The following is a 115,343-nucleotide window of genomic DNA, read 5'->3' on the forward strand; positions in this document are numbered from 1 at the left end:
AGGCTTATGATTATAAGGATAATTCGCCCTCTACACAACTCCAAAATATGACACCTAAAGATGCTAATCAAACTTATAATGGCTCTTCTTTTAATGGCGGTTTTAATAATCAGCTTAATCGCATGAGAGTTGTTGCATGCAGTAGTTTTAGTAATAATGATTGCAATCTTTCAAAAACAACATTGCCTGATGGAGAGCCACCTAAAGACTCAGGGATAATCCCTCAAGGACTTCATTTAACTTCAAATCAAGCCTTAGCTATTGCAAATTATTTTGGCACTAGCAATACTAAAAACGCAAAAAATAATGATTTCACTAGTTTTTTTAACCCTTGGAATGATGAAAATGGCTCCAGTCATACAAGAAATGTTTCTTGTGCTGTCTCTGGCACTAATGCTAATTGCACCGATAGCATTGCTGACCAAGTTTCTTGGGTGCTAGATAGTCAAGTAGCTAAAGGCACTCTTTCACAAGAGCAAGCCCAAAAGATTTTAAGCCAAGTAGAGCAAGCACAATTTGAATCAGCTAGAAACTCTGTTTTGAGCTATTTAGAAAACTTAGAAGGACTGAATCATCAAGAAAAAACGGCTTTAAATACGCAAGTTGCAAATATCAATCAAGCGTTTTCTAATCATATGACATATCAAATTAGTCCAAGTGGGTTAAATGAAAAACAGCAACAAGTTTTAAAAATCTATAATCAAATCCTCAATCCTAATGTTAATCTTAGTGCAGAGGTAGAGCATGTGTTAAAAAACAATGGGCTTAATGAGGCTCAAATCCAAATTTTTGCCAAAAACGCTCAAGTGATTTATCAAGATTTAGTCCAAGCACTCATTACAGGAGCCTTACCTAATACGCAAAATGGGTTTTTCTATGATTATAATGCAAGACCTTACTTCGCCCCCATTAGATATGGTAATATCAACTCTATTTATAAAATTTCTCAAAATAACCCCAATTATATTTGTGGCTCTAATGTGTGTGCGAACAAGCTTAATCTTGAAAAAGGTTTAACCATTGCTAATATCGCTCAAGGATTGCAAAATTTTGATGTCTTAGCAGGTAAGCTTAATGAGCATTCTAGTTATAACGATTTGAATGCGTTAGTAAATATGGGGAAGAATCTTTTTGAAGAGACTGCTGAATATGGTAAGTTTGTTAAAGAATATATTGCTCCTAGCCTAGCTATAAATCCAAGCTCTAACACGCTAAATCCTAGCGTAGCTCAAAGAATTTATAACGCTCGCACTAAGCAACCTTCTTTCACAGCACAAGAAATGCAAGAAAATCAAGAATTTATCCAACAGCGCTTAAACGCTATGCACAACAACATTTTAAAGACTTATAAAATGGGCTATTTACCTAATTTCTTAAGGCATAGCAATCGCTCAAACAACATGAATGGCTTTGGTTTTAAAATAGGCTATAAACAATTCTTTGGCAAAAAGCGTATGTTTGGGTTGCGCTATTATGGCTTTTTGGATTATGGCTATGTGAATTTTGGCGATAGCATAAGTCAAGTTAAGGCTAATTTAACCACTTATGGTGCAGGAACAGACTTTTTATACAATGTCTTTGAGAGGAAAAGAGGCACAGAGACTATGGATGTAGGCTTTTTTGCTGGAATTGAAATTGCCGGACAATCTTGGGCAACTAATTTTGAAAAGCAAATTTCAGGAAAAATTGGCAAAATCAATAGCACTTCTTTTCAGTTTCTCTTTGATTTAGGGATTAGGACAGATTTTTCTAAAAACACACATCTCAAAAAGGCTCGTTTTGCTCAGGGCATAGAATTTGGGGTAAAGATTCCAACCATTATGCACAAATTGTATCAAACCGCTGGGATTGTAGCGCAATACAGAAGAGATTTTAGTTTTTATGTTGCCTATAACATAGGATTTTAAAAGGAAATACTTATGAAAATAACATCTATTTTATCCAGAGTTTTTTTAATAGGCTCTCTATTAACTTATCAACATCTTATAGCAGAGGATAATGGCTGGTATATGAGTGTGGGCTATCAAATCGGAGGCACACAGCAAGAGATTGATAATAAAGCCCTCACTCAAAATATTAATACAATTAACCAAGTGCGAGAAAATGCGATTGCTATGGCTGGCTCTAATGGGTTGATGACTTTAACTTCAAGGGCATTATTGGGGGCATTAAATCATTCACTCTCTAATAGTTATAACAACCAGTTGCAAGGGATAGCTAAGATTCTTAACACACGATTGCAAGATAATAACCAATCTTTTAGCGTCCAACAAATGCAAGCTTTAGAACAAGAGATTATGGGTTTAAGCGGGAGCGCAAATTTTCTAAAAGCTCATAGTGTTAAGCCAGCGGTTGATATTTTTAACTCCACTAACAAAGCCTTTCAAAATGCGCTTAAAACAAGCATTGATGCTTTAAATAATGTTAATAAAATTAACCCCTCTAGCAATAACACTCAAGTAAAAGCTGAGCTTCAAAACACCATAACAAGCCTTAACAAGCTTTTAAATACCGCTAATATAGATATTACTAATGCCATTCAAACCACTTATGCGAATACTTTGCTCACACAATTACAAGAGCAAGTTAATCAGAGCAATGATTCAGCCCTTCAAACCGCCTTTAAGAATCTCTTAACAACTTATGGTCTAAGCTCTATTACTAAGGATAAAAATGGGGTAATTGACTATGTTGCAAATGATAACTCTAATTCGCTTTTAAGCGCTATTAAGGGCAATTCTGCAACAATAGATAATAGTAATAACTCCACCTACAATAACACACTAACGATGAATATTATTGATAGTGGCGAGCAACAAGCCCTTAATAGCCTTATAAGCCCTCTTCAAACTCTTGCTAAAAACGCTAAAACCCAAGGGTTAGCCCAAAAGTTTTTAAATCTCGTTGAAGGCACACTCAATAGTAATGCTATCAATGAAACTACCCTAGCCTTAAATAATCTCTATAATGCTTTGAGATTTAGAGCTTTGGGGAGTGTGGTTTCAAAAAATTCAGAACAGATTATCTCTAATATGCTTGGCAATGTAGTTAAGCCTAGTATTTTTACTAATGAAAATGACATGTTAGGTCAAATTGGTAGTGGTGCTAATATTATTCAAGCAACTTCCACACCTGCAACTGCTCCTACAGCCTCAACAGCTACAATAAAATCAAGCACAAATCCTAATGAGCTTAGCCCAGCACAAAGAATGGAAAACACACAAAGAGTGGCCTTAAAAAATAACGAACAATATGTGCCTACTTTTAACATTATAGAGCAAGTTTTAAAAGTTTATAACACTTTAAATAGTAGCAAAGACTCTATCCAAGCAACCTCTTCTCAAGGAAAAACTCTCGCTTGCTTGTTTAATGACACTAATATTTGCAATACTAGTTCATCTATAACAACCGCAACTTTAAACAACCCACAAAATACCAATAATCCAACGACTATTACTCTTGATAGTGTTCTTAATGGAGTATTAAGCGGGCTATCTAATTCTATAAGCTCTATGAGTCAAGCCATTTCAAAAGTAAATACGCAAGAAATTGCTCAAATGCTTTTTGGCTCTCAAGGTAATGTTAATATAGGAGCGCCACAATCAGGTCTCTATAATTCGTATGATTGCAATACGGCTAATGGTGCAATGGCTTGCTCTAAGCAAATGGCTGTTTTCTATAAGCTAATCAATACGCTTAATCAAGACGCTATACCTACAAGTATTACAGACATGCATAATAACACGCAATATAACGACCCTACAGCCTATTACAAAGGTTTGCAAAATGCTCTTGGTTATAGCAACAACAATGGCACGATTACGCTTACTCAAAATGGAATTTTACAAAATATTTTTTCGCAATTACAAAGTCAAGCTCGCAAGATTGACACACTCTATAACACTATTTTTTCTAATGCAAATAATAATGGGCAAACGCTAGATTTGAAAGATAGCTATACTTGCAACAATGGCACATGCACAATTAAAAGTGGTAGCGTAGCAAGCAAGCTCCAAGAATTACAAAAAGAAGAAATGGCGTATAATGAGGCATTAAATAACATCAAAAATACTTTAGCCCCAACAAGCAAAAAAACAACAATGATAGCCACAAAGCCAGAGTCTAATAGCGCTTTTACAGAGGCTATTAATAAAGAAGTTACAAACTTAAAAACTGCGCTTAATACTAAAGGAGGGGCTGATTATTTAAATAATCAAGGGGTTGTTAAAGGGCTTTTAGATGTTTTTAATAATCTTAATTTAGGCACACTCAATAAAGAGCAAGATTTTAAAAATAGCACCATTAGCAGTGGTAGCTACACATATAAAGAGAGCCAAGAAACACACCCTACTTTTAGTAGTGATAGTTCTATTGCTAAAACACTTGAGAGTAAGCAAGAATGTGTAGGTGGTAATGGTATTTGCCATGCGCTTATTGCTATTGGTAATCAAACTTTGAATATTGCCTATAATGGTAATTTGCAAATTAGCTACACTGCAGATAGTAATAAAAAGGTTGAGTTAGGAACTTTTGGTAATTATCATAATTTTTCATTAGGAAATACGATTATCCAAGCTCCTAATAATAATACTTCTAATGGCTTTTCTGCTTTAAAAATCCCTAATGGCACTTCTGCTAGTATTCATATCAATGTTGATGGCACAACCCTCACTTATAATGTAGCTAATGAAAATGGCAAAATAGTTGTAACGCCTCCAAGCTCTCAAACAACGATTGCTGTTAATGGAGGGAATGTTGCAACTATTACTAATTCTAACCCTATTGCAAAAAAAGCAAGCGATGAGGGTGTTTTAGCATTAGGGATTGAGATGAGCCATAATTATGATTCTTTTGGGATTGCAACTAGCCCTGCAAAGCAAATTGTATGTGGATTTGACAATCCTAATGAGGTCTTTAAAGATAAATGTTCTTTTGCTGAGGGCAAACAATATCTTGCACAACTTCTTAACGCTATTCCTACTACAGGAGCTACTAATACCAATGAGATTATTTCGTTATTTGGGCAATTAGTCTCTGATTTATCCGGAAGAAATCAATACACACCAGAACAAGAAGTGGTTATGCAAGAGTTTTTTAACATTATCAATAATGGCATGCAAGATTTAGGCAAAGCAACCAATCTTGATAATCTTGGCACTTTGTTGCAAAAAATCTCTAATAACACTGAAAGTGTGCAAGTGTTTAACCAAAAGCTAGATGAGCTTTTAGGGCATGGGATTGATAATGGTGTGCAAGCGTTGCAAAAAAGAATTGCTAGTTATCAAGATGAAATCAATAATATTCAAGCCCTTGCTAACAATTATGGAAGAGAGCCTTTCTTAAACCAATACGCACCCGGTAAGAGTCATCAACATGGCGTAAGCAATGGTTTTGGTATTAATGTTGGTTATAAGCAATTCTTTGGTAATCAGCGTATTTTTGGCTTTCGTTATTATGGATTCTTTGACTATGGCTATACTTCAATGGGGATAGGCAGTGAGGCCTCAAGCGCTAATATCTTTGTTTATGGTGCAGGGACTGATTTCTTATGGGATGTTTTTAGAAGAACTTATTATACTAAGGCAATCAATTTTGGATTTTTTGCTGGGGTGCAAGTCGCTGGAGCAACTTGGGCAAGCTCTTTGCATAAAGAAATTGTAGATAATTGGGGAAATAGCAAGGATATTGACCCCACACATTTCCAATTTTTATTCAATCTAGGGGTTAGAACTAATTTTTCAGAGTTTAAAAAATATACCGGTAAGATGAGAAATAGGGCGCTTTTACACCAACAAGGGATTGAATTTGGTATCAAAATTCCTACTATCAATCAAGCGTATCTTAATGGTGCGGGCGCTGATGTGAAATACAGAAGACTCTATACTTTCTATATTAACTATGTAACAGGCTTTTAGAGCTTATTTTTTGGGGGGAGATTAAGCTGATTTATCCTAGAGATATAACGAACTTTAGGAGCTTATTTGGGGGTTAAAGCCCCCCCCTTTTTTATTCCTTTATTTAACTTCTTTTATTATTTAATTTAGCTTTCTTGTTTTATCTTTACTTTGTTTTTAGCTTTTATTTGCTTGTATGAGAATCTTTGGCTATTAAGCGTAACGATATTTTTAAGATTATTTAACTCCCCAAAAAGCTTTTAGTAAGTTAGAAATGCTTTATAAGAGTGTGGCTTGTATCAAAGCGTGTTAAACAAGGCTTTTGGTGCTAAGAGAATATAAAGGGTTATGAAAATAATAGGCTAATCAATTGGGGGAGCAAAATCACGCCTATTGCTATAAGAGAAAATAAAAAAGTTATGAAAGTTATGAAAGTTATGAAAGTTATGAAAGGGCTTTAAAAAAGGGGTTAAAAAAGGCTCTTAAGCAAGTTAAGAAACATGCTCGTAGCATTAAAGTGCTGTGATTAAGATTAAGCCAGTTAAGAGAGTAAGAGCTTATAAAAGGCTATACCCCCCAAACAATAGGGGCTATAGCAAAGGAGTTTAAAAACCGGCAATGTAGTTAATATAGAAAGTATAGAGTCTTCTATAGCTGACATCTGCTCCTGCACTTTGGAAGTATTGCTGGTTGATAGTAGGGATTTTCACGCCAAATTCAAGCCCTTGTTGGATAAGCCTTGCTTTATTGCCATGTCTGCCGGCAAAGCGCTTAAATTCCGCAAAGTTGGTTCTAAGCCCTAGGTTGAATAAAAACTGGAAATGGGAATTTTGAATATCTTTAGCATTGCCCCAATTAGCAATAATTTGATTGCGTAAAGAGCTTGCCCAACTAGCTCCAGCAAGTTGCACACCAAAGAAGAACCCAAAGTTTACGGCCTTAGTATGGTAGGTGCGCCTAAAGATATTCCACAAAAAGTCTGTTCCTGCGCCATAAACAAAGATATTAGCCCTTGAAGTTTGAGGCCCTATACCCATTTGTGTATAGCCATAGTCAAAGAACCCATAATAGCGCAAACCTAAATTTCTTGATTGACCAAAGAAATGCTTATAGCCTATATTGACACCAAAGCCATTGCTCATGCCATGTTGAGTGCTTTTGCCTGAAGTGTATTGCTCAAAGAAAGGGTTAGAGCCATAAGCGTTAGCTAGAGCTTGAATCTCACCTAATTGTTGCTTGTAGTTTTCAATCACTTGGTTGATGGCGTTTAAATTAGCATTTGTGCCTAAAAGGTCTTTAAGATTTTGGTTGAAAACTTGCACGGTATTGGTATTTTTAGCAATATCTCTTAGTAGCTCTTCAATTTTATCCGGATTGGTGTTTTGGGAGATGTCTTTAACAGAGGTGGCAATTTGACCTAAAAGCTTATTAATTTCTGTCATTTGGTAGCTTTCTGCACCAATAGCATTATTAAATCCGCTCACAATAGCTACCACTTGACCTAAGAGATTAATGGTCTCATTGGTATTAGAAAATCCGCTAGTTGGGATAGCACCTAATAATTGGATAAGTCCATTTTGGGCGCTTTTACCCGTTTCACTAGATAGTCCTAGAGCTAGTTGTTGTGCGGCGTTATCTTGAGTAGCACTTATAGAAGAATGAGTATTTGCTTGGGTAGTTACTACGGTGTTATTAGGATTTGGCTTAGTTGCGTTAGTTACCGTAATAGTGCTTTTGTCAATCGTGGTGGTGTCCCCACTTGTAGTTGCGCCTTCAACTTTAGTTGCAGGGTTGGTTTCTACTTCTAGCTTGCCATTATTTTCTGTAATCATGTAGGTTTCAGTATGGGTTTGCCCGTCTTTAGTCTTTAGGGTAAATTCCACTTCAGCCTTAGCGCCATTATTGAGTTCAAAAGCAATATGCCCAGAAGTTTGACTAAAGGTCGCCGACTTGTTATGACTAGGATTTTCATTATAAGGGATAGTAATGGTTTGTTGGTTGCCATAAGTGCCTGTTTTGGCGCTACCATTTATAAGTTTATAGGTAGTAGTAAGCGTGCCATCAGTTTTAATATCAAATTGCTTATCGCCCACTGTGATATTAAATTGATCGCCACTACATTGTGATTGGCTATTTTGAGTAGTATTACAAGTAACTGAAAAAGAGGATAGTGTATGCGGATTACTCTCAGTGCCACTGACATCTGTTCTTGGGATAAAAGTATTTTCTGTTTTAGTGGCTGTTAGAGTGTTGCTAATAGCGTTAGGCTCAGTTTCTGCACTTTGGAGATTACTGCCAATATGCAAGTTATTAAAGAAATCTAACAAGCCATTGGTAATACCCTTGTTTTGGTCGTAATTATTAGTTTTAAGGGCAGTTTGTAAAGCACTAGCAGAGCTATAAACAGACTTTAAAAAGCTATCATCGCTTGTTGGCTCAGCGGTAACTAACTTTCCTTGACTAGCTTCGGTTAGGTATTTAATCGCTTGAACATAGTCTCGTTGGTCTTGCACATATTGTTGTAAATCTTTTGCCATACCACCTTTAATGGTGCAAGAAGTAGAATTACTTGTGCAATCAAAGTTATCGCTAAAAGTAGTTTTGGCACTACCGCCAAAAGTAGCATTAGATTGACTATTGATTTTGCTTACTTGCTGTTGCAAGAGTTCTACAATTTTTGGCAAGGGCAAGCTAGAATTGGAGCTTAAGCTGATTGTGCCATTGTTGTTAGTAAAGCCAAGCGAGCTTTGCAACTCGCTATAGTATTTTTTAGGGTCAGTATATTGGAGGCTCACCCCACTTGTTTTTTCTAAATCGCTCAAGTTTGTTGGCGTGCTTTGAGAAAGGGTGTTAATCAATTGATTGAAAGTTGCGAGCTGTTGGGCGCAAATTTTTTGGTCGCTAGAATTACCATTACAATGTTCCCCTGCATTGTTATATCCCTCATTATTAAAAGAATTAAAGTTTTTAGTGCCATTGGAGTTGGTAACATAAGTGGTATAACCGATATTACCATATAAAAAATTACGCACTGTGCTTAGAATAGAACTTTCGCTAGTGATATTGTTGTTTAAGGTAGTATGCACGCTAGAAATATTACTAAAAATATTACTTAGTAAATCATTAATGGCACTTGGCGTCTCTTTGCCATTATTGGTTGATGATTCAAAAATATTTTTTAAAGTCTGGCTTTGTGTGCTAGTGCCTTTAGTAGCAATGTTTTGTAAAGCGCTTTGACTGCTTGAAAGGGTTTGATACACATTATAGAGTTGTTGCATGATGTCAAAGTCTGGCACTTGCACCGTTCCACTAGAAGTATTTGGGGTGTAGCTTTGGGTATTGGCTTTTTGTTGGGCTAGAGAATTGCTTGCATTTGGATTGCATGAATTAGTTTCGCCTACACTTTCGCAAGTGCTTTGAATGGCGGTAAATTTCTTTCCTGTAGCGCTAGAGGAGCTACCAATTTGGCTGTTGCTAGAGCCATTGCTTGTGATAGAGGGGATATTAATTCCATTATAGCCATCGGCTCCAGCTTGGCTAAGTTGGTTCATTAAATTATTATAATTATCAATCGTGCTACCATACGCTTGATACTTCAACGCATTATATAGATTATTTAAAGCTGTGGTAGTGGGGTTGATAGCATTATTATTGAGCGCTCCAAGAATCAAATCTTTAAACGCTTGAGCGTTTTGAGCGATAGCCTTTTGTGTAGGGGTCGCATTTGCTTGACTATTACTTTCAATAAGCTTGTTGAGCGCACTATTATTACTAATCATATTTTCTAAGGCAGTCTTTTGCTGAGAATCAATGAGATTCATCGTAAGTGTGCTGTTAAAATTACTAGAATTGGTGGTTACGCCATTATCCCCAGAGCCATTAATATTATTTGCAATAGCCCCTAAAACAGAAGTTTTATAATTGGCATCGTTAGAATCCATAGGCTCAATGCTAATGACACCTTTAGAGTTAATGCTGATACCCTTAAGTCCATATTGTTGGAAAATTTGTTGCAAATCGCCTTGAATGGCTGTGTCTTTTCCAGCAAGGGCTGTTAGATTGGTTAAAAGGGTGTTAGCATAAGAAGTGCTAAGAGCATTAGAAATATTGATTTGAGCGCCTTGTAGAAAATAGCCTAAATTATTAGCAATATTTTGGAGGTCTTGCTTAACTTGCAAGCGATTTGAGGCGGGGTTAATCTTATCTACTTGGTCTAAGATTTGCACACCCAAAGATAAGCCTGACCTAAAGCTTTTTTCAGTGTTTTTAAAAATTTGTGTAGCTGGGGTTAGAGTATGGGTATTAAGATAATCAGAGCCACCACCTAGTGCGATAATCTTTTGTTCCATAACTTGCATTTGTTGGGTGGTGAAAGGGTCGTTATTGTGAGCTAAACGCTGATTGATAATATTAGCAATGCCAGCAAGTTGGTTAGATGCAGAATTAGAGATTGAATTACCTAGAGCGTTTAGCAAGGTTTTGGAAGTAACCGTCATAAGACCGCTTGGGCCAGCCATATTGATAGCGCTCTCTCTAATATTATCTACTGCTTGGGTGTTGATAGTTAAGGCTTTGTTATTAATGTTTTGTTGTGTGCCACCAATTTGATAGCCAACACTCATATACCATCCATTATCTTCAGCTAATAAGAGACTTTGATAGGCAATAAGAGAGCTTGCTAAAATCAGTTTAGGTAATTTTGATTTGATAGTTTGTATCATTATGTTTTCCTTAATCCTTTTAAAATCCTACGGTATAGCCTACATAGAAACTGAAATCTCTTATGTAATTAGCTGTAATTCCGCCTTTAGAGTGATAGAGCCTGTGCTTAATGGTAGGGATTTTGACCCCAAATTCTAAACCTTGAGAAAAACGAGATTTTCTAAATTTAGCAATTTTTGAAAAATTAGTTCTTAAGCCCAAATCAAAGAGAAACTGAAAGGAAGTAGTGTTGATTTTACCCACTCTTCCTGAAATTTGCTTTTCAAAATTGGTCATCCAAGATTGTCCAGCGACTTCAATGCCGGCAAAAAAGCCAATATCCATGCTTTCTTTACCTCTTTTTCTAGTAAAGACATTATAAAGGAAGTCTGTGCCAGCTCCATAGGTTGCTAAATTAGCTTTCACTTGACTAGCTTGTGCGCCAAAGTTTGCATAGCCATAGTCCAAAAAGCCATAATAGCGCAAACCAAACATACGCTTTTTACCAAAGAATTGTTTATAACCCATTTTAAAGCCAAAGCCATTCATATTATTAGACTTGCTAGAGTTAGCAATAAAATTGGGTAGATACCCTACTTTATAGGTGTTATTGATGCGCTCATGCATAGCCGCTAAACTTTTTTTGATAAAAACTTCTGTATCTGCTAAGCCATGTTGCATCATCTTGCGCATTTCTTGTTGTGCTTGTGTAGGGGTATTTCCACTGCTAGATACCTTAGTTGCATTAGGCACAATTGTAAGACCATCTGCGCTTGCAACATTCGCACCGGGTTTGAGCCAAGGAGCAAGGGTCTCAATAACATATTTTCCAAAATAAGCTGTCTCTTGTGTGAGTTGATTGCCTAATTGAATCACTTTATTCAAGTCTTGGTAAGTAGAATGAGAATTTAATTTACCCGCTAGGATATTGAACTGCTCCATGCCTGTTGCTAGGTTAGCAATAGAAATACCTTTTTGTAAATTTAGAGGGTTTACAAAATAGGGGCCTTCTTTTTCATAGCCTTTTGGCATATTGCTACTTGTTGTCATTTGTTGGGTGGCGTTATCATAGGTCATACCCCATTGAAAGCCACTTTGAAGTTTGTTATCTTGGATATTATTAGGTAATGCGCCTATAACGATTGCTTGCATTAAATCTTGATAGATGGTTTGGGCTTTTTGAGCGAACGCTACTTGTTGCTCTTTGGTCAAACCATCAGCATTCAATAGTTGCTCTACTTGAGCAGAAAACTTAGGCGCACTAGGTGCATCAAAACTTGTTGCTCCATGCAAAGATTGGTTATACCATAGTGTTGCCATAGCATTAGAGATTTGTTGGGCGACTGCATAGGTCATTCCCGGAATGGTGATGGTGGGGTTTGGATTGTCAATAGTAGGCAAAAACCCCGTAAGTTGTGCAGTTTGAGCCTCACTGAGATGAAACATATCTTGCACTTCTTTAAAGCTCATTGTGGGGGCAATATCGCTAGGACTTGCTTTTGCAATTAATGCTTGCAATACTCCAAGAGATTCATCTAAGCCTTGCAAGCCATTATAAATGCTATTATTGTTGAGCCTACCACTGCCGGGATTATTGGAATCATAGCCATCTTTTCCTACACTCTCTGTGCCTTGTGTTACGCCACTCACACCGGCTTGACCACCTCCTGCATAAAGCGCACATTTGTTGTTGCTAGTAGGACAGAGCATTTGCATAAGAGCCTTAGTGTTATTGCCCAAAACACTCATATAATACGCCATAGGGGTAACAGCAGAGTTAAGAATACTAGCCCCCTCTTTAATTGCTACCTTAGTATCGTTGGCTACATTTAAGCCCGGGTTTTTAATCTCTTGGACAGCAAGGCTTGTTTCATAGCTTATACCAGCAAAAAAGCCATTATCTTCAGCTACAAGCGTGCTAACACATAAAAGCGAGCTTAGGCTAAAGCTTATGAGCCATTGTTTATGCTTGAATGATTGCATAAGAATTGGTTCTCCTTTTTAAGATTTTAAATTTATTTGAATTGTTTTTTAGAAAAATTAAAAAAACTATAGTGATTTCTAAAGCTTTTTGAGTGGGTATTAGATTTTTTACAAATGAGGGTAAAAAAGTAGAGAAAAAGGCGTTTAAAGTATAAGAAATTAGTGCAAGATATATATATATATATATAAGTTGAATGAGTTACAAAACTTTTTTGCATTCTTTTACTAAAATAACCTTTCTTAAATGTGTGATTAAATATACAAATTCAAACTTAAGAACTTTAGCTAAAAAAATATTAAATCAGCCTTTATTTTGAAAATAATTTTTTGTTTTTGATTAAAAACAACTTTTTGTAATCAAAAATGGATTGAATGCGAGCGAAGAGTTTATGATTTTTACATAATATAATATATTAAAAATGCCTTTTAGTATGGGCTTTAATTATGCAACACCCATACAATAAAGCACGCACCTATAGTGATAAGTAAGCCCAATCCTAGTCCTAAGCCAAGGATACGATTCCATGTATCTTTATTCATTTCACGGCGGTTGTTTAAAAGTGCCTCAACTTTTTCAGGGCAATTCTTTGCTAAACTTTCCATATCTTTATCCTCTGCTTCTGTTTTATAATAATCTAATAATCGCATGGCTTAGTTTAGCATTTTGTCGGCATTTTGTGGCACAAAAATAGATTTTAAAGGTCAATTAAAGGGTTTTTTGAAACCCTTAAAAACGATAGGGCTAAGTTATGTCAAAAAATGGTTGATTTAATCATTTAAGACATGGTCTATAATAATTTTTGCCCCATTTGGAGTGATTTTTTCTTGGAGTTTTTGGCTAGTAGTGATGATATTTTTATTGCCATTTTCATCTAATTGACTAAGCTTTCTAATCACTTCAAAGAGTTTTTTGGGTAATAATTCATTTTGAGGGACTACGCTTGCAATCTTTTCTTTTTCAAATTCTAAGACATTATGGTATTGATGATTATGGCTTGCGAAAGGATAGGGGATAAAAATACTTGGCAAACCATTAGCGCTTAATTCCCACACGCTACTTGCTCCTGCTCTACTTACGCATAAATCTGCCTTAGCCATAATGTTAGGCATATCATGGCTAAAGGCAAACAATTCTACTTGGTCAATAATACCTAAATCTTGATAGTAGGCAAGCATTCTTTCATAAGCCTCTTTCCCGCATTGATGAGAGATTTTTATCCCTTTTTTAGTGAGCTTTAAAGCATTGAGTAAGACAAATTCATTAATGGCTTTTGCACCTTGTGAACCGCCCAAAAACAGAATGTGCTTGATTTCTGTGCGCTTTCTTGCAAGCTTAAAAAAGATGTCTTGCACCGGATAGGGGGTTAGAATGTGATTGCCTTTGTCTTTAAACACATAGCTTGAAAAGATAGCTTTAGCTTTAGGTGAAAGATAGGCATTTAAAGTGCCTTTGATAGCATTTTGCTCATGGATATAAAGGGGAATGTCATTAAGCAAGCTTGCAAAACTTGCAGGCCCCGCACTAAAACCGCCTACGCTTATAGTTTTAGTGATTTTATGCTTTTTTAAAATGCGTTTAGCTTTTAGAGTGGCTCTAGCTTGCAACCATAATGAGCCTAGTTTTTTAAAAGGGTTTTGATTCACAACCCCTCTAGTATTAAAAAAGTAGCACGCCTCAAACAAAGAGCTATCTTCAAACCATTCTCTATCCTGCCCATAAGTTGAGCCCAAATAAATGGTGCTTATGCCTTGTTTTTCTAACTCTATAGCCAAGGCCTTTGCAATAACTAAATGCCCTCCTGTTCCTCCACCTGTAAGCGCAACTTTCATTGTTAAATACCTTTATATTTTTAAGCTTATTAAGCTCGCTCTCTTGACTCTCCTGCAAAGCTTTTAAGAGTATCTCTAAAACCAAAATCCGGATAATCCATCATAGAAAGGGCTACTTGAGCTCCAAAGCCATTTTTAGGATTAAAGACTAAGGGTGCTAGGAAGTTTACCATAGAGTCTTCTAGGTTTTTTTGTAATACTACCACACAATATACCTCTACCTTAGACTTCAAATCTAATTCTAGCAATAATTCTATGTATTTAGGTATAGTAAAGCTATATTCTCTTAAAGCATAAGGATTAACTAAAACCATATCTAATAGGGTGTTATTACCCTTTAAATTTGTGCTTATTAAACGACTAAAGAGCGTGTCAATTTTTTCCAAACGCACTTCGCTGATATGCTCAAAACCTAAGATAGGAGCTTTTAAATGATAGTTCATCGTAATCCTTTTATAATTTGAACTTATGTTGTTTATTGTATAATTACACACAATTATGCAATTCAAGTAAAAGCAAAAGGCATTCCATAATCATAAGCCTTTATTTTAGGACTATAAACACAATGAAGAAAGATACTAATACTTACCAACCCAAAGAGATAGAAAAAGAGATTTATGAAATTTGCTCTCATAGGGGATATTTTGAAATCAATGGTAATAAAGAGATTCAAGAAAAAGACAAGCATTTTTGCTTGATGATGCCCCCCCCTAATGTTACGGGTGTCTTACACATAGGGCATGCTCTCACTCTAAGCTTGCAAGATATACTAACTCGCTATAAGCGTATGGATGGTTATAAAACTTTGTATCAGCCCGGGCTTGACCATGCAGGCATTGCCACTCAAAATGTCGTAGAAAAGCAACTTCTAGCAGAAGGTATTAAAAAAGAAGATTTAGGGCGTGAAAAATTTATAGAAAAAGTTTGGGAGTGGAAAGAAAAAAGCGGGGGAGCAATACTAGAACAAATGAAGCACTTAGGCGTGAGTGCGGCGTTTTCTAGGACTCGTTTCACTATGGATAAAGGCTTACAAAGAGCGGTCAAAGTGGCGTTTTTGAAATGGTATGAAAAAGGTCTCATCACTCAAGATAATTATATGGTGAATTGGTGCACTAAAGATGGGGCGTTAAGTGATATTGAAGTGGAGTATGAAGAGCATAAGGGGGCGTTGTATCACATTAAATACTATTTAGAAAATCAAAAAGATTATTTAGTGGTGGCTACCACACGCCCTGAGACTCTATTTGGCGATAGTGCGGTTATGGTAAATCCAAATGATGAGAGATACAAGCATTTAGTAGGGCAAAATGTCATCTTACCTTTAATCAATCGCACAATTCCTATTATCGCTGATGAGCATGTGGAAATGGAGTTTGGCACAGGGTGTGTGAAAGTTACCCCAAGCCATGATTTTAACGATTATGAAGTAGGTAAACGCCACAATTTAGAACTAATCAAAATCTTTGATGAAAAGGGGATTTTAAATGCGTATTGTGGGGAGTTTGAAAATTTAGAGCGTTTAGATGCTAGAAGTAAGGTAGTAGAGAAATTAAAAGAATGCGAATTGTTAGAAAAGATACAAGAGCATAAGCATCAAGTGGGGCATTGCTATCGTTGTCATAATGTGGTAGAACCTTATGTGTCTAAGCAATGGTTTGTTAAGCCAGAAATCGCTAAAAACTCTATTGAAAAAATTCAAAAAGGTCTAGCCAAATTCTACCCCCCTAATTGGATAAATAACTATAACGCTTGGATGAGAGAATTACGCCCATGGTGTATTAGTAGGCAGTTATTCTGGGGGCATCAAATACCGGTTTTTACTTGTGAGAATAATCATCAGTTTGTGAGTGTGGATACTCCATTGGTTTGTCCTACTTGTAAGAGTGAAAAACTAGAGCAAGATAAAGATGTGCTAGATACTTGGTTTAGCTCAGGGTTATGGGCGTTTTCTACTCTTGGGTGGGGACAAGAAAAAAGCGATTTGTTTAATGAAAGCGATTTAAAAGACTTCTATCCTAATACAACGCTTATTACAGGATTTGACATACTCTTTTTTTGGGTAGCTAGAATGCTTTTTTGTAGCGAATCGCTTTTGGGCGAATTGCCTTTTAAAGATATTTATTTGCACGCACTGGTTCGAGATGAAAAGGGCGAAAAAATGAGTAAATCTAAGGGGAATGTGATAGACCCCTTAGAGATGATAGAAAAATATGGTGCGGATAGTTTGCGTTTCACTTTAGCGAATTTGTGTGCGACAGGGCGTGATATTAAGCTCTCTCAAACGCATTTAGAAAATAACAAGAATTTTGCTAACAAGCTTTTTAATGCGGTAAGTTACTTAAAGCTAAAAAAAGAATCTTTCAAAGACAGAGAGTGCTTGAATGAATATACTACGCCTTTAGGGCGTTATGCGAAATCTCGCTTGAATTTAGCTACAAAAGAAGTGCGTAATGCCTTAGATAATTATCGTTTTAATGACGCTACGACTTTATTATACCGCTTTTTGTGGGGGGAATTTTGCGATTGGTTCATTGAATTTTCTAAGGTTGAAAATGAATCTATTGATGAATTAGGGAGTGTGTTAAAAGAGAGTTTGAAACTTTTACACCCTTTCATGCCTTTTATTAGCGAATCACTATATCATAAGCTAAGTAATACCGAATTAGAAAATACTCGCTCTATTATGGTGTTGCCTTATCCTAAGGATTTAAAGCGAGATGAAAAATTAGAACATGAATTTGAAGTGATTAAAGATAGCATTGTGTCTTTAAGGCGTTTAAAAATCATGCTAGAAGTGCCACCAATTGTTTTAAAAGAAGCAAGCGTGGAATTAAGAGAGAAGTTAGAAAACCTAAAGCGTTTAGAAAACTACGCTCAAAAATTAGCCAAGTTAGAAAAAGTAAGCGTGGTAACTTCTAAGCCCTTAAAAAGCGTGAGTGATGTAGGGGAATTGTGTCAAACGCATGCGAATTTAGAGAATATTGATGTAAGCCCTTTGATACTTCGCTTAAAAAAGCAACTAGAAAAATTAGAAAAAGAAAAATTAAAGCTCAATTTACACAATGAAAATTTTGTGAAAAATGCCCCTAAAAATGTGCTAGAAAAAGCACAAGAGAATTTAAAAACGCTTTTAGAAAAAGAAAATAAAATCAAGCAAGAATTAGATTTACTAGAACAAACAAAAGGATAGAAATGTTTCAAGCATTAAGTGATGGGTTTAAAAATGCGTTAAATAAAATCCGCTTTCAAGATGATGAAAAAGCACTTGATAGGGCGTTAGATGAGTTGAAAAAAACGCTTTTAAGAAACGATGTGCATCATAAAGTCGCTAGAGAGCTACTAAAAAAGGTGGAATCTCAAACTAAGGCTAATGGCATTGGGAAGCAACAATTTTTAGATGCTTTGGAAAAGAGCCTCTTAGAGATTTTAAGCACCAAAGGTAGTAGTGGTTTTACTTTTGCTAACACGCCCCCAACAGTCGTTTTAATGGCGGGCTTACAAGGAAGTGGTAAGACAACTACCAGTGCAAAACTCGCTTACTATTTAAAAACTAAGAATAAAAAAGTGCTTTTATGTGCGTGTGATTTGCAACGCCTAGCGGCTGTGGAGCAATTAAAGGTTTTGGGTGAACAGGTGGGCGTGGAAGTCTTTTATGAAGAGAATAAAAGCGTTCAAGAAATCGCACAAAACGCTTTAAAAAGAGCCAAAGAAGCACAATTTGATGTGCTGATTGTAGATAGTGCGGGGCGTTTAGCCATTGATAAAGAGCTTATGAATGAGTTAAAAGAAGTCAAAGAAATCTTAAACCCCCATGAAGTGCTGTATGTTGCAGATGCACTAAGCGGACAAGATGGCGTCAAAAGTGCTAATACTTTTAATGAAGAAATTGGCGTTAGTGGGGTGGTTTTAAGCAAGTTTGATAGCGATTCTAAGGGGGGTATTGCACTAGGTGTTACTTATCAATTAGGCTTACCCTTACGCTTTATTGGAAGTGGAGAAAAAATCCCTGATTTAGATGTGTTTGTGCCTGAGAGAATTGTGGGGCGTTTAATGGGGGCTGGAGATATTATCTCACTAGCTGAAAAAACCGCAAGCGTTCTAAACCCTAATGAGGCGAAAGATTTGAGTAAAAAGCTCAAAAAAGGGCAATTCACTTTCAATGACTTTTTAAATCAAATTGAAAAAGTTAAAAAATTAGGCTCTATGAGTTCTTTAATTTCTATGATTCCGGGATTAGGAAATATGGCAAATGCCTTAAAAGACACGGATTTAGAGAGTTCTTTGGAAGTGAAAAAAATCAAGGCTATGGTTAATTCTATGACTAAAAAAGAACAAGAAAATCCAGATATTTTAAATGGTAGCAGAAGAAAGAGAATCGCTCTAGGCTCTGGATTAGAAGTGTCTGAAATTAATCGCATTATCAAACGATTTGATGCTGCAAGTAAAATGGCAAAACGCCTAACTAATAAAAAAGGCATTGGCGATTTGATGAATTTAATGAGCCAAGCCAAAAATCAGACACCCCCTACAATGCGCTAAATTTTAGGGGTCTTTAAGCCAAAATAAGTTTTAAGCGCATTTTAGGTGCTTTTATTGTATAATTGGCATTTAACACGAAATTTTAGGAGATTTTTGTATGACAGTCATTAGACTCACTCGCGTTGGTAGAAAGAAAAAGCCTTTTTATAGAGTGGTGGTAACAGATTCTAGAAAAAGAAGAGATGGTGGTTGGATTGAGTCCATTGGATATTACAACCCTTTAAGCGAACCTAAAGATATTAAAATTGATGCAGAGCGCTTGAATTATTGGAAAGGCGTGGGTGCTAAAATGAGCGAGAGAGTAGAAAAGCTTTCTCAAAAAATCTAAGGTTTTAGAAGATTAAATGCACGAATTGGATTCTTTTAAAACGCCTTTTTCCCAAAATGAATGCAGGGATTATTCGCATTGTGTGGCGACTTTTTTAGAAAAATATTTAAAAAAGGTTGTGCGTTTCCCCCAAGCTCTAAGCGTAGAACATGAGCTTTTAGAAGATGGGGTTAAGCAAATTGCTATTTATACCCACCCTTTAGATATGGGTCATGTCATTGGCAAAGAGGGTAAAATGGTGAGTGCGATTAAGGCGTTTGTCTCGGGTGTCAAAGCTAAAGACGGATTTTCTTATAAAATTGTTGTTTTTGCGAGTAAAAACCCCTATATTTTGGACGAAGAATCACAAAATCTTTAAACCATATGCTATTAGTTGGCAAAATTGGCAAGAGTGTGGGAATAAAGGGTGGAATGAAACTCTATTTGGAGAGTGATTTCCCCGAATGTTTGAAACAAGGCACTCAAGTGCAAATCGCCCCTTTAAACGCTCTATCATTTAAGCATACTTTTGAAAACTATACGATTCATTCTTACGAACATGCCAAAGGTCTATTATTTTTAGAACATATTCAAACCAAAGAAGAGGCTAAGAAACTCACTAATTTGGGGCTTTTTATGAGTAAAGAAGACTCCATGAAAGCTTGCATTTTAAAAGAGGGTGAATTTTTTTATTGCGATTTAATAGGCATTGAAGTTGTTGAAAAAGATGAAGTTTTAGGTAAAGTAGTAGATATTCAAAGAATTGCTCAGATTGATTATTTTATTGTAGAAACGGCACTCAACTTGGTTGAAAAGGGCTTGGCTAAAACCTTTTTAATCCCTTATAATGACCTTTATATTAAAGAAATTGTTTTGCAAGATAAGAAAGTTTTTGCTACTGATGCCAAAATGCTCTTAGAGGCGAGTTAGTGAAATTCAGTGTTTTTACGCTTTTTCCACAGCTTGTATTACCCTATTTTCAAGGCTCTATTTTAAAAAGAGCGTTAGAAAAAAATCTATTTGAATTAGAAGTATTAAATCTAAGAGATTTTAGCACTAATAAGCATAAAAAGGTTGATTATACGCTTATTGGTGGGGGTGCAGGGCAAATTTTAGACCCTGAGATGATAGAAAATGCGCTTAATTCTATCAAAACCCCCAAGCACACGATTTTTTTAAATGCTGTAGGCAAGCCTTTTAAACAAGTTGATGCTTTTCGTTTAGCTCAAAAAGAGCATGTGGTTTTGGTGTGTGGGCGTTATGAAGGCTTTGATGAGCGCTCTATAGAACTTAATGCTGATGAAGTTTTTTCTTTAGGAGATTTTATTCTAACAGGTGGGGAATTAGGGGCGTTATGCTTGATAGATAGTATAGCACGCCAAATTCAAGGGGTTTTGGGTAACGCTCAATCTTTAGAGAATGAAAGTTTTGAAAATGATTTCTTAGAGGCGCCTAATTTTGCTAATGCACCCTTTAAATCAAAAGAAATCAATAAAATCCCCGCACCTTTAGAATATTCTAAAGGAAATCATGCTAAAATGGCGCAATTGAAGTTTGATTTGTCAAAATTAAGGACGCAGTTCCACCGCCTAGATTTATTCAATCGGCACAAATCGCAACGCTAAAATTTGAAAATAAGGAAATTTGATGAAAAACCGCTATATTCAGCAATTTGAGGACGCTCAGTTAAAGGGCAAGACAATGCCACAATTCAAAGCGGGCGATACCCTAAGACTTGGTATCACTATTAAAGAGGGCGAAAAGACTAGAACGCAATATTTTGAAGGCGTTTGTATCGCTATTAGAGGTAATGGCGTAGACAAAACTTTCTGCGTGCGTAAAATGGGAGCCAATAATATTGGTGTAGAGAAGATTTTCCCTTTTTATAGCGAGAGTTTAGCAAGCGTTGAAGTATTGCGTATCGGTAGAGTGCGCCGTGCGAAACTCTACTACTTGCGTGATAGAAGAGGTAAAGCAGCTAGAATTAAAGAGATTCGCAAGTAAGCTCAATTAGATTTTTCTTTTAAAGCTCTGTTTTTAGCACAGAGCTTTATGCGATTATTTTTCAACTTATTATGATTGTGCTATAGTAAAAATAGGGGGCATTTCCCTATACATTTTTGAGGCACAATGTTTTTTGCCCCCAACCATTCTTAAAACTTTTATCACTAAAACTTGAATCTGACTTTTTGTTTTAACTTTGCTTATTATATAAAAGGCTATCTTATGGGTTAAAAGATGATTGCTTTTATTCAATAATGGCAATACTCTAATTAAACGCTGATAATAAAACATAAAAGAGCTTAACGCTTAAATTGCATGATGCTTATAACTTTGCAAAGCATTTGAGGCTAGTATCTCTTGAGGTTCAACAAAGACTAGATGTTTTTTTAAAAGTCCTATGAAGAAAAATAACTTTTACAACAAAAATAAAGTCTAAAGCATTTTTTTAAAAATAAGCTTTCTTGTATAAAAAAATCAAAGAATGATAAAAGGGTTACAAGCAAAAAGAATCAAAATCATTTTATGATGAAGTGATTCATATCTTTTTATATTCTAAACCAATCAAATCATATCAATATCAAATTTCTTTGATTAAAAGTATTAAAAATGTAAAAAATGTATTATAGATTTTAAGCATTACTTTTATACTCATATTTTAAAATCATTATTTTTTATTACAAAATAATTAAGGCTTAAATGGATTGTTTTTAGCATTTAGAAAAAAAACGAAAAAAGCATAAAAAACAATACTATTTGTTATCTAAAATCTCATAAATTAGCTAAAATTGATACTAAAATACTCATTTTTATATAAACAATGATAAATAAAGATAGATTTAAGATAGTCTTTGATAGCATAGTAGAAGTTTATCAAGTATTAAATATTTGGTAAATTATTGGAAAATGGAATTATTGAATTATTTTAAATTGTTTTAAAAGGAGATTTTATGAAAAAATTGGCAGTTATTAGTTTATTGAGTTTAACAAGTCTTATCGCAGAAAATAGCGGAGGCTTTTTAGGAGGAGGGTTTCAATACTCTAATTTAGATAATCAGCAAACCACTCGCTCACCCGGGTTTAACAATGATACACAAGTGAATTTGGAGGCGTTGCAATCACCCATAGCACCACAACCACAAGGGCAAGCTCAGCAAGGTGGAGCAGAAGCTAATGGTGGCAGTGTTGGTGGTGCTAAGAAGTAGTGTAACAACAAATAAGCATAAGAATATTAAAAAGGATTAAAGAATGAATATGAAGAAAATTATTTCAGCAAGCTTAGTTTCTATGGTTGGTAGCTCTATTCTTTTAGGTGTAGAATCTAGCGAGACTCAAGCACAACAACCTAGCTCCTCAGTAAGCAGTAGTTCAGTCTCTTCAGTTCCAAGTTCTCAGCAAGAAACAAGTGAAAGTAGCTCCAAAGCAGAGCAAGAATCTAGCGCTGAGGGACACCAAGCACAAAATGAATCCCCCACAAGCTCGCCAACTCAAGGACAAGAGAGTTCAAGTAGTGGAGGTGGTGTGAGCGGTAAAGACAGCGCTCAAAGCGAGACAAGTCCTACAGCAAAAGCTCCAGAGCAAAGTTCTTCAAGCAAAAATGAGAGCGAACCTCAGGCTCAAGCCTCTCCAAGCCCAAGTTCTCCGGGTTCAATCAGTAATGACAATCATCAAGCAAGTAGTGCGCCTACTCCTCAAGCTTCAGCACCTCAAGTTTCTACCCCCCCCCCCACCAAGTGGCACACCTACAGCTCCTAGTAGTTCTATAGGTAGTTTGCAAACGCAATTAACTGACGCAACCAATAAGCTTTTTTCACAAATGAGTGGTGATAGTGTAGCCACAAATGGAGGCTATACTACTAGTGCTAATGGAAGTATTATCCCTAATGCTAATAGTTTAGATGCTAAATATGATAACGCCATGAATGCTCTTTATGGCACAAGCGGTATGACTTATGAAGATGCTCAAAGTGCGACTAGTGGAACTATTGCAGTAAGTGGTGGCACAAATGGCATGAAAGCAGCTAGTGGTTCAGTTTATGGTAATTATCAAGATGCACAAAATGCTATTAATGAAACAGCCAAAGCCCTATTTGGTGCAGTAACTACAACAAGTGGCACAACTTCTATTGCTGCAGCAGAGGGTAGTGCTACAGAGGGCTTTAGTGTAGGAAGTGGGAGTCTTGCTAGTAAGTTTGATAGCGCTATGAATGATTTGTATTCTAAGATGACAAGCGCAGAGGGTGGCAGTAGCACTGTAACAACAGCATACACAACAAGCGATGGTCAAATTCAAGCGGCTGAGGGGTCGGTAGCACAGCTATATAACACTGCAAAAACCAATCTTGAGGGCGCACAAACACTAAGCAACCAAACACTAACCTTGCTTTATGGTGATAGTAACAATACTCCTATTACAAGCTCTACTAGTGCCTCTGCTACAAGCCTTTATACTCTTATGAAAGATGTAAACAAAACTTCAAGTTCAACCAATATTACAAGTGGCTTACTCACTGCTGTGTTAGATGATGCGCAAACTTTGCAAACAACCTTAAATAAAGCTACAAGCGGTGGTTCAGATACTAATTCAGCAACCGAAGTTCAAGCTGTGAGTTCTGGTTCAAGTGGTGCAAGCTCTAGCTCACAATCTGTTATAACCACTCTTAAAACAACAGTAGGTAATGTTGTAACTACCTTACAAAACGCATTAAGTCAGTTAGCTAAACCTAGTGGGCAAGACCTAGCGCAAGCAACACTAAAGGGGCTTTCAGCGGATTTAAAAACACTTGAGCAACAAACTGCTAGTGTAGCACAAGCAAAGCAGAATAATACTGAGACTATCAATACTTTGCTTGACCAAGCCCAACAAGCTCTTTATGGAACTACTGGAAACCCCGGAACAGCCCAAAGCCCTCAAACAGGTAGTGTGTATGAGAACTATCAAAAAGCTTATGATGCTCTTTATGGCACATCTACAAGCAGTGAGGGTGGACAATCTACAACTACAAAAGGCACAGAGCAAAATCCGGCTAGTGGTAGTCTAGCTGACCAATTTGATAAAGCATGGACAAAATATGAAGACGCTGTAGATAAGATGTATCAAACTACAAGCACAACAGATGGTCAATCTACTATTAAGCAACCAACAGTTACCTTTACCCCTAATCCTAGTGGTAATAATAAACAAGGTAAGGTAACTCCCGTTACTGATGATAGTAATAGTTTAAATCATCAGTATTCTTCTTTAAATAACGCTATTTATGGTGCTAGTAGTGAAACAAGTGGGACAGGAACTCTTGAAAGTCCAGCTGAAAACAGCTTACAAAAACAATATAGTAGTGCTGTAGAGCAAGTGCAAACAGCGGGAAAAAACCTTGTTGATGCCATAGACGCACAAGCTAAGGGATTAAACACTACTCAAGCAGGCATGACAGCCTCTAATATGTCTTCAATGTCAGCTCAAACCAACGCTCTAAGCAATGCGATTATTACACTAAGCAGTATTGGGACTTTTTCTAATTTGGATAATTTGAGTAATACACTTAAAAACCTTGAGGATAGCCAAAAGAATTTGAGCAATCATTTAAATTCCTCTAGTGCGAGCGTGGGAGCTTTGACTCAAGGCACTAACTCTACTTTAGCTACTATCAATAAAGCTATTGGCGAAGTGGACGCACAATTATTGGCTTTAAGCGGTTCTAGTGAGTCTTCAAATCCTAATGCAACTACAGAAAAAACCCTTTTAAGCTCCCTAAAAACCACTTTAACCAACCAAAAGAATGCGTTGCTGAGTGTGCAAAAGAATGTTAATATGGCTATAGCTAGTGCGAAGAAAACTACCGTTGCTACTGTTACCAACACCAACAACCATGGTCAAATGTATGGGGTGAATGTTATGGCAGGTTATAAACACTTCTTTGGTAAGAAAAAGCGCTGGGGCTTTAGAACTTATGCTTACTATAGCTTTAATCATGCTAACTTAAGCTTTGTAGGCACTCAAGCAGGTTATATGAATGGAGCAAGCCAGGTGAATAACCACACTTATGGTGTAGGCTTTGATGCACTCTATAACTTCTATGAGAGCAAAGAGGGCTATAACACTGCAGGAATCTTTTTTGGCTTTGGTTTAGGAGGTGAAACATGGCTTGTGCAAGGAGAGAGCCATTTTAAAAACATGATGAATGCTTGTAATGCTATGACAGGTTGTAGTGCAAGCATGAATACAAGCTATTTCCAAATGCCTGTTCAAGTGGGCTTTAGAACTAACTTTGCTAAGCATAGTGGTATTGAACTAGGCTTTAAAGTGCCTTTATTTGTCAATCAATTCTACAAAGAGCGTGGGGAATATGGTGATGTAGATGTATTCTATAAGCGCAACTTCTCTATGTATCTTAACTATATGATTAATTTTTAATCTTAGTTTTTATAATTAGAAATTATTAAAACTTCATATAGACTTTAATCATACCAACTTCATACCAAAGGCTTTTAAAAAGCCTTTGGGTTTAAAATGGTTTTGGTTTTGTTGGTATCTCACATTTAAAAGATTACTTTTTAATTTTCTATTTAGCTTTTTAACTTTGCAAAATTAGTATCAACTTATATTCAATCGTAGGGTTTTATAAAAGCTATAAATTGTTGCAATTAACAATACTTGCTTAAAATAGTGTTAAGTAAAAATACATGTTGTATATATGTTGTTTCTTGCTTGCTCTTAAGTTTTTAGTTGGTAGAACCCTCATTTTATGGCAATCTATAAACAACCACTTTAACTTCAGGTCAAAATTACAATTTTTCACATTTTTGTTTAACTTTAAAGTATTGTTAATATTGAAATATTTTTTGATATTAAAATTTTATTTACTAAAAGGTCTAAATTAGTTTTATATTGATTAGAAACATTTAAAAAGTGTATAAAAGAAACACAATTAACAAAATTTATGCAATAATCTATTAATTTTAGGAAAAATATTCAAAATTCATAAGAATTTTAATGATTGATTAATGAAACTTGTTGAATAATTTTACATCTTAATAACATAAGGAGTCTTTATGGGTAATACAGAAGTGCGTCCAGGTGCAATGACTTATGTCATCTTTTTGCTAGGTATTTTATTTTTGTCTTTTACAGCTCCTTGGCAAAAGATGTCTAATTTTGACCCTGCAACGGGGGCATTTTTACGCTGTTTAGGTGGAGCATTATGTTTAGTTCCATTTGCATTTATTGAGGCCAAGAAAAAGGGTTGGTTAAATAAGAAAGGTATTTGGCTTTCTATTTTAGCAGGACTTGTTTTAGGGATTGATTTTACCGCATGGAATTATTCTATCTTTTTTGTGGGTTCTGGGATTGCCTCTATTTTGTTAAATATCCAAGTAATCATTTTGCCCGCATTGGCCTTAATGATTGATAAAGAAAAAATTCCTTTAAGCTATTATATTTTAGCACCCATTATGCTTACGGGTGTGATTCTAGCTGGTGGAGCCTTAGAGCATGGCATAGTAGATCCTAATGGTCCTCAAGAAGTCTTTGGTATGAGTATTATGGCGGTAGGCACAATTTGCGGTTTGACTTCAGGGTGTTGTTATGGGGTATATTTGTTTGCTAGTAGAAGAGCAGGGCGTATCAATCAAGGTCAAATTGTCCAACCTATTATGATTGCCTCTTTTGCACAGCTTGTAGCTCCTTTGATTTGGGCGTATGTCATTACCGGAAATGGTTTTGATATGGCAACTGGTGTTATGGTAGAGACTGCTCAAAGCTTGGATATTGGTGAGATGATAAGGGGCTTAAGAGAAATGCACTTGCCTAAAGATGAAATTGAGCAATTAACTAGCGTTGCCCATGCTGTTACAGCGGGCGACCCCATTAATGGTGTGAGCTGGTTTTGGATGTTTATAGAGTGTGTTCTAGGTCAAGCATGTGCATGGACTTTTGCTCAATATGGCAGTGTGAAATTGAATCCGACTTTAGGGGCGGGATTACTCATCTTAAGTCCTGTAGCCACCGTTGCTATTATTGCTCCATTCTTGTTTGGCGAGACTTTATCTACCTTACAAATTGTTGGGGTTGTAGTAGCGTTACTAGCCGTAGCCTATCAAAATGGCTTATTGAAAGCTATTTTTACTAAGAAAATCTCTTAAATAATGCCTTGGATAAAGGGGCTTAAGCTCCTTTATCTTTAGTTTTTATTCTATAAATAATCCAAGTATTAAAGATGAATTTATTGTCTATCAAGTATAATCAAACCACTTTTATAAGAATAAAAGCATAAATAAAGGCAAACAATGACTAAACGAGAGAGAGCAAAAGGGGCAATCCTTTGAAATCAGTTTTTAATCTCAAAGCAAATTCTAGGGGTATATTAAGCTTTTTGATGCTATTTGGCATATTAACCGAATGCAAGGCGCATATAAAAGACGGGGTTTTTATAGAGGGTGGGTTTGAGAGCGGATTGTTAGAAAGCAGAGAGGAAAAAGAATTAAAAACCCCGCAAATAGAGCCTCTATTATTTGAAAAACTTATGCAAAACTCTAAAAAAGTCTATTATTCTAATAATGAAATCAATGATAAAACTTCACAAATATTTACAAATGAAAGTTTAAATACTGCTAGTAGTGGCTTTAGCACATTAAGTGGACTTAAAGTCTCTTTGGATAGCCAAAATAACACCCTTGATATTAAAAACTTTATGCCCTATGCTTTGCATAATCTTGATTTGGTATTAACTAAAGATAATGGGCAAAAAGTCATTATTGGTGGTTTAGAGAGTCTAGGCGCTCAAAGTCAAGTAAAATTGAATGCAGAAAATTTAGAAATATTAAAAGGAATCAAAGACCCTAAGTTAAGCTTAGAGGCGTCATCATTTTCTGATAGTAATACTGCTAGGGTGCTAAAAGCTTTAAGTAAAATCAATACAGATATTATAGGGCGTTTTGATGTTTCACATGTGTATCAACATTTTAATCCTAAACAAATGAGTGTGGAGCAAGCCAAGGATTTTACAAATATTATGTATGATTTAGCTTATGTGTTGAGCTCTGATGAATGGGCTAATTTGGTGTTAAATTATCCGGGAAATTTCACTAATAATGGTAAGACTATTTCTAAAGATTTTTTAATCAAACAATACAGAGAGGCAACAACATTATTTCTCTATGTCTTAGCTCCTAATTATGAGGATGCCGGTTTGACAGCCAATTGTGAAATTGTTTCAAGTAAAATGCCTAATTGTAATTCAATGGGACTTAAAGATAGGGTGTTTGACCCTAAAATTGACCCTTTCTTAAAGGGATTAAATATTAATGACCAAAAATCACGCACTTATTTTCAAACTTTAGTGCATGAGTTTGGGCATGTGAAAGGCTATAGCCATAATGGTAATTTAACATGTGCTGATGGGAGTGTTAAGGGAACTTGGTGTTATGGAAGTCCTGAACACCAATATGGCACTCATGATGGCAAACGCTACTATAAAGGCATGGTAGGGGTTACCCAACAAGCATGGGCGAATCTAGGCAATGCGGATAAATTACCTATTAACTATAAGACCATAGGCGAAAATTTCACTCCAAATGAAAGTATCAACAAGGCTTTTGCTAATAGCTTGATTCAAACTGCGCAAAATATCGGCTCTAGTCTCAGTAGCTCTAGTAATGTTGAGGGCAAGAATTATCATTCATCTATGGTGGGGGTTAATTTCAAGCTAGGTTATCAGCAATACTTTAACGATTTTTTGGGATTATCTTATTATGGAATTGTCAAATATAACTATTCTAAGATAAATAGTGAGATTTCTAAGGTTCAACAATTAGGTTTGGGGCTTGGAGTGGATTTATTAGTGGATTTGTTTAATTCTTATGCGCATAATGACCCTTTAAATTCTTTTGGTGTGTTTGTAGGTTTAAGGGGGCTTTATAATGGTTATAAATTGCTTAATCAAACTAAAAATACCGGAAACTTAGACCTTGCTAGTGGCTTAAACTACCGATACAAGCATTCCAAATATTCCCTTGGCGTATCAATACCATTAATTCAGCATAATATTAAAGTTTCTTTTAGTAATGAAAATTACCAAAATACTATTATTTTGAAAGAGGGAGTGAGCCATTTTAATGTGTTCTTTAACTATGGGTGGGTATTTTAGGGCAGAAATTTGAAATTGCTTAAAAAAGAGTATTTGAGAGATTGCAACATATGGAGTTTGAGATTGTCTTTTTATAGTTTAAAAAACTTTTTAAAAAACCTTTTTTCCTTTCCTTTTTTCGGGGGGGGGGGGGGTTATTTGATGAGAATTGTGGTATTTTTGTGCGCTCTATTTTTAGGTTTTTTAAACGCTCATCAAAAAGACGGATTTTTTATAGAGGGAGGGTTTGAAACCGGCATGCTAGAGCATGCTGAGACGCACACTAAAGTGAGCATGCCTTGTAATGAGGCGCTGTGTATTAATCAAGGGTATTATTTATCGCATTCAAGCGAAATTTTAAAACCTAATCAAAATGTGGCGGGCGTAACCTTTAGCACAAGAAATATTATCCAAACAAGCATTCAAGGCAATTCTTTAAAAATCACTAGCTTTTTGCCCTATAATTTATCCAATGTTAGTTTGGTTATGCATGTTAATGGCAAAGATATTACTATCACACATCTTCAAGAATTGCCACAATTTAGCCAAGCTACATTTGATTTGAGTCTATTCCCCATTTTAAAACCATATGAAAACGATAAAAATATTTCATTCACGATTGAACCTAGTATTTATTCTTCTATGGATACAACAAGGGTTTTAGACGCTGTTAATGCGATTAAGGTTAATATCATTGGCACTTTTAGCAATGAGCCAACAGGCGATACTTATAAATGGCATGGTAAAAGTGTCAGCGACTATGTGCCAATTACCGGAGCTTTAGCACGAGATTACATCTATGTGCTTTTAAACATTTCATCTTTATTTGGTTCTAATGCATGGAAAGTGGCTTTAGAGAATGCACCCTTTGCATTTGTGAATGCTCAATCACCTTTTGACCCAAAAAATTGTGCTAAAGATAGAGCAGATTTTAACACTTGTAATACCAATGCTGACCCTAATATCTACGGACAAGCCCCCGCATGGTGTGCAGAACCTAATTCGCAAGGTTGTCATATTTGGACACCTAAACAAGTGTGGGAAAATTTTACTAATCAATGCGGATACAACACAAATAGTTCGGCAAGCTTTAATGATTGCTTGAATATTCAAGGAAGTTTAAAAGATGATAATAGCACAGATTTTGGCAGTGTGAAATTAAAGCTAGGCGTGATTAATTCTAATGCGAATGTATATGGGCGTGGGTGGTTTGGTAGCTTGGGCTTAGATGAAGACTTTATCAATCCAAACAACAAAATTTGGCACACATGGGATTGGCAAAATAGCTTTCCTTTGTATGATATTTTTCATGAGTATGGGCATACGAGAGGTTATAGCCATAATGGCGATATGACCTATCCTAATAATAAGACAATGTATGATATTTGCGAGGGAGCAAACCATACTGATTGTTATGAAGTGCATGCAGGATATGCAGGGTTAAGTGAAGAAGTTTTAATGCAACTTGCTAAGGAAAATAAATTACCCATTAATTACAATACGCTTAATTTGCAAACAACTCCTAATTATGGAGCAAAATTACCCCCTAATTTACAAAAAAATCCAAGCTTTGGTTATCGTTTGCCTAAGTTATTGCAAGTTAGTTCTTCTAATCATAGTAACGCTATAGTAGGGGCTGATGTGAAACTAGGCTATCAACAATATTTGAATGATTTTTTTGGGTTTTCATACTATGGTATTTTTAAATACAACTATGCTAATGCTAAGGGCGATATTAATACTATCAATCAATATGGCTATGGGGTTGGGGCGGATTTGTTGATAGATTTTTTAAACAGCTATGCGCCAAATAGACACCATAACATAGGTAATTTTATTAGCTCATTAGGGACTTTTGTGGGTTTAAGGGTTTTTTATAATCGTTATAAACTCATTGACGAGGTGAAAAATAGGGGCAATTTGAATGTGGTTTTTGGCTTTAATTATCGTTATGGACATTCTAAATACAGCCTTGGAGCGTCCTTACCATTAGTGCAAGATAGCATGAAAGTGGATTTTCAAACCCCCTCTTATTCAAGCGTGGTGTCTTTTGAAATGGGAGTGAGCCATTTTAATCTTTTTCTTAGTTATGGATGGGTGTTTTAAGCGCTCTTGTTTTTGTCAAAAAAATCTCTTAAGATAAAGCTATTTTAAAGTTTTTTCAATACAATAGGTGCAATTAAAAATCTATAAAGATAACAAATATTAAACAAAAAGAGCTAAGCATAAGGAAAAGTGATGAGAAGGCTTCAAAATGCGTGCTTAATTTTAGCGAGTTTTTTTAGTGAGGGGGAGGCAAGCCCTAGAAGTGGTGTTTTTGTGGAGTTTGGTTTTGAAACCGGTATGCTAGAAACGCAAGAAAATTCATTTCAAAAAGTTAGAAAAAGTGTTGAAAGACCTTTTGTGCCTTTAGGAGCAATCCAAAAAATGGGTTCAGAGCTTTTTTCTAACGCTGATAGTATTTCTAAACTTAAATTTTCAGCCAAAAATCCCATTCAAGCAAGCTTTAATTCTGCTAATAACACGATTTTAATACAAAATTTCTTGCCTTATAATTTGGATAAGGTGAAAATTAAGCTAATAGATACACAAGGTAATACGCATGATATAGGGATTTTAGACGCTTTGCCTAAGCAGTCTTTAATGAGTATTCCTAAAGATATTTTTGATAGCCTTAAGGGGGTGGATTTGACCCAAGCGCATTTTGAAGTAGAGGTTTCTCAACTTTCTAACACAATGACTCAAAGGGTGTTTCAAGCCATTGATTCTATCAATGCGGATATTTTTTTGCAATATGAAAATGTGTCTTACAATCCCGGTCTTTATTGTCCCAATAAGGATTGCAATGTGGAGTTCAATAAAGAATGGGCAGGGCTATATACAGATTTGATTTTGAATATGGCATATGTTTATAGCACTGATGAATGGAAAAATGCCATTTTAAACGCCCCCTTTGAATTTACTAATAATTCTAGTAATTCAGAGGGGAATGACGCCGTTCCTAATTCTCAAGGCATTACATCTAATTCACAATATATTGTTCCTAAAGAAGAAGTGATAAAAAATTTCACGGATACAATGACTATTCAAGCGCATTTAATCAAAGAAAACCCACAAGTTGAGGGGTATGGAGCGCATTTAAGTAGCTCTAGTGGAGCATTGGCAATTTCAACAAACAATCTTTTGCCCTCTAATCTCTATAGCCCTGATTATAAGGAGATTAAATACGCTTTAAGCGTGATTTTACATGAATATTCACACACAAGAGGCTATGCACATAATGGCAATATGACTTATCCGGTCAATGGCGAAACCTATGATGTGTGTGCCACACACCCAAACTATCCCAATTGTGCGAAAGTCCCGGCTGGATTTGTGGGGGTTACTCGTATGGTATGGAATGATTTATTACAAAAGAATGCTTTGCCTATCAATTACGCTGATTTAAAGACGCAACAAGATTTATTAGCCCCTTCTCAATTAGCCACTAACACGCTTATTAGCACCATTAGCGAAAGCATTTCTGCGATTCAATCTTCTTCAAAATCTCATAAACTTGCGCTTGTTGGTGCGAACTTTAAGCTTGGGTATCAGCAATATTTTAATCGTTATTTTGCTCTAGCTTATTATGCCTTAGTGAAATACAATTATGCAAAAGCACCTATGATTAAGCAAATCAATCAAATTGGTGTGGGTGTGGGTGCAGAAATGCTATTAGATTTTACAAAGTCATTTGGAATTTTTATGGGGGCTAGGGCGTTGTATAAGCGCTATACTCTCTTAAAACAATCTCAAAATACCGGCAATATTGATTTTGTAGGGGGGATTAATTTTTGGGGCAAGAAGTCTAAATATTCTATTGGGGTATCCATTCCTTTAATACCACAGAATCTAAAAGTAAGTTTTAATCATGGGGATATTTATGGGAATATTGTTCTAAAAGAAAGCGCAAGTCATTTTAATGTGTTTTTCAACTATGGTTGGGTATTTTAGGTTTGAATGATTTATGGTAGCTTAAAACAAGCGCTTTTATTAAGGTGTTTATGAATTTTTAATTTTAGATGTGTTATTTGGGATTTTAGATTGTTAAATTAGGATTAAAGCGCATTACACTTTCTATCATGTCTTTTTAAGTTTTAAAAATACGATTTTTGGTAGAATAAAGACTATTTTTATTCCAATAAGTATTTGAATAATGTGGTAGGAAATATAATGATTTTTATTCTCAAAAATTTCGTCTCTCTCTCTCTCTCTCTCTCTCTTACATAGAAATTATTCTTTTGTTGGCATTATTGCTTTTTTAATAGCCCCATGCAATGGGCTATAAAGGGGGTTAATTATGGCTTATAATCCTTCTTTAGCTTGCTTTGTTGTAGCACAAAAAGAAAAAGTGTTTAGCGCTAGGGTCATAGAAGTGCGAGAGCAAGGCATTGTTGCAGAACTGACTATACCTCATGATGACAAAAATAGCCCTCCCCATCGTATTGATGTGTGGCTTGAAGAAGATGGCTTGATCTATCCTTTTTATGAAGACAGATGTCAGTATGAAATTGATAAACAAATCCATCTCAAAGTGCTTTTGCGTGATGATGAAAATGGATTTTTGATTGGTAAAGAAGTGAAAATCAATGAAGATAATGAAGATGAGGAAGAAACAGAATCTATGAATCAAACTTATAAATTGTATTGGAAAATGCCAGCTGACAAGTTTGAAATCCCAGCGAGTAAAGGAAGAAAGGCACAAATAAAAGAGCCAAAAAAAGATTTTGTTAAAAACCTTAGAAGTTGTTTGAAAAATTGTTCGCATGACTACTTTAAAAATTTACTCAAAGAAGATGATACAACTTTAATCCAAGAATTTTTAGATAAATTTTTCTTAAATGGGTTTAATGAACCTATCTTAGCGTGTTTGGCTAATGCGTCCATACAGCAACTAGATAATTACATGCATGTTTTAATCAGAATCCCTAACCACCCTGAGTTTTCTAATCTCTTGCCCAAGCAAAAAACTTTTGCGCTCATTGGGCATGTGCCTCTTAATAATAGATATTTGCCTATCTTAGAGCCAAAAAATATCTATCTAACCCATAATAGTGCGTGTGCAGATTATGAAGTTTTTAAAGAAGTTATTTTTTCTAATCAAAATGTGGCTAACGACACTTTGCTTACTAAAGATTTTATCAATGAATTGCCCCCCTTTGCTAGAGAAAGTGCCAAGCGCTTAAAAGATTGGGAAAATTTCATTGCTTTTAAAGAAAATTATACTAAGCAAATCACTTTTGGAGTGCGTTATATCGGAGCAAATTTAAGAGAGGATTTAGAAATCTTAGTGGTGTTGCCTAAAAAATATGTGGATAAATCCAAAAGGATATTTGCTAACAAAACACTGAGTATTTTTACTCTCAATGCGTCTAATCACCCCTTGTATTTTGAAATCAAAAAAGAAAAAGAAGTGAGAAGTTTTAATTTGGGGGATTTTAAAAGCATTCAAGAGATACCAGAAAAGGATTTAACAGAAGATTTAATATGGATTTATAGGGATTTTGAAAAAAGCTATCAAAAAGAATTTGAAGAATGCCAAGAAAAATACATCATAGAAGAGCGTGGCTATGATAAAGACGCTGATAAAGAGACAATAGAAAAATATGTTTCAAAATCTTATGAGGGGAATGATTTTAATACTCTAAAAGAAAAAGATAATTTGATTTTAGCCAAAATAAGAGTGGAGTTAGACGAAAACATTCCTTCAAAAACGCTTAAAAAATTCAAAAAAGATGATAAGCAAGACAATAAAGAAAAATATAACGATAAAAATATTGAAGAGAATGAGGAAGAAGACACTCTAAGTGCCAAAAGTGGTTTTGTAGCCCTTTCTTTACTAGGGGACATCGCTCTTAATAGACGCCATAAGATAGCTATTAGAGATTTAAAGCAAAATCAAAATTGCGCGAGTCCTTATCTAAGCACCTATTTATTTGATATACAAAATGCTAACACGCCCAAAGAGATAGAAAAAATCAAAGAATGGCATAACCCCAATTTAAACGAGTCGCAAAAAATAGCTATAGAAAAATTGATGAACGCCCCTGATATCGCCTTTTTACAAGGGCCTCCGGGAACGGGCAAAACCACCGTGATTGCAGAAATTATTATGCAATGTGTGAAAGATAATAAGAGCGTTCTATTATCTAGTCAATCCCATGACGCTGTGGATAATGCCCTAGCTAGGATAGATAATGACCCTAGCATTAGACTCTTAAGATTAGCTAGAGATGAGAGCAAGATTGCTGAAGAGGCTAAACATTTAGTAGGGGATAAAGCTTTAACCCATTATTACAAGGCTTTAGACACGCATACGCACAAGCAATATATAGAGCCAAGCCAAAACTATGAAAAAGAGATTAAGTTTTTAGATGAATGGTTAAAAAAAGCACGCTTTTTGGAGCATGACAGGTCTGATTTTGCCACAGAGTTAGAGACTCAAAAAGGGGAGCTCATAAATAAAGAAAATGAGTTAAGCAAGGCTAGTAAGGATTTAGAAAAAGAGCAAGAATTATATGATAAAGCATGTGAACAACACCAAAAATTATTGTCTTTAGTATCGTTTTTAGAAAATAACTCTTCTTATTTGGATTGTTCTTGCGAGTTTCCTAGTTATGCACATTCTTTGGCTAAGTTATTGTGCAATTTAAAAAAGTGCGTTTGTTTGAATTTGTCTTTTAGTTACGCAGAATTTTTAGCGCAAAAAGAGGCACAAATGTATGCGTTTAAAAGTGCGTATGAAAAATACCATGCGCTTTTAAACTTTAAAGAACAAATGATTTTAGACAACAATCGTTTAAAATCTAGTTCTAATGCTTTAGATATGCGCACCAAATTAGAAATAGAAAATTTAGAAAAAGAAAATAAAATCTTAGAGCATAAAGAGGATATGAATGAAGAAGACTTTAAGAATTATAAAGCTAATAAAAAGAAAATACAAGAGCTAAAAAATAAAAGCGGTGCTTTAAGTGATGCTAGATATAACATGTTTAGTGATAGCAAAAATTTTTTAGCTCCCATAGAAAATGAAAACGACACTTTAAGAGTGCAAGAGCTTTTAAAAGAGCGTTTAAAAACTATCACAGCATTAGAAAAACAAATAGAACAAGAAATTTTAAAAGTTAAAGAGCAAATTAAGGGTGAAATAAAACCACAAGCACCTAATGAGTGCGTTAAAAATACACTTGAAAATGAATTAAGAGTTTTAAAAGAAGAGATAAAAGCTAGACAAGATAAATTAGTTCATAAAAATAAAGAGAGACATGAGCATAAAGAAGAACTTAAAGAATTAGAATTTGATGTTTTAAAAGATTTTACAAGTCTTTTAAAAGAGTGTGAAAATTTTAAATTAGAATTAGAACAAAAATTATCAAATTTTAAAAAAGAAAATAGCGATTTTTCTAATCTTTTTAAAGAATGGCATAAGATATTAAATGAGCCTTTTAAAGCTCAAGTAGATTTTAAAGAATTAAAAGAGAGCTATATAGAGTCTTGTAATGTGATAGCCTTTAGTTGTAATGAAAATCTTAAAACTTTAAGGGATAATAATTTAGATAGTTTTGATGTAGCAATTATTGATGAGGTCTCTAAAGCAACACCTTTAGAATTATTAAATCCCTTAATGCTAGCTAGAAAGGCTATTTTAATAGGAGACCACCAACAACTCCCCCCGGTCTTTGAAAATAGTATTGATGCGTTAGAAGATAAAATAGAAGAAAGCATAGAAGAGCAGGAAGAAACCAAAGAAGCTGATGTAACAGCCCTAAGTAAAGAAAATTTTGAACGCTATAAAGATTTAGTGAGTGCGTCCTTATTTAAAGAATGGTTTGAAAATGCTCCTGAAAGTCTTAAGGCAAGTCTCACTACACAATATAGAATGCACCCAAGTATCATGCATTTTGTGAATTATTTTTATCATAATAAGCTTACTTGTGGCAATCCTAAGAAAGATAGGTCGCATTTTATTGAATTAAGTTTTACAAGTGATACTGGTAATAAACGAGAGATTTTAAATAAAAATACGCATTTTTTATGGGTGGATACTTCTAAAGACACTCAAGACAAAGAATTTCAAGCCACTTATGAAAGCAAGTTAGAGGCAACACTCATCGCTAAAAGTTTGCTAGAAATAAACAAGCAAATCGCTGCTAAAAATTTAAAATTAGAAGTAGGGGTGGTATCTTTTTATGTCAATCAATGCAAGCTCATTAAAAAAGAGATTAGAAAACTCAATAATGGTTCTTTAAACTTTAAAGCCATTAGTGTGCATATCAATTCAGTCATTCGTTATCAAGGCAAGGAAAAAGACATCATCTTAATGAGTGTAGTGAGAAATGAAAAATTACACAAAAATAGCAAAGCCTATATCGCTCGTTATGAATTTATCAATGTGGCGATGTCTAGGGCAAAGAATCTCTTAATTGTCTTTGGAGCTAAGAGAAGTTTGGAAAATTTAGAAGTGAAATTACCTAAAGACAATTCTAAAGAGACTATAAAAAAGCAAGTTTATAAAAACATGTTTAAGGATTTAGAGTTAGAAAAACATTCACAAGCCAAAATGTGTGATGCTAAGAGATTTTCACAAATTTTTAATCATAATGGGGGTAAAAATAATGGGAAATGAACAACAAAATAAAACTTTTTTAAGCAATGTCTTTGGGTTATACCCCATTTATGAATTAAGCATTGATTTAACTTATTCTATTAGGCGAGAGGCAAACGCTTTTGAATTGTTGCTTTTAGCGTTGGCTAATGACAATAAACTTACTCACTATTCCTTAAAAGCAATCGCTAATAAACTAAAAATTGAAATAGGATTTTTAAAAATTGCCTTAGATAATTTGATAGAAAATGGTGTGATTGATGGGGCTAATATAGAAGAAGAGATAGAAAATTTAGAGCATTTAAAAGTGAAAGATTTAAGTTTGACTTCAAAAGGTAAAGAATCAGATTTTAAAGAAAAATCGCTTAATACTAAAGCACAAGACAAAGAGTTTAAAGGAATGGTTTTTGACACCTTAAAAAGAGAATTTGTCAAAAAGAAACCAGAAATTAACAAAGACTTAGAAAACGCTGTCTCAAAAGAAAAGAAAACTCAAATTCAAGAATTATTTGCTAATGAGTTTAACGAGCAAGACTTGCACAATTTTTTTGAAAAGGGCATGAAAAAAAAGAAAAATGATGAAGAGTGGTATGAGCCTAATTTAACGGCTTTAACTGATGTTGGACATAAAATTACAAAGACCTTTTATCAAAATGTGCCTATGGATTTATCTATGGATAACAACCTTAGTTTAAATTTAGAAGTGAAAAACAATGAAGAATTTAAAATTTGGCTAGAAAAGACTAATAAAGAAAGACTTTTTGAATGCTTTATACAAGATTGCTTATTACCTACAAGTTCTATGCTAGAAGAAAATGAGAATATAGAATATAAAGATTTAGACAAAGAAAATTTACTAGGCATTTGTCTCACTACGCAAGATTTACCTAAAAATTTGTTTAAAGAACAAGATTTAATTTTAAGCATTAAATTTAATGAAAATATCAAAGTGAGTCCTAAAGCCTTAGTGCTAGATTTTAGCTCTAATATTAAAGAGCCTAAATTAGATGTCAAAAACAAAACTTTAAAACTTAGTAGTGAAGATAAAAGAAAAACACAAGCCTTATATTTTACCCAAAATAAAGACAAGCAAGAGGCATTTGCAAGTTTGATTGAATATGCTTATTGTTATTACAATAATCAAAAAAGAAAAGCAACATTTAAGGTGTTTAAAAAGTTTAATAAAGATTTGCACTACACTTTAGATGCTTTATTCAAAGGTATAACTTTCAATACAGATATGTTAAGTTTTTTATTTGGATTTTATAAAGAAGAAGAGTGGTTAGAAAAAGTAAGCTTAATGAAATTAGAAGAGGCTGAAAAATTAGCTAGTAATATCAAAGAGCTTTTTAAAAAAGAAATCTCACACAAAAACATGCTCAATAAACTCCCTAGTATAGAGAATTTAGAAGATTTAAAAGCCATTAAAGAAATTTTTCCAAAAATTTCTTTAGCATTGCAAGATTTGCCACAAAATACGCAACAAAAAATCTTTGAAGATTTGTTTTTTAGTAAAAATGAGTGCTTGGATTTAGACACAGAGTTAAGCGAGCTTATTTCAGCTTTTAATAAAATTAAAAACATTCAAACCCAAAAAATACTCTTTAAAGATGTGAGCAAAGAGAGCTTGAATAAGGTTGAAAGTTTTATTAAGAGCTATGAGAAATATGTAAGAGAACACCCACACTTAGCAAGTCCTAAACTCATAGAAAAAAAGAATGCCTTATTAAACTTTAAGCTTGAAGTAGAAAGGCTTTTTGCCAAAAATGAAGAAAGAAAGATTGCTATTTTAGATACAAGCTTTTTAATGGGAGCAGACGAAAAAAGGGTGCAAAAACTTTGCAGTGAATATGAAGTGATATTGCCTTATGTAGTTATTAATGAATTAGATGGCTTGAAAGAAAATAAAGATAAAGAAACTATGGCTAGAAGTGCTATTGAAATCATTCATAAGCTTAGACTTACAGAAAGAGCACAAGAAGTGAGAGATGAGATATTAGCTTTATTAGACAAGCCTAATAATGATGACAAAATCTTATGCACCGCTCTTTATTATAAGCTTAATAGCGTAACGCTTTTTACAAGCGATAAGAATTTGAAAAATAAAGCCAGTAGTTTTAACTTGCACACAATGTATCAAGAACCAAAATCTAGTAAGAAAAATAAATTTAATCAAGGAGATAAGCAATGAGTCATAATGTAATCGCAGAATTTAGGCACAAGAATGCTGAACAGATTAAAAATCTAGCCATTTGTGAGCATGAGTTGCAAAAGTTGGAAAATCTTAAACACTTTGCCTAAATGAATTTGAAAGTATTTTTCAAAAAGTAAAGGCGTTTAAGGAAAAATTAGAAAACAAGCAAAAAAAATTGCAAAATACGCACACTATTTACGATGATTATAGTGAGGCTCGTGATTTAGCAAATGAAAACAAGCAAGAAGACTTAGAGTTGCAAAACTTGAGACAAGAGATAGAAAATCTAAAAATCATATGTGCTAAGAAGGAGTTAGAGCATGAAGTTTTAGAACAAGAAAATTCTTTAAACGCTTTAGAAAAAGAGGCTAAAAAATACGCCTTAAAAGAATATGAAGAGCTTTTAACATTGCTTAGAGATTTTAAAAATGCGCTTACTAGTGCTACAAATACCTATTTACTTAATAATGCTAGAAATCTTAAAGAGCGTTTTAGCTATCAGCTTAATAATTTGCCTAGTCTTTGCCAAGAAAGAAAAGAGCAAGAATTAGAAAGACAAAAGCAAATCAAGAAAAGTATAGAACAAGATTTAAAACGCTACAAACAAGAGTTGGATAAATTAGAGTCCTTAAAAGACTATGCTTTAAAAGATTATGAGCAAGTAAAACTTGATGTATTAACATTACAAGATTTGTTAAAAAATAATATTGAAAAAGCCCATAGCTTTAATTTGCAAGTGCAATCCAATATAGAGTTTTTACCCAAAATTTGTCAAAGAAATTTTGAAGAACACCAAAGATTAGAGCAAGAAAGACAAAAAGCCCATCAAAAAGCTTTGGTAGATACTTGGCAAAGAGAAACAAGCACTTGGGATAGTGCCATTAAAGATTTAGCGCATGATGACTTATTGGCCTTAAGAGAAAAGGTATTTGTAGAAAACAGCTCTTTTGAAGTGCCAACATTAGAAAAAGAAATTTTAGTTATCAAAGAGAAATACACGCAACAATTAGAAAAGCAAAGACTCCACAAGCTAGATTTGGAAAACACATGGGCAAAAGAAACGAGTCATTTAGGGGAATTAAAAAATTTAGTATATAAAGAATTAATAGCCTTGAAAGCGCAAATTTTTAAAGAGCCTAATAGTGTTTCTAGGCAAGATATTATCAAGCAGATTGCTAATATCAAAGAAAAATACGAGCGACAATTAGAATTAGAAGAAGAGCAAGCAAGACAAAAAGAAGAGCAAGCCTTAAAACAAGAATTAACAAATAAGCTTAAAAACAAACCTGGTGATAGCGAAAATCTAAGTTTAAAAGACTTAGAAGAATTGATTGAAAAAGAAGAACAAGAAGAGCAAGAGAGGGTCGCTAAAGAGGCAGTGAGAAAAGAAATGGTAAAAGCCATTATGGAGTCTTTAAATAATGCAGGCTTTGATGTGCAAAAGCCTACATTAAATAAAGAGGGCGAAGTAATCATTCGCTCTAATAGAACTAATGGTAATAGAGCGGATTTTAAAATCAATCTAAGTGGGGAAGTGAATTATCATTTTGATGGCTATAAGGGTAAGGCGTGTAAGAATGATATTGATAAGGTCTTGCCAAGATTAAATGAAGTCTATGGGATTAATCTCTCTAATGAAAGAGTGCTATGGGAAAACCCTGATGATGAATTTGCAGATGCCAAGCCAATTGCGCCTTTAAGTCAGTCTAAATAATCTATAAGAAAGGATAATTATGGGAATTTGGTTAGAAAATTTTGAGAGAGAATGCATGCTTAAAAGAGCGCTTATCTTAAGCGGGAACACGATAGATTTGGTGTTTTCTAAAAAAGATGAGCTTTTGCCTTTTAAAGAAGTGATGGTTTCAAGCTTAAAAAATCAAGGCTTTGAACATGTGATAAGCTACTCGCTTTTAAATGGTGTAGAAGGCATTAGTGCTAGCGAGTGGAGTAAGTTACAAAACATAGAAGTAGAGGCTAAAAAAATAGAAGAGGGCGAGAGCGATTATGATATAGGCGAAAGCCCTAATGAGCCAAACAAGCAAGAATCAAATAACAGCACCATAAAAATTGATATGCAAAATTTTTTACAAGTGGCTCAACGAGTGTTTGCTAATTCTACTAAAAGCATTGTTTTTGTGATAGATTTTGCTAATTATTTGTTTGGGCAAATCAATTCTTTGAGCGAAAAAGAAAGAGCCTATTTGCAACAGATTGCAAGCTCTTTAAGAGACGCTAAAAAGTCTAATGATTTGATGAGTCCTAAGCCTAGACCCTTAATCATTTTTATGAATCACAATGACACCACTTTACCCCCAAGCTTGTATTTAAACAACCCTAATTTTAAAGAAATTTCTATCCCTTTGCCTAATTTAGAGGAGCGAGAAAAAGCGATTTTAAAAAACGCTTATACCTTTAAGATTAAAGGCGATTTAAGAGCAAATAGCATTGATTTTAACGAATTAGTGGTAGGCACGGATTCTTTAAGTTTGTTAGATATTGAGAATTTAGCAAGGCTTAGTAGAATGCAAGATAAAGAATTAAGCATTAAAGAGCTTTTGTCTTTATATAGGTTTGGCACTAAAGATTCGCCTTGGGAAAAACTCAATTATGAGCGTTTAAAAACCACTAAAGAGACTTTAAAAAAGCGTGTTAAAGGGCAAGATAAAGCTATACAAGCGATTGATAAAATTTTACTTAGAGCTTATACAGGTCTTTCAGGCTTGCAACATTCAAGCCAAGCCAAATCCCCTAAAGGAGCGTTATTTTTTGTAGGCCCTACAGGAGTGGGTAAAACAGAACTTGCTAAATCATTAGCAGAATTTTTATTTGGCGAAGAAGATGCGTGCATTAGATTTGATATGAGTGAATTTAACCATGAGCATGCTGACCAAAGATTAGTGGGAGCACCCCCTGGTTATGTAGGATTTGAACAAGGCGGACAACTCACTAATGCAGTTAAACAAAAGCCTTTTTGCTTGTTACTCTTTGATGAGACAGAAAAGGCTCACCCTAGAATTTTAGACAAATTCTTACAGATTTTAGAAGATGGAAGACTCACTGATGGTAAAGGCGAAACCATTCTTTTTAGCGATACTTTTATAGTATTCACTTCAAATATTGGAGCAGCTGACATTGACCCTAATAGCACAGATACTGAAAGTGAGTTTGTAGAGGCGGTTAAAAGGCATTTTAAGGACGAATTAAAACGCCCAGAGATTTTAGGGCGTATTGGAGAGGCTAATATTTTAGCGTTTGATTTTATGAAAGATAATGCGATTTTAAAAGAGATTGCTAAAGCTAAGTTAAACCCACTCATTAAGTGCTTGAAAGATAAATGGGGCATAGAGGGGTTGAGATTTGAAGATGAAGATAAAGCCCTTGAAATTTTATGCGAAAAAGTCAATAAAGCGCATGGGGGTAGGGGACTATTGAATGTTTTAACTAAAGAGATTTTTGACCCCTTGGCAGAATTTTTATTTGAGCATTCAGCCAATAAGGACAATTTGAAGTATAAGAGTATTCAAGTAAAGCTTGTAGGGAAATTTTTTGATTTTGAGTTAGTTTAAGTTATAGGGTTGTGCACAAATGACATGGGTAAATGTAGCAAGCATACTAGAATGTAGTGAAGTAGAAGGACCTGGGCGTAGGTTTGTGCTATGGGCTCAAGGGTGTTTAAAGAGATGCAAGGATTGTTGTAATCCGCATTTTTTAGCCCTTAAGCAAGCGCACTTAATGCAAACAAGCGCAATACTAGAACAAATCATTTTAAGCCATAAACAACATCATTTAGAGGGGGTTACTTTTTTAGGGGGTGAGCCCTTTTTGCAAGCGCAAGGTTTAGGCAAGCTTGCCAAAGAATGTCAAAAACTACATCTTAGTGTTATGGTCTTTAGCGGTTACAAACTAGAGGAATTAAAAGAAGAAAAATTTAAAGGGGCAAGTTTATTATTAAAACATACCGATGTTTTAGTAGATGGTGAGTTTGATAACACTAAAACAGAAACTAAGCGTAATTATGTGGGTTCAAGTAATCAAGTTTTTCATTATTTGAGCAATCGTTATAACAAATCTATAGAGACTATGCCTGTAGATTCTAGCAATGAATGGCGTATCGATTTAGAGGGGCATGTGAGGGCTAATGGATTGCCTTTTGTGATAGAATAATCATAATTATAAATATTTTAAAACTCTATAAATCTTATGATTGATTGTCCCTTGATTACCCTATGGTTTACATTAGATTTTAATAAAAATTTAAGTATAATTGTAGCTATTGCCTGAGCGATTCGTGTTTCTTGATTTATGGCAAGTTCGTTAAAAAAAGAAATTAGGCTATGGTAGTGGTTTTTGTGTGATGGCGCTTTTGCTTGAGACCCTAGCGGGTTTAGAACTTGCCCCTAAAAGAACTCTCCTAGCCTTATTAGTGTAGGTTATTTGAACTACGCGCATACAAAAGTAACGGTCGCTTGGGTTTCAATCATACAATCCACTCTATTAGGGAAAGCATGAAAGATAACAATCGCTATAATGTCTTAATTGTAGGAAGAGGAGGGCGTGAATACGCTCTAGGTAAAAAACTTCAAGAAGACCAAAAAGTAAGCGCTTTGTATTTTTGTCCGGGTAATGGGGGCACTCAAGATTTGGGCGAAAATTTGGAATGCGAAAATGATGAGCAAATCCTCAAACTAGCGCTTGAAAAACAAATCAATCTCGCTATTATTTCAGAAGAAGAGCCTTTAGTTTTAGGGCTTACAGATACATTAGAAAAAGCAGGCATTTTAGTCTTTGCCCCCTCAAAAGAGAGCGCACGCCTAGAGGGCTCAAAGAGTTATATGAAAGCTTTTGCTAAAGAATGCGCCATTAAAAGCGCACCCTATTTTGAAACAAGCAACTTTTTAGAGGCTTTAAATTATATAGAAAGTGCCTCTTTTCCCTTAGTGATTAAGGCTGATGGCTTGTGTAAGGGTAAGGGCGTGAAAATTGCTAACGATAAAGAGGAGGCTATCAAAATCCTTGAAAATAATATGCAAGATAAAATCTTTGGTAAAGCTGGAGAGCATGTTATTATGGAGCAATTTTTAGAGGGCTTTGAGCTTTCAGCTATGGCAATAGTGGCGAATGAAGATTTTATTTTGCTCCCACTATGTCAAGACCATAAACGCCTTTTAGATGAAGATAAAGGGCCAAATACCGGTGGCATGGGGGCGTTTGCACCGGTAAGTTTTTGCTCTAAAGAATTAGAAGAAAAGATTAAAAACAACATTTTTAAACCCGCATTAAAAAAACTTAATGAAAACAATACTCCTTTTAAGGGCGTGTTATTTGCTGGAATTATGGTTGTAGAAGAAGAGGGCGTTTTAGAGCCGTATTTGCTAGAATTTAATGTGCGTTTTGGAGACCCAGAGTGTCAAAGTATTTTGCCTCTTTTAGAGACTTCATTGCTAGATTTATGTTTAGCAAGTGCAAAAGGGGATTTAAGTGAAGTTGAAGTGAGTTTTTCTAAAGAATTTATAATGAGTGTTGCGCTTGTTTCTAGGAATTACCCCCTTGGTGTTTCACCTAAGCAAACTCTCTATATTGACCCTATTGATGAAAAAAAGGGGCATATCATTTTTGCGGGTGTGGAGCAAGAAAATGGCGTGTTTGAGAGCGTTTCTGGGCGTGTGTTATTTGCGATTGGTAGGGGTAAAACACTCTTAGAGGCTAAAAATAATGCTTATGAAATCGTTCAAAAAGTGCATTTTGAAGGCATGCATTATCGCAAGGATATTGGCTTTAGAGCCTTAGAGGGTAATTCTTAAAAGGATTAGTGAGTATATGGGAGCTTTTTATTTCTTTATCTAACTCTATTTTTATGCCACAAAATCATTTTGCAAATAAGCTAGAAACTAACGAAGAAATTGCAGAGATTATAGAGGCGCTTTGCTTGCGTGAAAGGGTGCGTATATGCCCCTTTTATTGGCGCATGTTGGCTTTATTTGTAGATTTTTTACTTGTAGGGTTTTTATTAAGCGATATTTTAAATTTATGTGATTTCTTACCCACTTCTAGCTGGATTACAAACCCTATTTATTATGGGGCTTTTATCTTTGTGAGTTTTATGGGGTTGCATAGTCTGTATGAAATGGTTTTTTCGTTTTTGCTAGGGGCAAGCTTAGGAAAGATTATTTTTAGGATAAAAATTCTTAGCTTATATTTGGCTGATGTTCCTAGCAAGGGGGTATTATTTAAACGCTTAGGATTAAAACATGTGCTTTTTTTATGTCCTATCATAGCGCTTTTTTGTGCTAATGTTCCTTATTATAGGGCATGGCATGAGCAAAAAACCAAAACGCTTTTAGCGCTTTTTTGAAGTGATGATAATGCGTTGTTTGTGGCTATTCTTTGGGTTATTGGCATTTGTTTTAATGCCTAATATAGAGGCCAAAGAAGTAGCTGTGCAACGCTTTGATAAAAAAAATCATAAAATTTTTGAGCTATTAGCTGATAGGGTTAGTGCTAAAGATAATGTGGTAAGTGCCATAGGTAATGCAGTCTTGCTAAATTATGATGTGTATATTCTAGCAGATAAGGTGCGCTATAACACTAAGACTAAAGAGGCTATGCTAGAGGGAAACATTAAAGTGTATAAAGGGGAGGGGCTATTAGTCAAAACAGATTATATTAAGTTAAATTTGAATGACAAATACGAAATCATCTTTCCTTTTTATATTCAAGATAGTGTGAGTGGCATTTGGGTGAGTGCGGATATTGCAAGCGGAAAAGACCAAAAGTATAAAATTAGAAAAATGAGTGCTTCAGGGTGTAGTATTGATAATCCTATTTGGCATGTTGATGCAACCTCAGGCTCATACAACATGAAAAAATCGCATTTATCTATGTGGAATCCAAAGATTTATATCGGCGATATTCCTATCTTGTATTTGCCCTATATTTTTATGTCAACAAGCAATAAGCGCACGACTGGATTTTTATACCCTGAATTTGGAACATCAAACTTAGCAGGTTTTATCTATTTGCAACCTTTTTATTTAGCTCCTAAAGATTCATGGGATATGACTTTCACGCCACAAATTCGCTCTAAGCGAGGCTTTGGTTTGAATTTTCAAGCACGCTATATTAACTCCAAAGAAGATAGATTCTTGTTTAATATGCGTTATTTTAGAAACTATACTAAATATGTTAAAGAATATGATTTAAGAAATCAAAATATTTTTGGTTTTGAGTTTTTAAGCTCTAGCAGAAACACTTTACAAAAGTATTTTCATCTCAATTCTAATGTTGATAATGGGCATTATATTGATTTCTTATACATGAATGGTTTGGACTATGTGCGCTTTGAAAAGGTTAATAAACGCATTACTGATGCAACACATATGTCTAGGGCAAACTATTATTTGCAGACTGAAAATCATTACTATGGCATGAATATTAAGTATTTTTTAAACTTGAATAAGATTAATAATAACAGCACTTTTCAGTCTGTTCCTAATTTGCAATACCATAAATACTTAAATCACTTGTATTTTAAAAATCTTTTATATTCAGTGGATTATCAATTTAAAAATACTATGCGAGAAATTGGCTATGGCTATGTGCAAAATTCCTTATATATTCCTGTAGGATTACAATTTTCGTTGTTTAAAAAGTATTTGTCTTTAGGAGTTTGGAATAGTGTGGAACTCTCTAATGTAGCTTTAATGCAATCTAAAAATTCCTATGTGCCAGATGTGCCTAATGCTTCAAGAGAATTTGGAAATTTCTTTTCTTCGGGTTATTCCATATACTTAAACACGGATTTAGCTAAAGAATATAACAAGGTTTTTCATAGCATTCAATTTGAGGCTATGTTTAATATGCCTTATTACACTTTTAAAAATGGCTTGTTTAGTAACGATATGTATGCTTTAAGTGCACAAGCTCTAAATAGCTATACTTCGCCCACTTTAAGCGGATATGATTACAATGGGCGCTTGTATGATTCAGTATGGAGTCCTACAAGCATTTTGCCTAATAACATCAATGATAAAACTTTAAATTTGAATCTCACGCAATATCTTTATGGCTTAGGCGGACAAGAGCTATTTTATTGGAAGATTTCACAAAAAATTAATATTGGCGATAAAGTATCTATGTTTAAAGCGCCTTTAGAGAGTAAAATTGGTTTTTCGCCTTTAAAGGGGCTAAATATTTTTGGGAATGTATTCTATTCATTTTATAAAAATCGCTTAGAAGAAGTTTCTATCAATGCGAATTATCAACGCAAATTCTTAACCTTTAATCTTTCTTATTATTTAAAGAATAATTACAATAATAGTGGGGTTAGCAAACTAATAGAAAATTCTGCTAATTATTTAAAGGCTGGTTTTAGCAATGATTTTGGCTATTTTTCTTTGAGTGCTGATGTGGGTTATGACATTAGAAATAATATTATTTTAAATTGGAATATAGGTATTTTTAAGAAAATCCGCTGTTTTGGGATTGGTTTTCAGTTTGTAAATCAGCGCCGACCTATTTTGACAAATAATCCAGACCATCCATTAAGAGTAATGGAAAATAACTATGTTAAGCTAGAATTAGATTTTTCACCTTTGACAAAAACCAACATAACCTATCGCTCACTTTCAAAAAGATAGTTAAGGAGAGATGTTTGAATACAGATTTTAGCCATATTACAAACATTGCAGGCATGCATTTTAGCAGTGAAGAAGATGCACTCAATAAGCTTATTAATGAAATTCATATGCGCCATGTGGATTTAAAAGGCTCTTTGATGCTGGCATTAAGTTTTAATGCTTTGTTCTTGGTTGATGCTTTGGCAAAGAAATTTGGGGCTGATTATGATATACTTTTTTCAGAGCCTATTTTAGCTCCATTAAACCCCAAATGCGAAATTGCTTTGGTTAGTGAGAGCATGGATATTATCATGAATGAGAATTTGATTAATTCTTTTGATATTGCCCTAGATTATGTCTATGGCGAGGCTAAAAGGGTCTATGAAGAAAATATTTTGTCTCAAATTTATCAATATCGCAAGGGCAATGCGATAAAGAGTCTCAAAAATAGGAATATTTTCATTGTGGATAGGGGGATTGAAACGGGATTAAAGGCAGGTTTAGCAGTGCAAACTTGTTTGAAAAAAGAATGTCAAGATATTTACATTCTTACCCCTATAGTTGCCCAAAATGTCGCCCAAGGTTTAGAGGGGCTATGCGATGGGGTTATTAGTGTGTATCGCCCTGAATGTTTTGTATCTATTGAACATCATTATGAGGGCTTAAGAGCACTAGATAACAAAGAGATTGAAGAATACTTAGGTGTGAAAGGCACCGATAAACAAACTAAGGAAAACTAAAATATGGACTTTATAACAATTAATTCAGCCAATAAAAGCGAAGAATTTGCTCTCAAACAAGTTGCCAAGCAAGCTAATAGCTCAGTATTGTATCGTTTAGGAAAAACACTCATTTTAGCGAGTGTGTGCGTAGAACAAGAGCCAGTAAGCGAAGATTTTTTGCCTTTAGTGGTGCAATTTTTAGAAAAATCTTATGCTGCAGGCAAGATTCCCGGAGGCTTTGTCAAAAGAGAGGGCAGACCCGGCGATTTTGAGATTTTAACCTCTCGTTTGATTGATAGGACTTTACGCCCTTTATTCCCTAAAGATTATCGCTATCCCACACAAATCACCTTAATGGTTTTAAGCCATGACACAGAAAATGATTTGCAAGTTTCAGCGCTTAATGCTGCCTCTAGTGCGTTATATCTAGCCAATATCGCTCCTATTAAAAGTGTAACAGCTTGTAGGATTGCACGAATTAAAGAAAATGAAGAAGAAAAATTTGTGATTAATCCTAGTATGAGTGTTTTAGAAAAATCTAGCCTAGATTTATTTGTTTCAGGCACTAAAGAAAGTTTGGCAATGATTGAAATGCGCTCTTTAGGGCAAGAGCTAAACGCTTTAGAAGAACCTTTAATGCTAGAAGCTTTAGAATTAGCCCAGATGAGCTTGAAAGAAACTTGCACGCTTTATGAAGAGACTTTTACGCCCTTGCAAAATGCCCCATTTTTTAAAGAGAGCGTGTTAGCTTGCGTGAATGAGCGCTTATTAGAATTGCTTAAAAGCCAATATTTTGATGAAATTATCTTAGGTATTCAAAGTTCAGCTTTAAGTGAAAGAGAGAGTGCTTTTAAAAATATTGCTAAACATGTGAGTGAGGCGCATTCAGAATTTAGTTATGAAGAAATTGAACTGGCTTTAGAAAAGCTCAAAAAAGCTGAAATTAGGCGCATGATTTTAAAAGATAGAGTGCGAGCTGATAAGCGTGCCTTAGATGAGGTGCGCCCTATTTCTATAGAAAGCAATCTATTGCCTATGGCGCATAGCTCTATTCTTTTTACTAGAGGACAGACTCAAAGTTTGGTTGTAGGAATCTTAGGCACAGATAATGACGCTCAAAGCCATGAAAATTTAGAACATAAAGCCCCCTATAAAGAACGCTTTATGTTCCATTATAATTTTCCGCCTTTTTCTGTAGGCGAGGCAAGCCCTATTGGTGCGACTTCAAGGCGTGAATTAGGGCATGGGAATTTGGCTAAAAGGGCGCTTGAAACAAGCATTAAAAACAAAGAGCAAGTCATTCGCTTAGTTTCTGAAATCTTAGAAAGCAATGGTTCAAGCTCAATGGCAAGCGTGTGTGCAGGCTCTTTAGCGCTCTATGCAAGTGGGGTAGAGATTTATGACTTGGTAGCTGGAGTTGCTATGGGTGTGGTGCAAGAGGGCGATGAATATGCGATTTTGAGTGATATTAGTGGCTTAGAAGACGCTCAAGGGGATATGGATTTTAAAATTGCAGGTAGTCTTAAAGGCATTACAGCTATGCAAATGGATACTAAGCTTAATGGCGTTAAGCTTGAGATTTTAAACGCCGCACTTTTGCAAGCTAAAAAAGCACGAGAGCATATCCTAAACATCATGCAAGAGGCTCAAAAACAGATTGTTATCAACTTTGCTAATTTACCCGCTACAGAGATTTTTAGCGTTGCGCCCGATAAGATTGTAGAAATTATTGGTCAAGGGGGGCGCACGATTAGAGATATTGTAGAGCGCTTTGAAGTTAAGATTGATTTGAATAAGCCTAGTGGCGAAGTGAAAATTATGGGTAATAAAGAGCGCATTTTAGAGGCTAAAGAATTTATTCTAGCTCTTTTGCGTAAATCTTGCCAAGAATTAGAGCAATACCAGCTAGATGAAATCTTAGAGGCACAAGTCAAAAAAATTGTAGATTTTGGAGCGTTTCTAAGCTTACCAAAAGGGGGCGAGGGCTTGTTGCGTAAGCAAATCATAGAAAAATGTGGCGTAACGCTTAATGAGGGCGATAAAGTGCGTTGCAGAATTTCTAGCTTTAATAAAGGAAAGATTGGCTTAGACTTAGCCTAAGCTATTTTTTATTGCCTTTAAATCTAGCCCTATGCGAACAAAACTAAGGCATAGGGCTTATAAAAATTATCTGTTATATGTTGCTTTCTATTCCTTTTCTTTTGGCAATAATGATATTTTGAAGGCATTTTTTTGGAAGCTTCAATTAATCTAACTAGAACTTCTTTCTCTTTTTATACATTAAAATAATTAAAAATATTAGTTTGGGTATTTTTATATATTCATTTTTGTTGCCCAACCTATTAAATTCGCTTTGCCGATTAAAATAGTGTTGTGATTAATTGTGCCACTATCCGTAAAAACGAATTGGTTCAACTTAACTTAAGTTTTCACAATGAGCTTTAAGCTATTATGCATAAAAAATATTTCTATTTTTATTTAAAATATACTACCCAATCACTCCAGAATAATAAAGCACAGCAATAAGCATAGCACCTTTAAACACAAAAGCACCTACTATACAAGCAACAGCAAATTTGATGGCACTTTTTTTAAAGCCAACTTTTTTAAAATCTCTATACCATTTCAAAGTAAAAAAGATAACACTTAAAAAACCAAGTAGTATTAAAATCATAAACAACAAAATCCCATTTGTTTGTCGGTCTTTTTCAACCGATGCTGTTAAAAACGATGTGTTAATAAGAAATAATAAAAATGCTTTAAACATTATATTCATTTGAGTTCCTTTTAAAAATTAGTTTTATCTATTTTTAAGATAATTGATTGAGTAGGCATTCCCAAGTGATGCAGCTTTTTGATAATAAGGAAGAGCTTTAAATTCATCATCTTCTCGTAAATGATACATCAATGCAATACCAGAGTATGCAAAGGCTTTTTGATGTTTTCCAACCTCTGCTTGTGCGCCTTCTAAAAAATGTTCGTATGCTTTATTGTGATCTTCTTCTACTCCAAAACCACTTGCATACATTCTTCCTAAAAAGATGTGTGCGTCTGCTAGAATATCTGCTGTTGTATAAAAGACTTTTTTGATTTTTGCTTTTTCTTTTTCATTATTTTCTTTTTTTATAACTTCATGGAAGTATTCAAAGGCTTTTGTATAGTCTTTTTCTACCCCATTGCCATCATAATAGGCTACCCCTACTTTCAAACAACTCTTTGTATCTCCCATATTAGCTGCCTTTAAAAAACATTCAAAGGCTTTTTGTTCATTTATCTTTACCCCTTTAATTTTATCTTTGCCGGCCATAGCACCAGCACTTTCATATAATCTCCCTGCATTAAAATATCCTATAAATTCCCCCATTTCTCCAACTTTTTGCCAATAGGTAGCGCTCTTGTCAAAATACGCACTAGCTTGCTTTCTATCATCAACTTTATATGCCCATTCCCCATATGTTGCAGCCATTTTTGTATACCCCTCAAAATTTCCCATATCTATAGCTTTTTGAAAATATGTAATCGCTCTATCAAAGCCATAAATACTACATTCTTCACCAACAGATGCAAGAATTCCTAATTCCAAATAGGCTTGACTATCTCCCATACTAGCAGCCTTTTGAAAATATTTAATCCCTTTTTCAAAATCGTATTCTATAATGCTATCCCCCCATGCATAAATTAATCCTAATTCAGTATACCCCTTAGGATTTCCATACTCTCCTGCTTTTTGATAATATTCTATGGCATCTCCATGGAATTCTAAGGCTTTTTCTTCATTGTCTTTTTCTAGCGCTTTGTAATCATCATACAAAATTTTTGCAATTTTTAAACAAGCATCTGCACTTTGCATAGAATTTGCAGCTATTAAGTAGTATTGAGTAGCTATGCTTATATTCTTATCTGAATCACTACTATCAATTTCAAATTCATCCAATAACTCTTGTGTCGGTTCAATATATGCTTTTTCATACATTTGTCCTATTCTAAAAAGGCCATCACCTTCTTTTAATGCAACAGCTTTTTGATAAAAATCAAGGGCTTTTAAACAGTCTTGTTCTACGCCATTAGCGTTTTCATATATTGAACCTAGTAGGATATATCCTAGACTATCTCCCATATTACCAGCTTTTTCTAAGTATTCAAGAGCTTTTTTATTTATTACTTGAATGTCAAAATTTTCCAAATTATTGCAATGACACTGCAAGAGTGCTAAACAGATATACCCCTCACTATCTCCCATCTCTGCGGCTTTTAAAAAGCATTCATGTGCTTTTTGTAAGCTTTGTTCTACTTCGTCGCCATCTCTATAAGCTATACCTATTTTGATACACTCTTTACTATCTTTTTGCATAAGGGCATTTTCTAATTTATGAACAAGAAAATCTCGTTTTTTTGAATTAAAGATTGCATTCCATATTGCCTTAAGAGACATTTTATATCCTTCTATTTTAATTTTAGTGTGTTGATAGCCTCTATGATTTCAATGAGTTTATTTTTTTCTTCTTCTTTTATTGTCCCTTGAAAGGTTATGGTGCCATTGTCAAACACATTAACTATGCTACCATTATTATGATGCGTGTGTTTGGTGTAACAGTCATTAAATTTTTCATTAGTGGCTATATAGTGTAACTTATCAAGCATTGCTCTCAAATCTTTTACATCATTGCATTTAATCATTGCTTATCCTTATAATTTAATACTTTTTAAAAAACTTATCAGTATAATATCCTTATCCTTATCCTTATCCTTATCCTTAGCTTAATCTTTGGTTTTTTTCTAGTGTTTTTATGTGAAAATATTTAAGTTAGGTTTTTTCTGATTAAAAGGGATTTTAAGCCATTTTATGGCAAAATAGCGTCCTTGCTATGTTTTTGAGAGTAGAGGAACGATTCGAAATAAAAACGAGCAAATATCTAACATACGGAGCGATAAAATGAAATTTTTAGCGTTATTTTTTCTTGGTTTAGTAGGCGTTGTTTTTGCTGATGATGCAAGTGGGGCAGAGATGATTAAATCTTACTCTATTTTAGGAGCAATGATTGGCTTAGGTATTGCAGCATTTGGTGGGGCGATTGGTATGGGAAATGCTGCAGCAGCGACTATTACAGGCACAGCGAGAAATCCGGGAGTTGGCGGTAAATTACTCACTACTATGTTTGTAGCTATGGCGATGATTGAAGCGCAAGTAATTTATACCTTAGTATTTGCTATTATTGCTATTTATAGCAATCCATTCTTAAGCTAAGCCTTACATTAAGCTAGATTTATTGCTTAAAAAGCATAAATTTAGCTATAATGTCTTTTTATTTTAATTTTTTAAGCACTGGTGGTGGAATTGGTAGACACGCCATCTTGAGGGGGTGGTGAGAGCAATCTCGTGCGAGTTCGATTCTCGCTCAGTGCACCATGCTTTATAGTTCTTTTAAGGAACAAGTGGGTATAATCTCACTTTTTTAGTTGTGCCGAAGTGGTGGAACTGGTAGACGCGCTAGACTCAAAATCTGGTGAGGGCAACCTCGTGTCGGTTCGAGTCCGACCTTCGGCACCATTAACTCTCATATAATCTAATCTTTCTTTTAAGCCAATTTTTTTATTAGGTTAAATTCTTAACTTACTTTGATGAAATATTTTGCAGAATTATTATTAACCTCAGCTAATTCTTAATAATAAAATAGCTTTTTATTTTTAAAATATCTCAAAAATGGAATTTGAATCTGTAGAAAAACTTAAATAAAATAACTAATTAAACTTTTATCTCTTTTAAAACAATTTTAGGTTAGAATTTTATCTTTTGTTAGATTGTTATGGTGTGGTTTAAGGAGCTGTTGTGTTAAGAATGCGTTTTATTTTAAGTGCGAGTATTTATCTTTTTGTATTTACTTTAGCCTTGCTTGGTTGCTTGCGTGTGTTATTTGGTTTGGTCATCTATCAATTTTATGATGTTTTAAAAGAAGTGTCCATTAATGATATTGCCATAACCTTGTGGAGTGGGTTGCGTTTTGATGCACGCATAAGTGCAAGTGTGGCTCTAATCTATGCGCTATTGGCTCTAGTGCTATGGGGACAGAAAATTTTCCTTAAAAAACAACTTTTCGGGGGGGGGGGCGATTTTAAAGGCGTTTGGAGGGGTTATTGTTTTTCTATGCGTTCTTGTTGGCATGGGAGATATTGCTTTTTACACTCTTTTTGGCGATGTATATAACAGCAATTTATTAGGATTATTCACAGAAGATTTTTTAACCCTTTTTTCTATGGGGTTACACCATAAGGCTTTATTGCCTTTGCAAATTTTACTGAGCGTTTTTCTAGCCATTGTATGCGTGTTTTTGTATGTGCGTGGTCTTAAGAAATTAGAGAGAATTTTAAACACAAACACAAAAACAAGCTTTTTAGAAGTAGGGGGACTTCTAGCGTTTTTAAGTGTGCTTATTGTGGTGTCTATCAATTCAGCCTTTTCTTTTAAGGGGCTAAGCTTAGATAAGAGCGCTCATTTTCCTACTAATAAATTTTTACGCACTATCACACCAAGCAGTTTTCATGCTCTCTATAACTTAGCTAAAATTAGCACCAAAATGCCTAAATTTGCAGATTTTACGCCAAAAAGTTTGGAGACTATTTTGCATGAGAGATTAACCAATGAGCCCTATAATCTCAAGGCGTTATTAACACATCATTCCACAAGTCAAGCGAGTGAAAAAATAGAGCAAGTCTTTTTTATTGTGGCAGAGAGTTTGAGCGATTATTATTTTGAGTCTTTAAATGGGGTTGTTTTAGCGCAAAAACTTCAAGTTTTATTAAAAGAAGATAATGTCTATTCGTTTAAACCTAAGCATTTTATCCAAGGCACAGATAGGACGATTAAAACCATTGGCTTGTTGGTAAGCGGGCTTTATCCTTTTAGTGAAACCTTAATGAGTAGAATGGCGAGCGTCAAGCCTTTAGAAACCGCACTAGCTTTGCAAGTTAAACCCCTAGGCTATAGCACAAATTTTTTCTACGGCGGGAGTTCTAATTGGCAGAATTTAGAAAAGTTTGTGTTAGCGCAAGGCTTTGATAAGCTGTTTTATTATTCCAATATTGAGCCTTATTATAATAAACATGCGAGTTTGTATCCACAGCCAGCGAGTAATAATTATGGTTTTCATGACAATGTCTTGTTTGATTATATTTTAGACACCATTTCTAACAATCAAAAAAGCTTTAACATGATTTTAACGCTCTCAAATCATGATACTTACAATCTTAACTTAAAAGCTTTTAAGGGCGATTTAGAAGTGCCATTAGATAAAATGGCTCAGTCTATCACTAATGCGAGTGATTTACAATCTATGGGGACAAGGTTTTGGAGCTCTAGTGTTTTAGCGCATTTTATTAAAAGGGCTAAAGAGAAGTTTCCTAAAGCGCTTTTTATTATCACAGGAGACCATTTTGATAGGAATTTTCAAATGGCTAAAGGGCATTTAGAGACTAACCACACTATTCCTTTAATTGTCGTTGCACCAAAATCTGTGCGCTTATACCCACAACAAACTTTAGGCACTCATATGGATTTAATCGCAACGATTTTAGAACTATTGACACCTAAAAATCAAAGCTACCTCTCTTTTTCTAAGCCATTATTTAGCACAAACAACACACTAAAAGAATTTAATAGTGCTATGGGGGATAATGCTATGGCAATGATGTTTAAAAACCAGCTTAGTTTTTATGAGCCTAGCACTTCTTGGCAATGCTCAATGAGTCCGCACCATTTTGAGCTTTTAGATTCGTGTTTGGATTTAGAAGAGTTGCAACATTATGAAAAAGACTTTTTGAAATTGAAAGAAAATCAAGCGTTGAGTTGGCATATCTTTAAGCATGGTTTTTAACCTTAATGGTTCAAATTCTCACAATTTTACTTTAATTATTCCTAAAAGAGTGGTTTTTTGATAATCATTATTGTTGGTTGTAATGATGTGTAGTAAGATTTTGTAGGTTTTTTAAATCAAAAACAAATAGGATAAAACATGCAAAAAGGTTTAATCTCTTTGGCTTGGGTGCTAGTCGCCATTTTAGGGGCGATTTGTTTGGGTGTGTTAGCCTTACATAAGGGCGAGAGCATTAACACGCTATGGCTTGTAGTGGCGAGTGCTTGTATCTATAGCATAGGCTATCGCTTCTATAGCCATTTTATCGCTTATAGAGTGCTAAAACTTGATGATAATAGAGCCACGCCAGCTTGTGTGAGAAATGATGGTAAGGACTTCGTGCCTACAGATAAGGTTGTAACCTTTGGGCATCATTTTGCAGCCATTGCTGGGGCTGGCCCTTTAGTAGGCCCTATACTAGCCGCTCAAATGGGTTACTTACCTTCTATCTTATGGATTTTGATAGGCTCGGTTTTAGGGGGTTGTGTGCATGATTTTGTGGTGCTTTTTGCATCTATTAGGCGTGATGGCAAATCACTAGGCGAAATGATTAAGCTTGAAATGGGCAAATTTGTGGGGGCTATCGCAAGTTTAGGCATTTTAGGTATTATGATAATTATTATTGCGATTTTAGCTATGGTAGTGGTAAAAGCTCTAGCGCATTCGCCTTGGGGCTTTTTTACCATTGCTATGACGATTCCTATTGCGATTTTTATGGGGCTTTATATGCGTTTTTTAAGACCGCATAAAACCTTAGAGATTTCTATCATTGGCTTTGTGTTATTGATTATTGCCATTTATGCGGGTAAATATGTTTCTTTAGACCCTAAATTAGCTCAAATGTTTACCTTTGAAGCTAGCACTTTAGCATGGATGATTATGGGCTATGGCTTTGTAGCTTCCATTCTACCGGTATGGTTTTTACTCGCTCCACGAGATTATTTAAGCACTTTTTTAAAAATTGGCGTTATAGGGGTGTTAATTGTGGCGATTATTCTAGTCGCTCCGCCTTTGCAAATTCCTAAAATCACGCAATTTTTAGATGGTAGTGGGCCTGTGTTTGCAGGGAGTGTGTTTCCTTTCTTGTTTATCACGGTGGCTTGCGGAACCATTAGTGGCTTTCATGCCTTAATTTCTTCAGGCACTACACCTAAAATGCTTGCTAAGGAAAGTGATGCAAGACTTGTAGGCTATGGCTCTATGGTTATGGAGAGCATTGTAGCTCTTATGGCATTAGTATGTGCTGGGATTTTACACCCAGGGCTTTATTTTGCTATCAATTCGCCAGAAATTAGTATCACTAAAGATATTGCTGAAGCTGCTTCTGTGATTAGCTCATGGGGTTTTAGTATCAGTGCTGAAGAAATTCGCGAGATGACAAAAAATATCGGTGAAAACTCCATTTTAAGCCGCACAGGTGGAGCACCCACTTTTGCAATCGGTTTAGCGATGATTGTGTATCAAATTTTAGGCGATCCTAGTGTTATGGCGTTTTGGTATCATTTTGCGATTTTGTTTGAAGCCCTTTTTATTCTCACGGCTGTTGATGCTGGCACACGAACCGCTCGCTTTATGATTCAAGATTTACTTGGTAATGTGTATAAGCCTTTGGGTAATCTTAGTTCTTATAGTGCAGGGATTTTTGCCACCATTTTGTGTGTAGCAGGGTGGGGGTATTTCTTGTATCAAGGCACGATTGACCCTAAGGGGGGAATTTATACGCTATGGCCTTTATTTGGTGTGAGCAACCAAATGTTAGCGGGCATGGCGTTATTATTAGTTACTACGGTGCTGTTTAAAATGGGGCGTTTTAAAGGAGCAATGATAAGCGCTATTCCAGCGGCTCTCATTTTGTTTATCACTTTTTATAGCGGTATTTTAAAGGTTATGCCAAAAAGTGATGATAGGGTGCTTAATAATGTCTCTCATGTGGCACACATGCAAATTTTGAAAGAAAAAATCGCCATAACGACTGATGAAAAGGAATTGAGTTCGCTTAAAAAATCCTTGTTTAACCACACGATTAATGCGATTTTATGCGTGTTTTTTATGGTTGTGGCACTCTTAGTATTGATTGCGAGTATAAGAATTTGCTTGAATGCGTATTTCAAACATAAAGTTTACCCACCACTTGCTGAAACGCCGTATGTTAAAGCTACTTAGAATTAAAATAGGCTCTATTAACAAAGTATTATATTTTGTTAATAGGGTTTAAAAATCAAACAAACTCGGATTTATACTTTGTGCCTTAAACTCCCTTGTTAGTTCCACGCTAATTCACTAACTTTATTATTGAGTGTTTTTATAAAATCTTGCAACTGATTATCTTCTTTATGCACAGCAATTAAAAGCTCTTGATTGTCTCTGATAAATATTTTGCCATTAAGCATTTTAAAGTGCTTGATAATTAAAGGTTCATAATCATTGCCTTTATAGACATAGATTGTAAAAGCGCTTTTTTCTGACATAAAATACTTAATAAAATCCTCACGCAATTTCTTTTTAAGGCTTGTTTGTAGCTTTTCTCTGTGATTTTCATTCAAATGTATATAAGCTTTTAACTACATTAAAAAATAAAAAGGAGAGCATTAAGGGGAATTTGAGTTATTATTGAGTATTGTTTTAAAGAGTAGGGGGGTTTGTATTTTGTATTGAAATTTTGTAAAAGGATAATGATGTTAAAAAGCTGGGTAGAAAGGGGTGTGAGTGCGCTCTCATATTTCCCATTTATGCAAAAGTATTATGCGGGTTGTGGAGCGATTTTTATGCTCCATCATGTTTTAAAAACACAAGAAAAAATTGCTTTTAGCGATAATATGAATATTTCGCAAAGTTTTTTAGAAAAATTTATTAAACATTTGCAAATGAAAGGGTTTAGCTTTTTGGGTATTGATGAATTGTGTGAAAATCTCATTTTTAAAAAGAGAATGAGAAAGGTAGCCGTATTTAGCCTAGATGATGGTTATAAAAATACTTATACGAACGCTTATCCTTTATTTAAAGCCTACAATGTGCCTTTTGTGGTGTTTGTGGCTACTAAATTTATAGGCACAAAAAATTATATGGATACGCAAGAATTAAGAGCGTTGCATAAGGATAAGCTTTGCACACTTGGGGGGCATACGCATAGCCATTATGCTCTAGCAACGCTTGAAAATAAAACGAGCGTAAAAGAAGAAATCAGTTTAGCTAATCGCATTTTAGAAGAACAAATTGGCACAAAAATCAAGCATATTGCCTATCCTTATGGCTGTAAAAATAGCACGCAATTAAGAGAAGTAGAAGTGGTTAAGGAGTTAGGTCTAGTGAGTGCGTGTAGCACAAGGCGTGGGGCGATTTATAAAGAGCATAAAGATTACCTTTCGTGTTTGCCTAGAATTATTTTAAGAGAAAATTCTTCTTATAGAGCTATAGGAAGATTAAGAAAAGTTCGCATTGTGAAATTTGGGGGGGTATAATCATTTACTTAGATATGAGCACAATAAGGCTAATTAAAGGATAGAGTTTTGAAAATTTTACATTTAAATGCCATGATGGATAATGGCGGAGCAGCTAGGGCGTGTTTGAGATTGCATGAGGCTTTATTAAAAGCAAATATAGAGAGTGAAGTCTTAGTGCAAGAAAGAACAAGCGATAGGCGTTTGGTGCATAGCGCTCATTCTAAGCTAGGCAAAATTGCTAACAAACTCCGCCCTTATTTAGACAAAGCCCCCATTCTACTCTATCCAAACCGCATTAAAGCCCCCTTTAATCTTGCATGGCTACCCTTTAGCTTTGTGTTAAAAGAAATTGATGGAATAAAACCTGACATTGTGCATTTGCATTGGATTGGGCGTGGCATGCTACCTATAAGAGATTTAGCCAAAATCAAGCAACCTATCGTATGGAGTTTGCATGATATGTGGGCTTTTAGTGCTGGGGGAGCACTACATACAAGACACATTAAAAATGCCTTTATTAAATCAATATTGTTATTACTCCAAGCAAAAGGCGTATCAAAAAATTCCTAATCTGCATATTATAGGCTTAAGCCAGTGGCTTAGTAGTTGTGCTAAAGAAAGCACTCTTTTAAAAGATAAGTTTCATTACTGCTTGCCTAATTGTGTGGATACAAATCTATTCAAGCCTTTAGATAAGGCATTTTGCAAAAGCCTTTTAAATATCTCTTCTACTAAAAAGCTTGTTGGGTTTGGGGCTATAAATGCGACACAAGATAATAATAAGGGGATAGATTTATTATTAGAAGCCTTGAAACTTTTAGATAAAAATTTAGACATTGAATGCGTGATTTTTGGGGCTAATGAGCCTACAAACCCTATTGATTTGGGTTTTAAAACACATTTTTTGGGGCATTTAAACGATGAGTTTAGTTTAATAGCTCTATATAATCTTTTAGATTGTGTGATTGTGCCAAGCCGCCAAGAAAATTTAAGTAATGTCATTATGGAAAGTCTATCGTGTGCTACGCCGGTTGTTGGCTTTAATATAGGGGGTAATAGCGATTTAATAGAGCATAAAATGAATGGCTATTTAGCCAAACCTTTTGAAACACAAGATTTAAAAGAAGGCATAGAATGGGTAATAAACGCCCCTAATTATGAAGAATTGTGTCAAAACGCTAGAAAAAAAGTGTTAGAAAACTTTAGCGATGAAGTGGTAGCACAAAAATATATTAAGTTGTATGAAGAGATTTTAAAGAGGTAATATATTGGATTGCGTTAGTGGTGGATTGAGAACAAAGGGTATCATTAAGCAAAATTTAGAAAACCTTGTCAGTATTGTTACCGTTGTGTATAACGCACAAGATTTGTTAGAAAAAACGATATTGAGTGTATTGGAGCAAGATTATGAAAATATGGAATATATCATTATAGATGGTGGCTCAAACGATAAAACATTAGAAATTATAGAAAAATATTCTGATAGGATAGATTACTATATAAGCGAAAAAGATAAGGGCATTAAATATGCTAAGGGGCGTTGGATAAACTTTATGAATGCGGGTGATATTTTTAAGCACAAAAGCGTTTTAAGCGATATTTTTAGTGAAAAAATAGACCCAAAAAGTGCTGTAATTTGTGGGTGTTATGAATTTGATACTATTAAAGGAGTTTTCTTTCCAGAGCGCCAATTAGAATTAGTGAAGTATGGAAATTTACTCACATTGCATCAGAGTATGTTTTTTAATGCAGAGATTTTAAAAGAAGATATTTTTTATGATGTCAATTTTAAGATTAGTGCGGATAATGATATGATGATGCGTTTAGTTAAGCATAAGTATTTAGTGCATTTTAGTGCGGTGGTGGTATGTGTGTTTGATATGACAGGCATTTCTTCAAGGGCGCATAATAGATTGGAAAAATATCAAATTATTTATAAAAATTTTGGTATTTTAGGGGTGTTTAAAGCATTATTGTTTAATCGGATTTGTATGGTTGGTGTGAAGTAGTTGATAATATTATAGATAGCTAAAATGCAAAAAGTTGAGAATATGTTAGATTATGTGATTGTTACGCATTTGCCGACCTTTTATAAAATCAATTTGTATAATGAGCTGGCGAAAAATTTAAAGATTTTTGTCGTGTTTTTGGCTCTAGATACGAATGAAAAAAGAGCTAGTGATTTTTCACATTTAGAGAATATTTCTTTTGAATACTTGCTTTTAAGCAAAGATTGCTTACAAAACCGCTCTGTGTTAAAAAATATTTTACAATTAAAAGCCCTTTTACAAAACCGCCCTACTAAAAGAGTGCTTATAAGTGGGTGGGATTGTTTAGAATTTTGGGCTTTGAGATTTTTAAACCCTAAGGATAAAAACGCCATTGTAGTGGAATCTAGCATTTATGAGAGTAAGACTTGTGGGTTAAAAGCATGGCTCAAAAAATTCTTTTTAAAAAAAATAAGCCTAGCTTTTGTGTGTGCTTCTACTCATAAAGAGCTTTTGAAAGCTTTAAATTTTAAGGGCGAAATCAGAGAAACTTTAGGCGTGGGAATCATTAACAAGCTAGATTTTAAGCCTAAACTTAGAAGATACCATAAGAAATTTTTGTTTGTAGGGCGTTTGATTGCAGTTAAAAATTTAGAGTTTTTGATAGAGATTTTTAAAGAATTAAAAGACTATCATTTGAGTTTAGTGGGGGTAGGGGAGTTAGAAGAGAGCTTAAAAGAGCTTGCAAAAGGTGCTGTAAACATTCAGTTTTTAGGGGCTATGCCTAATGCTGAATTATCTCGCATTTATTTAGAACATGACATGTTGATTTTAGCGAGCTTGAAAGAAACATGGGGGTTAGTGGTAGAAGAGGCTTTGTATTATAAAATGCCTGTTATTGTGAGTGAGAATTGTGGGGCGAGTGCGTTAATTAAACATGGCGTTAATGGCTTTATCTTTAAGCCTAGTCATAAAGAAAGCTTAAAAGAAATTTTATTGGATTTAGATAATAAAAAGTATTTGCATTTATTAGAAGGTGTAGAAGAGTTTAGTATAGACAAAAAGGATAAAAGACAAGTAGCTGTGTATAGCTGTGATAGGGATTAAAGTAATTTTAAGAATGCAAATAAGGATTAAAATTTGTTATTTTGAGTGATTGTAGCTATAAGCATGCTTTTTTACACTACAATAACAAGTGCCTTTAAGAAAAAATTACAAAGGATTTATTATGAAAAAATTAATGTTAGTATCTTTGTGTTTGGTAGGGTTTTTACAAGCTGTGAATTTGGATATGTCTTCAGCCAAGATGACATGGACGGCCTTTAAAACTAAGGCTAAAACGCCAGTGAGTGGGAGCTTTGATAATATCACTTATAAATTAGGTAAATCTCAAGAGAGTTTAAAAACCCTTTTAGAAGGGGCGAATGCGAGCATGGATGGCTTGAAAGTCAATCTAGGCGATGAGACTAAAAACAAGAATGTTAAAGAGGCTTTTTTTGCTCTTTTTAAAAATTATAGTATTAAAGTAACTTTTAGAAATGTCATAGAGGGCGATAAACTAGGCTCGCTTACTGCCTATGTGAAAATGAATGATAAAAGCGTGAAAGTCCCTATGCAATACACTATTGCCGACAATAAGCTTGTGATTAAAGGGGTCTTGGATTTATTGAGTTTTAGTTTGAAAAATGAATTAGCAAGCCTTACCAAAAGATGTGAGAGCCAACACGAAGGCTTGACTTGGTCGCAAGTTGAGATTCAATTTGAAAGTTTAATAAAGGAATGATTAAAGATTATGGAGTTGTTGCATAGTATTAATGATTTTAATGAAGCTAAGCAAGTGATTGCTGGGGGGGTTAATTCACCTGTAAGGGCGTTTAAGAGTGTTAATGGCACTCCACCCTTTATCTTAAAAGGTAAGGGGGCGTATCTTTATGATGTAGATAATAATCACTATATAGATTTTGTGCAAAGTTGGGGGCCTTTGATTTTTGGGCATGCAAACGAAGAGATTGAAGAAAGCATCATCAACGCTTTAAAAAAGGGCACTTCTTTTGGAGCTCCTACAGAGTTAGAAACCACTTTAGCTAAGGAAATCATTACAAGTTATGATGGTTTAGATAAGGTGCGTTTAGTCAATAGTGGCACAGAAGCGACTATGAGTGCGATACGCCTTGCTAGAGCCTTTAGCCAAAAAGATGATTTGATTAAGTTTGAAGGGTGCTATCATGGGCATAGCGATTCATTGTTAGTTAAAGCAGGCAGTGGGTGTGCGACTTTTAGCACGCCATCATCTTTAGGCGTGCCAAGTGATTTTAGCAAACACACTTTAGTGGCTCGTTATAATGATTTAAACTCTGTAGAAGAATGCTTTAAAAAAGGTAATGTAGGTTGTGTTATCATTGAGCCCATTGCAGGGAATATGGGGTTAGTGCCGGCTAAAAAAGAGTTTTTGCTTGGTTTAAAAGCTTTGTGCGAAAAACATCAAGCGGTGTTGATTTTAGATGAAGTGATGAGTGGGTTTAGGGCTAGTCTTAGTGGTTCGCAAGAATTTTATAATATTGTGCCTGATTTAGTAACCTTTGGTAAGGTAATAGGTGCAGGGCTTCCTTTAGCGTGTTTTGGGGGGCGTGCTGAGATTATGGACTTGCTCTCGCCTGTTGGGGGCGTATATCAGGCTGGCACTTTAAGTGGTAACCCCTTAGCCGTGAGTGCGGGACTAAGTGCGTTATATAAACTTAAAAGAGATAAAACTCTATATGCTCGCTTGAATGCTCTAGCCATTCGTTTAACTCAAGGTTTAAAAGAGAGCGCCAAAAATTACAATATCGCTTTACAAACGCTTAATAGGGGGAGCATGTTTGGCTTTTTCTTTAACGAAAATGAGGTGTGTGATTTTGATGACGCTTTAAAAAGTGATACCGAGATGTTTGCAAAATTTCATCAAAAAATGCTTAAAAAAGGCGTGTATTTAGCATGTTCAAGCTTTGAAACCGGCTTTATTTGTGAGCCTATGACTGAAGAGATGATTGATTTGGTTATTTTAAAAGCTAGTGAGAGTTTTGATGAGATTATCAAGGGCGTGTGAATTTTTGTGAAAAAGCCAAAATATTACAAGCTTATAGAAGGGGCGAATTACTTGAGCCTTGGATTGTCTATGGTGGTGGCAATTCTTATAGGCGTGGCGATTGGTTATGGGCTTAAAAAACTTACGGGTATTTCATGGCTTTTTTGGCTTGGGGTTGTTTGGGGCGTTTTAGCAAGTTTTTTGAATGTCTATAAGGCTTATAAGAACATGCAAAAAGACTATGAAGAATTAGCCAAAGACCCTAAATATATACATAAAACAAACATATGACAGATACAAAAAAACCCATGTGTCAAATTAAATGCTTGTTGGTTTTGCTGGTTATCAATATTATCGGTGCTTTAGTGGTCTATCGCTTCGCATTATTTCAAGGGGTTTTGAATTTTGAAGGGGGTTTTTTGGGGTTTTTTATCGTAGTGTTGTCTTCGTATTATGGCGTTACAAAGCAGTTAAAAGAAAAAAATTCAGAAAATCCACAAGAGAAAGAAAATAACCCTACAAAGTTTCAAAAATTCGCCCTAGGTTTGAAAATGTCTTTTAATTTATGGCGTTTAGGGGGGTATATCGTTTTATTAGGTGTTTTGGGCTTACTTTTATATTTTCATCTTTTTAATGGGCTAATGTTTCTTATAGGCGTGTTTGTTGGTTCGCTTTCTAGTGCGTTACTAAGATTTTTGAAAAATAGGTAGGCTTTTTGGAATACTTGCTTGTAGGGGTTTTAGGGCATATTGACCATGGAAAAAGCTCTCTCATTAAAGCGATGAATGGGTTTTGGGGGGATAGTTCTAAAGAAGAAATGAGACGCTCTATTACGATTGAGCCTAGCTTTTCGCACTTAGAGCTAAAAAACAGAATGATTGCTTTTGTGGATACGCCAGGGCATGAGAGCTTGATTTCTAAAACGATTAATGCGAGTTTGAGTTTGGATTTGAGTTTGTTAGTTGTGGATATTAATGAAGGGATTATGCCTCAAACTAACGAGCATTTGTTGATTTTAAACGCTTTAAACATTCCTTTTTTATTAGTGTTGAATAAATGCGATTTATGCCAAGATTTAGAGAGTAAAAAAGCTCAAATTCTAAAAAATCTTCCTCAAAGTGTGGGGGTTGTAGAAACAAGCATTTATGATAGTAAGAGCATAGAGAATTTAAAACAAGCCCTTTTGAATTATAAAATAACGAATAAAAATGGAAATAGAGACGGCTTTTTTAGAATGTATGTAGATAATGTGTTGCATAAGCATGGCTATGGCACGATTATTTTAGGCACTATTTATCAAGGCATTATCCATAAGGGCGATAAGATTTTCATTAATGATTTGAAAAAAGAAAGTGTAGTGAGAGCCTTACAAGTGCATAAAGTTGAAGTCACAAACGCACAAGCTCATAGTAGAGTGGCACTCAATCTTAAAAATATTGAGACTAAAGAGCTTAAAAATGGCATGTGTTTAAGCCCTAAAGCTAAAATGCGTGGGTTTGATAAAATAGATATTTTTACTCGCACCCCCTTAAAACACTTGCAATGCGTGAATATTCAAATTAGTGCCAAAAAATCTCTTGCTAGAGTGCTAGATTTAGGCGGGAATTTTTATACTTTAGAATTAGAAGAGCCCTTTTTTGTGTGTTTTAAGGATTTGGGGGTAGTTAGTGTGGCTAATAGGGTAGTGGGGGGCTTAGAAGTTTTAAACCCGATTACTGACCCTTTAAACAAGGCGTTAAAATTAGAGCTTTTAAAAGCCCTTAAACTTGATGATTTTAAGAAAGCTTTTGAATTGCTAGCCTTAGGGCATTTAAAAGGCTTTGGGCTAGGGTGTGTGGAGCAACGCTTTAATCTCAAATTAGATGAAGCTTTAGAGATTGCTAAAGAAACGAATTTGCTTTTAGATGAAGAAAATGTAACCTTGTATTCTTTGAAAGCCTTAGAAAGACGCATTAAATTCTATCGCTCTAAACTCTCTTCAAGCACTCTTTTTGGAGCGGGTGATTTTTTAAGCCTTCAAGCTTTAGAAACTTTAAGAGAACTAGGCGCATTAGACAAAAAAGATGGTTTGTATCTCAAAAAGGGCTTAAAGATAGATAGTATTAAAAATAAGCTCAGCCAAAGCATGCTTGAACTTTTAGAAAATCCCACGCCCCTAGCCCCCTATAATCTCTATGAGACTTTAGACTTGGATAAAGTTACGGGTGATAATTTATTAAAAAGCTTGACTAAGGCTAAAAAAGTGGTGCGATTGAATAAGAATGTGTTTGTGGGAGCCATAACGCTTAGCAAAATTTTAGCTCAAATGCGTTCTATCATTCTTAAAGATGGTTTTATAGATGTGAGTAATTTTAAAAAGCATTTAGAAATCTCTCGTAAATATTTAATCAACTACCTAGAATACTTGGATAGTTTTAAGGATATTAAGCGTGAAAAGGACAGGCGGTATTTGGGGTAAAAATTTGCTTGGAAAAAAGGGTTTATTCCAAGTTTAAACCTCAATAATGGGGGGCATTAAATTAAACCTTTGTTAGCAATGAATCGTGCTAGCTCGCCTCTACCAATAAGCATTACCCCATTAGAATTGGCTAGATTTTGTGCGGACTTTGTGAAGTGGTTGTTGGTAATCACGCAAGCTTCTTGACAACCATAATGAGACTTTGCCCCAACAACTTCTTGGATAGCCTTGATAGAAACTGGTTGGGAGTAACATTTGGCTTGCACAGCCATTCTCTTATCTCCTTTTTCACAGATTAAATCCGCTCCATAATCCCCACTTTTTTGAGTGATTTCAACCTCAAATCCTTTGGCGACAAAAAAGGATTTGGCGTATTCCTCAAATTCAAATCCATCCATTTCATCAATATCCTTTAGAGTAAGATTTAAGTCGTTTTGTAGTTTGAGGTTTTCAATCTCTGATTTTAGAGATTGATTTTCTTGTTCCAATTCTTTTTTCTTTGCCTCAAACGCTTCTTTTTTCTCTTTGAAGTATTCCGTTCTTTTTTTAAAACTTTCTTGTTGCCACTCAAGTGCTTCTTTCTCCATTTTTAGTTTCTTTTTTTCTTGTTCTAATTCTTGTCTCTTTATTTCAAATTTTTCTTGTTCTGTTTTTAATCTTTCTTTTCTTTTGTTAAGATGTTCTGTCTTTTTCCTTAAGTGCATTTTTCTTATTTTTAAATTTTTTCTTACTAGAAAATTATGCGCTATCAACATACAAAAAAGCACAAGGCAACCTAATATAACCAATAGTTTGATTGCTAAATCCATAGATGAGGTAGCAAGAGGATAAGACATAGCTTTATGGGCAAGCAAATCCCAATTTTTCTTAAAAAACGGAAAGAATAAATAAGCTAAGTAGGCTATAGAAACAAGCATAAAGCAAGTCCATTTTGTCTTTATTCTATGGGTAAAAATTCGTTGAATTAGATACAACATGATTGGATATGTAAAAATAATAATTAATAATTTTACAATTAACATTGTAGATGATACTCCAAAATAAGGTAAAAGCTCTGTTTTAGCGTTAGCTATAGAGTGGCTATGTTTTGTATTATGGACTTAAGCTGTTGTGTGGCATAAGAGAACTCAAAGAATGATTGAATGCGATTAGGTATATACAGAAAGCTATACCTAAAATACCTAGTGTTACCATTGGATATCGAAAAATTGCAAAAATAATCCAAAAAATTAGCATTCCAAAGGCTATTAAAATCTTTATATCTGTCTCTATTTTATTTTTTCTTGCCATCTTAATCTCTATCCAAACTTCACCAAAATCATTCCACTAAACGCATTGTCTTTATAAAATTCTATGCGATAGATTTTGCCAAGTTTATCTAGTGAAAAGCGCTTTTGAAAGTCCTTTAGTTCAATCGTATAACCCACTTCATTAGGCTTACTCTCTTTAGTTGCACTAAAGCCAATCACATTTGCACGCATATTTTCAATGGCATGGATATAAAAACTCTCTTTAACTTCAATAACACTTCCTATTTTTATAACTTGTTCGCTATTATCTATTCGCATTTTTACTTCTTCTAAGGAATTGTCAAATTCTGTATAAAAGGGCGAAAGTCTTGTCATAAGTTTGTTGCCGTATTTTAAAAATACTTCTTGTTTATTTTCTACTAAGCCTACAATGTAAGCGTTACTTTCTATAGGAATATCTGAAATATTAGTATTTTTGGGTAGGGGGAAGTGGTTGAGCTTGGGGCGTAAGTTAAAAATTTGCATTTTAGGTAGAGAGTCAATTTTTGCCCACAAGCTTTTATCATTGATAAGAGCATGCACACTACTAGGATTAAGCTCAAAATCCCGCTTGAAAGGAATATTAAGCTGATTTAATAAACCCTCAATCGCTTGTAAATGATAAAACACTCTTGTTTTTAGTGGGAGTTCTTTACTCGCCTCATTGGCAAAAGCACTCTTTTTTTGCTTGATTGCATAAAAGGTTAGGGCTTTTTCCATTTCCTTATCGCCTTGTGCGGTGTGAGTGTTTCGCAAATGATATTCTTCAATGGGACGCAACAAATGGGCGTTGATATTAGCGATAGTGTGAGTGGCAACAGAAAGTAGGTTGGGGAATTTCGCGCCTTTAACTTCTTCTTGGTCAATAATAAAGCAATTTCCCCATCGCTTAGGATTGAGCATAGAATCAATATAAATAGGGCGATAATACCCGCTACCATCATGTAAATGCAAAATCGCATCAATATTTGGCTCAGAGATGAGAGACTTGACATGATCAATAATAGGATATTCGGGGTCATTCTTATCTAAATGGGCGAATTTGCGGTTCATATCATCATAAAGCCCTCTATGATTTCTTAGCATAGAATGCTTATTTAATACCGGCACAACTTTTACAGAGCCTTTTAAAATGGTGTAGTGCTTTAAAAACAAGTTAGTCGCATTAAATCCCCCAGGCTCATCGCCTTGAATCCCCCCTAATAGTAATAAGTGAGGGGCTTTGTCTTTATCTTCTAAATTTTTAGGGACTTTTTCAATAGGGGTAATATCATAAATTAAATGGGGTTTTTCTAAGGCATTTAAACAAGCAAAAAAAGATACACTTAAGGAAATTCCAATTATAAGACGCCAAAACATTTTCATCAAAGTCTCTCTAGTTTTTGAAATTGAAAGTTGATATTTATATTATATCCAAAAACAAATTTTAAGAAGATTAGGTAAACACAGACAAATAGGAACGAAAAATGCTTATAGACCATTAATTTTATCTAAAGGGTTTTTTATGGATATTTTAAAAACTTTTCAAAAGCATTTGGGTGATGTTGAGATAGGCGATTTTCAAACCAATGGACTAGAAAAATCTCAAAAAATTGCAAAATTCAGTAGAGATATGAAAAATGTTAATGAGAGTATAGGGGCATTACAAGTTTTACAAATCGCTTGTAAAAAGCTCTTAAATAAGAGCATGGGTTTAGAAGATAAAGACGCTTTGCAAACTTCTATCACTCAACAAGAATTACAAGAAATTGTAGAAAATTGCCAGTTTTTAGCATCGCCCTTGTTTGATACTGAGCTAAACATTAGCATTAATGATGAAGTGTTTTCAATTATGGTAGCTAATCCTTTGAGTTTATTAGAAAATGCAAGTGAATTTCAGGCTTATTTAGAAGAAAAACTCAATGAAATTAAGGAAATGTTAGGCTATTTGAGTGAAAGTCTTTCAAACGCTCAAACCTTTATGCCAAGTTTTTCAAACAACCGCTTTAAGGATTTGTTAAGTGATAATCTAAGGGCTTAACGCTCTAATTGAGAAATTTTAAATTTCCATAAGAGATATGAGCCTAAAAACGCTATAACAAATAAGCCTACTAAATAGTAGCCTAAATCCCCAAACTCTAAATTTTGTAAAAAATTGAGTAAAGGGTTTTCAAAAGTAATATGCAATTTTTGTGTGCTAACCTGAAATAATTCTACCAAGCCTATACCTAGAGCGATAAACACGCTTAAGGCTGTGATAGAGATGTTGTAATAGATTTTTCTTAAAGGGGTTTTGAACGCCCAGTCATACGCCTTAAGCATGAACGCTCCATCTAAGGTGTCAAACAAGCTCATCCCAGCAGCAAAAAGAATAGGTAAAGAAAGCATGCCTACCACACTCACTTTAATCGCACTACTTGATAGGGCGAGAAGGGCGATTTCACTTGCCGTATCAAAACCTAACCCAAAAAGAAAACCGATAGGATAGATATGCCACGACTTAGAGATGAAATTAAATAAGGGCTTAAAAAAGCGATTGAGTAAGCCCCTACTAGCTAAAAGGCGTTCAATCTCTTCATTTTGTTGCTCATTCAAGCTTTCATTAGAGTGTGATTTTTTAAAGATTTTTAATAAATCCATTAAAATAATGGCGTTTAATAGTCCCATAATAAGTAAAAATATCCCAGAAACCAAAGTCCCCACTACCCCACCCACTTCTTCTAACATCGGCGTATGCTCCTTAGCCCAAGCAATCGCAAACGCACTAATCGTTGTCATTAAAATCACCACACTTGAATGTCCCATAGAAAAGTAAAATCCCACCCCATAGGCGTTTTTACCCTGTTGAGTGAGCTTTCTAATGGTGTTATCTATACAAGCGATATGGTCAGCATCAAAGGCATGCTTTGCCCCTAGCATGTAAGCCATAGACGCCGCAGCATAGAAAGTGGCGTTATTAGCCATAAAAAGCAAAATAAAACCTAAGAGATGTAAAAACACAATCGCTAAAAAATAAGGAAACCACAATTTCACAGCACACCTTTTTGTAAAAATAAGATTTTTGGAACAATTGTAATATGTTTTATTAAATTAGAAAATTTTTGAGGATTTATTTTTTAAGCTTGGCTATTTGTTGCTTTAAAAAATCTTTAAGGGGATTGAGAGAGAGTGAATTAAAATCAAATAGGTTCTTAAAACGATTAAAAATATCTTTATCTTCAACTTTACCCTCTCTTGTAATAACTTTGTCAAAAATGAACTCTTTTGTGTAGTAATCTTGTAGTTTAAGTCCCCTTAAATATGCATAAACCTTATCTTTTGCACTTAATTTAAAATCTTTAGAGCTAAAATGGTTGTTAAAGCATGTTTCATAACAAACAAAACAATTTTCAAATTTCTCGTGTTTAGGTTTGATAGTAAGTAGCAACAAGGTTTCTAGCTCTTCTTTTTCTTCTTGTTTGTTTTCTTTCCGCTGTTTTATATTATATGGAAATAGAAAGATATTTTCATCTGAAATTTCAATGCCTTCAAGCTGATTTTTAATTTCTTGTTGGCTTTTTTCAAAATCCCTATCAGCATCAAAACAAATGAGAAAATCTTCATAATCGTTGTGTTTCTTGTTTATGATTTCTTCAATATCCCCTTTATTGTTTTGTAATTTATTTTTACCATTCACATTTCGTATTTCAAAATACTTCAAATAGTCCCAATCACACAACCACAAGCCTAAAAAATTTACATCACTTTTTCCCTCTGCATAAATTAATATTTTTTTGCCCATCAAGGTTTCTCCTTATATTTATCAGAGCCTCCAAAAAGATTTACCTCATTAATGAAATAAGTAGAAAGAGCCTCACCATAGTAAGTTTGTGAAACAATATCTTGACTATTTTCATTTTTATTTTTCAAGCAAAACAACTTAGTTTCATAGGCAAAATCTTTTTCTTTAATAACTTGGTCTAAAATTTCTACAAATTCTTGGCTGTGGGTAGTCATAAAAACTTGTAGATTATTGTGCTTTTCATCTTCTTCACCATCTTTTTTCAAAAAATCAACAACATGCTCCAGTAGCAATCTCATGGTAGAAAAATGCAAACCATTCTCTACTTCATCAACACAAATAACTTTTGCATTATTGACAATAAGAGCACTCATAATATGTAAATATTTGATAAAGCCATCACCAAAAATAGATAGTGGGGCTTTTTCTTTTTCTATATTTCTTACTTTTAGTTTGAGTTGGTTATTCGCACTAAAGCTAATAGATTGAATGTTTTTATTGAACTGACTAAGGCTTTTATTCAGACTTTCTTCTTGTTGATTGTTATCGCAAATTTTACGCACTGCCTGAATGGTGTTAGGGTTCATAGCATTTTGTTTACGAGCGACATCGCTAGGCGTTATAATGGTAGCTCTTTGAAATGATGAAAGTTCTCGTAATTGATTGGGGTTAAAATTAGGAAACTGCCTATTGTAGCTTGGCTGATTAGGAATTAATGGAAAATTGGGAATTTTAGCAATATTTAAATTATCTTTATAGATTTCTTTATTATTTTTTTTAAGTGCGAAGTTGAGCTGAGAGAATGCTTGAGCATATTCTGTTGTAGGTGTTATTTGTGATTCTATCACTCTTTGGTTTTCATTGGAGACAAGTTCTATTTGTAAGTCTAAGGTTTGGTTGTCTAAAGTTGTTGTGATTTGTATTTTCTTACTAGTGTCTAAGCCATAAAAAATTAAGTTTGCTGAGTCTGTTGTTAAAGGTTCTTTGCGTATGTTGTCATAAATTTCTGTTATATTGGCACATGGATGCATATCTTTGCCCACTAAACAATACAATGCCTCTAATAAATTAGACTTGCCCACATTATTTTCACCGGTAATAATGTTAAGCTTAGTAAAGCCCTCAATTTTAGTGTCCTTAAAATTCTTAAAGTTTTTAATGTGAATAGACTGAATCATTGAATTTTATCCAAGTAGAAATTTGTATTAAATCTCTACATTATAACATATTGAGTTAAGATAAAGGCAACGTTCGCTGAAGGGAGCGAATAGGTATGTTGATTTTTATTTTATGGATTTTTGAGAATTAGAATCAAAAAGCAAATTACCTTTATTAGACTATACTTGTGTGCTTAAAAACCTAACCCACTCATTTCTGTCAATTAAAAGCACTTCATTAGCTTTGGCTAAATTTTTGGCTGCTTGGGTGAAGTAGCTATTAGTAATCACACAAGCTTTTTCGCAATGATAGTAGGCTTTAGAAGAGACCACTTCTTGAATGGCTTTAGGCGAGACTTTGTGCGAATAGCGTTTGGCTTGAACCACCCATTTAACGCTATCTTTTTCTATAATCAAATCCGCTCCATAATCGCCACTTTTTTGAGTTATCTCCACTTCAAAACCCTTTGAAGTGAAAAATAGTTTGGAATATTCTTCAAACTCAAAGCCATTCATGGTGTCTATTTTCTGCAAAATGCGTTTGAGTTTTTGTTTCTTATACGAAGTTACGATACCTTGAAGGAACACAAGAATTGAAAAAACACCCAAAATAATAAGCAATTTGAGAAGTAAATCATTAGCTGAGGTAGCGAGCTTAAATTCTAAAGATTTTTCTAATAAAACATTCCAAGAGAGATAAATCCCCAAGCTAACAATAACAACAAGAAAAATAGTTTTTAGTTTTTTGGTATTTTTATGAGACATAGAAATAGCTTGATAGATAAAAGGCTAGAGCCAAAGGGTATCTTTTGTAGAAGTGTTTTTAAGGCGCTCTTCTAAGCCTTTCATTAAGTCTTGGTAGATTTTATTAAGCGCTTTTATGATAGCGTCATTATAAGCTTTATTATCTTCAGCAGGTTGTGCTAAATCATCTAAATGATTAGCGTATAAAATAGGGACTTTAAAATGGGTTTTTATAGGGGTGCTTAAAAAACTGCAAGCAACTTGGGGGGTGCATTCAGCTTGTAAATTAGCCTTGATAATAAGTAAGCGTGCTACATTTCTAGGATTTATGGTTGGCATAATAGTGTCTTTAAGTTTTTCTTTAATTTCTTTCAAATCATTAGGCACTTCTTCAAAAGAGATTAAAACATTGCCTATAGGGCTAATAAAAGTGTCATTGGATTGAGTTTGCGTGTGAGAAGTTAGGTTAATTTGATAGCCTTCTTTTTCTAAAAAACTAGCAATTTGCTTTTCTATAGCCTTTTTAAATTCATCTTGATAGAAATGAGGGACAAAACGCTTGTTAAAAAAGATTTTAGGTGCATTAAGAGTTAGGGTAAGTTTGGGGGTATTTGATGGGGTAGGGGGATTTTGAAGGGTTTCTTTATACTTTAAGTCTAAAGAAGTATAGCCTAGCCATGCGTTATGACAGCCAAGCATTCCTAAAATAATAGCGTTTAAAACAAACCCCTTAAAAAACATACGCCTCCTTTAGCATTCTATCAATTTTCCATGCTCTAATTTCACATGCTTAGTGGCTAATTCTAGCGTGCTTGGGTTGTGCGAAATCAAAATAATCAAGCGATTTTCTCTTAATTCTAAAATGCTTTGCTTAATGCTCTCTTCGGTTGTGCTATCAAGAGCAGAAGTGGCTTCATCAAAGATTAGCACTTGAGCGTCTTTGTATAAGGCTCTAGCAATGGCGATTCTTTGGCGTTGTCCCCCACTAAGATTGGTGCCAAATTCATCTAAAATACTTTCTATACCATAGGGTAATTTTTCCACAAAATCTAAAGCTTGAGCTTTTTTCAAACACTCTTTGATTTTTATTGCATCAATTTCTAAACCATACGCCACATTTTCAGCCACACTCCCATTAAAGATAAACACCCTTTGAGTTACAATGCTAATCTTTTCTCTTAAAGATTTTTGAGTGATACTCTCTATTTTCTTGTCATTGATTAAGATTTCGCCCTTGCTTGGTTCATAAAGGCGTAAGATTAAATTCACAAGCGAACTTTTGCCACTCCCACTTTCACCCTTTAAAGCAATGATTTCATTTTGTTGAAATTTCAAGTTAATATCGCTTAAGGCGTAACGTTTTTCATTTTCATAAGCAAGCCATACATTTTTAAGTTCTATAGTGTGTATGGCGTTATCTAACACAAGCTCTCCATCAATAATAGAAGGCTCTCTTTCTAAAATTTCATGGACTCTATCGCTTGCTACTAAAGCTTCTTGAAAATTAGAAATAATCCTAGTCAAACGCTTGATGGGAGTATAGAGCATAAAAAGAGCGGTGATAAAAGAAAAAAACGCCCCCACACTAATCTTGCCACTAATAACTTCATTCCCCCCTAAATAAATCACTAATGCTATAGCAATGGAGCCTAAAAACTCCATTAAAGGCGAAGAGATTTCAGCCACGGCGATATTTTTGATACCGATTTTAAAAAACGCTTCATTTTCTTTCACAAAAGCCTTATGCTCTAATCTTTCGCCATTAGAAATTTTAATCGCTTCTACATTGTTAAAGACTTCGCTTAAGCGTGCCGTGATTTTAGCGTTACTCTCTTGGTTAGCTTTAGCAAGTTTTTTAACCTTACGAATGATTTTACTAATAGGAATGGCAGCTAAGGGCATAATCACTAACCCCACTAACGCTAATTTTGGGCTTTGATAAATCACCACACCTACTAATCCTATAATTGTTAACCCCTCTCGCACGCTTTCTGAAAGATAATTTGACAAACTCGCTCTAATTAAACCTATATCATTAGTAATTCGTGCGATTAATTCGCCCTTTTTAGTCCTATTGAAAAAATCCATTTCCATTTTTAGAAGGCTTTCTAGCATAGCGTTGCGTAATTTTTTGATAATATCAAGCCCGATGAAGTTAGTAAAATAAGTGCCTAGATAAATGCCCCCACTCTTACCAAAATACGCCAAAATCACTAAAAAAGGTAATACTTTTAGCATTTCAACATCTTTATTGATAAAAATATCATCTAAGGTGGGTTTGACTAAATAAGTCCCCCATGCCGTGCTTAAGGCTACAACGATTGAAGAAAATAAAACAATTATAAAGCTTTTATAATGCTCTTTAAGATACTTAGAATAACGCTTGAAAAAGAGTTTCAAATGCTTGACCTTTGAATTTGATTAAACTTGTATTATAGTATTTATTGAGAGATTTTTTGGCATTTAGTTAAATAATCAAATAACCAAGTGGTTGGCAATGTATTAGCTTATGTTGTGAGGGGGAGACAAATAGGTTATTTGTAGTATTTTAAAATCATTTATATATTTTATAAAAGTATTTTGCTTGACTTTAGTTTTAGAGCTTGCATAAATTCTTGTATATCTTATTATTTGTGCCACATATTTGCTTGGCATAACTTTTGAACAATGAAAGCTCGTGTCAGTCTTATATAATGTTCTAAGTTTTTTTAGGATTTAGAACACTTTAATTGGTTTCAATCATTTAAGAGTAGGAGGGGTATAAAAGTTTTGGCTAAATTCATCTTAAAAGATGAATTTAGTTTTGTAATCTCAAATAGCTAAAGAAAATTATAGCTAAGGGGTTTATTTAGCTAATCTTTCATGTTTTTTGCAACCCTCTTTAGAGCCTAAATCACATGCTTTTTTGAAAAAGGCGGCTGCTTGGTCATCATCTTTTTTCACATTCTTGCCCTTTTGATATAGATTACCTAAGTTATTGCAAGCATCCTTATTTCCAAAATTACAAGCTTTTGCATAGAGAGCTACAGCTTGTTCGTAGTCTTTAGACACACCTTGCCCATTAGTATACATTACGGCTAGATTGAAACAACCGGTTCCAAAACCTAATTCGCATGACTTGGTGTAAAGGGTAACAGTTTTAGCAAGGTCTTGAGATACAAATTGTCCGCTTTGATACTTGTCGCCTAAAGTATTACAAGCGCTACCATTTTTTAAAGTGCAAGCTCTTTTGTAGAATTCAACCGCTCGCTTGTCATTTTGTGGCACACCTTGTCCGTTAGTATACATAATGCCTAGACTATTACATCCATTTCCATTATTTAGGTTACATGATTTTTGATAAAGTTCTATGGCTTGTTTATTATCTTTAGCCACGCCTCTTCCATTAGCATACATAACACCTAGGTTATTACAGCCATTGCCATCATCTAAACCGCATGCTTTTTTATAAAGAGCTACTGCTTGACCATAGTCTTTAGACGCACCTTGTCCATTTTGATACATAATGCCTAAATTGGTGCATCCACTTCCAATACCTAATTCACATGCTTTTTTGTAGAGGGTTACAGCCTTTTCGTAATCTTGCGCTACACCTTGTCCATTTTGATACATGCTAGCTAGATTGCTACAACTATCTCCAATTTTTAAATCACAAGCTTTTTTATAAAGGTCTAAAGCCTGCTTATCATCTTTAGCTATGCCTCGGGCGTTAGCATACATCACTCCTAGATTGTAACAACTATCTCCAACACCTAAATCGCATGCTTTTTTATATAGAGCCACGGCTTGCTCATAGTCTTTGGACACGCCTTGAGCGTTTTGATACATGACACCCAAATTGTTACAAGCGCTACCATTTCCAGCATCACATTGCTGTTTGAGTTCATCAGGATTTGGAGCACTAGGGGTATCTGCCATAGCAGAACTGATACATAGACTACCTGCTACTAATGCTCTCAATAAAGTTTTATAAGAGATAAAATTTTTCAACATTGAAAATTCCTTGATGTTAGAGTTAAGCATAATAAAACGAATGTAGATTATACTATATTTTAGTCTCTAAGTGCACTTATGGTGGAGTTTTTGTTTCATCTATTAAAGCAAGATACACAACATTAAGAAAATTAGTAATCTTTAATAAAATGACCTAAAAATCATCGCTAACATTTGGCATAGCCTCATAACCAGCATCTTTAATGGCATTTTCAATTGCTTTGGCATTTGTCAAGCTAGAAAATTCCACAAGAACGGTTTTCTTAGAGGTGTTTACATTGATATGATTAATACCACTTAATTCACCAATATAGCTTTCTAATTTTTCTACACATCTTTTACCAACAATTGTAGGCACAAAAAAACTTACTCTCATACGCTTCCTTTTTACTAGATTTAAATTCTAAAATTATGTGGATTGCTTTTTTTAAGATACTAATCCACAACTTCTTGCCCCGCATCAAGCAAGGCTTCTTTAATCGCATTTTCAGTGGCTGGGGCATCAAACTCTACGCTTACACTTTTTTCTTCAATGCTTACATCAATCAAGCTCACGCCTTCAATTTCACCTACAAACTTCTCAATCTTATCCACACAATGCTCGCAAGTAATGCTTGGCACTTTAAAAATAACCTTTGAACTCATTTAACTATCCTTAATTTTAAATTTTCTTAGCCTTTGGGCGTTTAAGACCACACTTACAGAGCTTAAACTCATCGCTAGACTTGCTAACATAGGATTTAGCATAATATCTAGTTTATAAGCGACTCCACAAGCTAAAGGGATAAATATGCTATTATAGCAAAAAGCCCAAAACAAATTTTCTTTAATATTCTTAATCGTTGCTTGGCTTAATTTAATCGCACTATAAACAGATTTAATATCGTTGTTAAAACTTACAATATCAGCGCTTTGAACACTCACATCACTTCCTTTAGCCATAACAACTGCCACATCACTTATGGCAAGGCTTGGGGCATCATTCAAGCCATCGCCTACCATCATAACAATTTCACCCTTTTCTTTAAGCTCTTTAATGGTGTTGAGCTTGTCATCTGGTTTTGCGTTAGCCTTATAACTATCTAGTCCTAAATCTAGGGCGCATTTTTTGACATTTTCTTCATTATCCCCACTTAAAAGCATGGTCTTTATGCCTAAGTTTTTAATGCTTGCTAGATGTTCTTTGACTCCCACTTTAGGTAAGTCTTCTAAAACAAACGCTCCCAAAAGCTCATCTTCATTTTCACTAATGACCCTACCTACAAAAACTAAAATCCCCCTTTCTGTAATTTCTAGGGTGTTATTAGGTTTAAAGAACTCGCTATTACCCACTTTTATCATCTCTTCAACGCCCTTATAATCCATTTTAGCACTGATACCAAAACCGGTTTTGACTTTGACTTCTTGAATCTCTTTTAAAGGGGTGTTATGGTTTTTAGCGTATTCTACAATACCCTTAGCAATGACATGTTCGCTACTGCTCTCAATGCTTAAAGCTAGGCTTAATAAATCTTGTAATTCTATGTTTGGACTTAGGATAACTTCCTTGACCATAGGTTTGCCATTAGTGAGTGTGCCGGTTTTATCAAATACAATCATGCTAACTAGGCGCACTTTTTCTAAGCTTGGAGCGTTTTTAAAGAATAGTCCTAAGCTACTAGCCTTTTGATTAGCCACTAAAATACTCATAGGTGTTGCTAAGCCTAAAGCGCATGGGCAAGAAATCACAAGAACTGCAATAAATACTTCCAAAGCCATGCCAAAATTACTCCAAAAATCAGGCTTTGGTGCGATTATGAGCCACACGATAAAAGCAAGGCTTGCAATCGCTATAACACTTGGCACAAACACGCTTGAGACCTTGTCTGCTAGGCGAGAAATCTCTGCCTTAGAATTTTGAGCGTTATTGATAAGCTCTATGATTTTAGATAGGGTGCTATTTTTATTAGAATGCGTAGCTTTGATTAAAAAACTCGTGTGGCTATTAAGAGTGCCTGAAAAGACTTTATCACCGACTTTTTTATAAATAGGCAAGGCTTCACCTGTAAGCATACTCTCATCTAATTCGCCTTCGCCCTCTATGATTTCGCCATCTATGGGAATATAACTGCCGGGTAAAATCTTTAAAATATCGCCTACTTCTATGCTATCTATTAAAACTTCAATTTGATTATCATTTTCTATTTTTAGCGCTGTTTTTGGGGCGTTTTTCATCAAGGCTTGCATAGCATCTAAAGCTTTATCTTTAGAAATATTTTCAATGCGTTTGCCAATCATTACAAACATTAAAATCACGCATACGCTCTCAAAATAATAATGCGTTTCATTGAGATTTTGTTGGTATGCAAGGTATAGGCTATATAGGCTGTATAAAAACGCAGAGCTTGTGCCTATGGCTATAAGGCTACTCATGTTGGGTTGTTTGTGCCATAGGGCTTTAAAACCTTGAATAAAGAAATCTCTTCCAAAGTGCATAACAATCAAAGTCCCTACAAGTTGCAAACATGCGTTTAAAAAGCTACTATGATTATCACTTGTGAGTAGATTGCTAGGTAAAAGGTTGGGTAAGAGCATAGCACCCATAGAGAGATATAAAACAAAAAGCGTAAAGACTATAGTTCCTAGTAGTTTGGTGGTGGGGCTTAAAAATTCTTTTTTGGAATTTGATGCTAAGGTCTTTTTGGGGCTATAACCTAGTTTTTCTACAAGTTTAAAAATCTCTTCTAAAGAGCTTTTATTTTCATCAAAAGTAACGCTCGCACTTTTACTTAAGAGATTAACTTCTATTTTTTCAATAAAACTTTTGCGTCCTAAAGAGCGTTCAATTCCGCTAGAACAAGCCGTGCAAGTCATACCTTCTATATAAAAAGTTTCTTGTTTCATATCTAATCCTTTTTATATTTTAACCCTTATGTATTGCGTTTAAAAATAATTTTTACCATTAAGCAAACCCAGCGTAAAATCCCATAGAATAAATAAACAAGCATAAACGCACTTAATACCTCTAGGGGGCGCACAAAAACGAGCAATAGGAAAATCAACACTAAAATAAAAAGCTTGAGATTCCATTTGACTTTTTTAAAATTAGGGTAGCGGATATTGCTTACCATAAGCACCCCTAGTAAGACAATATAGGCTAAGAAAAACTTTATCCACAATTCTTCTAAAAAATGATATTTATTATCTAGCAATACTCCAAGCACCACCAATACCGCTGCTGCAGGAATAGGAATACCTATGAAAGAGTAGGGGTCGCTTGTGTTAGTGCTAATATTAAATCGTGCAAGGCGTATCGCTCCAAAAATCACAAATAATGCACTCACAGCCATACCGATGCGTCCAAAGTTATGACCCATATAAAAATAAGCAATCATGCTAGGGGCTACTCCAAAAGCGACCACATCAGCTAAAGAATCAAATTCTACGCCAAATTTGCTCGTGGTATTTGTAAGTCTTGCTACACGCCCATCAAGTCCATCTAAAATAAGGCTTGCTACAACAAGCCAACAAGCCATAACAAATTCTTGACTTGAGGCATAGAACATGCTCATCACACCTAGAAAAATACTACTAGCAGTGAAGAGATTGGGGAAGAGATAAAGGGGTTTAATAGGCATTAGTATATCCCTTGCATTTCATTAAGTAGGCCAAGAATGAAAGAATAAGTGAAACCAAACATTCTTATCCTACATGTTCTTCTAGGGGAACTAAACGGCTTTCTAAATTATTTGCCACCTCATACTCACCAATAATCTCTCTAACTCTTTCGCCAGAGATTACTTCCTTATCAAACAGCTCTTTAACCATAATTTCAATAGCATCTTTATAGTCGCTCAAGGTTTGTTTGACATGGTTGTAGCGTTCATCTAAGAGGTTTTTGATAAAATTATCCATGCTCTCTGCGGTTTTTTCACTAAATTCCCTAGATGAGCCAAACCCTCCACCTAAAAAGGCATTGCGTTGTTTTTCTAACACCATAAGCCCGCTCACACTGCTCATGCCATAGTAACTTACCATGCCTTTAATAATATCAGTAGCCCTTTCTAAATCATTGCTTGCACCAGTAGAAATTTCTTCCAAAAAGACATCTTCGGCTGCTCTTCCGCCTAAAAGCACATCAATTTCAGCAATCAACTCATGCTTTTGCATTAAATATTTGTTTTCTTCAGGTGTGTTGAGTGTATAGCCTAGAGCTGCCATGCCTCTTGGAATGATAGAGACTTTATTCACTCTCGCACTTCCTTTAGTCATTTCAGAAATTACAGCATGACCGCTTTCATGGTAGGCGACAATTTTCTTTTCTTTAGGGCTAATTCTTCTACTTTTCTTTTCTAATCCTGCAATACCCCTTTCTACCGCCTCTTTTAAGTGTTGTTGTTTGACTTCTTTTTGATTGTTTCTTCCAGCTAATAATGCAGCCTCATTAACAATATTGGCTAAATCTGCTCCAGCTAGACCTGCAGTAAGCTTTGCAACTTCTTGTAAATCTACATCATTAGCAAGTTTCACACCCTTGATATGCACTTTTAAAATTTCCACTCTGCCATTGAAATCAGGCTTATCTACTAAAACCTGTCTGTCAAAGCGACCGGGTCTTAAAAGGGCTGGGTCTAAAATCTCAGGGCGGTTTGTGGCAGCTAAAACAATTACAGGGGCATTTTCGCTCCCAAAACCATCCATTTCGGCTAAGAGTTGGTTTAGGGTCTGCTCTCTTTCATCATTCCCACTTACCATGCCTCCTGCGGCTCTGCTCTTACCTATAGCATCAATTTCATCAATAAAAATGATGCTAGGAGCTTCCTTTTTAGCGATTTCAAATAAGTCTCTTACTCTGCTTGCACCTAAGCCTACAAACATTTCAATAAAACTACTACCGCCCATAGAAAAGAATGGCACATTTGCCTCACCGGCCACTGCTTTAGCTAAAAGGGTTTTGCCCGTTCCCGGAGGGCCTACTAAAAGCACACCTTTAGGAATTTTTGCTCCTAAACTTGCATAGCGCTCAGGATATTTTAAAAAATCTACAATTTCTACAACTTCTTCTTTAGCCTCTTCATTACCAGCCATATCGTTAAAGCGCACTTTTGGTTTTTCAGCATTGATGAGTTTTTTAGCCCCACCCATGCCAAAAATGCCTCCACCCATATTTTTTTGCATGCGATTTGCCATAAACATCCATAAGCCCAAAATCACAAGCACGGGCATAAGCCACCCTAGCATGTCTGTAAAGAAGTTAGACTCACTAAAGCCTGAATAATTGATTTTTTTCTCATCTAAAAGCGGGACGAGGGTTAAATCAGGCACTCGTTTAGCAATATAGATAATGCGTGAGTTGCCTTCTTTGTGGCTCGCTTTGATGAGCGTTTGACCTATGCTGACATTTTCTACTTCATTATTACTAATGAGTTGTTTAATCTCATGATAGCTTACATTTTTAGTGCTAGAAGATAAGAAATGTTCGCCAAATCCGCTTTCAGCGCTATTAAAAGAGCGCAAAAATAGTATTAGAAGTATGCCACAAAGGACAATCAACACGATAGGGTTTTGTAAAAATGGTTTTTTGGGTTCATTGGTTGGTTTCATTAAAATCCTTGATGATTTACTTGTTTTTTAAGAAGTTTTAGAGCAACCCATTCATTACGCTTTTTTTGTTCTAAGACTTCAAAATCTTGATAGATTTGTAGCACAGAATCTAAATGAGTTTCTAAAATCCCCGAAACAATAAGAATATTATCACAAAGGCGTAAAAATTCACTATGCAAAGTTTTAATCACATCAGCAACAATATTAGCCACTACGACATCAAAAAGCCCATTGATATGTTGGGTAGAGCCTTGAAACACTTCATCTTGAGCGTTTAATTCTAGGTGATTTAGGGCAAAATTTTGTAAAGTGGCTTGGATAGCAAGAGAATCAGTATCACAAGCTGTTAATGAGCTAGTGCCTTGTTTTTTCATAGCAATACTTAAAATCCCACTCCCACAACCCACATCTAAAACTTTTTTATTTTCTAAATCAATATTGGAGAGTAATTCCAAGCACATAGAAGTGCTTTCGTGATGCCCCGAGCCAAAGGCAAGTCCCGGATTGATTAAAAGGTCGCAATTAGTAGGAATATCGCTTGGCTTTTCGTGCCAACTTGGGCGGATATGAAACTTTGCGCATTGCACCGGCAAGACACTCTTTTGGTAGGCATCCAACCAATCTTGATTTTTGAGTTGCTGGGTAAAATAATAAAAATCAATATCTTTATCTAGGCGTTGCTTAAGGATTGAACAAAAATGCTCTAACTTTGGCAGTAAAGAAGTGCTAGGGTCTGATTCAAGACGCACCACTACAAAACTTTCTTTTAAAAGAGATTGAGTGTCTTTGATAGGAGTTTTTGAGGCATTTTTTGTAGAGAAATACTCCCAATTCTTACTCGCTAAAACATCAATTGTCTTTGTCTCGTTGAAAGCCCTTAAGTTTTCTAAATTTGTCTCTTCAAGGGCTAAATTGAGCGTTTGTGCGAGAAAGTCCATAAAGACCTCACGCTCTGTAAAAAAAACAAAAAAAGTTTCAAAATATATCATCATCTAATGACATGCTCAGTCGTTTGTTCCCAAAACAACTTCTAGCTTTTCTTTTAAAACTTGTGGGGTAAAAGGCTTAACAATATAGTTGTTTACTCCAGCTTTTAAGGCGGTAATTACTTCAGCTTTTCCACCTTCTGTGGTAATCATAATGATAGGAATTTCTTTAAATCTATCATCAGCACGCACTTTTTTAACTAGGTCTAAGCCATTCATTTCAGGCATATTCCAATCAGTAATTAGCACCTTAGTATCAGCGTTGGCATCTAATTTTTCCCAAGCCTCTACGCCATGTTCGGCCTCTAAAATATCTTCATAGCCTAAGCGTGAAAGAGTGTTTTTAATGATTCTTCTCATGGTTGAGCTGTCATCTACTACTAGTAGTTTCAAAGCGTTTCTCCTCTTTATTAGCGTTTTAATTAGGTTTGATTAAACCTATTCAAAGCGTATTGACGCTTAATTTAACAAATTGATTTGCCATAATAGCATGTTTTAATTAAAAGTTGTCTTGCTTGCTTTGGAGTATCTTAAGGTTAAAGGCTCTTTTATAGGAACAGAAAGACTTATCCTTATGTTTTAGTATAATAAGGTTTTGTGAAAAAATTTGCAAAAAGATTAGAGCATGTCTATTTAATGGTGTATAAGGGTTATTAGGAATGATTTGGTGCAATACTAGCAAGCAAGTTTTTAAAAAACAGACATGTTTTTTGCAAGTTGTGTGTTTTTTAGGGGTTATGCTGGGAGTATTGTGTCAATTTCTTGGGGCGAAAAATTTGAGTTATATGGCCTCATCTTATCAAGTTGGCATGGTTTTTGTGCGCTCTTTGAATGCTAACAAATTGTTGCAAGGAGCGGATATTCTTTTGGGGTATGAAGTCAACCCTAAGAATGATTGGGCGTATTCTAGGTATTATATTTTTGTGGATTATGGCAATGTGTTATTTGCTAATAATTCTACCTTGCAAGCCAATATGTTTACTTATGGAGTTGGTGGAGATTTTATGGTAGCATATAATAAAAATCCTATCAATCGTTGGGCATTTTTCTTTGGATTGCAATTAGCAGCTAATACTTGGATAATGAATCATAAGGTGCAAAATCTGATTGTTAATACTTGGGATTCAATCAAAGACTTTCATTTTACAAACACTTATTTTAGAGCGATTGGGCAGTTTGGGGTGCAGTTTCGCACGATTATTTTACACCATGATTTTGATATGGAATTGGGCATGAAAATCTTTTTAACACCCGAAAGTCGTAGTGCTTTTGAGCGGAGCTTTTTGTTCTTTGTTTCGCATTCGTGGCATTTTTAAAGGTCATGGCGGAGAGAGAGGGATTCGAACCCTCGAAGGCTTGCACCTTACACGCGTTCCAGGCGTGCTCCTTCAACCACTCGGACATCTCCCCATTTGCTAAACAAGGGGGTTATTATAACTAAGATTTGTTTAAAAAGGGCTTATTTAAAAAGAAGTAAATCTTTAGAAATGGCACCATCAATTTGGGCGTTAGCACAAATTTGCCATAACTTTGTATTGTCTAAATCCATAGAAAACAAAATTTTGCTATCCAATAAGTAATTAGTGGCGTGTTGCTGAGCGATAATAGCTTGTTCAATATCATTAAAGATATAGTAGTGTGGCTTAAAGGCGTTGAATAAAAAAAATGTATCCGTCTCTAGGGGTGCTTTGTGTGATAAAAAGATTACGCTAAAATTGACGCTATTTTCAAAGCAATATTTGGCTAATTCTAAATTTTTTTTGCAAGCCCCAAAATAAACAATGTCGTTATTGGTGGTAGAACGAATATTATCAATGTTTTTAATGAAAACAAAATTAGGAGAGGGGATTAAGGGGTGTCCTAAGATAAGCATGTTTATCCTTTAAAAGTAGTTTTTTAAGAATTACATCTAAGTTATAGACTTTTACTTAATTGATATATTTTTATAGGGTATAAAAATATATTACCCCTTATCATTCAAACAAGCCTCACTACAATAAGCTATAGCCCCGCTATAAATGGCATCCTTGCTAGAGACATAGGTTTGGCATTTAGAACAGACAATCATTTTTTCTTCTAACTCTCTAGTCTCTTGCTCTTTGTTGTTAAAAGTATTTTTAAAAACGGATTTTTTAAAAAACAAGCGCCATACAATCCATATAATAACAAGAAAGGCTAAAATTCTTAACATAAACTTTCCTTTGATTTGTAAAAATAAATGCGTTTTTCATAAATAAAGCATTCAGTGTCTTTGCAAGCAATCTCATTTTTTAATTGCTCACCCTTATAGAATAAAAAATGCCCCTTATTTTCAAGCAAATGCTGGCTTTTTTCTATCAAAAAAGAAGAGCTTGCAACCGCTCTAGATGTGATTAAATCCATTTGTATGGGGCTTTTATAATTTTCCAAACGCTTTTTAATAATTTCAATATTTTTTAATAATAAAACGCTTTTAAGATAGTTTAAAAAGGCTACTCTTTTAACTCTGGGTTCTAAAAGAATGAATTGTGTGTTAGGTCTTTCTAAGGCTAAAGGGATTGCTGGAAGACCCGCACCACTTCCTATATCTAAGCAAGTCTTAAAATCTTTGATAAATTCTAAAGGCTTTAGGGCGTCTAAAATTTGGGGTTCTAACTCGCTTAAATTTCTTGCCCCGCTTAAATTATGCGTTTTATTCCATTCTAAAAGAATGTTAGCGTAGTCTTGTAATAAAGGGTTCATAAAATCAGCATTCCATCGCCATAAGAATAAAAACGATATTGTTTTTCTATAGCTATAGAATAGATTTCTTTGGCCTTTTCTAAACCTATCAAGGCACTTACAAGCATTAAAAGGCTTGATTTTGGTAAATGAAAATTAGTGAGTAAGTAATTCACATGCTTAATAGGGTTAGCCAAATGCAAGAAAATATCGCATTCAAAAGTTTCTTGTTTGGGGTTTTCTAAGCGTTTGAAATATTCCACGCTTCTTAAAGCAGTCGTGCCGATACATAAAATTTCTTTTGATTCTTGTAGGATTTTTTGACTATTTTTGGAGATTTGTAAAATTTCTGTATGGATTTTATGCTCTCTAATATCCTTAGTTTCTACATTTACAAAAGTTCCAGCCCCCACATGCAAGGTTAAAAAAGTGTGCTTGAAATTTTTTTGCAAAGTTTCTAAGCAGTTTTTAGAAAAATGTAATGATGCCGTAGGGGCAGCAATCGCTCCAGAATGTTTAGCAAACACACTTTGATATTCATTCAAATCCAAACTTTCATCAGCTCTTTTAATATAGGGGGGTAGGGGCATATGCCCATATTGTTCTAAAAGTCTTAAGATACTAGCTTCTTTTAAGGGGTTATTGTTTTCATAAAAAGCGATTAAGCGTTGTCCATTATCTAGTAATTCTAAGACTTCAGCGTAAGTATTTGCATCAAAAAAGATTTTAGTGCCTACTTTGACTTTACCATTAATTTGAGTTAGAGCGATATTGTCTTTAATAAAGCGGTGGAAAAACACTTCGGTAGTTCTTGAATGAGAAAAAGCGTGTTTGGCTCCAAAAAGCCTAGCTTTAATCACTTTAGTGTCATTTAACACAACAAGAGCGTTTTTAGGGAAAAAGTCCAAGACATGCTCAAAAGTGGTGTGCGTAATTTTTTGCGAATGCCTTTCATATACGAGCAATTTAGCCTTTTCTTTGGGTAGAATAGGGTAGTTTGCAATCAACTCTTTAGGCAAGTTATAATCATAGCTTTCTAAATCAAACTCTCTCAATTATCACTCGCTTTTTATTCATTTTCTTTAATGTCATGTTCTTCATCTTTTGGAGCAGGATTGACAAACTTTGCAATTAAAATAGAAAGTCCATAAAGCCCAACTAGTGGTAATGCCATAAAGATTTGACTCACCACATCAGGGGGAGTGATAATAGCCGCTACAATGAAAATCACTACGATAGCGTATTTAAAATACGCCTTCAGGCTCGCATCAGTAATCAAGCCTACCTTAGCCAAGAAATACGCCAAAACGGGTAATTCAAACGCTACGCCAAAACCTAAAATCAAGCGGGTAAAAAAGCTCACATAACTAGATGCAGAAATATTGGCAGCAAACACATCGCTTCCAAAAGTAGCCAAGTATTCAATGATAAAAGGAAACACTACATAGTAAGAAAAACTAGCTCCGATTAAAAACATAGCACTCCCAAAAAATACAAAAGGCAGAATCACTTTTTTTTCATTTTTATAAAGTCCTGGGGCGATAAAGAGCCATAATTGCCAAAAAATAATGGGCATAGAAATGACTATTGCGGCTGAAAAACTTATTTTAATCGCTACCATCACCCCTTCAATGGGGGAAAGCTGAATGAGTGTGCCTTTATAAGAGTCTTTGATAAATTCAAAAATATTTTTCCAAAAATGAAAACACCCTAAAAACGCCACCAAAAGCGTTCCTACAGAAACCATCAAACGCTTTCTTAAATCCTGTAAATGCGGTTTTAAATCTTCAAACATGCTCTTTTTCTTTGTTGTGTTTTTCTGTATTATTATCAATAACTAATGCTGTGTCTTTAAAAGACTCATTGCTTGAAACTTCTTCATTCAGATTACTAAGAAGCTTGTCTTTTTTAAAGTTTTGTTCATAATCTTGCATTAAATCCTGAACGCTTTTAATCTCATTTTCCACACTTATTTTAGCGTCTTCTAATTCTTCAATCCTAACACCCTTAGAAACGCCTTCAAGATTGTTTTCAAAGAGTTTTTGGTATTCTAGGGTCTCTTTTTTTAGTTCTTCAATATTGATTTCTTTATCTAAAGTGTCCTTAGCGTCATTGAGCGTTTTTTTTACAGCACGAAAAAACTTCGCAATATCTACAATAGCTTGGGGGAATTTTTCTGGCCCTAAAAAAATAATCGCTACAATCACTACAACAAGGATTTCAAAAATGCCCATGCCAAACATGATTTGTATTTATACCTTATGAGAAATTTTTATCGTTATTGTAGTGTAATTTTCTTTTTAAACAAGGTTAAAAAGTAAAAGTTTGAATTTTGTTAGTCCTATAGTTCTAAAATTTTTATGCTAGAATGCCACTAATTATTTTTAAACTTGCTTTATGGAGAGTAAGCGTATCTGGTGTATGCCTTGGGCTTCAAACCCATAGAGTGCCTAGATGTCTAGGTGCTGAGAAGTTCGATTCTTCTACTCTCTCGCCATTTTTTGTTTCTTGTTTTAGCAATTTAAAACTAACAGAGTTGGCTTTTAGCTTGTATAAAACTTTTTATAAAATTAGCAATTTTTCATCATTAAGTTGTAGCAATTCTGTGCTATTTTCTACTTTTTCTATAAAATCATTAATGGCGTAACAAGGTATATTGATTTTGTTGTTCTTAAATTTAGCAAATCTTGCATACTCTTTGGCATCGTTGTGGATATTTGGAGCTACAAAGACACTAAATTTTTCTTTATTATTAGTGCTGTTTCTAATCAACTCTTTTAAATGCCTTTCAATGGGTATCATTTCTAAAGCACTTTGATTCCTATCTCTAATCAAACTCACTTCTATGTAACTCTCAGCTTTTGTATCCATAGCTATAATATCAGCCTTGTTTCCGCTTGCTGTAAATATGGGTAGTCCTTCATCATCGCTTTTATAGTTTGGTATAACGCTTAGATTTTTAAAACTTTGTGTTAAGAAAATGGCTGTTAAAAATTCCAAGCGTAAAGGTTTATCAATGAGTCTTAAGAAACTATCTTTTGACTCTTTTTGCTTGTTGCAAGTAATAAGCAATTCTTGTTTTACAAAATCCTTAGAGTAAGCATTAGCTAGTTCATGTAACTTGCTTGATTTAATATTTTCATCAATGCTAATTGTGGTGGCGCTAATAAGAAAGCTATCTACACTCGCCATGTAATTAAAAAAAGCGAGCTTATTAGCTTGACTATCATCTAAATAGTCATTTTTAAAAGCGTTATGAGTTTGTAAAATATAATTTATTTTGTTACTTTCATTGGTGTTAATATCAATAAACCTACCATTACCACGCAACGAGATAAGTCCTGTAATACGCATTTTTCTAATGTATTCATCAACAGCTTCGCTAGTGATTTGACTCATTTTGAATCGTATTTTATTATCGCTTTCTAAAAGCTCTAGGCATTTTTCATAGATAAATTCATCTGAATAGCTAAGTTGTATTTTGTTGATAGCAATAATTTCTTGTCTTAAATGAATCATATAATCATAAAGCTCATCAGCATTATTATTTCGCCAGCAAAGTAAAATAGGGATTTCTTTGATACATAGGGGAGTTAAATGCGTGCTTTTGAGTTTAACTAAAAGCGAGAGTAATAGCTTGAAAGGGTTGTTATGGTTTAAGTTCTTTTTATAGGGGTTTCCTACTTCATATTTAGATAGAGCGTTTAAAAATATAGCTCCAACTACGCTTTCATCAACGCTTTCTTTAAAGGCGTTGTTTTTTCTATCATAATAAGCACTAACAAGCCTTTTAGCACTATCACTGATTAAAATCTTTTCATTTTTGACATAGTAACAAAACCCAAACTCACACATAAGCTTATACCAAGTATCAAAACGGCTTTCCCATCCGTATTCAAAACCTTTTTCTTTATGCTCTTGGGGGGAATTTTTTATGATATGTTCTAGTTCTTCATTGCTCAAAACATATTCATTAGAGTCAAATTTTTCTTTCAATTTTTCATTGTAATCGATAGATGTAGGTCTATAAAGCCTATGAGATAAAACAGATTTGACAATTTGCATAATCGTTGAAGAATAAAGGATTTGATTCTCAAATTTTTCTAAAACAGCTAAAAATTGCCCTATCCGTTTAGGGTTTCGCATGGTGGTTGAAAAGCTTAAAATTTTTCGCATTATTTTTCTAGCCATATTTGATTACCTATAATTAGTTACAAAGATTTCCTTACTATCTTCTTTAATGGTATTGTCATTAAAACTGATATAATTACTTTTTATATTAAAAATATAATATTTTTTAGCCCACTCTTTTAAAATAGAGTTAGTCTCTCCCTTATGATAAATAAGATTAGTGAGACCAAATTTAACCCCCTTTTTATTTAAGCTATCTATCATGCTATATAGGACTATCTCGTTATCGCTATCCCATAGTTTGTTGTATTCACTATTTGAGATTAAATAAGGGGGGTCAAAATACACATAGTCATCTTTTGAATAAGTGATAGATTTAAGAAAATCAATATAATCAGTATTATAAAAAATAATGGTATTAAGCTTTGAAAAATCTAGGTAGTTTTTTAGGGCGTTATAAACATTTTCATTAAAATCCACATTACCCACAGGTAAGTTAAAAAGTCCTTTAGAATTAAACCTAATCATATGATTAAACCCATAAATTAAAAGCAAGTATAAATAGAGCATGTTATTTTGATTAGAGTTGAAATCAGCCCTTAGTTTTTCATAAGCTATTTTATTATATTTGGCGTAGTAAGTTTTTATATATTGTTTTTTTAATTCATTAGGGGCTGTAATGCCTTTAAGAGAAAATGATAAGCCATAATGAGTGATAATCTTAGATAGTTCATTAAAAAGGTCATGGATATTGAATTGACTTAGGGTTTTATGCAAGTTGATAATATGGGTATCTATATCATTAGCTAAAAATCTTTTAGCCTTAGTGTTTAAAAACACGCTACCCCCACCTACAAAGGGTTCAATAAATTGATTGATATTATTTGGAAATAATTTATTGAGTTGTGGCATGAGCTTGTATTTATCCCCTACATAGAAAAAGGGTGAGCGAATAGGCTTATTCAAGGTTTCACTTCCACGATAAATAAAAATTCTTTATGCTCTTTAAAATCAGTTTTTCCTGAATTAAAAAAACTATGGGCTTTTTCTTTGACACTTAATTTTCCTTTTTGACCTAAAATATCTATTATATTTTCAAAACTTATCTTATTTTGCGAAGAGCTAGATTTAGAATTGTAGGTATTATTATAAGTTAAAGCGATTGTTTTACAATCTAAGTTTTTGATTAAATCGCTCAATTCTTTTTTAGCATTAGAACGACAATACTCGCTCATATTCTCGCATTTTGGTTTTAAGGCTGTTCCATAAAGCTTGGGTTTTTTCCACTGCACTAAGTTTTCATAAAGATGGTAGAACCGACTATATTGTCTTGAATTATAAGGAGGGTCAAGAAAGACCAAATCCGTTTTTAAAGTCTTGGCTAATATATTAGCGTTTTGTCTTTTTATTATAATATTTTTGTCATGTTTGATAGGGGCGATAAGTTCAAAAACAAATCTATCTTGTAAAATCTCTTTTTTCCTATAAGCTTCATAATGCCCCACCGTGTTAGCGATTTTATCCATAGAATAAATGAGGCTTGTCAATAAAATATCTTTATTGAGTTTATCTAAATTCAAGCTTTCTATATGCTCTCTAATGCTACCGATTTTTATACAATCGTTGTGGCTAAAAAATTTATCGCTAAAATGTTGGCTAAAATAATTTTCTTTTAACTTCAAAGCCTTGTTATAATACTCTTTTAATTCTTGTAAGCTTTTAAAATCTGCGTCTTGCCCTTTAAAAAAAGCATGATAAATCATTTCATTAGAAAATAAAATATCATTTATAATAATATTTTTAATGTTAGAAATAGTAGCAAATTGACTAGCTATTACCCCACTTCCAGCAAAAATATCGCACACACTTTTGATATTATCTAATTTTAAATTTTTAAATACCCATTCTATGAGTTTGGTTTTTGAGCCGATATAACGGCGGTTGTTTAGATTGAAAGCTTTCATAGAAAATTCAAATTATCAAACTAAAACAGACTTGCTCTTGTAGGGTTAGTGGTGGGGATATCCAACAACTTATAAGTTTTAGGTGTAGCGATTCTTCCTCTAGCAGTGCGTTCTAAATAGCCATTAGCGAGTAAAAAAGGCTCAATCACATCTTCAATCGTGTTTTCATCTTCTCTCATTGATGCAGCAATCGTGTTTAAACCCACCGGCTTTCCTTGAGCGTTGGCTAACAAGGATAAATACATCAAATCCGCTTCATCAAAGCCTAATTCATTCACACCTAATTCATTTAAAGCATGCAAAGTAATGTTTAAATCCATTAAACTTGAATTTTTTACCAAAGCAAAATCACGCACCCTTTTTAAAAGCCTTAAAGCAATTCTAGGTGTGCCTCTACTTCTTTTAGCAATTTCATTAGCGCTTTCTTCTTCTATGTTTTGATTGAGTTTTAACGCCGCCTTCTTAATAATGAGAGCTAATTCACTAGGGCTATAAAATTGCATTCTAAAACTCATGCCAAATCTATCTCTTAAAGGATTAGAGAGCATTCCAGCACGAGTAGTAGCACCTATTAAAGTGAAAGGGGGTAAATCAATTTTAATGGTTTGAGCTGCTGGGCCTGAGCCTATGATAATATCTAGTCTAAAATCTTCCATAGCTGGGTATAAAATCTCTTCAATAGCAGGGCTAAGCCTGTGGATTTCATCAATAAAAAGAATGTCCTTAGCTTGTAAGTTAGTGAGAATGGCAGCTAAATCACCGCTTTTTTCTATCATAGGAGCGGCTGTGATTTTGATGTTGGTTTCCATTTCTTTGGCAATGATATGACTAATAGAAGTTTTACCCAAACCCGGTGGGCCAAAAAAGAGCATGTGGTCTAAACTTTCTTGGCGTTTTTTAGCGGCTTGGATAGAAATTTGTAAATTGCTCTTAATTTTTTCTTGACCGATATAATCTTCCCAAAGATTAGGGCGCAAACTCACTTCTTGAGAAGTTTCAAAATCTAAAGTTTCTAAATTGACTAAGCGTTCTTTCATTTAATTATAGCTTTCTAATTCATTAGGAAAAACGCCATTTTTGACATCATCAGCGTATTGTTTGATAGCACTTTGAACCAACTCTTTTCCATTAAGATACTCGCGCACAAATTTTGGTTTAAAGCTATCAAAAAAGCCTAGCATATCACTCCACACCAAAATCTGTCCGTCGCAATCTTTGCCACTCCCTATGCCGATAGTGGGGATTTTAACTTTTTGAGTGATTTCTTGTGCAATAGGGGTGGTTATACCTTCTAAAACAAGTAGCCCAACTCCAGCTTCTTCTAAACTCAGAGCATCATCTAAAAGTTTTTTCTTTTGTTCTTCGTTTCTACCTTTAATTTTATAGCCCCCATCAAGACGCACAAATTGGGGCATTAAGCCGATGTGTCCTACCACAATAATGCCTTCGTTTGTGAGCGTTTTAATCAAACTCGCTTTTTCTTTTCCCCCTTCTAATTTAATCGCGCTCGCTTGAGTTTCTTTATAAACTCTAATAGCGTTTTTTAGGGCTGTTTTTTCATCTTTATAGCTTCCAAAGGGCAAATCTGTGATGATAAAAGGAATCTTAGCGCCTGCACACACCGCTTTAGTGTGATAGAGCATCATATCCATACTCGCACTTAAAGTGTCATTTTGAGCCAAAAAACTCATATTCAAGCTATCACCGACTAAAATCACATCTACTAAGGAATCAAACATTTTAGCAAATAATGCATCATAAGCGGTGGTGGCGGTAATTTTTTCTTGATTCTTTTTAGCTTGAAGGGTGTTTAGAGTGATTTTTTTTGTGGGGGCAGTTTGCAAACTCATAATATTTGTAACTTCCTTATATTTTAAGTTTTATCGTTTTTGTTACGATAGCGTGTTTATCATTGTAGCATGACTTTGAGCTTGGGGGGACACTTTACTATTTTTCAAGGAGCATCTTTTAAGAGTTCAAAAGTTTTTCTAGTATAATTCAAGGTAATTTTTGAAAAAATAGACAAGGAGAATAAGTCTAATTTGGGTTTAGAAAGACAAAAATTTTTAGCGCTTTTATTAGGGGTATGCACACATTTGGGTGCTATTGACTACGATACCTTAGACCCTAAATATTACAAATATATCAAGTATTACAAGGCTTATGAAGACAAAGAAGTTGAAGAATTAATTAGGGATTTAAAGCGAGCCAATGCTAAAAGTGGGTTAATCTTGGGGGTGAATACCGGTTTTTTTTATAACCATGAAATCATGCTTAAAACCAATAGCTCTAGTATTACGGGCAATATTTTAAATTACTTGTTTGCCTATGGTTTGCGCTTTGGCTATCAAACTTTTAAACCATCACTTTTTGCACGCTTGGTTAAGCCAAATATTATCGGTAGGCGTGTGTATATTCAATACTATGGGGGTGCACCCAAAAAGGCTGAATTTGGAAATGTGGGATTCCAATCTGTGATGATTAATGGGGATTTTTTATTGGATTTTCCTTTACCCTTTGTGGGGAAGTATCTTTATATGGGGGGCTATATGGGCTTGGGGCTAGGTGTGATAGCACAAGGGACAAATCATAATGCTGAATGGGGCATGTCATTTAATACAGGTTTAGCTATTACAGTGCTAGAAAAAAATCGCATTGAATTTGAATTTAAAGTTTTGAATAACTTTCCTTTTTTGCACGCTAATCCTTCAAGTCAAACTTGGTGGGGTGCTTTAGCTAGTGTGGGGTATCAATATGTATTCTAAGGTGTTAAGATTCTTGTTGATATGGGGAGTTTTTAGCGCTATAGCTCAAGCTACAGATGAAAAAGAGCCCTTAGAAATTAAACCCACACCTGAAAGCGAGAATCAAACCCAAGAAGAGCAATACAAACAAGCTCTACTTCTTAAAGAGATTCAGCAAAAGAAACGCCGATTATATATGCTAAGGGGCGAACTTTACAAACAAGAACAAGCCCTTCTTAGTCAAAATATGGCACAAAGAAAGAGTGGGTTTTTTGTAGGGGTTTTACTAGGTGAAATTGGCATTAAAGCATATCCTTATTACAATACGCAAGAATTAGGAAGAATTCAAGCTTATCCTTTGTTGTATGGAGTTAGAGGAGGGTATCAAAAATATTTTTCTAATGGAATTAGCGGATTGCGTTTTTATGGGGAATATCTAGGGGGAGGGTTAAAAGGGTTTAAAAATAATGCTCTAGCGTCTTATCAAATTGCAAGCATGAACTTAGACTTAATTATGGATAAGCCTATTGATAGAGAAAAAAAATTTGCTTTAGGGATATTTGGAGGTATTGGGGTAGGTTGGAATGGCATGTATCAAAAATTGCAAGATGTGAAAGGCTATTCGCAACCAAATGATTTTAATTTAGTGTTAAATCTTGGAGTAACTATGACGCTTAATCTCAAACACCGCTTTGAATTGGCGCTTAAGATGCCTCCCTTAAAAGATGCAAATTCAAAGTTCTTATATTATTTTAAAAGCACGAATATTTATTACATTAGTTATAATTATTTGCTATAGAGGCTAATAAATGGGTTTAATCAAGCAAAAGTTATTATTGGGTATATCACTAGCAGTAGGGCTTGAGGCCTCTAATGTGCAAATGCTAGAAGAAGAAAGCAGGCAATTAGATGAAAAAATTCAAAATTTAGAACAACAAATTTTAAAAAAAAGCGTTTCTAAAAAGCCTTTGGAAAAAGATGGTTTTGAAGAAGAATACATGCAACGAGCGCACCCAAAAATTTCTTTAAAGAAAAGAAACAAATTGCTTAAGGCTTACTCTATAGCTGAAAAAAAGAGTGGGGTATTTTTAGGGGGTGGGTATGCTTATGGTGTGTTTAATTTGTCCTATCAAGGAGACATGCTAGATAAATATGGTGCGAATGCCTCTAGTGCGTTTCTAAACAATGTAGCCTTAAAAGCACCTGTATCTATGATTAGCGCTAGATTTGGTTATCAAAAATATTTTGTGCCTTATTTTGGGACACGCTTTTATGGGGATTTATTGCTTGGGGGTGGGACATTAAAAGAGATTATGCTTAAGCAATCTGTAGGCTCGTTTTTTTACGCTTTGGGGGCTGTAAATACAGATTTATTATTTGATATGCCTCTTGATTTTAAAACCAAGAAACATTTTTTAGGAATTTATGCGGGTTTTGGTATAGGGCTTATGCTTTATCAAGATAAGCCAAATCAAAATGCAAGAGAATTGATTGTAAAGGATTTTAAAAGTTCTAATTTATTATGGAAATCTCTTATTGAAGTAGATTATACTTTTAATGTGGGACTTAGTTTAACCCTTTTTAGAAAACATCGCTTAGAGATTGGCACTAAATTACCTATTAGCTATTTAAGAATGGGAGTAGAAGAGGGGGCAAGTTATCAAGGTGTGATAGAAGTAGATTCAAACAAGCAAGAGGATAAGCGCTTGTTAATTTCAGCTAATAATAAATTCAAGCGTTCTAGCTTTTTATTGGTCAATTATGCGTATATTTTTTAGGGTGTAAGGTTTTTGTAATGGGTTTTAGAATTTTGGCATTGAGTGTATTTGTTTTTGTGGGTTATTTAACTTACAATATGATTATTACTAAAGATGGAGCCTTGAGTTTTGCTCTAAATGATAAAGAAAATATTACAAAAGCAACATTTTTTTGGGATTTACAACACCCCATTAAAGTGCGTATTGATGCACCAAAAGGTATTAAGCGCTACCAACTCAAAGCTACAACAAAAGATAATTTAGTGATTTATGAAAAAGAGGTGCTTGTATTAGACAAGCCTAAGTCCTTAGAAGTCTTATTGCCAAAACCAGAGATTCAAGGGCTAGAAGGGCGTCATATCACTTATGAATTTAAGGCTTATGATTGGAGTTATGCGCATTTCTTTGATGGTAATTTAGCAAAGTTTCAATGTGATGTGCGTATTGATACTACAAAGCCTTTGCTTAAGGTTTTAGCGCATTCCCCAAGTATTGCTTACGGAGGTAGTGCGCTCGTGGTTTTTGAGGCTATTGATGAAAATTTATCTAAAGCTTTTGTGCGCATTAAAGAAAAAGAATTTGAGGCTTTTAGACTCAAAGAGTATCAAGGACGCAATATTTTTATATCTTTAGTGCCATGGACACATGGAATTAAGGATTTTAAGGCTTTTATTGTGGCTCAGGATAAAGCTTATAATATTGCTAGTAAGCCTCTTTTGTTCAAAAGGAAAACACATCGTATTAAGGATGCTAATTATAGTATTCAGGCTATAGAAGAGGGTCTTTCTCGCATGGAATTATCATTGAATTTTAAGCAAGATTTTAAAAAGAATTTTGAACAAACTTTACTAAAAGCACTCAATCAAACTCGTCAGCAAAATTTAGATACTTTCAAGCAAGAGGCTATGCAACAAGGATTTTTCTATAAGGACTTTTTAAATTTTAAAGCTCTTGCGCCTATGGGAGATGATACTAAAATTGTGGGGCATTTTTTGGAAAATCGTCGTTTTTTAAAAGGCACGCAAGTATTAGCTCAAATTTTGCATCTTGGTGTAGATTTGAGAGCAAAAAAGGGCAAGCCTTTGGTGTTTCAAAATTCGGTTCAAAAAATTTGGCGCAAAAATTTAGAATTTTTTGGGGATAGCGCGTTGTATTGTTATGGGCTAGGGCTTTGTGCGTTTTTCTCTCATTTAAAACCCTCTTTAAAAACACCTCAAGAATTTGTAGGTAGTAGTGGGTTTGAAGTAGGGGGTCATTTGCATATGGGAGTGTTGGTTCAAGGGGTGTTGGTGCGTCCTAATGAATGGCTTAGTCAAACTTGGATTGATGATAACATTATTGCCCCACTTATCCTTGCTAAGTCTATTCTCTCAAACAATAAGGAAAATTAATGTTAAAAATCAATCAAAAAAATGTGCATGTGTTTGAAATTGAAAGCCAATCATCTCAAAAAATTATAGAATTTTTAGAAAAGAATCAAGAGTTATTGCATTCTTTTTTAATTATTTTTAAACAAGAAATAGAACCTTTAGTAAAAGCAAAGCTTAAAGAGTATGATTTATTATTTTTAGAGACTACACGCTCTTTAAGAGGGCGCAATGTGCTTTCTCAAAAAACCGAACAAAATTGCATAGAAAACAAGAATTCCTTATCCCAATCATCTCATAAAACCATTGTTTATAAACGCAATATTAGAAGTGGCGAGGAAATCAATAGTGCTGAAAACTTAGTTTTTTTGGGCAATGTGAATAATGGGGCTAAAATTATCTCAGAAGGTTGCATTTCTATCTATGGGACTTGTGAGGGGGCAATTATTTGTTTTGGGGAATGCTTAGTGCTTAGAGAGGTTCATACATCTCAGATTGTTTTTCAAGGTGCAATTTTACTAGAAAAAGATATAGAACGCCTTCAAGGAAGCAAAAAACTTAAAGTGATTACAAAAAATGGCGATTTACTAGACATAAAGGAATTAACATGAGACAAATAACTATTGAAAAATCCGTTGAATTAGTAGGAATTGGCTTACACAAGGGTGTTCCTGTAAAGCTCGTTTTAGAACCGCTTAGTCAAAATCAAGGCATTGTGTTTTATCGCAAGGATTTAGGGGTTAAAATCCCTTTAAAGCCTGAAAACATCATTGATACTAAAATGGCAACCGTTTTAGGCAAAGATGAGGCTAGGATTTCAACTATTGAGCATTTGCTTTCAGCAGTTCATGCCTATGGTATTGATAATTTGGAAATTTCTGTAGATAATGAAGAAATTCCTATCATGGATGGGAGCGCTTTGACTTATTGCATGCTTTTAGATGAGGCAGGATTGCAAGAATTAGATGCACCTAAGAAAGTGATGAAAATTAAGCGTGCAGTTGAGGTTAAAGAGGGCGATAAATTTGCTAAGGTAGAGCCAGATGAGCAATTTTCTTTAGATTTTACTATTAATTTTGAACACCCCATTATTGCTGAGCAAGCGTATCATTTTAATTTTAGCAAACAGGCCTATAAAGATGAAATCGCAAAAGCTCGCACTTTTGGATTTTTACAAGAAGTGAATTATTTACGCTCTATTGGTTTAGCTAAGGGTGGGAGTTTGAATAATTGCATTGTGCTAGATGAGAATAGCATTTTGAATAAAGAGGGCTTAAGGTGCGAAAAGGAATTCGTGCGCCATAAAATTTTAGATGCTATAGGAGATTTAACAGCGTTGGGAATGCCTATGATAGGGAAATACACTTCCTTTTCAGGGAGTCATAAACTTAACTCAATGTTGGTTAAAGCCATACTAGCTGATGCAAAAAATTATGAAGTGTTAGAAAACACAGAACTAGCCAAAGAAGTAGTCTTGCAAAAAGCTTTTGCTTAAAATTAAGGTCTAATTTTTGAATGTAGATTTGGTGCTAGTATCTTTAGGGCAAGAGGTGCTACTTGGAGTATATCAAGAAAATTGTTTGCGCACTTCTTATATTTCAAAATTAAAAACAAGCGAGGGGTTAGTAGAGGTATTTTCTCAAGCGTTTGAGGATTTTTCAAACTCTCAAAAATATCCGCAAACTCCAATTATTGATGGGATATATTATGCTAAGGGACCAGGGAGTTTTACTAGCTTAAAACTCACGCATATTTTTTTACATACCTTAGCTTTAATTCATGGCTTTGAATTGTATTCAACGACAGGCTTTTATTTTAATGATAACACGCCTATTTTGGCATATGCTAATAAGTATTTTGAGCCCCATTCCAATAAAGAGGATTTTAAAGGCTTAACTAGCGTAGCCAGTTTAAAAGAGATGCCAAAAGATTTTACTTTACCTAGCAAGCTAGAAAAAGAAAATTTTTCTCAATTCAATGCACCATTTTACATTTTACCCCCCATTTAGTGTATAATACCAACTAAAAGTAAAACAGCCATAGCATAGGGGTTTTGAATTTTGGTGGTAAGTGTCCCTGCAACAAGTGCAAATTTAGGCCCCGGATTTGATTGTTTGGGTTTGAGCTTGAATTTGCGTAATCGTTTTTTTATTGAATCTAACGCTTTTCATGCGGTGAAACTCATTGGCGAGGGCGAGGGTATTGCGAAGTTTTTAACGGACAATATCTTCACTAAAGTGTTTTATAAAACCTTAAAAGCACACGGCATGGAAAGTTCTTTTAAATTCTTATTGCACAATAAGATTCCTATTACACGAGGTATGGGGTCAAGCTCAGCCATGATTGTTGGGGCTATTACAGCGGCTTTTTCGTTGCTTGGGCGCACGCTAGATAAAGAGAGTATTTTAAATACAGCCTTAGTCTATGAGCCTCACCCTGATAATATTACGCCTGCAGTTTATGGGGGCTTTAATGTGGCTTTGGTAGAAAAACACAAAGTTTCTAGCCTTAAAGTCAAATTGCCTTCTTATTTAAAGGCGGTTATGGTGATTCCAAATAGAGCTACTTCTACTAAGCAGTCTCGCCAAGTTTTACCCAAGCGCTATAGCGCACAAGAAAGTGTTTTTAACCTTTCGCATGCAAGCTTGATGACTATGGCAATTACGCAAGGCAAATGGGAAATGCTACGCTTATGCTCTAAGGATAGAATGCACCAAAATAGGCGCATGCAAGCTTATCCGGTCTTATTTGTGATTCAAAAGCTTGCTTTAGAAAACAATGCTTTAATGAGCACACTCTCAGGAAGTGGCTCATCGTTTTTTAACATGTGTTATGAAGAAGATGCCCCAAAGTTAAAGCAAGTTTTAAGCAAGAAATTCCCTAAATTTAGGGTAGCGGTTTTAGACTTTGATAATGAGGGAGTTGTCATTGAGAAAGAATGAGATTAAAATACGCATGTGTGTGGCATGCAGAATCCGTCAATCTCAAGATGATTTGTTGCGTTTGAAAAGTTTTGAGGGGGCTTTGATAGATTTTGATGGTAAAGGGCGTAGTTTTTATGTGTGTAAGGATTGTTTAAAAGGCGGAGAAAAAAAGTTGCTTAAGGCAATTTTAAGGGTAAAGAATGCCCCTAAAAACCCTGAAAAAATTATTACTTGGATTAAGGAGAAAAGCATAGTATGAGTGGTATGGTTGATTTAAAAGAATTTGTAACAGAGCTTGGCAAAACACAAAAAGAGCTTAAAAATGTAATAGAGCAAGCCAAAGATATTGGTTTGGAGTTGAAAACAAATTCCAAAATTACCCTAGAGCAAGCAGATAAATTGTATAAATATATTGTTGATGGGATTAAAGAGCAAGTGCAATCTAATAAGCCTGCATCTACTAAGGTCTCTCAAAAAGAAACAATGCATGAGACACAAGAAAGTATAGGAAGTTCAGAGAACACACAAAAGACATCAAAGAGTGCCAAAACTAAAGACAATCAAGGGTCTAAAAAATCTCTTGCAGAATCCAAGCTTGAAAAAAGTCAAAACAGCCAAACTAACAAGCAAGAACCCCCTAAAGAGCACATTGAGAAAAAGACTAAAACGCCCACTCAAGCTATCCCTAAAAAAAGACAAATAGAAATTATTAGCACCCATGACAATGAGCCTAGTATAGTAGAAAAAGCACCCAAAAAAGAGATGACTCCAAAGGTTACTGAGGCTGAGCGTCAAAAGGCTGAGCAAAAACTCCAAGAAATTAAAAAAGCTAGAGAGGCTTTAAATAAACTTGCTCAAAGTCCCAATACTAGAAGAGAGGCTATAGAAAACAGCACACAAAAGAGCGAGCAAGAGCGCCTAGAGACCAAGCGCCATGAAACGCAAAAAAGACGCATGGGTATTAGGATTGTTAGGCGTAATGATGAGCCAGAAGTTTCTGTTGCAGAAAATAAAAAGCCCACTCAAAGTGCGGCAGCTATTTTTGAAGATTTCAAAAAAGAATGGCAAGAAAAAGACAAACAAGAAGTTAAAAAACCCAAGAAAGCCACTAAGACTAAACAAGCCCAAGCATCAAAAAATAAATCTCATAAAATTGATTTTAGCGATGCGAGAGATTTTAAGGGCAATGATATTTATGATGAAGAGAGCGATGAAATTTTATTGTTTGATTTGCATGAACAAGATAACTTAAATAGGGAAGAGGAAGAAAAGGAAGTCCGCCAAAATATCAATGATAGGGTGCGAGTCCAAAGAAAGAACCCTTGGATGAGCGAGGGCGGAATCAAGCGTCATTCTAAGAAAAAGCGGGTGTTTCGTAACGACAACAGCCAAAAAATAGTCCAAAGCACCATTAGCATTCCTGAAGAAGTGCGTGTCTATGAATTTGCTGAAAAGGCGAATTTGAATTTAGCTGATGTGATTAAAACGCTCTTTAATTTAGGGCTTATGGTTACTAAAAACGACTTTTTGGATAAGGATAGTATAGAAATTTTAGCCGAAGAATTTCATTTAGAAATTTCCATTCAAAACACCTTAGAAGAATTTGAAGTAGAAGAAGTGCTAGAAGGAGTCAAAAAAGAGCGTCCACCTGTAGTTACGATTATGGGGCATGTAGACCATGGTAAAACTTCATTACTAGATAAAATCCGTGATAAGAGAGTAGCTCACACGGAAGCTGGGGGGATTACTCAGCATATCGGAGCTTATATGGTAGAAAAGAATGGCAAGTGGGTGTCTTTCATTGATACACCAGGTCATGAAGCCTTTAGCCAAATGCGAAATCGTGGGGCTCAAGTTACTGATATTGCAGTAATTGTGATTGCGGCTGATGATGGCGTGAAACAACAAACTATTGAAGCCCTAGAACATGCAAAGGCTGCAAATGTGCCTGTGATTTTTGCGATGAATAAAATGGATAAGGAAAATATCAACCCTGATAAACTCAAAGCGGAGTGTGCCGAACTTGGCTATAACCCTGTGGATTGGGGCGGAGAGTATGAATTTATTTCTGTTTCAGCAAAAACAGGCGATGGTATTGATAACTTATTAGAAACGATTCTTATTCAAGCAGATATTATGGAATTACAAGCCATAGAAGAAGCAAGTGCGAGAGCGATTGTTTTAGAAGGAAGTGTAGAAAAGGGTCGTGGGGCGGTAGCTACGGTGATTGTTCAAAATGGGACTTTAAATGTAGGGGATAGTTTTTATGCAGAAACTGCATTTGGTAAAGTAAGAACGATGACTGATGACCAAGGCAAGAGTATTCAAAGTTTAAAACCTTCTATGGTGGCTCTCATTACAGGCTTGAGTGAAGTTCCTCCAGCTGGTTCAGTCTTAATAGGGGTAGAAAATGACTCTATCGCACGCTTACAAGCCCAAAAGAGAGCGACTTATTTACGCCAAAAAGCTTTGAGTAAAAGCACTAAAGTGTCTTTTGATGAGCTTTCAGAAATGGTGGCTAATAAGGAATTAAAAAATATTCCTGTAATCATTAAGGCTGATACGCAAGGAAGCCTAGAAGCGATTAAAAACAGCTTGTTAGAACTCAATAACGAAGAAGTGGCCATTCAAGTGATTCACTCAGGTGTAGGGGGCATTACAGAAAATGATTTGAGTCTTGTAGCAAGCAGTGAACATGCGGTGATTCTAGGCTTTAATATCCGCCCAACCGGTAATGTGAAAAACAAAGCCAAAGAATGGAATGTGAGTATTAAGACTTACACGGTGATTTATGCCTTGATTGAAGAAATGCGTTCGCTGTTGCTAGGCTTGATGAGTCCTATTATTGAAGAAGAGCATACCGGACAGGCTGAAGTGAGAGAGACCTTTAATATCCCAAAAGTTGGCACCATAGCAGGGTGCATGGTGAGTGATGGCGTGATTACTCGTGGCATTAAGGTGCGTTTGATTAGAGATGGTGTGGTGGTTCATACCGGCGAAATTCTCTCTTTAAAACGCTTTAAAGACGATGTTAAGGAAGTTTCTAAGGGCTATGAGTGTGGGATTATGCTAGAAAATTATAATGAGATTAAAGTGGGCGATGTGTTTGAAACCTACAAAGAAATCCACAAGAAAAGAACCCTTTAATGAATGTCCATAAAGAACGCTTAGAATCTAATCTTTTAGAATTATTGCAAGAAGCCCTATCAAGCTTGAATGATAGCGAGCTAAACTCTTTGAGTGTTACTAAAGTAGAATGCTCTAGGGGTAAGCACCATGCCCATGTGTTTGTGCTTTCACAAGATTGTAAAATCCTTTCAAAATTAAAAAAGGCTGAAAGCTTAATTAGGCAGTTCGTTTTGCAAGCAAGTGGGTGGTTTAAATGCCCAAAGCTTAGTTTTGCCCTAGATAATAGCCTAGAAGAGCAACTCCGCCTAGACGCACTATTTAATCAAATCGCTAAAGGGAAAAATGATGACTAAAATGGTAGAAGAAAAAATAGGGGGTGTCATTGAAAGCTTGGGCTACTTGCTCTATGATGTGAGCTTGGTTAAAGAAAATGAGCAAAATATTTTGAGAGTGAGCCTTAAAAATCCTAATGGGGCGATTAGCTTAGATATATGCCAAGAAGTGAGTGAAATTATTTCGCCCTTATTAGATGTGTGTGATTTTCTTAAAGACGCTTATATTTTAGAAGTGAGTTCTATGGGTTTAGAAAGAGTGCTTAAAACCCCCAAACACTTCAAACTCTCTTTAGGCGAAAAAGTAGAGGTAAAACTCATCAATAAAGAGAGTTTTCAAGCCATAATTAAAAACGCTAATGAAACAAGCATAGATTTTGAACTAGATGACAACACCATAAAAAGCGTAAACTACAAAGATTTAAAAAAGGTTAAAACGCTGTTTGAGTGGTAAGATTAGATTTGTTTTTTGGATTTCAAATGGTTTTATTAGAATATTAGAAAATTTATTACGCTGACAAGGAGGGGCTTTTTGAAAGTGGTTTTTAAGCCTAAACACTAAAGATATTTGGGATTTCTATCTAAATTGTTTTTAAAATTCTCAAACTAAGTTTTTTAAAATTTTTGAAATTATTATTCAAAAAATCTTTGAAACCAAAATGCAAAAAAATTTCTCAAGTTAGAAATCAAAAATAGCTTGTGCTGTAATTAACTTTTGGGGTGTAAAATGGTGGACATTTTGACACCAATTGATACAATAAACGAAAGGAATAAAAATGGAAGTCATTCTTAAAAATTTGTCTTCTCTCTCTCTCTCTCTCTCTTAAAAAGTTAAAAATTTACTTTTCAAAATTTTTTATTTTTCTTTCAAATAATGCGACAAAGCACATTCCAATAAAATTCAGCAATTTTATTTTGTTCAAACTAACAAAGGGGGGTAACCTAAAATGAAGTAGGAAATGTTGGTAATGGGTTGCTAGTTTGAGTCATGTTATGTTATCACAATAAAAATATTTTTTAAAGGATATAAAATGGATTATGTTTCTAAAAAAGGCGCATTGAATCATAAGCATGGATTAGTTATTTGTGGAATTCAAATGGGTGGCGATGAAAGTCATGCAAAGAATGATATACCAGATAGCAAGAAATACTTTTCAGCAATTACCCATATGTATCAAAGGACAATTATTAAACGCTTTGAGTTATGGGAACACCCTCTAGAGACTGAGGAATCTAAAATGGGCGGTTTTGAAAAAAGTATCATAGGGATAGAATGGATTGATGGCCATTGCCCAAAAACTTCAGGAACAATAGAGGAGCTTTCTAAGCATTCAGAGCGTATTTTAAAATTGCTAAAAGATTTAGAGCCACGACTATTATTTTTACATGGGAAGTATATGTTGGAGGTTTTAAATAGTGTAAACATGAAATCTAGCGTGGAGAAAATTTTAGGTAAAGCCTTAAATGAACCAAGCTGTATAGAAAGAGTGTGTGATAGCAAGGGAAGTGTAGGGGAAGTGAGTTTTCAAAATTTTGAGAATTGCCAAGTTATTCAATTCCCACACCCAAGACGAGCTATCACAGATGATTTTGTTAAAAGCTTTAAGGTTGAAATCAAGCCTTTGATTGATGAATACAAAGAATACAGAAAGTTTAAAGGAGTTTAAATGTCATATAAAAGTTTTTTATTAAGTGTTGGGGTGAGTGTTATTTTAGTAGGTTGTGGGAGTTTGGAAAGTATTGTCAATCCTGAGCTTGCTATGAGAAAGGCTGCAAAACAGACTATACTCTCGCTAGAAAATTCTGCAAAACAGCTTTACAGTAAGCAAAAAGAAATGAACGATAAGCAAAGTGAAGAGATTATTAAAAGTCTATCTCAAAATCTCACACCATTATTTAAGCCTAGAAATGAACAAGAGTTTAAAACGCACAATGATGATTTAAATACTCTTTTGTGGTATAGCAGATGTGAGGTGTATTATGGAAATAGACCTATAAGCGGACTAGGTTATCTTGCAAGGTTCAATCTTGATGCTTATAATGAATTCATGAAAAAATTATTTCAATCTTCCAATACTCAGATTATGGATGTGGAAAGTGAATTGAATCAGGCACCTTTTAAATCCCTTAGCGAAACAAAAAAGGAGAGTCTAGCAAAGGGATTGACACTTAGGCAGATGGGGTTGACTGGGGATACAAAAAAACGCCTTGATAAAGAGATAGACACAAAAATCAATCAACGCATGGAAGAGGATAAGAATAACAATCAAGAGATGCAAACAACTTGTAGGGCATTTTATAAAACAACCAATCTTATCCTTAAGCCACTTTTAGCTCAGAGAATTTTAGAGATTGATAAAATACAAGAATATCAGTCTAACAAACCTTTGCGAGAGAAAAAATACCAAGAAGCCAAGCGTTTCATAGAGACCACGCCTTTTGCCGAACCTAGTGATAAAAAGCTCCTTGAATATCGTGCTGCTTTTAAGGCTAGTGGCAGTGATTTTGATGATTCTTTGAGTAAGAAACAGCAAGAAATTAAACGGGCTAAGGAGAATACGAACTAAGATGCAGAACTTGCCAAAGAGCAAGCTCAAAGAGCTAAAGAAAAGGCAGCACTTGAAGTCAAATTAACGGCAGAGGGCAGGCGTTATGGGCGTTTGAGAAAAGATAAGCTAATTTTTCAATATGAGATTATTGATAACGATACAACAATATTGCATATTGTAAATAGAGATAACAATCCTATTGCCATTAAGGAATTTACTATCAATAATGGTAATGGCACTTGCCCAATGGAATTTGGCGAGGAAATGGCTGAACAAGCTTGGGGGATTAATACAAGTGGAAACTTTGTGCGTTTAGAAGTGGGACAAGAAACAAAACGGAAAGTAGAATGTGGTAAGCGTAATATTATCATAATCAAAATCGTTACTTATGGTAGGGGAACTCTAACTTATAGAGCTGATGAATTAAAACCGATAAATTAGAGTTATCACTATTCAAGTAAAAATCAAAATTATTGATGACCTGAATAGGGGGAGGGGGAGCTTTGATTGACTTAAATAAAAATACGACAAATAACTTTTTATATTTTTATCAACAAGAGTTAAAAGACCAAGATTATTGCAAAGTATTTTCTGAAATTAAGAACTATCAAAAATTTGGATAGTAGGTTGTAAAAATTTAGCTAAGGGATAAATTAGAGTTTGCATGCTAAGATAAAAAACTCATTATAAAAAGGATAGCATGTTTATTTCAATTGCTTTTTTCTTGGTTTTATGTGTGCTAAACTACGCTACTTTTAGGCTTTTAAGAGCGTTTTTAACCTTAAAGAAAATATCTCAATACGCTTATTTAGGGTTTTTTATCCTTTTATGTGTGGGGGAAGGGATTTTTGCTTTTTATAGAAACTCTATGCCAAGTAGTCTATTTGTTTTAACTTCAGCTTGTTCGTTTATTACTTTTATCTTATTTGTTTTTGCCCTAAGCTTTTATGGTTTTTCTTATTCCATAGAAAAAATAGATTTTTTAGATTCAAGGCGTAAAAGCTTAAAAAATTTTTTGAAATTAGGGTTTTATCTAGCGTTATTAGGGTATTTTTGGCGTGGGTTTTATGAAGGGCTTGCTCGCCCAAAAATCAAAGAAACCTCCATTTATTTAGATAAATTAGACAAAGAATTAAAAGTTATTTTACTAACAGACATGCATATAGGGCATTTATTGCAAAGGGAATTTGTAACTTACATTGTAGAAGAAGTCAATCAAAAAGAAGTGGATATGGTGCTTATTGGTGGGGACTTAGTAGATAGTAAAATTGAAAAAGTCAAATCTTTTTTACTGCCCTTAAACAATCTCAAAAGCACTTATGGCACTTTTTATGTGCCAGGAAACCATGAGTATTATCATGGCATAGAGCCGATTTTATCGTTTCTTAAAACTCTTAACATAACGATTTTGGGTAATGAGTGTGCGAACTTGAATGCAATTAATTTGTGTGGGGTGTATGACTATTATGCACGAAAGCATAAAAATTTTGCCCCAAATATTGATAAAGCCTTGCAAAAGCGTGATACAAATAAGCCCACCATTCTTTTAGCTCATCAGCCTAAACAAATTAAAAGTATCAAAGAAAGTCATTCTATAGATTTAATGCTTTCAGGGCATACGCATGGGGGTCAAATCTTTCCTTTCAGTCTTTTAGTCAAATTGGCTCAAACCTATTTGCATGGTTTATACAAGCATAGCAACACGACACAGATTTATGTGAGTAGTGGGGCGGGGTATTGGGGAGTTCCTTTAAGGTTTTTAGCCCCTAGTGAGATAGCTTATCTTAGGCTTTTACCCAAAGAAAGCTAAAATTTTAAAAAAGCTATAGCAAGCTTTTAAAAAAAAGAGCTTGCCATAAAAGCTAGGATTTAACGACATTACCCCTTACAATAAAGCAATGTTTAATCACAAAGAATCGCCATGACCAAGTATGAGATATGGATACATTCACTAGGGTGTGTCCAACGCCACCTGATTGCTCTAGGGCGTTTGCTATAGCCTTATCTAAAGCGTTCTTGCTTTTAGACCCTAAAGGAATTTCACGATAAGCAAAAGGAATGAAATTATCCTTATAATAGCATGCCTTACCCTCAACAACCCCTGAACTTTGGTTTTTAACCCCCTCACTATTGAGAGAAACCATGCCCAGATTACCAATTTGTTGTGAACAACCCGTAATTAAAAGCACTCCTAAACCTAGAGTCGCTTTAGCGATTTTATTTTTCATAAAAACTCCTTATTTAAATTTCAAACAGCGGAGCTTAATTTTGAAAAAAAAAAAAACAACAAATGGTAAATAAAGTTTTAAAAACAAAAACTAAGATAAAATAAAAGATGAAAGCATTTCCTAAAATTGCAATAAGATTAAAGAAAGGGATTATAAAATTTAAACTTTCCTATTGGCTAAACAAAAAATTACAAAAGAAACTAAAAGAATCAAAACAACTATTGGGAAGAAGAGAAAGGAGGGGGAGGTGACTCTTCTAACCCAATAGTGCCAACCAAACCCTAAGGAATGGTTGGATTTGACTATTATACAATAGAATTATGATTTTAGGAAAAAATTTTTTAATTTTTGTTTGAAATAGATAGGGAGAACCACAAAAAAGATGCGTTTTTAAAAAACTTAAGTTTTTTTTAAACTAACTTAAAATTATGCTATAATCCAAGTTAAAATACTCTTAAATTAGGGGTCAATCACCATGCGTGTCTTACTTATTGAAAATAATTCTGTTTTAGGCGATGAAATTGAAAAATGCTTGAATGAGCGTGGCTTTATGGCTGATGCAGTAGAGAATTTAGAAGATTTTGAATACTACATTGGCGTTAGAAATTATGATTTAGTCATGGTTAGTGATAAAAATGCCTTTAATTTAGTTTCTAAAATTAAAGAAAGACATTCTTCTACTGTGGTGTTGGTTTCTTCAGATAATCCTACAAGCGAAGAAGAGATTAGTGCGTTTGAGCAAGGCGCAGATGATTACATTGCTAAGCCTTATCGTAGCATTAAGGCTCTTGTAGCAAGAATTGAGGCTCGTTTAAGATTTTGGGGCTCAAATGTCATTGAAATTGAAGATTTGATTATTAGTCCTAATGAGGAAAAGATTGTTTATAAGGGGCGTGAAATTGAAGTTAAAGGCAAGCCCTTTGAAGTGCTTACGCATTTAGCTAGACATAGAGACCAAATTGTTTCTAAAGAGCAACTTTTAGATGCTATTTGGGAAGAGCCAGAATTAGTTACTCCAAATGTGATTGAAGTGGCTATCAATCAAATCCGTCAAAAAATGGATAAGCCTCTTAATATCTCCACCGTAGAGACTGTGAGGCGTAGGGGTTATCGCTTTTGTTATCCTAAAGGAGGGTGTGAAGAATAGTTTAGCTATGAGCTAAAATTTCTTCTATTTGCTCTTTTATGTCTTTATAATTAAAACTTTCTTTAAAGCCCTCTATTTTACCCCCACTAGCGTTTTTATGTCCGCCTCCATTAAAGCAAGCCTTGCTTAAAGCACTCACATCGCAATTTCCATTAGCCCTTAAACTCACATTTCCTTTAGCATTCACATCTATATAAAAATCAAAGTCGGGGTTTTGCACCAAGAAAAGATTTGCTAAAACGCTAATACCCCCCATAGAATAACTTAAAAACCCTTTTTTGTCTTGGTAATAAACACAGCATTCTTCTTTCTTTGTTGATAGTAAGCGCACTTGTGCGTTAGAAGAGATAGTGTCCATAGTTTCTGTGTTAGGATTGCCCCCTAGAGCGATTTTTTTCAGCCTAAAAAGGTCGTTATCATAGGCTACGGGAGCATTTTCTAAGAATAAATAATTTTTAACTTCTTCTAAAAGTTTTAATTTGTAATTGCGGTTTTCTGTTTCAAACATAAAGCGGTTTAATTCGGTGCTTTGACTAACCATGCGCATGCAAACTTTCCCCAACTCAAAACCATAGCCTTGTGTGTCCCAAATATCCACCGAATTAACCATTTCTACTAAATAATCTAGCCAAGTAGTATGGCTAGGCTCTAAGATAGTGTAGTGTTGTTTTAAAAACTCATAAGTGATTTTAGTTGCAGAACGACTAGTGTCTAAAAAATACCAATGAAAACTCTCGGCCACTTCTTTACCGCTAATGTGATGGTCTAGTAGTTGGATTTGAATGTCTTTTTGTTGGAGGCGGTATTCTTGAACTTTATCTTGTAAATATTGTGCCTCACCTAAACTCAAATTTAAATCACTAATGAGAATGAGAATTTTTGTCTCACTAGATTGAGCGATAGCATTTAGAATTTCATAAATGCGTGCTAAAACTTCACGCCCATAATTAGCGTTATAACATTGAACTTTGGTAAAAAATTGTTTTGAAATAAGCTGGCATGCATAGCCGTCTAAATCAATGTGTGAAAGATGATAAACTTGCATAATTTTCCTTAAAAATAATTAAAAATTAATATGTATTGTGCCTAGAGCCTCAAAATTAGAGTTGGGGTCTAATTCAGCATGGCTTAGAACAACCACATCAATTCTAGCTTGTTCCATTTGGCTAGAAAGAGCCTTTCTTAGATTTGGCTCTACGATTAGAATAACCGGCGCAACGCCTTTTTGTAAGACTTTCATAGATTCTTCAGAAACAATCTCAATGAGTTTTTGCAATTCGCTCACATTCAATAACAAACTCTTAGAAGAGCCATTTTCACGCAATTTGTTAAGTAAGAATTGCTCAGTATCTGTAGAGAAAGTTAGAAATTTTAAATTTCCATCTTCAGATTTAAAGGTATTAGTAATCACTCTTGATAGTCTTGCTCTAACTTGTTCGGTTAAAATATTCACATCATTTTGAACTTGAGGCGCAATATCAGTAATGGTTTCTAAAATAGTAAGCATATCTTTAATAGGGATTTTTTCATGTAATAGGGCTTGTAAGACTGAGCGAATGGCACCGGTTGGGATTTTCTTACTTTCATCTACAATGGTAGGATAATCTTTAGCCAAGCGCTCCAAGAGTGCTTTAACTTCATCTTTAGTGATAAAGTCTTCAGCATATTTTTTCACTAATTCGCTTGTGTGCGTAGCAATAACTGTGCTAGGGTCAATGATAGTATAGCCTTGAATAATCGCCTCTTCTTTATCCTTGGCATCAATCCATAGAGCATCCATGCCAAAAGCTGGTTCTTTGGTAGGGATTCCCTCAATTTCTTTACTCACAAATCCGGTATTCATAGCTAGAAATTTATCAGGCATTACAGCGCCATCGCCAATGACTATACCTTTAAGCTTGATTTCATAATGCGTTGGGGGAAGTTGCAAATTATCTCTAATTCTAATTTGAGGCATTAAAAAGCCATAATCGCTTGCAATCTTTTTTCTAATACCTCTAATTCTTTCTAATAAATCGCCCCCTTGCTTAATATCAGCTAGACTAATAAGTTGATAACCTAAAGCAAGCTCTAAAAATTCAATTTTTAACACTTCATCAATCGCTTGTTCTTCTTCTCTTTTAATCTCTTCTTGGCTTTTAGGCTTGCTAGTTGTTTGGGCATGGGCTTGTGTTTTGATGCTAGGAGATTTTGGATTAAAATCAACGCCTAACTTTTTGCCTAAATAGTTTTCAAACTTAGTAAGCAAGCCATCTTTTCCTTCTCTACTAATAAGCCAAGCAACAAATAAAAAGAGTGTCCCTACAAATGCTAAAGAAAAACTAGGAAGTCCGGGAATGGTAGCAAAGAGTAATAGTATCGCCCCCACAATCACTAAAGTCTTACTCTTGTTGGTAAGTTGAGTGATAAGTTTGGAGGCAAAGTCTTCTTCTTCGTTTTGTGTGGTGCGAGT

General features: G+C 34.7%; 96 protein-coding genes, 4 tRNA genes and 4 pseudogenes (1 of these 104 cut by a window edge). 63 read left to right on the plus strand and 41 right to left on the minus strand.

Annotation, left to right across the window (positions count from 1 at the left end; genetic code table 11):
• Positions 1–1,346: 1,346 nt before the first annotated feature.
• Positions 1,347–1,907 (plus strand): annotated as a pseudogene (locus HCW_RS09975) (outer membrane protein); the annotation flags it as partial.
• Positions 1,908–1,919: 12 nt separating this feature from the next.
• Positions 1,920–5,915, plus strand: coding sequence for an outer membrane protein (locus tag HCW_RS03105; protein ID WP_014660769.1), 3,996 nt, complete (start codon positions 1,920–1,922; stop codon positions 5,913–5,915).
• A gap of 584 nt (positions 5,916–6,499) precedes the next feature.
• On the opposite strand, the gene HCW_RS03110 is transcribed toward HCW_RS03105, so the two are convergent.
• The 5 genes from HCW_RS03110 to fliW form a co-directional block, all read right to left on the minus strand.
• Positions 6,500–10,615 (minus strand): outer membrane protein, encoded by a 4,116-nt coding sequence (locus tag HCW_RS03110; protein WP_014660770.1) that lies wholly within the window; start codon positions 10,613–10,615, stop codon positions 6,500–6,502.
• Between the two features lie 19 nt (positions 10,616–10,634).
• Positions 10,635–12,578, minus strand: a complete 1,944-nt coding sequence (locus tag HCW_RS03115; RefSeq protein ID WP_014660771.1) for an outer membrane protein — start codon at positions 12,576–12,578, stop codon at positions 10,635–10,637.
• A gap of 438 nt (positions 12,579–13,016) precedes the next feature.
• Positions 13,017–13,181, minus strand: a complete 165-nt coding sequence (locus tag HCW_RS09405) for a hypothetical protein (protein WP_155802221.1) — start codon at positions 13,179–13,181, stop codon at positions 13,017–13,019.
• Positions 13,182–13,346: 165 nt separating this feature from the next.
• Positions 13,347–14,408: an undecaprenyldiphospho-muramoylpentapeptide beta-N-acetylglucosaminyltransferase gene (gene murG / locus HCW_RS03120; protein ID WP_014660772.1), complete on the minus strand. Its 1,062-nt coding sequence runs from the start codon at positions 14,406–14,408 to the stop codon at positions 13,347–13,349.
• A 29-nt stretch (positions 14,409–14,437) separates the two neighbouring features.
• Entirely contained in the window at positions 14,438–14,851 is a 414-nt protein-coding gene (gene fliW, locus HCW_RS03125) for a flagellar assembly protein FliW (protein WP_014660773.1), read from the minus strand.
• 122 nt (positions 14,852–14,973) lie between these two features.
• Here fliW and valS point away from each other — a divergent pair, with 122 nt between their 5' ends.
• From valS to HCW_RS03250, 24 genes are all read left to right on the plus strand, one after another.
• Positions 14,974–17,598, plus strand: coding sequence for a valine--tRNA ligase (gene valS, locus HCW_RS03130; protein WP_014660774.1), 2,625 nt, complete (start codon positions 14,974–14,976; stop codon positions 17,596–17,598).
• Positions 17,599–17,600: 2 nt separating this feature from the next.
• Positions 17,601–18,947 (plus strand): signal recognition particle protein, encoded by a 1,347-nt coding sequence (ffh, locus tag HCW_RS03135; RefSeq protein ID WP_014660775.1) that lies wholly within the window; start codon positions 17,601–17,603, stop codon positions 18,945–18,947.
• Between the two features lie 97 nt (positions 18,948–19,044).
• Positions 19,045–19,275 (plus strand): 30S ribosomal protein S16, encoded by a 231-nt coding sequence (rpsP, locus tag HCW_RS03140; RefSeq protein WP_014660776.1) that lies wholly within the window; start codon positions 19,045–19,047, stop codon positions 19,273–19,275.
• A 16-nt stretch (positions 19,276–19,291) separates the two neighbouring features.
• Positions 19,292–19,633, plus strand: coding sequence for a KH domain-containing protein (locus tag HCW_RS03145; RefSeq protein ID WP_014660777.1), 342 nt, complete (start codon positions 19,292–19,294; stop codon positions 19,631–19,633).
• A 5-nt stretch (positions 19,634–19,638) separates the two neighbouring features.
• Positions 19,639–20,184 (plus strand): ribosome maturation factor RimM, encoded by a 546-nt coding sequence (rimM, locus tag HCW_RS03150; protein WP_014660778.1) that lies wholly within the window; start codon positions 19,639–19,641, stop codon positions 20,182–20,184.
• Entirely contained in the window at positions 20,184–20,879 is a 696-nt protein-coding gene (gene trmD, locus HCW_RS03155) for a tRNA (guanosine(37)-N1)-methyltransferase TrmD (protein WP_014660779.1), read from the plus strand. Before rimM ends, trmD begins: the two co-directional genes overlap by 1 nt.
• Positions 20,880–20,901: 22 nt before the next feature.
• Entirely contained in the window at positions 20,902–21,258 is a 357-nt protein-coding gene (rplS, locus tag HCW_RS03160) for a 50S ribosomal protein L19 (protein WP_014660780.1), read from the plus strand.
• Between the two features lie 947 nt (positions 21,259–22,205).
• Positions 22,206–22,460: a hypothetical protein gene (locus HCW_RS03170; RefSeq protein WP_014660782.1), complete on the plus strand. Its 255-nt coding sequence runs from the start codon at positions 22,206–22,208 to the stop codon at positions 22,458–22,460.
• A gap of 43 nt (positions 22,461–22,503) precedes the next feature.
• Complete coding sequence (locus tag HCW_RS03175) at positions 22,504–23,010, plus strand: hypothetical protein (RefSeq protein WP_014660783.1); 507 nt, start codon at positions 22,504–22,506, stop codon at positions 23,008–23,010.
• Positions 22,913–25,666, plus strand: coding sequence for an outer membrane protein (locus tag HCW_RS09690; RefSeq protein WP_231283036.1), 2,754 nt, complete (start codon positions 22,913–22,915; stop codon positions 25,664–25,666). Before HCW_RS03175 ends, HCW_RS09690 begins: the two co-directional genes overlap by 98 nt.
• A 638-nt stretch (positions 25,667–26,304) precedes the next feature.
• Positions 26,305–27,393: a DMT family transporter gene (locus HCW_RS03185; protein WP_014660784.1), complete on the plus strand. Its 1,089-nt coding sequence runs from the start codon at positions 26,305–26,307 to the stop codon at positions 27,391–27,393.
• Between the two features lie 179 nt (positions 27,394–27,572).
• A complete protein-coding gene (locus tag HCW_RS03190; RefSeq protein ID WP_014660785.1) occupies positions 27,573–29,396 on the plus strand; it encodes a hypothetical protein in 1,824 nt (607 codons plus the stop codon).
• Positions 29,397–29,537: 141 nt separating this feature from the next.
• Entirely contained in the window at positions 29,538–31,481 is a 1,944-nt protein-coding gene (locus HCW_RS03195) for an outer membrane beta-barrel protein (protein ID WP_155802223.1), read from the plus strand.
• Between the two features lie 132 nt (positions 31,482–31,613).
• The gene (locus tag HCW_RS09070) at positions 31,614–33,368 is read left to right on the plus strand and encodes a hypothetical protein (RefSeq protein ID WP_014660787.1); all 1,755 of its coding nucleotides are present in this window, start codon (positions 31,614–31,616) and stop codon (positions 33,366–33,368) included.
• Between the two features lie 346 nt (positions 33,369–33,714).
• Positions 33,715–38,040, plus strand: a complete 4,326-nt coding sequence (locus HCW_RS03205; protein ID WP_014660788.1) for a DEAD/DEAH box helicase — start codon at positions 33,715–33,717, stop codon at positions 38,038–38,040.
• Positions 38,030–40,210, plus strand: coding sequence for a PIN domain-containing protein (locus tag HCW_RS03210; protein WP_196794369.1), 2,181 nt, complete (start codon positions 38,030–38,032; stop codon positions 40,208–40,210). Before HCW_RS03205 ends, HCW_RS03210 begins: the two co-directional genes overlap by 11 nt.
• A 178-nt stretch (positions 40,211–40,388) precedes the next feature.
• Positions 40,389–41,927: a hypothetical protein gene (locus HCW_RS09075; RefSeq protein WP_014660790.1), complete on the plus strand. Its 1,539-nt coding sequence runs from the start codon at positions 40,389–40,391 to the stop codon at positions 41,925–41,927.
• Between the two features lie 19 nt (positions 41,928–41,946).
• Entirely contained in the window at positions 41,947–43,779 is a 1,833-nt protein-coding gene (locus HCW_RS03220) for an AAA family ATPase (protein WP_014660791.1), read from the plus strand.
• A gap of 19 nt (positions 43,780–43,798) precedes the next feature.
• Positions 43,799–44,377 (plus strand): 4Fe-4S single cluster domain-containing protein, encoded by a 579-nt coding sequence (locus HCW_RS03225; RefSeq protein WP_014660792.1) that lies wholly within the window; start codon positions 43,799–43,801, stop codon positions 44,375–44,377.
• 341 nt (positions 44,378–44,718) lie between these two features.
• Complete coding sequence (gene purD, locus HCW_RS03230) at positions 44,719–46,014, plus strand: phosphoribosylamine--glycine ligase (protein ID WP_014660793.1); 1,296 nt, start codon at positions 44,719–44,721, stop codon at positions 46,012–46,014.
• Between the two features lie 53 nt (positions 46,015–46,067).
• Positions 46,068–46,565, plus strand: coding sequence for an RDD family protein (locus HCW_RS03235; protein ID WP_043902764.1), 498 nt, complete (start codon positions 46,068–46,070; stop codon positions 46,563–46,565).
• A gap of 10 nt (positions 46,566–46,575) precedes the next feature.
• Positions 46,576–48,849: an LPS-assembly protein LptD gene (locus HCW_RS03240; protein WP_014660795.1), complete on the plus strand. Its 2,274-nt coding sequence runs from the start codon at positions 46,576–46,578 to the stop codon at positions 48,847–48,849.
• A gap of 14 nt (positions 48,850–48,863) precedes the next feature.
• The gene (locus HCW_RS03245) at positions 48,864–49,568 is read left to right on the plus strand and encodes a phosphoribosyltransferase (protein WP_014660796.1); all 705 of its coding nucleotides are present in this window, start codon (positions 48,864–48,866) and stop codon (positions 49,566–49,568) included.
• Between the two features lie 3 nt (positions 49,569–49,571).
• Positions 49,572–51,650, plus strand: a complete 2,079-nt coding sequence (locus HCW_RS03250; protein ID WP_014660797.1) for a polyribonucleotide nucleotidyltransferase — start codon at positions 49,572–49,574, stop codon at positions 51,648–51,650.
• A gap of 388 nt (positions 51,651–52,038) precedes the next feature.
• Here HCW_RS03250 and HCW_RS03255 read toward each other — a convergent pair whose 3' ends face one another.
• Genes HCW_RS03255 through HCW_RS03265 form a run of 3 tightly spaced genes read right to left on the minus strand, consistent with a single transcriptional unit; the run spans position 52,039 to position 54,227 of the window.
• Positions 52,039–52,326, minus strand: a complete 288-nt coding sequence (locus HCW_RS03255) for a hypothetical protein (RefSeq protein ID WP_043902603.1) — start codon at positions 52,324–52,326, stop codon at positions 52,039–52,041.
• Between the two features lie 24 nt (positions 52,327–52,350).
• Positions 52,351–53,982 carry a tetratricopeptide repeat protein gene (locus HCW_RS03260; protein WP_014660799.1) on the minus strand — a complete coding sequence of 544 codons (1,632 nt, stop codon included), beginning with the start codon at positions 53,980–53,982 and terminating at the stop codon, positions 52,351–52,353.
• Positions 53,983–53,993: 11 nt separating this feature from the next.
• Positions 53,994–54,227, minus strand: a complete 234-nt coding sequence (locus HCW_RS03265) for a hypothetical protein (RefSeq protein WP_014660800.1) — start codon at positions 54,225–54,227, stop codon at positions 53,994–53,996.
• A gap of 256 nt (positions 54,228–54,483) precedes the next feature.
• Between HCW_RS03265 and HCW_RS03270 the strand changes: the two genes are divergently transcribed.
• From HCW_RS03270 to HCW_RS03295, 6 genes are all read left to right on the plus strand, one after another.
• Positions 54,484–54,795 carry a F0F1 ATP synthase subunit C gene (locus HCW_RS03270; protein WP_014660801.1) on the plus strand — a complete coding sequence of 104 codons (312 nt, stop codon included), beginning with the start codon at positions 54,484–54,486 and terminating at the stop codon, positions 54,793–54,795.
• A 75-nt stretch (positions 54,796–54,870) separates the two neighbouring features.
• Positions 54,871–54,957: transfer RNA gene (locus tag HCW_RS03275), tRNA-Leu, on the plus strand.
• A 54-nt stretch (positions 54,958–55,011) separates the two neighbouring features.
• A tRNA-Leu gene (locus HCW_RS03280) sits at positions 55,012–55,098 on the plus strand.
• A gap of 288 nt (positions 55,099–55,386) precedes the next feature.
• Entirely contained in the window at positions 55,387–55,752 is a 366-nt protein-coding gene (locus tag HCW_RS03285; protein ID WP_014660802.1) for a hypothetical protein, read from the plus strand.
• Entirely contained in the window at positions 55,709–57,418 is a 1,710-nt protein-coding gene (locus HCW_RS03290; RefSeq protein WP_014660803.1) for an LTA synthase family protein, read from the plus strand. Before HCW_RS03285 ends, HCW_RS03290 begins: the two co-directional genes overlap by 44 nt.
• Positions 57,419–57,556: 138 nt before the next feature.
• The gene (locus HCW_RS03295) at positions 57,557–59,620 is read left to right on the plus strand and encodes a carbon starvation CstA family protein (protein ID WP_014660804.1); all 2,064 of its coding nucleotides are present in this window, start codon (positions 57,557–57,559) and stop codon (positions 59,618–59,620) included.
• 98 nt (positions 59,621–59,718) lie between these two features.
• Here HCW_RS03295 and HCW_RS03300 read toward each other — a convergent pair whose 3' ends face one another.
• A complete protein-coding gene (locus HCW_RS03300; protein ID WP_014660805.1) occupies positions 59,719–60,000 on the minus strand; it encodes a hypothetical protein in 282 nt (93 codons plus the stop codon).
• Positions 60,001–60,132: 132 nt separating this feature from the next.
• On the opposite strand from HCW_RS03300, the gene HCW_RS03305 reads away from it, so the two are divergent.
• From HCW_RS03305 to selB, 10 genes are all read left to right on the plus strand, one after another.
• Positions 60,133–60,915, plus strand: coding sequence for a polysaccharide deacetylase family protein (locus HCW_RS03305; RefSeq protein ID WP_014660806.1), 783 nt, complete (start codon positions 60,133–60,135; stop codon positions 60,913–60,915).
• Positions 60,916–60,963: 48 nt separating this feature from the next.
• A complete protein-coding gene (locus HCW_RS09695; protein ID WP_231283037.1) occupies positions 60,964–61,467 on the plus strand; it encodes a glycosyltransferase in 504 nt (167 codons plus the stop codon).
• Positions 61,406–62,161 (plus strand): glycosyltransferase, encoded by a 756-nt coding sequence (locus HCW_RS09700; RefSeq protein WP_231283038.1) that lies wholly within the window; start codon positions 61,406–61,408, stop codon positions 62,159–62,161. The genes HCW_RS09695 and HCW_RS09700 overlap by 62 nt, the downstream gene beginning before the upstream one ends.
• Positions 62,162–62,165: 4 nt before the next feature.
• On the plus strand, positions 62,166–62,906 hold the full coding sequence (locus HCW_RS03315; protein ID WP_014660807.1) for a glycosyltransferase family 2 protein: 741 nt from the start codon (positions 62,166–62,168) through the stop codon (positions 62,904–62,906).
• Between the two features lie 24 nt (positions 62,907–62,930).
• Positions 62,931–63,992: a glycosyltransferase family 4 protein gene (locus HCW_RS03320; protein ID WP_014660808.1), complete on the plus strand. Its 1,062-nt coding sequence runs from the start codon at positions 62,931–62,933 to the stop codon at positions 63,990–63,992.
• Between the two features lie 121 nt (positions 63,993–64,113).
• Positions 64,114–64,668 (plus strand): YceI family protein, encoded by a 555-nt coding sequence (locus HCW_RS03325; RefSeq protein WP_014660809.1) that lies wholly within the window; start codon positions 64,114–64,116, stop codon positions 64,666–64,668.
• A 9-nt stretch (positions 64,669–64,677) separates the two neighbouring features.
• A complete protein-coding gene (hemL, locus tag HCW_RS03330) occupies positions 64,678–65,970 on the plus strand; it encodes a glutamate-1-semialdehyde 2,1-aminomutase (protein ID WP_014660810.1) in 1,293 nt (430 codons plus the stop codon).
• 6 nt (positions 65,971–65,976) lie between these two features.
• Positions 65,977–66,240, plus strand: coding sequence for an AtpZ/AtpI family protein (locus tag HCW_RS03335; RefSeq protein ID WP_014660811.1), 264 nt, complete (start codon positions 65,977–65,979; stop codon positions 66,238–66,240).
• Positions 66,241–66,257: 17 nt separating this feature from the next.
• Positions 66,258–66,659 carry a hypothetical protein gene (locus tag HCW_RS03340; RefSeq protein ID WP_014660812.1) on the plus strand — a complete coding sequence of 134 codons (402 nt, stop codon included), beginning with the start codon at positions 66,258–66,260 and terminating at the stop codon, positions 66,657–66,659.
• A gap of 5 nt (positions 66,660–66,664) precedes the next feature.
• On the plus strand, positions 66,665–68,407 hold the full coding sequence (selB, locus tag HCW_RS03345) for a selenocysteine-specific translation elongation factor (RefSeq protein ID WP_014660813.1): 1,743 nt from the start codon (positions 66,665–66,667) through the stop codon (positions 68,405–68,407).
• A gap of 56 nt (positions 68,408–68,463) precedes the next feature.
• Here the strand turns inward: selB and HCW_RS09920 are convergent, their stop codons facing one another.
• Together HCW_RS09920 and HCW_RS03355 are read right to left on the minus strand one after the other, a co-directional pair.
• Positions 68,464–69,111, minus strand: a complete 648-nt coding sequence (locus HCW_RS09920) for a restriction endonuclease (protein WP_331270851.1) — start codon at positions 69,109–69,111, stop codon at positions 68,464–68,466.
• Positions 69,112–69,705: 594 nt separating this feature from the next.
• Complete coding sequence (locus tag HCW_RS03355; protein WP_014660815.1) at positions 69,706–71,061, minus strand: M99 family carboxypeptidase catalytic domain-containing protein; 1,356 nt, start codon at positions 71,059–71,061, stop codon at positions 69,706–69,708.
• 139 nt (positions 71,062–71,200) lie between these two features.
• On the opposite strand from HCW_RS03355, the gene HCW_RS03360 reads away from it, so the two are divergent.
• Positions 71,201–71,716, plus strand: coding sequence for a flagellar FLiS export co-chaperone (locus HCW_RS03360; RefSeq protein ID WP_014660816.1), 516 nt, complete (start codon positions 71,201–71,203; stop codon positions 71,714–71,716).
• Here the strand turns inward: HCW_RS03360 and HCW_RS03365 are convergent.
• From HCW_RS03365 to HCW_RS03430, 15 genes are all read right to left on the minus strand, one after another.
• Complete coding sequence (locus HCW_RS03365; protein WP_014660817.1) at positions 71,713–72,708, minus strand: HoxN/HupN/NixA family nickel/cobalt transporter; 996 nt, start codon at positions 72,706–72,708, stop codon at positions 71,713–71,715. The two genes, HCW_RS03360 and HCW_RS03365, sit on opposite strands and share 4 nt — an antisense overlap.
• A 76-nt stretch (positions 72,709–72,784) precedes the next feature.
• Entirely contained in the window at positions 72,785–73,456 is a 672-nt protein-coding gene (locus tag HCW_RS09085; protein ID WP_014660818.1) for a DUF3226 domain-containing protein, read from the minus strand.
• Entirely contained in the window at positions 73,456–74,634 is a 1,179-nt protein-coding gene (locus HCW_RS03375) for an AAA family ATPase (RefSeq protein ID WP_014660819.1), read from the minus strand. Before HCW_RS03375 ends, HCW_RS09085 begins: the two co-directional genes overlap by 1 nt.
• 159 nt (positions 74,635–74,793) lie before the next feature.
• Entirely contained in the window at positions 74,794–75,378 is a 585-nt protein-coding gene (locus HCW_RS03380) for a restriction endonuclease (protein WP_014660820.1), read from the minus strand.
• Positions 75,379–75,402: 24 nt separating this feature from the next.
• The gene (locus HCW_RS09705; RefSeq protein WP_014660821.1) at positions 75,403–76,098 is read right to left on the minus strand and encodes an HpaA family protein; all 696 of its coding nucleotides are present in this window, start codon (positions 76,096–76,098) and stop codon (positions 75,403–75,405) included.
• A gap of 9 nt (positions 76,099–76,107) precedes the next feature.
• Positions 76,108–77,757: an ABC transporter ATP-binding protein gene (locus HCW_RS03390; protein ID WP_014660822.1), complete on the minus strand. Its 1,650-nt coding sequence runs from the start codon at positions 77,755–77,757 to the stop codon at positions 76,108–76,110.
• Positions 77,758–77,953: 196 nt separating this feature from the next.
• On the minus strand, positions 77,954–78,025 hold the full coding sequence (locus HCW_RS09980; RefSeq protein WP_155802293.1) for a Kazal-type serine protease inhibitor domain-containing protein: 72 nt from the start codon (positions 78,023–78,025) through the stop codon (positions 77,954–77,956).
• Between the two features lie 176 nt (positions 78,026–78,201).
• Positions 78,202–79,350 (minus strand): tetratricopeptide repeat protein, encoded by a 1,149-nt coding sequence (locus HCW_RS03395; protein ID WP_014660823.1) that lies wholly within the window; start codon positions 79,348–79,350, stop codon positions 78,202–78,204.
• A 154-nt stretch (positions 79,351–79,504) separates the two neighbouring features.
• Positions 79,505–79,726: a cation transporter gene (locus HCW_RS03400; protein WP_014660824.1), complete on the minus strand. Its 222-nt coding sequence runs from the start codon at positions 79,724–79,726 to the stop codon at positions 79,505–79,507.
• 59 nt (positions 79,727–79,785) lie between these two features.
• Positions 79,786–79,995, minus strand: coding sequence for a copper-binding metallochaperone CopP (copP, locus tag HCW_RS03405; RefSeq protein WP_014660825.1), 210 nt, complete (start codon positions 79,993–79,995; stop codon positions 79,786–79,788).
• Positions 79,996–82,233 (minus strand): heavy metal translocating P-type ATPase, encoded by a 2,238-nt coding sequence (locus HCW_RS03410; RefSeq protein ID WP_014660826.1) that lies wholly within the window; start codon positions 82,231–82,233, stop codon positions 79,996–79,998. It lies immediately after the preceding gene.
• A gap of 26 nt (positions 82,234–82,259) precedes the next feature.
• Positions 82,260–82,967: a CDP-diacylglycerol--serine O-phosphatidyltransferase gene (pssA, locus tag HCW_RS03415; RefSeq protein WP_014660827.1), complete on the minus strand. Its 708-nt coding sequence runs from the start codon at positions 82,965–82,967 to the stop codon at positions 82,260–82,262.
• Positions 82,968–83,031: 64 nt separating this feature from the next.
• Positions 83,032–84,933: an ATP-dependent zinc metalloprotease FtsH gene (gene ftsH, locus HCW_RS03420; protein WP_014660828.1), complete on the minus strand. Its 1,902-nt coding sequence runs from the start codon at positions 84,931–84,933 to the stop codon at positions 83,032–83,034.
• The gene (gene prmA, locus HCW_RS03425) at positions 84,933–85,925 is read right to left on the minus strand and encodes a 50S ribosomal protein L11 methyltransferase (RefSeq protein WP_014660829.1); all 993 of its coding nucleotides are present in this window, start codon (positions 85,923–85,925) and stop codon (positions 84,933–84,935) included. Before prmA ends, ftsH begins: the two co-directional genes overlap by 1 nt.
• Before the next feature lie 12 nt (positions 85,926–85,937).
• On the minus strand, positions 85,938–86,312 hold the full coding sequence (locus tag HCW_RS03430; RefSeq protein ID WP_014659753.1) for a chemotaxis response regulator CheY: 375 nt from the start codon (positions 86,310–86,312) through the stop codon (positions 85,938–85,940).
• 266 nt (positions 86,313–86,578) lie between these two features.
• Between HCW_RS03430 and HCW_RS03435 the strand changes: the two genes are divergently transcribed.
• A complete protein-coding gene (locus HCW_RS03435; protein ID WP_014660830.1) occupies positions 86,579–87,235 on the plus strand; it encodes an outer membrane protein in 657 nt (218 codons plus the stop codon).
• Between the two features lie 6 nt (positions 87,236–87,241).
• Here HCW_RS03435 and HCW_RS03440 read toward each other — a convergent pair.
• The 7 genes from HCW_RS03440 to tatB form a co-directional block, all read right to left on the minus strand.
• Positions 87,242–87,329, minus strand: a tRNA-Ser gene (locus tag HCW_RS03440).
• Positions 87,330–87,378: 49 nt separating this feature from the next.
• Positions 87,379–87,792 (minus strand): hypothetical protein, encoded by a 414-nt coding sequence (locus HCW_RS03445; protein ID WP_014660831.1) that lies wholly within the window; start codon positions 87,790–87,792, stop codon positions 87,379–87,381.
• Between the two features lie 90 nt (positions 87,793–87,882).
• A complete protein-coding gene (locus tag HCW_RS03450) occupies positions 87,883–88,110 on the minus strand; it encodes a PP0621 family protein (protein ID WP_014660832.1) in 228 nt (75 codons plus the stop codon).
• On the minus strand, positions 88,104–88,640 hold the full coding sequence (gene rsmG / locus HCW_RS03455) for a 16S rRNA (guanine(527)-N(7))-methyltransferase RsmG (RefSeq protein WP_014660833.1): 537 nt from the start codon (positions 88,638–88,640) through the stop codon (positions 88,104–88,106). Before rsmG ends, HCW_RS03450 begins: the two co-directional genes overlap by 7 nt.
• A complete protein-coding gene (gene queA / locus HCW_RS03460; RefSeq protein WP_014660834.1) occupies positions 88,637–89,674 on the minus strand; it encodes a tRNA preQ1(34) S-adenosylmethionine ribosyltransferase-isomerase QueA in 1,038 nt (345 codons plus the stop codon). Before queA ends, rsmG begins: the two co-directional genes overlap by 4 nt.
• A gap of 14 nt (positions 89,675–89,688) precedes the next feature.
• A complete protein-coding gene (gene tatC / locus HCW_RS03465) occupies positions 89,689–90,414 on the minus strand; it encodes a twin-arginine translocase subunit TatC (protein WP_014660835.1) in 726 nt (241 codons plus the stop codon).
• A complete protein-coding gene (gene tatB, locus HCW_RS03470; RefSeq protein WP_014660836.1) occupies positions 90,407–90,862 on the minus strand; it encodes a Sec-independent protein translocase protein TatB in 456 nt (151 codons plus the stop codon). The genes tatC and tatB overlap by 8 nt, the downstream gene beginning before the upstream one ends.
• Positions 90,863–91,018: 156 nt before the next feature.
• Here tatB and HCW_RS09420 point away from each other — a divergent pair.
• A tRNA-Sec gene (locus HCW_RS09420) sits at positions 91,019–91,116 on the plus strand.
• Between the two features lie 65 nt (positions 91,117–91,181).
• Here the strand turns inward: HCW_RS09420 and HCW_RS03475 are convergent.
• The 5 genes from HCW_RS03475 to panB are packed head-to-tail and all read right to left on the minus strand — an operon-like array spanning position 91,182 to position 96,564.
• Positions 91,182–92,810: an AlwI family type II restriction endonuclease gene (locus HCW_RS03475; protein WP_014660837.1), complete on the minus strand. Its 1,629-nt coding sequence runs from the start codon at positions 92,808–92,810 to the stop codon at positions 91,182–91,184.
• A 6-nt stretch (positions 92,811–92,816) separates the two neighbouring features.
• Positions 92,817–93,716 carry a Dam family site-specific DNA-(adenine-N6)-methyltransferase gene (locus tag HCW_RS03480; protein ID WP_014660838.1) on the minus strand — a complete coding sequence of 300 codons (900 nt, stop codon included), beginning with the start codon at positions 93,714–93,716 and terminating at the stop codon, positions 92,817–92,819.
• Entirely contained in the window at positions 93,713–94,714 is a 1,002-nt protein-coding gene (locus HCW_RS03485) for a DNA adenine methylase (RefSeq protein ID WP_014660839.1), read from the minus strand. The genes HCW_RS03480 and HCW_RS03485 overlap by 4 nt, the downstream gene beginning before the upstream one ends.
• 20 nt (positions 94,715–94,734) lie before the next feature.
• Positions 94,735–95,751 (minus strand): Holliday junction branch migration DNA helicase RuvB, encoded by a 1,017-nt coding sequence (gene ruvB, locus HCW_RS03490; protein ID WP_014660840.1) that lies wholly within the window; start codon positions 95,749–95,751, stop codon positions 94,735–94,737.
• On the minus strand, positions 95,752–96,564 hold the full coding sequence (gene panB / locus HCW_RS03495; protein WP_014660841.1) for a 3-methyl-2-oxobutanoate hydroxymethyltransferase: 813 nt from the start codon (positions 96,562–96,564) through the stop codon (positions 95,752–95,754).
• Between the two features lie 192 nt (positions 96,565–96,756).
• Between panB and HCW_RS03500 the strand changes: the two genes are divergently transcribed.
• From HCW_RS03500 to HCW_RS03575, 17 genes and pseudogenes are all read left to right on the plus strand, one after another.
• Positions 96,757–97,479: a hypothetical protein gene (locus tag HCW_RS03500; RefSeq protein WP_014660842.1), complete on the plus strand. Its 723-nt coding sequence runs from the start codon at positions 96,757–96,759 to the stop codon at positions 97,477–97,479.
• Between the two features lie 64 nt (positions 97,480–97,543).
• Positions 97,544–98,257 (plus strand): annotated as a pseudogene (locus HCW_RS03505) (outer membrane beta-barrel protein); the annotation flags it as partial.
• Positions 98,258–98,267: 10 nt separating this feature from the next.
• Positions 98,268–99,236, plus strand: coding sequence for an outer membrane beta-barrel protein (locus tag HCW_RS03510; protein WP_014660844.1), 969 nt, complete (start codon positions 98,268–98,270; stop codon positions 99,234–99,236).
• Between the two features lie 17 nt (positions 99,237–99,253).
• Complete coding sequence (locus HCW_RS03515; protein ID WP_014660845.1) at positions 99,254–100,606, plus strand: hypothetical protein; 1,353 nt, start codon at positions 99,254–99,256, stop codon at positions 100,604–100,606.
• Positions 100,606–100,813: pseudogene (gene minC / locus HCW_RS09985) on the plus strand (septum site-determining protein MinC); the annotation flags it as partial. The gene HCW_RS03515 and the pseudogene minC, both read left to right, overlap by 1 nt.
• 68 nt (positions 100,814–100,881) lie before the next feature.
• Positions 100,882–101,193 (plus strand): annotated as a pseudogene (locus tag HCW_RS09990) (septum site-determining protein MinC); the annotation flags it as partial.
• Positions 101,190–102,077 carry a UDP-3-O-acyl-N-acetylglucosamine deacetylase gene (gene lpxC / locus HCW_RS03525; RefSeq protein WP_014660847.1) on the plus strand — a complete coding sequence of 296 codons (888 nt, stop codon included), beginning with the start codon at positions 101,190–101,192 and terminating at the stop codon, positions 102,075–102,077. The pseudogene HCW_RS09990 and the gene lpxC, both read left to right, overlap by 4 nt.
• A 16-nt stretch (positions 102,078–102,093) precedes the next feature.
• Positions 102,094–102,591 (plus strand): hypothetical protein, encoded by a 498-nt coding sequence (locus HCW_RS03530; protein WP_014660848.1) that lies wholly within the window; start codon positions 102,094–102,096, stop codon positions 102,589–102,591.
• 51 nt (positions 102,592–102,642) lie between these two features.
• The gene (gene thrB / locus HCW_RS03535; RefSeq protein WP_014660849.1) at positions 102,643–103,524 is read left to right on the plus strand and encodes a homoserine kinase; all 882 of its coding nucleotides are present in this window, start codon (positions 102,643–102,645) and stop codon (positions 103,522–103,524) included.
• Positions 103,511–103,765: a DUF448 domain-containing protein gene (locus HCW_RS03540; protein ID WP_014660850.1), complete on the plus strand. Its 255-nt coding sequence runs from the start codon at positions 103,511–103,513 to the stop codon at positions 103,763–103,765. Before thrB ends, HCW_RS03540 begins: the two co-directional genes overlap by 14 nt.
• The gene (gene infB, locus HCW_RS03545) at positions 103,762–106,653 is read left to right on the plus strand and encodes a translation initiation factor IF-2 (RefSeq protein ID WP_014660851.1); all 2,892 of its coding nucleotides are present in this window, start codon (positions 103,762–103,764) and stop codon (positions 106,651–106,653) included. The genes HCW_RS03540 and infB overlap by 4 nt, the downstream gene beginning before the upstream one ends.
• Positions 106,653–106,988 (plus strand): 30S ribosome-binding factor RbfA, encoded by a 336-nt coding sequence (gene rbfA, locus HCW_RS03550; RefSeq protein ID WP_014660852.1) that lies wholly within the window; start codon positions 106,653–106,655, stop codon positions 106,986–106,988. Before infB ends, rbfA begins: the two co-directional genes overlap by 1 nt.
• On the plus strand, positions 106,981–107,421 hold the full coding sequence (rimP, locus tag HCW_RS03555) for a ribosome maturation factor RimP (RefSeq protein ID WP_014660853.1): 441 nt from the start codon (positions 106,981–106,983) through the stop codon (positions 107,419–107,421). The genes rbfA and rimP overlap by 8 nt, the downstream gene beginning before the upstream one ends.
• Before the next feature lie 577 nt (positions 107,422–107,998).
• Positions 107,999–108,634 carry a hypothetical protein gene (locus tag HCW_RS03560; protein WP_014660854.1) on the plus strand — a complete coding sequence of 212 codons (636 nt, stop codon included), beginning with the start codon at positions 107,999–108,001 and terminating at the stop codon, positions 108,632–108,634.
• Positions 108,635–109,534, plus strand: a complete 900-nt coding sequence (locus HCW_RS03565; RefSeq protein WP_014660855.1) for a hypothetical protein — start codon at positions 108,635–108,637, stop codon at positions 109,532–109,534.
• 93 nt (positions 109,535–109,627) lie between these two features.
• The gene (locus HCW_RS03570) at positions 109,628–109,957 is read left to right on the plus strand and encodes a hypothetical protein (RefSeq protein ID WP_014660856.1); all 330 of its coding nucleotides are present in this window, start codon (positions 109,628–109,630) and stop codon (positions 109,955–109,957) included.
• 259 nt (positions 109,958–110,216) lie between these two features.
• Positions 110,217–111,326 (plus strand): metallophosphoesterase, encoded by a 1,110-nt coding sequence (locus HCW_RS03575; RefSeq protein WP_014660857.1) that lies wholly within the window; start codon positions 110,217–110,219, stop codon positions 111,324–111,326.
• Between the two features lie 52 nt (positions 111,327–111,378).
• On the opposite strand, the gene HCW_RS03580 is transcribed toward HCW_RS03575, so the two are convergent.
• A complete protein-coding gene (locus tag HCW_RS03580) occupies positions 111,379–111,744 on the minus strand; it encodes a hypothetical protein (protein WP_014660858.1) in 366 nt (121 codons plus the stop codon).
• Positions 111,745–112,219: 475 nt separating this feature from the next.
• On the opposite strand from HCW_RS03580, the gene hsrA reads away from it, so the two are divergent.
• Positions 112,220–112,891 (plus strand): homeostatic response regulator transcription factor HsrA, encoded by a 672-nt coding sequence (hsrA, locus tag HCW_RS03585; protein ID WP_014660859.1) that lies wholly within the window; start codon positions 112,220–112,222, stop codon positions 112,889–112,891.
• A 1-nt stretch (position 112,892) separates the two neighbouring features.
• Here the strand turns inward: hsrA and HCW_RS03590 are convergent, their stop codons facing one another.
• A complete protein-coding gene (locus HCW_RS03590; protein WP_014660860.1) occupies positions 112,893–113,936 on the minus strand; it encodes a DHH family phosphoesterase in 1,044 nt (347 codons plus the stop codon).
• Positions 113,937–113,954: 18 nt separating this feature from the next.
• On the minus strand, positions 113,955–115,343 hold the 3' portion of the coding sequence (gene flhA / locus HCW_RS03595; RefSeq protein ID WP_014660861.1) for a flagellar biosynthesis protein FlhA. It continues 816 nt past the right edge of the window; the window shows 1,389 of its 2,205 coding nt (coding positions 817–2,205); its start codon lies beyond the right edge, outside the window; it ends in the stop codon at positions 113,955–113,957.

This window comes from Helicobacter cetorum MIT 00-7128, assembly GCF_000259255.1.
Lineage (GTDB): Bacteria > Campylobacterota > Campylobacteria > Campylobacterales > Helicobacteraceae > Helicobacter > Helicobacter cetorum_B.

Coding starts and splice junctions, on each gene's coding strand:
- HCW_RS03195 (WP_155802223.1), top strand. CDS start 29,538: ATGAGAATTGTGGTATTTTTGTGCGCTCTATTTTTAGGTTTTTTAAAC.
- murG (WP_014660772.1), bottom strand. CDS start 14,408: ATGAAAGTTGCGCTTACAGGTGGAGGAACAGGAGGGCATTTAGTTATT.
- HCW_RS03255 (WP_043902603.1), bottom strand. CDS start 52,326: ATGAATATAATGTTTAAAGCATTTTTATTATTTCTTATTAACACATCG.
- ffh (WP_014660775.1), top strand. CDS start 17,601: ATGTTTCAAGCATTAAGTGATGGGTTTAAAAATGCGTTAAATAAAATC.
- hsrA (WP_014660859.1), top strand. CDS start 112,220: ATGCGTGTCTTACTTATTGAAAATAATTCTGTTTTAGGCGATGAAATT.
- HCW_RS03270 (WP_014660801.1), top strand. CDS start 54,484: ATGAAATTTTTAGCGTTATTTTTTCTTGGTTTAGTAGGCGTTGTTTTT.
- HCW_RS09690 (WP_231283036.1), top strand. CDS start 22,913: ATGACAATCATCAAGCAAGTAGTGCGCCTACTCCTCAAGCTTCAGCAC.
- HCW_RS03205 (WP_014660788.1), top strand. CDS start 33,715: ATGGCTTATAATCCTTCTTTAGCTTGCTTTGTTGTAGCACAAAAAGAA.
- HCW_RS09070 (WP_014660787.1), top strand. CDS start 31,614: ATGAGAAGGCTTCAAAATGCGTGCTTAATTTTAGCGAGTTTTTTTAGT.
- HCW_RS03450 (WP_014660832.1), bottom strand. CDS start 88,110: ATGTTAAGAATTTTAGCCTTTCTTGTTATTATATGGATTGTATGGCGC.
- HCW_RS03580 (WP_014660858.1), bottom strand. CDS start 111,744: ATGAAAAATAAAATCGCTAAAGCGACTCTAGGTTTAGGAGTGCTTTTA.
- infB (WP_014660851.1), top strand. CDS start 103,762: ATGAGTGGTATGGTTGATTTAAAAGAATTTGTAACAGAGCTTGGCAAA.
- hemL (WP_014660810.1), top strand. CDS start 64,678: ATGGAGTTGTTGCATAGTATTAATGATTTTAATGAAGCTAAGCAAGTG.
- HCW_RS03565 (WP_014660855.1), top strand. CDS start 108,635: ATGTCATATAAAAGTTTTTTATTAAGTGTTGGGGTGAGTGTTATTTTA.
- HCW_RS03175 (WP_014660783.1), top strand. CDS start 22,504: ATGAATATGAAGAAAATTATTTCAGCAAGCTTAGTTTCTATGGTTGGT.
- HCW_RS03220 (WP_014660791.1), top strand. CDS start 41,947: ATGGGAATTTGGTTAGAAAATTTTGAGAGAGAATGCATGCTTAAAAGA.
- HCW_RS03105 (WP_014660769.1), top strand. CDS start 1,920: ATGAAAATAACATCTATTTTATCCAGAGTTTTTTTAATAGGCTCTCTA.
- lpxC (WP_014660847.1), top strand. CDS start 101,190: ATGAGACAAATAACTATTGAAAAATCCGTTGAATTAGTAGGAATTGGC.
- HCW_RS03560 (WP_014660854.1), top strand. CDS start 107,999: ATGGATTATGTTTCTAAAAAAGGCGCATTGAATCATAAGCATGGATTA.
- HCW_RS03380 (WP_014660820.1), bottom strand. CDS start 75,378: ATGTCTCATAAAAATACCAAAAAACTAAAAACTATTTTTCTTGTTGTT.
- HCW_RS09705 (WP_014660821.1), bottom strand. CDS start 76,098: ATGTTTTTTAAGGGGTTTGTTTTAAACGCTATTATTTTAGGAATGCTT.
- rpsP (WP_014660776.1), top strand. CDS start 19,045: ATGACAGTCATTAGACTCACTCGCGTTGGTAGAAAGAAAAAGCCTTTT.
- HCW_RS03305 (WP_014660806.1), top strand. CDS start 60,133: ATGTTAAAAAGCTGGGTAGAAAGGGGTGTGAGTGCGCTCTCATATTTC.
- rbfA (WP_014660852.1), top strand. CDS start 106,653: ATGAATGTCCATAAAGAACGCTTAGAATCTAATCTTTTAGAATTATTG.
- prmA (WP_014660829.1), bottom strand. CDS start 85,925: ATGATGATATATTTTGAAACTTTTTTTGTTTTTTTTACAGAGCGTGAG.
- valS (WP_014660774.1), top strand. CDS start 14,974: ATGAAGAAAGATACTAATACTTACCAACCCAAAGAGATAGAAAAAGAG.
- HCW_RS09085 (WP_014660818.1), bottom strand. CDS start 73,456: ATGGGCAAAAAAATATTAATTTATGCAGAGGGAAAAAGTGATGTAAAT.
- HCW_RS03485 (WP_014660839.1), bottom strand. CDS start 94,714: ATGAAAGCTTTCAATCTAAACAACCGCCGTTATATCGGCTCAAAAACC.
- purD (WP_014660793.1), top strand. CDS start 44,719: ATGAAAGATAACAATCGCTATAATGTCTTAATTGTAGGAAGAGGAGGG.
- HCW_RS03210 (WP_196794369.1), top strand. CDS start 38,030: ATGGGAAATGAACAACAAAATAAAACTTTTTTAAGCAATGTCTTTGGG.
- HCW_RS03360 (WP_014660816.1), top strand. CDS start 71,201: ATGGATATTTTAAAAACTTTTCAAAAGCATTTGGGTGATGTTGAGATA.
- tatB (WP_014660836.1), bottom strand. CDS start 90,862: ATGTTTGGCATGGGCATTTTTGAAATCCTTGTTGTAGTGATTGTAGCG.
- HCW_RS09405 (WP_155802221.1), bottom strand. CDS start 13,181: ATGGAAAGTTTAGCAAAGAATTGCCCTGAAAAAGTTGAGGCACTTTTA.
- HCW_RS03340 (WP_014660812.1), top strand. CDS start 66,258: ATGTGTCAAATTAAATGCTTGTTGGTTTTGCTGGTTATCAATATTATC.
- HCW_RS03590 (WP_014660860.1), bottom strand. CDS start 113,936: ATGCAAGTTTATCATCTTTCACACATTGATTTAGACGGCTATGCATGC.
- HCW_RS03285 (WP_014660802.1), top strand. CDS start 55,387: ATGCGTTTTATTTTAAGTGCGAGTATTTATCTTTTTGTATTTACTTTA.
- ruvB (WP_014660840.1), bottom strand. CDS start 95,751: ATGAAAGAACGCTTAGTCAATTTAGAAACTTTAGATTTTGAAACTTCT.
- rimP (WP_014660853.1), top strand. CDS start 106,981: ATGACTAAAATGGTAGAAGAAAAAATAGGGGGTGTCATTGAAAGCTTG.
- HCW_RS03145 (WP_014660777.1), top strand. CDS start 19,292: ATGCACGAATTGGATTCTTTTAAAACGCCTTTTTCCCAAAATGAATGC.
- HCW_RS03235 (WP_043902764.1), top strand. CDS start 46,068: ATGCCACAAAATCATTTTGCAAATAAGCTAGAAACTAACGAAGAAATT.
- HCW_RS03400 (WP_014660824.1), bottom strand. CDS start 79,726: ATGAGAGTAAGTTTTTTTGTGCCTACAATTGTTGGTAAAAGATGTGTA.
- copP (WP_014660825.1), bottom strand. CDS start 79,995: ATGAGTTCAAAGGTTATTTTTAAAGTGCCAAGCATTACTTGCGAGCAT.
- HCW_RS03515 (WP_014660845.1), top strand. CDS start 99,254: ATGGGTTTTAGAATTTTGGCATTGAGTGTATTTGTTTTTGTGGGTTAT.
- ftsH (WP_014660828.1), bottom strand. CDS start 84,933: ATGAAACCAACCAATGAACCCAAAAAACCATTTTTACAAAACCCTATC.
- pssA (WP_014660827.1), bottom strand. CDS start 82,967: ATGCCTATTAAACCCCTTTATCTCTTCCCCAATCTCTTCACTGCTAGT.
- rplS (WP_014660780.1), top strand. CDS start 20,902: ATGAAAAACCGCTATATTCAGCAATTTGAGGACGCTCAGTTAAAGGGC.
- HCW_RS03185 (WP_014660784.1), top strand. CDS start 26,305: ATGGGTAATACAGAAGTGCGTCCAGGTGCAATGACTTATGTCATCTTT.
- HCW_RS03475 (WP_014660837.1), bottom strand. CDS start 92,810: ATGGCTAGAAAAATAATGCGAAAAATTTTAAGCTTTTCAACCACCATG.
- HCW_RS03260 (WP_014660799.1), bottom strand. CDS start 53,982: ATGTCTCTTAAGGCAATATGGAATGCAATCTTTAATTCAAAAAAACGA.
- HCW_RS03240 (WP_014660795.1), top strand. CDS start 46,576: ATGCGTTGTTTGTGGCTATTCTTTGGGTTATTGGCATTTGTTTTAATG.
- HCW_RS03510 (WP_014660844.1), top strand. CDS start 98,268: ATGGGTTTAATCAAGCAAAAGTTATTATTGGGTATATCACTAGCAGTA.
- HCW_RS03325 (WP_014660809.1), top strand. CDS start 64,114: ATGAAAAAATTAATGTTAGTATCTTTGTGTTTGGTAGGGTTTTTACAA.
- HCW_RS03170 (WP_014660782.1), top strand. CDS start 22,206: ATGAAAAAATTGGCAGTTATTAGTTTATTGAGTTTAACAAGTCTTATC.
- HCW_RS03290 (WP_014660803.1), top strand. CDS start 55,709: ATGGGAGATATTGCTTTTTACACTCTTTTTGGCGATGTATATAACAGC.
- HCW_RS03265 (WP_014660800.1), bottom strand. CDS start 54,227: ATGATTAAATGCAATGATGTAAAAGATTTGAGAGCAATGCTTGATAAG.
- HCW_RS03575 (WP_014660857.1), top strand. CDS start 110,217: ATGTTTATTTCAATTGCTTTTTTCTTGGTTTTATGTGTGCTAAACTAC.
- HCW_RS03435 (WP_014660830.1), top strand. CDS start 86,579: ATGATTTGGTGCAATACTAGCAAGCAAGTTTTTAAAAAACAGACATGT.
- rsmG (WP_014660833.1), bottom strand. CDS start 88,640: ATGAACCCTTTATTACAAGACTACGCTAACATTCTTTTAGAATGGAAT.
- HCW_RS03250 (WP_014660797.1), top strand. CDS start 49,572: ATGGACTTTATAACAATTAATTCAGCCAATAAAAGCGAAGAATTTGCT.
- HCW_RS03110 (WP_014660770.1), bottom strand. CDS start 10,615: ATGATACAAACTATCAAATCAAAATTACCTAAACTGATTTTAGCAAGC.
- HCW_RS03225 (WP_014660792.1), top strand. CDS start 43,799: ATGACATGGGTAAATGTAGCAAGCATACTAGAATGTAGTGAAGTAGAA.
- fliW (WP_014660773.1), bottom strand. CDS start 14,851: ATGAACTATCATTTAAAAGCTCCTATCTTAGGTTTTGAGCATATCAGC.
- HCW_RS03295 (WP_014660804.1), top strand. CDS start 57,557: ATGCAAAAAGGTTTAATCTCTTTGGCTTGGGTGCTAGTCGCCATTTTA.
- HCW_RS09920 (WP_331270851.1), bottom strand. CDS start 69,111: ATGCACTTAAGGAAAAAGACAGAACATCTTAACAAAAGAAAAGAAAGA.
- rimM (WP_014660778.1), top strand. CDS start 19,639: ATGCTATTAGTTGGCAAAATTGGCAAGAGTGTGGGAATAAAGGGTGGA.
- HCW_RS03395 (WP_014660823.1), bottom strand. CDS start 79,350: ATGTTGAAAAATTTTATCTCTTATAAAACTTTATTGAGAGCATTAGTA.
- HCW_RS09700 (WP_231283038.1), top strand. CDS start 61,406: ATGCCTTTATTAAATCAATATTGTTATTACTCCAAGCAAAAGGCGTAT.
- HCW_RS03445 (WP_014660831.1), bottom strand. CDS start 87,792: ATGCTTATCTTAGGACACCCCTTAATCCCCTCTCCTAATTTTGTTTTC.
- panB (WP_014660841.1), bottom strand. CDS start 96,564: ATGAGTTTGCAAACTGCCCCCACAAAAAAAATCACTCTAAACACCCTT.
- HCW_RS03355 (WP_014660815.1), bottom strand. CDS start 71,061: ATGAAAATGTTTTGGCGTCTTATAATTGGAATTTCCTTAAGTGTATCT.
- HCW_RS03410 (WP_014660826.1), bottom strand. CDS start 82,233: ATGAAACAAGAAACTTTTTATATAGAAGGTATGACTTGCACGGCTTGT.
- HCW_RS03320 (WP_014660808.1), top strand. CDS start 62,931: ATGCAAAAAGTTGAGAATATGTTAGATTATGTGATTGTTACGCATTTG.
- HCW_RS03375 (WP_014660819.1), bottom strand. CDS start 74,634: ATGATTCAGTCTATTCACATTAAAAACTTTAAGAATTTTAAGGACACT.
- tatC (WP_014660835.1), bottom strand. CDS start 90,414: ATGTTTGAAGATTTAAAACCGCATTTACAGGATTTAAGAAAGCGTTTG.
- HCW_RS03115 (WP_014660771.1), bottom strand. CDS start 12,578: ATGCAATCATTCAAGCATAAACAATGGCTCATAAGCTTTAGCCTAAGC.